The sequence below is a fragment of the Undibacterium sp. RuRC25W genome (assembly GCF_049339825.1).
Taxonomy (GTDB): Bacteria; Pseudomonadota; Gammaproteobacteria; order Burkholderiales; family Burkholderiaceae_D; genus Undibacterium.
On the sequence record NZ_JBMPPD010000002.1, the window covers coordinates 1 to 115,343 of the forward strand.

At 46.9% G+C, this 115,343-nt stretch carries 94 protein-coding genes and 1 pseudogene (1 of these 95 running past the window's edge); 48 read left to right on the forward strand and 47 right to left on the reverse strand.

Features of this window, described 5'->3' with window-relative positions:
* On the forward strand, window positions 1-131 hold a 131-nt coding region (locus ACO0KV_RS01165; RefSeq protein ID WP_370527135.1), incomplete at its 5' end, for an ExbD/TolR family protein.
* A 141-nt stretch (window positions 132-272) separates the two neighbouring features.
* Here the strand turns inward: ACO0KV_RS01165 and ACO0KV_RS01170 are convergent.
* The 7 genes from ACO0KV_RS01170 to ACO0KV_RS01200 form a co-directional block, all read right to left on the reverse strand.
* Window positions 273-1,478: a cation:proton antiporter gene (locus ACO0KV_RS01170; protein WP_423039470.1), complete on the reverse strand. Its 1,206-nt coding sequence runs from the start codon at window positions 1,476-1,478 to the stop codon at window positions 273-275.
* Window positions 1,479-1,539: 61 nt separating this feature from the next.
* Window positions 1,540-2,394 (reverse strand): DUF6348 family protein, encoded by an 855-nt coding sequence (locus ACO0KV_RS01175; protein WP_423039070.1) that lies wholly within the window; start codon window positions 2,392-2,394, stop codon window positions 1,540-1,542.
* A gap of 171 nt (window positions 2,395-2,565) precedes the next feature.
* Window positions 2,566-4,443, reverse strand: coding sequence for a glucokinase (locus ACO0KV_RS01180; RefSeq protein ID WP_423039072.1), 1,878 nt, complete (start codon window positions 4,441-4,443; stop codon window positions 2,566-2,568).
* A gap of 243 nt (window positions 4,444-4,686) precedes the next feature.
* The gene (locus ACO0KV_RS01185; protein ID WP_423039074.1) at window positions 4,687-7,122 is read right to left on the reverse strand and encodes a TIM-barrel domain-containing protein; all 2,436 of its coding nucleotides are present in this window, start codon (window positions 7,120-7,122) and stop codon (window positions 4,687-4,689) included.
* Window positions 7,119-8,858 carry an alpha-amylase family glycosyl hydrolase gene (locus ACO0KV_RS01190; RefSeq protein WP_423039076.1) on the reverse strand — a complete coding sequence of 580 codons (1,740 nt, stop codon included), beginning with the start codon at window positions 8,856-8,858 and terminating at the stop codon, window positions 7,119-7,121. The genes ACO0KV_RS01185 and ACO0KV_RS01190 overlap by 4 nt, the downstream gene beginning before the upstream one ends.
* A 160-nt stretch (window positions 8,859-9,018) precedes the next feature.
* Window positions 9,019-10,293 carry an MFS transporter gene (locus tag ACO0KV_RS01195; RefSeq protein WP_423039078.1) on the reverse strand — a complete coding sequence of 425 codons (1,275 nt, stop codon included), beginning with the start codon at window positions 10,291-10,293 and terminating at the stop codon, window positions 9,019-9,021.
* Window positions 10,294-10,683: 390 nt separating this feature from the next.
* Window positions 10,684-13,398: a TonB-dependent receptor gene (locus tag ACO0KV_RS01200; RefSeq protein WP_423039080.1), complete on the reverse strand. Its 2,715-nt coding sequence runs from the start codon at window positions 13,396-13,398 to the stop codon at window positions 10,684-10,686.
* Window positions 13,399-13,995: 597 nt separating this feature from the next.
* On the opposite strand from ACO0KV_RS01200, the gene ACO0KV_RS01205 reads away from it, so the two are divergent.
* Complete coding sequence (locus tag ACO0KV_RS01205) at window positions 13,996-14,367, forward strand: hypothetical protein (protein WP_423039082.1); 372 nt, start codon at window positions 13,996-13,998, stop codon at window positions 14,365-14,367.
* 77 nt (window positions 14,368-14,444) lie between these two features.
* On the opposite strand, the gene lnt is transcribed toward ACO0KV_RS01205, so the two are convergent.
* From lnt to ACO0KV_RS01240, 7 genes are all read right to left on the reverse strand, one after another.
* Window positions 14,445-16,052 (reverse strand): apolipoprotein N-acyltransferase, encoded by a 1,608-nt coding sequence (gene lnt, locus ACO0KV_RS01210; RefSeq protein ID WP_423039084.1) that lies wholly within the window; start codon window positions 16,050-16,052, stop codon window positions 14,445-14,447.
* Entirely contained in the window at window positions 16,039-16,923 is an 885-nt protein-coding gene (locus tag ACO0KV_RS01215; RefSeq protein WP_423039086.1) for an HlyC/CorC family transporter, read from the reverse strand. Before ACO0KV_RS01215 ends, lnt begins: the two co-directional genes overlap by 14 nt.
* A gap of 191 nt (window positions 16,924-17,114) precedes the next feature.
* Complete coding sequence (locus ACO0KV_RS01220; RefSeq protein WP_423039088.1) at window positions 17,115-17,993, reverse strand: ion channel; 879 nt, start codon at window positions 17,991-17,993, stop codon at window positions 17,115-17,117.
* 13 nt (window positions 17,994-18,006) lie between these two features.
* Window positions 18,007-18,471: an rRNA maturation RNase YbeY gene (gene ybeY, locus ACO0KV_RS01225; protein ID WP_423039090.1), complete on the reverse strand. Its 465-nt coding sequence runs from the start codon at window positions 18,469-18,471 to the stop codon at window positions 18,007-18,009.
* Window positions 18,455-19,567, reverse strand: coding sequence for a PhoH family protein (locus ACO0KV_RS01230; protein ID WP_423039472.1), 1,113 nt, complete (start codon window positions 19,565-19,567; stop codon window positions 18,455-18,457). The genes ybeY and ACO0KV_RS01230 overlap by 17 nt, the downstream gene beginning before the upstream one ends.
* Window positions 19,564-20,904, reverse strand: coding sequence for a tRNA (N6-isopentenyl adenosine(37)-C2)-methylthiotransferase MiaB (gene miaB / locus ACO0KV_RS01235; RefSeq protein WP_423039092.1), 1,341 nt, complete (start codon window positions 20,902-20,904; stop codon window positions 19,564-19,566). Before miaB ends, ACO0KV_RS01230 begins: the two co-directional genes overlap by 4 nt.
* A 124-nt stretch (window positions 20,905-21,028) precedes the next feature.
* Entirely contained in the window at window positions 21,029-21,376 is a 348-nt protein-coding gene (locus ACO0KV_RS01240; protein ID WP_423039094.1) for a hypothetical protein, read from the reverse strand.
* A 183-nt stretch (window positions 21,377-21,559) separates the two neighbouring features.
* On the opposite strand from ACO0KV_RS01240, the gene ACO0KV_RS01245 reads away from it, so the two are divergent.
* Complete coding sequence (locus ACO0KV_RS01245) at window positions 21,560-22,069, forward strand: flavin reductase family protein (protein ID WP_423039096.1); 510 nt, start codon at window positions 21,560-21,562, stop codon at window positions 22,067-22,069.
* Between the two features lie 8 nt (window positions 22,070-22,077).
* Window positions 22,078-22,332, forward strand: coding sequence for a SemiSWEET transporter (locus ACO0KV_RS01250; protein WP_423039098.1), 255 nt, complete (start codon window positions 22,078-22,080; stop codon window positions 22,330-22,332).
* 330 nt (window positions 22,333-22,662) lie between these two features.
* Here ACO0KV_RS01250 and ACO0KV_RS01255 read toward each other — a convergent pair whose 3' ends face one another.
* The 9 genes from ACO0KV_RS01255 to ACO0KV_RS01295 all read right to left on the reverse strand — a co-directional run bounded on the left by ACO0KV_RS01255 (window position 22,663) and on the right by ACO0KV_RS01295 (window position 32,101).
* A complete protein-coding gene (locus tag ACO0KV_RS01255; protein WP_423039100.1) occupies window positions 22,663-23,706 on the reverse strand; it encodes an L-threonylcarbamoyladenylate synthase in 1,044 nt (347 codons plus the stop codon).
* Window positions 23,706-24,935: a 5-(carboxyamino)imidazole ribonucleotide synthase gene (locus ACO0KV_RS01260; RefSeq protein ID WP_423039102.1), complete on the reverse strand. Its 1,230-nt coding sequence runs from the start codon at window positions 24,933-24,935 to the stop codon at window positions 23,706-23,708. The genes ACO0KV_RS01255 and ACO0KV_RS01260 overlap by 1 nt, the downstream gene beginning before the upstream one ends.
* Before the next feature lie 321 nt (window positions 24,936-25,256).
* Window positions 25,257-25,754 (reverse strand): 5-(carboxyamino)imidazole ribonucleotide mutase, encoded by a 498-nt coding sequence (gene purE / locus ACO0KV_RS01265; protein WP_423039104.1) that lies wholly within the window; start codon window positions 25,752-25,754, stop codon window positions 25,257-25,259.
* A 2-nt stretch (window positions 25,755-25,756) separates the two neighbouring features.
* Window positions 25,757-26,653 (reverse strand): phosphoribosylaminoimidazolesuccinocarboxamide synthase, encoded by an 897-nt coding sequence (locus ACO0KV_RS01270; protein ID WP_423039106.1) that lies wholly within the window; start codon window positions 26,651-26,653, stop codon window positions 25,757-25,759.
* 238 nt (window positions 26,654-26,891) lie between these two features.
* On the reverse strand, window positions 26,892-27,956 hold the full coding sequence (gene fba / locus ACO0KV_RS01275) for a class II fructose-bisphosphate aldolase (protein WP_186913820.1): 1,065 nt from the start codon (window positions 27,954-27,956) through the stop codon (window positions 26,892-26,894).
* A gap of 96 nt (window positions 27,957-28,052) precedes the next feature.
* Window positions 28,053-29,492 (reverse strand): pyruvate kinase, encoded by a 1,440-nt coding sequence (gene pyk, locus ACO0KV_RS01280; RefSeq protein WP_423039108.1) that lies wholly within the window; start codon window positions 29,490-29,492, stop codon window positions 28,053-28,055.
* Window positions 29,493-29,553: 61 nt separating this feature from the next.
* Window positions 29,554-30,747: a phosphoglycerate kinase gene (locus ACO0KV_RS01285; RefSeq protein WP_423039110.1), complete on the reverse strand. Its 1,194-nt coding sequence runs from the start codon at window positions 30,745-30,747 to the stop codon at window positions 29,554-29,556.
* 303 nt (window positions 30,748-31,050) lie between these two features.
* Window positions 31,051-31,383, reverse strand: coding sequence for an AzlD domain-containing protein (locus ACO0KV_RS01290; RefSeq protein ID WP_423039112.1), 333 nt, complete (start codon window positions 31,381-31,383; stop codon window positions 31,051-31,053).
* Window positions 31,376-32,101 (reverse strand): AzlC family ABC transporter permease, encoded by a 726-nt coding sequence (locus ACO0KV_RS01295; RefSeq protein ID WP_423039114.1) that lies wholly within the window; start codon window positions 32,099-32,101, stop codon window positions 31,376-31,378. The genes ACO0KV_RS01290 and ACO0KV_RS01295 overlap by 8 nt, the downstream gene beginning before the upstream one ends.
* Window positions 32,102-32,412: 311 nt before the next feature.
* Here ACO0KV_RS01295 and ACO0KV_RS01300 point away from each other — a divergent pair, with 311 nt between their 5' ends.
* The 4 genes from ACO0KV_RS01300 to ACO0KV_RS01315 all read left to right on the forward strand — a co-directional run bounded on the left by ACO0KV_RS01300 (window position 32,413) and on the right by ACO0KV_RS01315 (window position 34,835).
* Window positions 32,413-32,622 (forward strand): zinc-finger domain-containing protein, encoded by a 210-nt coding sequence (locus tag ACO0KV_RS01300; protein ID WP_423039116.1) that lies wholly within the window; start codon window positions 32,413-32,415, stop codon window positions 32,620-32,622.
* Window positions 32,623-32,686: 64 nt separating this feature from the next.
* Window positions 32,687-33,118, forward strand: coding sequence for a YybH family protein (locus tag ACO0KV_RS01305; RefSeq protein WP_423039118.1), 432 nt, complete (start codon window positions 32,687-32,689; stop codon window positions 33,116-33,118).
* A gap of 119 nt (window positions 33,119-33,237) precedes the next feature.
* Window positions 33,238-34,194 (forward strand): YheT family hydrolase, encoded by a 957-nt coding sequence (locus ACO0KV_RS01310; protein ID WP_423039120.1) that lies wholly within the window; start codon window positions 33,238-33,240, stop codon window positions 34,192-34,194.
* Entirely contained in the window at window positions 34,194-34,835 is a 642-nt protein-coding gene (locus ACO0KV_RS01315; RefSeq protein WP_423039122.1) for a DUF2946 family protein, read from the forward strand. Before ACO0KV_RS01310 ends, ACO0KV_RS01315 begins: the two co-directional genes overlap by 1 nt.
* Window positions 34,836-34,871: 36 nt before the next feature.
* Here ACO0KV_RS01315 and ACO0KV_RS01320 read toward each other — a convergent pair whose 3' ends face one another.
* Window positions 34,872-36,362 (reverse strand): M48 family metalloprotease, encoded by a 1,491-nt coding sequence (locus tag ACO0KV_RS01320; RefSeq protein ID WP_423039124.1) that lies wholly within the window; start codon window positions 36,360-36,362, stop codon window positions 34,872-34,874.
* A gap of 163 nt (window positions 36,363-36,525) precedes the next feature.
* Here ACO0KV_RS01320 and moaC point away from each other — a divergent pair, with 163 nt between their 5' ends.
* Window positions 36,526-37,047, forward strand: coding sequence for a cyclic pyranopterin monophosphate synthase MoaC (gene moaC / locus ACO0KV_RS01325; RefSeq protein ID WP_423039126.1), 522 nt, complete (start codon window positions 36,526-36,528; stop codon window positions 37,045-37,047).
* A 38-nt stretch (window positions 37,048-37,085) separates the two neighbouring features.
* Here the strand turns inward: moaC and ACO0KV_RS01330 are convergent, their stop codons facing one another.
* Both ACO0KV_RS01330 and tfpZ read right to left on the reverse strand, forming a co-directional pair.
* Complete coding sequence (locus tag ACO0KV_RS01330; protein WP_423039128.1) at window positions 37,086-38,900, reverse strand: Wzy polymerase domain-containing protein; 1,815 nt, start codon at window positions 38,898-38,900, stop codon at window positions 37,086-37,088.
* Between the two features lie 76 nt (window positions 38,901-38,976).
* Window positions 38,977-39,747 (reverse strand): TfpX/TfpZ family type IV pilin accessory protein, encoded by a 771-nt coding sequence (gene tfpZ, locus ACO0KV_RS01335; RefSeq protein ID WP_423039129.1) that lies wholly within the window; start codon window positions 39,745-39,747, stop codon window positions 38,977-38,979.
* A gap of 511 nt (window positions 39,748-40,258) precedes the next feature.
* On the opposite strand from tfpZ, the gene ACO0KV_RS01340 reads away from it, so the two are divergent.
* Together ACO0KV_RS01340 and ACO0KV_RS01345 are read left to right on the forward strand one after the other, a co-directional pair.
* Window positions 40,259-40,693 carry a pilin gene (locus tag ACO0KV_RS01340; RefSeq protein WP_423039131.1) on the forward strand — a complete coding sequence of 145 codons (435 nt, stop codon included), beginning with the start codon at window positions 40,259-40,261 and terminating at the stop codon, window positions 40,691-40,693.
* A 585-nt stretch (window positions 40,694-41,278) separates the two neighbouring features.
* Window positions 41,279-44,566, forward strand: a complete 3,288-nt coding sequence (locus ACO0KV_RS01345; protein ID WP_423039133.1) for a fused MFS/spermidine synthase — start codon at window positions 41,279-41,281, stop codon at window positions 44,564-44,566.
* A gap of 153 nt (window positions 44,567-44,719) precedes the next feature.
* On the opposite strand, the gene ACO0KV_RS01350 is transcribed toward ACO0KV_RS01345, so the two are convergent.
* The 8 genes from ACO0KV_RS01350 to ACO0KV_RS01385 form a co-directional block, all read right to left on the reverse strand.
* Window positions 44,720-45,322: an FHA domain-containing protein gene (locus ACO0KV_RS01350; RefSeq protein WP_423039135.1), complete on the reverse strand. Its 603-nt coding sequence runs from the start codon at window positions 45,320-45,322 to the stop codon at window positions 44,720-44,722.
* 48 nt (window positions 45,323-45,370) lie between these two features.
* On the reverse strand, window positions 45,371-46,177 hold the full coding sequence (locus ACO0KV_RS01355) for a Stp1/IreP family PP2C-type Ser/Thr phosphatase (protein ID WP_423039137.1): 807 nt from the start codon (window positions 46,175-46,177) through the stop codon (window positions 45,371-45,373).
* Between the two features lie 463 nt (window positions 46,178-46,640).
* Window positions 46,641-47,522 carry a succinate--CoA ligase subunit alpha gene (gene sucD, locus ACO0KV_RS01360; RefSeq protein WP_186913802.1) on the reverse strand — a complete coding sequence of 294 codons (882 nt, stop codon included), beginning with the start codon at window positions 47,520-47,522 and terminating at the stop codon, window positions 46,641-46,643.
* Between the two features lie 18 nt (window positions 47,523-47,540).
* Window positions 47,541-48,725, reverse strand: coding sequence for an ADP-forming succinate--CoA ligase subunit beta (gene sucC / locus ACO0KV_RS01365; protein ID WP_422993477.1), 1,185 nt, complete (start codon window positions 48,723-48,725; stop codon window positions 47,541-47,543).
* Window positions 48,726-48,756: 31 nt separating this feature from the next.
* Window positions 48,757-49,350: a DUF2889 domain-containing protein gene (locus ACO0KV_RS01370; protein WP_423039474.1), complete on the reverse strand. Its 594-nt coding sequence runs from the start codon at window positions 49,348-49,350 to the stop codon at window positions 48,757-48,759.
* A 367-nt stretch (window positions 49,351-49,717) separates the two neighbouring features.
* Window positions 49,718-50,176 carry a recombination regulator RecX gene (gene recX, locus ACO0KV_RS01375; protein ID WP_423039139.1) on the reverse strand — a complete coding sequence of 153 codons (459 nt, stop codon included), beginning with the start codon at window positions 50,174-50,176 and terminating at the stop codon, window positions 49,718-49,720.
* 226 nt (window positions 50,177-50,402) lie between these two features.
* Window positions 50,403-51,449, reverse strand: a complete 1,047-nt coding sequence (recA, locus tag ACO0KV_RS01380; protein ID WP_423039141.1) for a recombinase RecA — start codon at window positions 51,447-51,449, stop codon at window positions 50,403-50,405.
* 227 nt (window positions 51,450-51,676) lie between these two features.
* A complete protein-coding gene (locus tag ACO0KV_RS01385) occupies window positions 51,677-52,420 on the reverse strand; it encodes a tetratricopeptide repeat protein (RefSeq protein ID WP_423039143.1) in 744 nt (247 codons plus the stop codon).
* Window positions 52,421-53,098: 678 nt separating this feature from the next.
* Between ACO0KV_RS01385 and ACO0KV_RS01390 the strand changes: the two genes are divergently transcribed.
* The 11 genes from ACO0KV_RS01390 (at window position 53,099) to ACO0KV_RS01440 (ending at window position 70,713) form a co-directional block, all read left to right on the forward strand.
* The gene (locus ACO0KV_RS01390) at window positions 53,099-53,830 is read left to right on the forward strand and encodes a response regulator (protein WP_423039145.1); all 732 of its coding nucleotides are present in this window, start codon (window positions 53,099-53,101) and stop codon (window positions 53,828-53,830) included.
* Window positions 53,827-55,383 (forward strand): sensor histidine kinase N-terminal domain-containing protein, encoded by a 1,557-nt coding sequence (locus ACO0KV_RS01395; protein ID WP_423039147.1) that lies wholly within the window; start codon window positions 53,827-53,829, stop codon window positions 55,381-55,383. The genes ACO0KV_RS01390 and ACO0KV_RS01395 overlap by 4 nt, the downstream gene beginning before the upstream one ends.
* 1 nt (window position 55,384) lies before the next feature.
* Window positions 55,385-55,648: a DUF4212 domain-containing protein gene (locus ACO0KV_RS01400; protein WP_423039149.1), complete on the forward strand. Its 264-nt coding sequence runs from the start codon at window positions 55,385-55,387 to the stop codon at window positions 55,646-55,648.
* Window positions 55,648-57,684: a sodium:solute symporter family protein gene (locus tag ACO0KV_RS01405; RefSeq protein WP_423039151.1), complete on the forward strand. Its 2,037-nt coding sequence runs from the start codon at window positions 55,648-55,650 to the stop codon at window positions 57,682-57,684. Before ACO0KV_RS01400 ends, ACO0KV_RS01405 begins: the two co-directional genes overlap by 1 nt.
* A 256-nt stretch (window positions 57,685-57,940) precedes the next feature.
* Window positions 57,941-59,374 (forward strand): circularly permuted type 2 ATP-grasp protein, encoded by a 1,434-nt coding sequence (locus ACO0KV_RS01410; RefSeq protein ID WP_423039153.1) that lies wholly within the window; start codon window positions 57,941-57,943, stop codon window positions 59,372-59,374.
* A gap of 65 nt (window positions 59,375-59,439) precedes the next feature.
* Window positions 59,440-60,390 carry an alpha-E domain-containing protein gene (locus tag ACO0KV_RS01415; protein WP_423039155.1) on the forward strand — a complete coding sequence of 317 codons (951 nt, stop codon included), beginning with the start codon at window positions 59,440-59,442 and terminating at the stop codon, window positions 60,388-60,390.
* Window positions 60,391-60,397: 7 nt separating this feature from the next.
* Window positions 60,398-61,204: a transglutaminase family protein gene (locus ACO0KV_RS01420; protein WP_423039157.1), complete on the forward strand. Its 807-nt coding sequence runs from the start codon at window positions 60,398-60,400 to the stop codon at window positions 61,202-61,204.
* Window positions 61,205-61,278: 74 nt separating this feature from the next.
* Window positions 61,279-62,175, forward strand: a complete 897-nt coding sequence (locus ACO0KV_RS01425; RefSeq protein WP_423039159.1) for a peptidase — start codon at window positions 61,279-61,281, stop codon at window positions 62,173-62,175.
* A gap of 507 nt (window positions 62,176-62,682) precedes the next feature.
* Window positions 62,683-64,302, forward strand: coding sequence for a ShlB/FhaC/HecB family hemolysin secretion/activation protein (locus tag ACO0KV_RS01430; RefSeq protein WP_423039161.1), 1,620 nt, complete (start codon window positions 62,683-62,685; stop codon window positions 64,300-64,302).
* A gap of 86 nt (window positions 64,303-64,388) precedes the next feature.
* Window positions 64,389-68,849 carry a filamentous hemagglutinin N-terminal domain-containing protein gene (locus tag ACO0KV_RS01435; RefSeq protein WP_423039163.1) on the forward strand — a complete coding sequence of 1,487 codons (4,461 nt, stop codon included), beginning with the start codon at window positions 64,389-64,391 and terminating at the stop codon, window positions 68,847-68,849.
* Between the two features lie 244 nt (window positions 68,850-69,093).
* On the forward strand, window positions 69,094-70,713 hold the full coding sequence (locus tag ACO0KV_RS01440) for a DUF3472 domain-containing protein (RefSeq protein ID WP_423039165.1): 1,620 nt from the start codon (window positions 69,094-69,096) through the stop codon (window positions 70,711-70,713).
* A gap of 64 nt (window positions 70,714-70,777) precedes the next feature.
* Here ACO0KV_RS01440 and ACO0KV_RS01445 read toward each other — a convergent pair whose 3' ends face one another.
* Entirely contained in the window at window positions 70,778-71,860 is a 1,083-nt protein-coding gene (locus ACO0KV_RS01445) for an AraC family transcriptional regulator ligand-binding domain-containing protein (RefSeq protein ID WP_423039167.1), read from the reverse strand.
* A 264-nt stretch (window positions 71,861-72,124) separates the two neighbouring features.
* Entirely contained in the window at window positions 72,125-72,679 is a 555-nt protein-coding gene (locus tag ACO0KV_RS01450; RefSeq protein ID WP_423039169.1) for a DNA-3-methyladenine glycosylase I, read from the reverse strand.
* A gap of 343 nt (window positions 72,680-73,022) precedes the next feature.
* Between ACO0KV_RS01450 and ACO0KV_RS01455 the strand changes: the two genes are divergently transcribed.
* Window positions 73,023-74,648 carry a ShlB/FhaC/HecB family hemolysin secretion/activation protein gene (locus ACO0KV_RS01455; protein ID WP_423039171.1) on the forward strand — a complete coding sequence of 542 codons (1,626 nt, stop codon included), beginning with the start codon at window positions 73,023-73,025 and terminating at the stop codon, window positions 74,646-74,648.
* A gap of 220 nt (window positions 74,649-74,868) precedes the next feature.
* On the opposite strand, the gene ACO0KV_RS01460 is transcribed toward ACO0KV_RS01455, so the two are convergent.
* On the reverse strand, window positions 74,869-75,963 hold the full coding sequence (locus ACO0KV_RS01460) for an AraC family transcriptional regulator ligand-binding domain-containing protein (RefSeq protein WP_423039173.1): 1,095 nt from the start codon (window positions 75,961-75,963) through the stop codon (window positions 74,869-74,871).
* A gap of 266 nt (window positions 75,964-76,229) precedes the next feature.
* Between ACO0KV_RS01460 and ACO0KV_RS01465 the strand changes: the two are divergent.
* A pseudogene (locus tag ACO0KV_RS01465) lies at window positions 76,230-76,631 on the forward strand (DDE-type integrase/transposase/recombinase).
* Window positions 76,632-76,685: 54 nt separating this feature from the next.
* On the opposite strand, the gene ACO0KV_RS01470 reads toward ACO0KV_RS01465, so the two are convergent.
* Complete coding sequence (locus ACO0KV_RS01470) at window positions 76,686-78,116, reverse strand: S41 family peptidase (protein ID WP_423039174.1); 1,431 nt, start codon at window positions 78,114-78,116, stop codon at window positions 76,686-76,688.
* A gap of 308 nt (window positions 78,117-78,424) precedes the next feature.
* Between ACO0KV_RS01470 and ACO0KV_RS01475 the strand changes: the two genes are divergently transcribed.
* From ACO0KV_RS01475 to ACO0KV_RS01490, 4 genes are all read left to right on the forward strand, one after another.
* A complete protein-coding gene (locus ACO0KV_RS01475; protein ID WP_423039176.1) occupies window positions 78,425-79,477 on the forward strand; it encodes a LacI family DNA-binding transcriptional regulator in 1,053 nt (350 codons plus the stop codon).
* 201 nt (window positions 79,478-79,678) lie between these two features.
* Window positions 79,679-80,224 (forward strand): gluconokinase, encoded by a 546-nt coding sequence (locus ACO0KV_RS01480; RefSeq protein ID WP_423039178.1) that lies wholly within the window; start codon window positions 79,679-79,681, stop codon window positions 80,222-80,224.
* Window positions 80,225-80,259: 35 nt separating this feature from the next.
* Window positions 80,260-81,549, forward strand: coding sequence for an MFS transporter (locus tag ACO0KV_RS01485; RefSeq protein ID WP_423039180.1), 1,290 nt, complete (start codon window positions 80,260-80,262; stop codon window positions 81,547-81,549).
* Between the two features lie 148 nt (window positions 81,550-81,697).
* Window positions 81,698-82,762 carry a porin gene (locus ACO0KV_RS01490; protein ID WP_423039182.1) on the forward strand — a complete coding sequence of 355 codons (1,065 nt, stop codon included), beginning with the start codon at window positions 81,698-81,700 and terminating at the stop codon, window positions 82,760-82,762.
* Between the two features lie 182 nt (window positions 82,763-82,944).
* Here ACO0KV_RS01490 and purM read toward each other — a convergent pair whose 3' ends face one another.
* Window positions 82,945-83,988 carry a phosphoribosylformylglycinamidine cyclo-ligase gene (purM, locus tag ACO0KV_RS01495; protein WP_423039184.1) on the reverse strand — a complete coding sequence of 348 codons (1,044 nt, stop codon included), beginning with the start codon at window positions 83,986-83,988 and terminating at the stop codon, window positions 82,945-82,947.
* Window positions 83,989-84,162: 174 nt separating this feature from the next.
* On the opposite strand from purM, the gene ACO0KV_RS01500 reads away from it, so the two are divergent.
* The 7 genes from ACO0KV_RS01500 (at window position 84,163) to ACO0KV_RS01530 (ending at window position 90,478) form a co-directional block, all read left to right on the forward strand.
* Window positions 84,163-85,248, forward strand: coding sequence for an AI-2E family transporter (locus ACO0KV_RS01500; RefSeq protein WP_423039186.1), 1,086 nt, complete (start codon window positions 84,163-84,165; stop codon window positions 85,246-85,248).
* A complete protein-coding gene (gene hda, locus ACO0KV_RS01505; protein WP_423039188.1) occupies window positions 85,245-85,919 on the forward strand; it encodes a DnaA regulatory inactivator Hda in 675 nt (224 codons plus the stop codon). The genes ACO0KV_RS01500 and hda overlap by 4 nt, the downstream gene beginning before the upstream one ends.
* Window positions 85,920-85,978: 59 nt before the next feature.
* Window positions 85,979-86,656, forward strand: a complete 678-nt coding sequence (locus ACO0KV_RS01510) for an HAD family hydrolase (RefSeq protein WP_423039190.1) — start codon at window positions 85,979-85,981, stop codon at window positions 86,654-86,656.
* A 10-nt stretch (window positions 86,657-86,666) separates the two neighbouring features.
* Window positions 86,667-88,022: a polynucleotide adenylyltransferase PcnB gene (gene pcnB / locus ACO0KV_RS01515; protein WP_423039192.1), complete on the forward strand. Its 1,356-nt coding sequence runs from the start codon at window positions 86,667-86,669 to the stop codon at window positions 88,020-88,022.
* A complete protein-coding gene (gene folK, locus ACO0KV_RS01520) occupies window positions 88,019-88,495 on the forward strand; it encodes a 2-amino-4-hydroxy-6-hydroxymethyldihydropteridine diphosphokinase (RefSeq protein WP_423039194.1) in 477 nt (158 codons plus the stop codon). The genes pcnB and folK overlap by 4 nt, the downstream gene beginning before the upstream one ends.
* 197 nt (window positions 88,496-88,692) lie before the next feature.
* The gene (gene panB, locus ACO0KV_RS01525) at window positions 88,693-89,505 is read left to right on the forward strand and encodes a 3-methyl-2-oxobutanoate hydroxymethyltransferase (RefSeq protein ID WP_423039196.1); all 813 of its coding nucleotides are present in this window, start codon (window positions 88,693-88,695) and stop codon (window positions 89,503-89,505) included.
* Window positions 89,506-89,707: 202 nt separating this feature from the next.
* The gene (locus ACO0KV_RS01530) at window positions 89,708-90,478 is read left to right on the forward strand and encodes a TorF family putative porin (protein ID WP_423039198.1); all 771 of its coding nucleotides are present in this window, start codon (window positions 89,708-89,710) and stop codon (window positions 90,476-90,478) included.
* 265 nt (window positions 90,479-90,743) lie between these two features.
* Here the strand turns inward: ACO0KV_RS01530 and ACO0KV_RS01535 are convergent, their stop codons facing one another.
* Window positions 90,744-91,148, reverse strand: a complete 405-nt coding sequence (locus ACO0KV_RS01535; RefSeq protein WP_423039200.1) for a hypothetical protein — start codon at window positions 91,146-91,148, stop codon at window positions 90,744-90,746.
* A 539-nt stretch (window positions 91,149-91,687) separates the two neighbouring features.
* On the opposite strand from ACO0KV_RS01535, the gene kdpF reads away from it, so the two are divergent.
* The 6 genes from kdpF to kdpE all read left to right on the forward strand — a co-directional run bounded on the left by kdpF (window position 91,688) and on the right by kdpE (window position 99,832).
* Window positions 91,688-91,777 carry a K(+)-transporting ATPase subunit F gene (gene kdpF, locus ACO0KV_RS01540; RefSeq protein WP_423039202.1) on the forward strand — a complete coding sequence of 30 codons (90 nt, stop codon included), beginning with the start codon at window positions 91,688-91,690 and terminating at the stop codon, window positions 91,775-91,777.
* Window positions 91,777-93,594 carry a potassium-transporting ATPase subunit KdpA gene (gene kdpA, locus ACO0KV_RS01545; RefSeq protein WP_423039204.1) on the forward strand — a complete coding sequence of 606 codons (1,818 nt, stop codon included), beginning with the start codon at window positions 91,777-91,779 and terminating at the stop codon, window positions 93,592-93,594. The genes kdpF and kdpA overlap by 1 nt, the downstream gene beginning before the upstream one ends.
* 14 nt (window positions 93,595-93,608) lie before the next feature.
* Window positions 93,609-95,690, forward strand: coding sequence for a potassium-transporting ATPase subunit KdpB (gene kdpB, locus ACO0KV_RS01550; protein WP_423039206.1), 2,082 nt, complete (start codon window positions 93,609-93,611; stop codon window positions 95,688-95,690).
* A 22-nt stretch (window positions 95,691-95,712) separates the two neighbouring features.
* A complete protein-coding gene (gene kdpC, locus ACO0KV_RS01555; RefSeq protein WP_423039208.1) occupies window positions 95,713-96,330 on the forward strand; it encodes a potassium-transporting ATPase subunit KdpC in 618 nt (205 codons plus the stop codon).
* Between the two features lie 101 nt (window positions 96,331-96,431).
* Window positions 96,432-99,143 carry a DUF4118 domain-containing protein gene (locus ACO0KV_RS01560; RefSeq protein WP_423039210.1) on the forward strand — a complete coding sequence of 904 codons (2,712 nt, stop codon included), beginning with the start codon at window positions 96,432-96,434 and terminating at the stop codon, window positions 99,141-99,143.
* Window positions 99,140-99,832 (forward strand): two-component system response regulator KdpE, encoded by a 693-nt coding sequence (gene kdpE / locus ACO0KV_RS01565; RefSeq protein WP_423039212.1) that lies wholly within the window; start codon window positions 99,140-99,142, stop codon window positions 99,830-99,832. Before ACO0KV_RS01560 ends, kdpE begins: the two co-directional genes overlap by 4 nt.
* 117 nt (window positions 99,833-99,949) lie before the next feature.
* On the opposite strand, the gene ACO0KV_RS01570 is transcribed toward kdpE, so the two are convergent.
* The 7 genes from ACO0KV_RS01570 to grpE all read right to left on the reverse strand — a co-directional run bounded on the left by ACO0KV_RS01570 (window position 99,950) and on the right by grpE (window position 106,927).
* Window positions 99,950-100,681, reverse strand: coding sequence for an SDR family NAD(P)-dependent oxidoreductase (locus tag ACO0KV_RS01570; protein WP_423039214.1), 732 nt, complete (start codon window positions 100,679-100,681; stop codon window positions 99,950-99,952).
* Window positions 100,660-100,881 carry a TIGR02450 family Trp-rich protein gene (locus ACO0KV_RS01575; RefSeq protein ID WP_423039216.1) on the reverse strand — a complete coding sequence of 74 codons (222 nt, stop codon included), beginning with the start codon at window positions 100,879-100,881 and terminating at the stop codon, window positions 100,660-100,662. The genes ACO0KV_RS01570 and ACO0KV_RS01575 overlap by 22 nt, the downstream gene beginning before the upstream one ends.
* 109 nt (window positions 100,882-100,990) lie before the next feature.
* Window positions 100,991-101,659, reverse strand: coding sequence for a carbonate dehydratase (gene can, locus ACO0KV_RS01580; RefSeq protein WP_423039476.1), 669 nt, complete (start codon window positions 101,657-101,659; stop codon window positions 100,991-100,993).
* Window positions 101,660-102,035: 376 nt separating this feature from the next.
* On the reverse strand, window positions 102,036-102,644 hold the full coding sequence (locus ACO0KV_RS01585) for a chalcone isomerase family protein (protein WP_423039218.1): 609 nt from the start codon (window positions 102,642-102,644) through the stop codon (window positions 102,036-102,038).
* A 249-nt stretch (window positions 102,645-102,893) separates the two neighbouring features.
* Window positions 102,894-104,018 carry a molecular chaperone DnaJ gene (gene dnaJ / locus ACO0KV_RS01590; RefSeq protein ID WP_423039220.1) on the reverse strand — a complete coding sequence of 375 codons (1,125 nt, stop codon included), beginning with the start codon at window positions 104,016-104,018 and terminating at the stop codon, window positions 102,894-102,896.
* 182 nt (window positions 104,019-104,200) lie between these two features.
* Window positions 104,201-106,141 carry a molecular chaperone DnaK gene (dnaK, locus tag ACO0KV_RS01595; protein WP_423039222.1) on the reverse strand — a complete coding sequence of 647 codons (1,941 nt, stop codon included), beginning with the start codon at window positions 106,139-106,141 and terminating at the stop codon, window positions 104,201-104,203.
* A 183-nt stretch (window positions 106,142-106,324) separates the two neighbouring features.
* The gene (gene grpE / locus ACO0KV_RS01600; RefSeq protein ID WP_423039224.1) at window positions 106,325-106,927 is read right to left on the reverse strand and encodes a nucleotide exchange factor GrpE; all 603 of its coding nucleotides are present in this window, start codon (window positions 106,925-106,927) and stop codon (window positions 106,325-106,327) included.
* A gap of 700 nt (window positions 106,928-107,627) precedes the next feature.
* Between grpE and ACO0KV_RS01605 the strand changes: the two genes are divergently transcribed.
* From ACO0KV_RS01605 to ACO0KV_RS01635, 7 genes are all read left to right on the forward strand, one after another.
* Entirely contained in the window at window positions 107,628-108,413 is a 786-nt protein-coding gene (locus ACO0KV_RS01605; protein ID WP_423039226.1) for a hypothetical protein, read from the forward strand.
* The gene (locus tag ACO0KV_RS01610) at window positions 108,400-109,383 is read left to right on the forward strand and encodes a UDP-glucose 4-epimerase family protein (protein WP_423039228.1); all 984 of its coding nucleotides are present in this window, start codon (window positions 108,400-108,402) and stop codon (window positions 109,381-109,383) included. The genes ACO0KV_RS01605 and ACO0KV_RS01610 overlap by 14 nt, the downstream gene beginning before the upstream one ends.
* The gene (locus tag ACO0KV_RS01615; RefSeq protein ID WP_423039478.1) at window positions 109,383-109,943 is read left to right on the forward strand and encodes a sugar transferase; all 561 of its coding nucleotides are present in this window, start codon (window positions 109,383-109,385) and stop codon (window positions 109,941-109,943) included. Before ACO0KV_RS01610 ends, ACO0KV_RS01615 begins: the two co-directional genes overlap by 1 nt.
* Before the next feature lie 41 nt (window positions 109,944-109,984).
* Window positions 109,985-111,940, forward strand: a complete 1,956-nt coding sequence (locus ACO0KV_RS01620; RefSeq protein WP_423039230.1) for a polysaccharide biosynthesis protein — start codon at window positions 109,985-109,987, stop codon at window positions 111,938-111,940.
* Between the two features lie 82 nt (window positions 111,941-112,022).
* A complete protein-coding gene (locus ACO0KV_RS01625) occupies window positions 112,023-113,399 on the forward strand; it encodes a phosphomannomutase/phosphoglucomutase (protein WP_423039232.1) in 1,377 nt (458 codons plus the stop codon).
* Window positions 113,400-113,592: 193 nt separating this feature from the next.
* On the forward strand, window positions 113,593-114,573 hold the full coding sequence (gene waaC, locus ACO0KV_RS01630) for a lipopolysaccharide heptosyltransferase I (protein WP_423039234.1): 981 nt from the start codon (window positions 113,593-113,595) through the stop codon (window positions 114,571-114,573).
* Between the two features lie 189 nt (window positions 114,574-114,762).
* Window positions 114,763-115,343 carry the 5' portion of a DMT family transporter gene (locus ACO0KV_RS01635; protein WP_423039236.1) on the forward strand. The gene runs 322 nt beyond the window's last position, so only the first 581 of its 903 coding nucleotides appear in the window; its start codon is at window positions 114,763-114,765; the stop codon falls past the right edge of the window.

The following is a 115,343-nucleotide window of genomic DNA, read 5'->3' on the forward strand; positions in this document are numbered from 1 at the left end:
ACCAGCCAGAGGTTCACCTGCGTCCAAATGCAGTTGTGCCTTACAAATCTGTTGCCGCTGTAATGGCCTCAGCCCAGCGTCTGGGTGTGACCAAAATCGGTATGGTGGGTAACGAGCAGTTCTTGAAATAATCAGGAATTCATCGTCAGTCAGATAAAAAAATGGCAGGAAATCCCTGCCATTTTTTTATTTCCAGAAGAGTATCACCAGCAATACACCTACTTGTTCAGTGCTTGCTCTGTGAGCTTGCGCTGCGCTCTTGCTACAATCAATCAGTCATTCTTAAAAATCACCGATCTAAATCGCTTCAAACGTGGATGAACCATTGGCACACTAAGCATCGTACTTGCCACAGCCATCAGCAAGAGTGCAGTAAAAGTGGCATTGGTAATGATCTGCTTATCGAGCAAAATGTTGACGAAAATAATCATAATTAGTGCTTTCGTCTGCAACAGCCAGCCAATAATCGAGGCTTCGCCTTTCTCCCACTTTAAAATTTTACCTGCGATATGAATACCAATCAGCTTACCGGATACTGAAGCAAGCAATAACACTGCCGCTACCAAGAATACGGTCAGACCGCCGACATCCCACGTCGTTCGTAAGCCAGTACTCAAGAAAAATACCGGCATCATCACCAACAGAACATGGTGACGCATTAAGTCCATTTTCTCCTGCTCGAACCAATCCCCATCCATGACAGCGCCCGCGAGAAACGCACCAACCATAAAGTGCAGCCCCGACCAGTCCGCGGCAAAACCGCAGGCAGCAAGCCATATAAGACTGACATACCAGCGATCACGCTCCTGTAGCCACGCCATCAGCTTTCGGAAAAGATAGGTCGCTATGGCAAAACTCAGCAAAAATGCACATTGTCTGCCCACACGGGTCCAATCCATCAGGATCGTTGCCAATACACCCCAGATGGCGATATCGTCCAGACTGGCATAGCGCAAAATACGCTGACCAAGCGGTTGGCGTAACATCTCTAGCTTTTCCATCAGCAGAATCAAAATCGGTAATGCCGTCACTGCGCACGCCATACCGACTCCAACCACAAATTGCCAGGTTCTCGCCTGTGGTCCGATCCACCCCGGTAACAATAGCAAACCAATCGCAGCAATACTGCCGAAGACCAATGGTAGGCCTAGTGCCAAGCCTGCCGTCAATGCTCCTTCGCTACGATGCTGCCAGGCTTTTTTTAGATCGAGTTCCACTCCTGCAATCATCACGAACACCATGACCGCCCATTGTGCAATACCATTCAGAGTAGGCATCACGTTAGGATCTGCCTTAAAGATGAAATGATAATATTCAGGAAAAGCTGCACCGAGGACACCAGGACCAAGCAAGATGCCCGCAATAATCTGGACCACAACCAAGGGCGCATAATAATCAGTTTTTCCGATACGCCAGACAAGATATGGAATCGTAAAAATAATCAGCATCGCGATGAGAAATATCTCACTGGTTGCCATCATACTTGTCTGCATATCCGTCTTTCCATGGTTAACATTGCTGGGTTCGGCTTAGCTCGACCTAGTGTGGCACCGGCATCGGCAACTTGTTTGCGGTCTCCAGACTACGACTAACGCTGCGGATCACGATAAATTGCTTGCGGAACTCCAGACCACGCTGCGGCCATTGTTCTACATACTTGACCAGCGGCTCAATCGCTGCCGGAAAATCCTCGCCATTGATCCGACAATCAGCAGCTGACACGCCCTGACTATCACGCGAAGCAAATAAACGGACACCGAGAAATTGATCACGCTGCAATACATCATGAAATGCATTCATGCTTTCGGTGAATAGGCAGCAAGGACAAAATGGGTGGTCGTCTTTTTTCTTTGGCGCAGGAAGACTCGCTAGGTGGGCCACCGGTCCCAGAATAACCTGCCTGTAGTTTGCCGTTGCTGTTACCTCGTCGGCGGCCGTGTTCATTTCGATCACAGTACAATGAAGCGGCATATCACGCGTAGCATCCTGCAACACTGGCAAATCCATATTCGCCCATTGTTTAAAACCATCGATGAGGGCAGCCTCTTCTGTAGCAGCGAGTGCATGTTGATACTCGGCAATCCCTTGCGGAAAATAGACGGAATGCCAAGCATGTATTTTGGTACAAGTACGCACACGCCCTTCACCTAGCGCTATCGTTTCCAATTTTTGCACAGCAAATACCAACCCCTCTGGCATCTGCAGATGTGTCGCGGTCATCTCAAAATCGATTGATGCTGCCGTCAAAACAACCGCAAGCTGTGCGAGCAACACGGGGTCACTCGGGACGTTCTTAGTCAGGTCGACGGCCGTCTCAGGATGATCGTAATTCTCACGTTGAGCACGACCATTGAATTTATTAATCAATACGTTGAAAGCCTGAATAAAGGACATAAAATAGTAGTTAAACAGTAATTGAGATCAGTAATTACGATCAGTGATTAAGATCTATGATTTTTGCGAATCAGTGCACGAGCGAATGATTTAACTAGACTCTGCACTGACACGTTTATTGCGGCAAGACGTCACTTCGATCAACTCAGCATCCCACATACACCAGCGCACTCAGCTATCGAGGTGCGAAATCAATAGCGTAGTAAAACGCGATAAATCCTTACGTTTGAGTACATCCTCCTGCGGCGAATCAACAGAAAGACCCACAGTCAGAATATCAATCAGCAGCAACTGCAAGATACGCGAAATCATCGATAAAAATGTGGCGTTATCTTCGGTATGATTGACTGCAAGACAGACCGTTGCCCTCTTAGCGAGCTGCGACTGATGCGGCGCAATCGCAATCACATCAGCGCCAGCGGCCAACGCGGTATCAACCGCTTTGAGTAAATCTGGTAATTTACCCGAGTTACTAACAACAATGACCACGTCGCCAGGATTGAGCAATTCCGCTGCCATCGAGAAAAGATGGGCGTCACCATAGATGGCTGTCGGAATACGGAAACGGAAAAATTTATGCTGACCGTCTAATGCAACGGCGCGTGAATTTCCCATCGCATAAAATTCAACTTTATTCGCTTTGCGTAGCAAGGCAATTGCCTGATCAATCGCATGTACTTCTAATTGGTCCCGGAAACTCAAAATAGCCGACACCGTATTATCAATCACTTTCGCACTCAGATCATGTGTGCTATCGCTCTTTCTGACCTGGCTATGACGCACCGGAATAGTTCCGGTTAGACTACTGGCAAACTTCAGTTTAAAATCCGCCAAACCGGCGAAACCAAGTGAACGACAAAAACGAATCACTGTCGGCTGGCTGACATCGGCTAAGCGCGCAATGTCGACAATCGCTTCGTTGAGTACCGTGCGCGGATTTTCAAGCACCAGCGTTGCAACGCGACGCTCAGCAGGCGTCAATTCTGATTGGATGTTTTGAATACGATCCATCAATGAGCTATCGCCACTGCGTCCGCGTAAGTGCTCAGAAAGAATCGCTGAGACACCATAAAAAGCCGGATTTGGAGTTGTAATCACATAGGTTGGAATCTGCGCCAGATAACTACTGAAGCGTCCCTTCGCTTCAAAGCGAGCGCGGAACGAAGATGCATGAAAACGATCACCCATCAGCGGGACAATACCACCACCGATATAAATACCGCCAAATGCACCTAAAGTCACTGCCAGATTCGCACTAAAGCTCCCTAACATACCGCAAAAGCAGTCGATACTTTCCAAGCACAACGGATCATTGTCGTTCAGTGCCCCATGCATTACTTCCTGTGCTGCTAAGGGCTTTACGATTTGCTTATTGCGGTCCGCCAGAGCACGATAGATCAGTTCCAAACCAGGTCCTGAGATCAGACGTTCGGTAGAAACGTGTGGCCATTCTTTCCAGGCAAATTGCAGAATCGCGTATTCACGTTCATCGCAAGGGGCAAAATTGACGTGACCACCTTCAGATCCCAGTGTCACAAAACCATCCGACGTTGGAATCAGACCAGAAACACCCAACCCGGTACCCGGTCCCAGCACGCCAATCACAGATTTCGCCACCGCGGTTCCACCACCAACCTGCATGACATCGCTTGGTTGCAATCCTGGCAAAGCCATCGCCAGTGCCGTAAAGTCATTCACGATCAACAAAGTATACAGACCGAACTCCCGCCGTACATCTTCAATCGAAAACTCCCATGCCCGGTTAGTCATGCGGACATAGTCACCATCGATAGGATTGGCGAGCGCAAAAGCAGCGTGGTGTACGCGTCGTGTCGGATGCTGATCAAGGTAAGCACGCAAGAGATCAATGATCCCCGAGTATTCATCACACTTTAATACTTGTACCGCATCGAAAATACCTGGCGAGGATTCAAGCGTAAATCGTGCATGGGTTGCACCAATATCTGCCAATAGTCGCGGGCCACCAGAAAAACCTAAGCCGTTGCTATGCTCCGTCAATGTACGTTCTGTCAATCCGTTTTCAGTCATGATTCTCTGTTTCAATGGTTTAAGACACACGCCAAACTACTCAACTAAAACAGGCAATCTCGTCAGAACGGACTTTCAAAAGCCATCGTGCCACCGGAGAAATAACACATTCAGATGACACATTGCCAATGAGCATTGAGGCATCATCGACTGTCAGCGGAAACTGGTTTTGCTTCATTCAGCGTAATAAAAACATACGCAATTTACCACAGCCCCAGCCTCTTGAAGCCCCTTTCCGTCACCTTACATCAATATTTTCAATGCAAGTTGCTTCTGGTTTTGCGTCAACCATTGAATCGGGACATGCAACTCTCTGGTTTGGGGGTTCCAGTGCGCATCAATAGGCTGACTAGCAACAAGGACCCGCTGTGGTTGGTGGTCGACATTGTGCACAATGAATTCAATGTTCTTATCAGTGGCCTGATAGTGAGCACCAGCCTCAATTGCCAACGTCACACCCAGTTCACCGCCGTGATAGACGCTAGTGAAGTGCAGCAATGCTGACGCGCCTTGTTCTGCTGCATGGGCAGTCACACCATCATCGTCATACAACATCCCCTGAGATTGACTGACAGACTGATCATGGTAATAATGCAATTCCAGATTTTTTCCGGTGTATTGGCTGGTATTCTGAATATCTAACTGCGCAGGCACGAGCGGAATGAAAGCCCCTGCTCTGACAAAGATGGGAATATGTGCAGCGCTCACATCCACCACCTGCTTGCTACCAGCCGCAAAAACTTGTCCCGTATAAAAATCGAACCACTTGCTTTGCGCCGGGAAATACATCTCGGCTTTAGTTTGTCCTGACTGCAAAATAGGATGAACGAGGAAATCATTTCCCCACAGATAACTATCCGCATTGCCGTACAAGCGTGGGTTACCAGGTTCTGCATAAAATAGCGGACGCATCAACGGTGAACCCCGCTGGCTGTTTTCATAAGCAATCGTGTAGTTATATGGCAGCATGCGATAGCGAAGCACAATCGCTGCCTTCGCTAACGCTTTAGTTGCGGGCTCACGCAATACCGGCTCAGAGGCAACTTCCTCTTGTGCATGAGGACGGAACACAGGCTGAAACACACCGTATTGCAACCAGCGTGTGTATAACTCATCATCGAGGTTCGCTCCCGCAAACCCACCGAGATCGGAATGCATGTATGCCATTCCCTGCATTCCCATTTGTAAGGCGATTTCTGGTTGGGAGCGCAAACCGCCCCAAGTACGATTCACATCACCAGACCACGGGATCATGCCAAATCGCTGCGATCCTGAATATCCTGAGCGCATCAGAATAAATGGACGCTCTTGCGGGAATTCTTTGGCGTAGCCATCAGCAATCAATTTCGACCATGCATGGCCATAAATATTGTGAACCTGATCGGCCGATCCAGTTTTATGCTGCAAGGCAGAAGGATGCACCTCAGGTTCACCGAGATCACCCCACCATCCGGCAACACCTTGCGCTTTCAGATTTTTATAAATATTCCAGAACCAGCTTTGTGCACGAGGATCAAAAATATCGATTAATCCAGTATTCCCAAAATAGAAATCGTATTTAAACGGCGCACCATCTTTGTCTGTCGCCAGCACATGCTGATCGACGGCTTCTTGCCATTTGTCTGACGTGGTCAGTACAAATGGCTCAGTGATTAAGATCGTCTTTACACCTTGTGCAGCAAAATCGGCAATCATTTTTTGTGGCTGAGGAAAGTTATCCTTGTCAAACGCTAGGTTGCCCATCGTGCCTTTAATATCTTTACCAAACCAGTACAAATCAAAAATGATCGCGTCCACGGGGATGTGATCGGAGTGAAACTTATCCAAAATATCCCGTGCTTCTGCTTCGGTATGGTAACCAAACCGGCTTGCAAAGTTACCAAACGCCCAGCGCGGCGGCAAAGGCTGATGACCAGTTAAATTGGTATAACTGGCCATTACATCTGACCAGCTGTCACCTGCGATAATCTGATACGTTTTTCTACCACTGATGGTTTCATACGCCAGCACATTCGTTTTTTTACTGTCAAGATCTAGGTATCCGATTGCCGAGTTATCAAAATGAATACCATACATCCTAGAAGACAACACCAGTGGTATCCCAAAGTTCATTTGTTCAGAATGTTCTTCGTAACCATAATGGGCTTTGTTGTACAAAGGCAGACGATAACCGCGACGATTCATCCCGAGGGCACGCGCACCCGCCCCGTACAAGGCTTCATTGTCATCCAGATTAAAGTCTACGCTCTCGCTGTTGCCTTTGTTGAGATAGCCATTTTTTTCTGACGTTAGTAATCTATTTTTATACGTATAACTAATCTGAAACGGTGATTTCTGAATATGCACCACTATATCTGCCGCCATATAATCGATGGCACTCGCCGACGTTTTTACCTCAGTACGTAATTTCTGCGGCTGAAGAATCACTGCGTGCGAAGAAGTTGTCTGTTTCTCTCCATTCGGTATAAATGTTGTTTCCAGAATAGTTGAAGAATAAGGCGTAAAAAGATACAAACCATCATTGGTTGTAACCTCAAATCTATCAGCCTTTTTCTCGGCATGTAGAATAACGCGTTGCACGTTTTGCGCATGTGCAGTGGTCAAACTAACTGTACTAAGCAACAACACAGAAACGCTCAGCGCATGACATATCCCACAATGAATTTTACTTTTTCTCATTTTAATTCCTGAGCTGCCAAGGCGATTAATGCTATTGGATACTTACTCTGAAAATTTACTTTTCCATCGATGACAACAGCGGTGTGCCCAGAATAATAATCACGTAAAATTTGACCATTTTCAAATACACCTTGAACCGCAATCGTCGTAAATTGCGTGGTAGGTAAATCCAGTGCAACAACAACCTTGTCGGTGATATGTTGATCGCTGTAGGAGCGTTTGAATATATAAGGATGGTCACTTAATTTTTGATGGACACCTGCGCCCACGGCAACATGGTCATGCCGAAATTTACCTAACTTTTGCCAATGCGTGAGTACATCCTCAATAGCTACCCCATGGCGTATTACGTTATTCTGCAACTCATCCCAATTCATCATCGAACGTAAACTCGCATCACCTTCGGCGCCGCTTACATGAAGATCTCTGGCGGTTTCATCTCCGTAGTAAATCTGTGCTGCACCTGGGCTAAGGAGTAATTTTGTTCCGGCATCAATTGCGTGCTGACGATCAACATCAAGTGGCTGCATATCATCGTGCGAACTGATGTAGTTCAGTACAGACTTATTTTTTAAGGCCCCCGTCAGTTGTGCAGAATAATGGCTGAATAAGTTTTCAGGATCTTTGTTCGCGTCAGATTTAAAACCAAAGTTAATCAGGCTATTAAATCCATGATCAAAAAAATTGATCGTGCTACCGCCATCCATTGCAAAATTCTGACCTTGATCAATACTGTAGCCATAGACTTCTGCTGTCATATAAAACGGCTCGTCCCCTAGCTTTTCGGTAGGGTGCTTACGTTTCCATTCTTCGTATGTCGCGCTGGCAAATTGCTGAAATTCTTTCCAGACTTCTGGCTCAACGTGCTTGACGGTATCCGCTCTGAAACCATCAACGCCATATTTTCTGATCCAATCTGTGTGCCATTTCATCAGATAATAGCGCGGTGCGCGTGGATAGCCAGTGCGTTTAAAAAAAGCGTCTAATTCCTGCATTTCACGCTCATACCGACCTTCTGCTGTCCACTTAGCTACGAGCGACGGTGGGAGATCGACATTTGCATTGCTCTCGGTGCGGATATCAGGAAGCCCTTTAACTAAGGCGCAGCTGACAGTCGACGGAATATCTTTATAGGTACAGATCGGGGCAGTACGTACCCAGTCAGAAGGCCATAGAGGATCAACGGAAGTCGCTGGTCCAATATGATTCATCACCACATCCAGTAGAATTCTGATGCCATGTGCATGTGCCGTTTCAACTAATTCACGCATGTCTGCAGATGTTCCGAGGCTGGCATCAACACTGGTGAAATCTGCAGCCCAGTACCCATGAAATCCATACGACTTACCTGAGCCTTCATCCGTGTAACCATGAATTTGCTCCACAGGTGGCGTTAGCCAAATCGCATTGACACCGAGTTTTTCAAAATAGCCGTCTTTAATTCTGGCGGTAATACCTGCCAAATTGCCTCCCATAAATCCCCGTAACCTTGCAGCATCATCCTTGCGACCGTAGGCTAAATGGGTATGCGTATTTTGTTGATCGCTTTTCTGATTATGTGGATGATAGAAACGATCGGTCAGTAAAAAATAGACCGTCGCGTTATCCCATAAAAACGGCGTATTGGTTGAGGTCTGTTGCGTACTTGATGCGGCAGACTCTGCAGCCAACACAAAAGGACAACAGAACATCGAGAGAAGTAAAGCAATTGAACACCGAAACGAAATCAACTTCATACTGTATGCCCAATCAAAACAGGGAGAGAGGCTAAATAAAGACTGCAGACATCAAACCATCAAAATAACGTTTGATGTCTGCATGGCGCGGCAAAACTCGTCATCAAAGACAACATAAGATACACGCCAACACCAGGATTAAATTTAACAACGATATAGTTTAGTGTTTAGCAACAGCATCATCTTTTACGATCATTGTCAGTAGCCCACCGATGACCATACAAACGCCACCTAACATTAGAACTTTGACAGACTGATTATTGAAGAAATTTTTCAAAACAGCACCCAGCACGACACCAGCAATGATCTGAGGAATCACCACAAAAAAATTAAACAACCCCATGTAGTAACCCATGCGGTTTGCCGGTAACGCGCCTGCCAGAATGGCGTATGGCATCGTCAACACACTGGCCCATGCAATACCAACACCCACCATTGGTACCAACAACATTTCTTTGGATGTGACGCCAAAAATACTGATCAGACTCAGACCACCAATCACCAGGCACAGCATATGAACAAATTTACGACTGGTTTTTGCGGCGAGGACGGGCAGAATAAATGCCGCAATCGCGGAAACTGCACCGTACACACCAAACATGACACCCACCCAGTTACCGCCTTCCTGATACGCAGCAGATTGTGGATCGCTCGTATGGAATACGGTGTCAGCAATAGATGGCGTCGTGTAGACCCACATCGAAAATAAAGCAACCCAGCTAAAAAATTGGACGATAGCCAGTTGGATCATCGTTGTCGGCATTTTCAGGAAGCCGCCAAAAATCTCTTTTAGCGCATTGGCAATGCCGCTATTTTGTTTCTTTTCTTCCAAAAATTTTTGCAAATCTTGCGGCGGAATTTCTTGCGTTGTAAAGACAGTCCACAACACCGACAAGGCAAACACAGCACCACCAAAATAAAACGAATAACGCACCGTGTCCGGAATTGCACCGTCCAAGGGGATATTGCTGACACCAAAATAATCACTGAAGATTTTTGGCAATAAAGAAGCAATCACACCACCACAACCGATTAAAAAAGTTTGCATCGCAAACCCGGCTGTTTGTTGTGATGGGCTCAGTTTATCCCCAACAAATGCACGAAATGGCTCCATCGAGATATTAATTGCTGAGTCCATCATCCACAGAACTAGAATCGCCATCCACAACATGGTTGAGTTTGGCATCAGGAACATGGCAATCGACGCCAGCATGGCACCGATAAAGAAAAAAGGACGACGGCGACCCCAGAGAGGATGCCAGGTGTTATCGCTCAGATAGCCAATCACAGGCTGCACCAGCATGCCGGTAATCGGCGCTGCCAACCAGAATAAAGCGAGATCATCAGGGTTGGCACCAAGTGTGGCAAATATCCGGCTGGTGTTGGTGTTTTGTAAGGCGAAACCAAACTGAATACCAAAAAAGCCAAAGCTCATGTTCCACAGCTGCCAAAAAGAAAGCCGTGGTTTGTTGATATGTGTGTGCATCGTGATGCGTCCCCGTGTGATGATTTTATTTTAATTGTTAGTTACTGCTTGTTTCATACTAGTTGATAATTTAAACGTATTTATATTTTCTTTAGCGCTAAGGAGTCTGAAATTATTCCATTTTTACTAGCGCATCACACCTATCAATAAAATATTTTTTAAATAGATAATCACACTAAAAAAACAGACTTTCAGTACGTTAGTGCTATTTAAAACCTCAACTTCTCAACCTACGTAAAAATAAAAACAGGCCTCGGATAAGAGACCTGTGGAGACCTGTGAAAAATACAGCAAGCTTCCCGAAAGTTACAAATTTTCGGGAATATTTCAAAGATCAGTTTAGAACTTATAGTTCACACCAGCCAAAATAGTACGACCATATTTAGCGTACTCCAACGGTTGATTTGGTGTTCCCTGATAGGTTTTATAAGCCGCATCAGTTAAGTTACCAACTTGGAAAAATAAGCCCAGATCTTTGTATGTACCTTCATGGAACGTATATTCCAATTGTGCATCAACAATCGTTTCCGGAGCGATGAAGCGCAAGTTACGATTACCGGCAAAATTTTCGATATCACCAACAAATTCAGAACGATAACGACCACCGATACGCGCTGAGAAACCGCCCATTTCATAGTATGCCGTCAAGCTCGCTACTTTCTTTGACATACCTGGTAATGGAATTGCTGCACCAACGTCGAAGGAATTTGACTTTACTACGATAGCACTATCATTGAAACTGGCGCTGGCTTGTACACCAAAACCTTTCAAGGATGGCGTCAACATGTCCAATGGCAAAGAACCAGCGAACTCCAGGCCTTTGATCGTACCGCCCTGTCCATTGTATTGCGATGAGTACAAACCAATATTCGTAATCGCTTTTGTCCCAGGTGTCCACTGAGTAAAGTCATACTGATTTGTTTGATCGTAAATATAGCTTGTCAGTTTTTTGTAATACAAAGCAGCAGAAAAATACGCTTTCTTAGCAAAATATTTCTCATACGACAAATCAATTGCATTCGCACGCCATGGATCAAGTTTAGGATTACCACCACTACCGCTTGGCAAATTAGTAGCAGTGCTGACGTTAAAATTGAAACCTGCATTAAGATCTTCAAGGCGTGGTCGAGCAACCTGCTTAGCAGCAGCAAATCGCACCAACTGATCGTTTGGTAACTCAAACACCAAATTCATCTGTGGCAAAATATCCGTGTAGCTCTTACCTACAGTAAATGGCGTTACTGCACTATTAAATCCAACGACACCTGTAGAGGACTGATCGGTATTTTGTACTTGCAAGCCAACGTTGCCGCGCACATTAACAGAAGGACTTAACTGATGATCTAAATTTGCCTTGAAGAAACTGGTTGTAACTTTTTCTGTGACACCCCACTGTGCCGCCACATTCATAGGATCGGCTGGATTTGGAGTGAATGGGTTAAAGTACTTTGCCATAATTCCAGGCACATTAAACGACGGAATGACGCCTGTGCCAGAAAATCCAAGATCAGCTGGTGCGTATAACAAATCAGAAGAAATAGGCGTGCCATTCGGTGCGATCAGCGTTTGTGGACCTTGCAGATTGCTATGGTTTTTCGTGTGCTCAGAATAATCTGCCCCAATATTGAAGTCAGAAATCCAGTCACCAATAGACTTTGGCGCATTGATGGTTGCGACTAGCTTGATTCCTTTCATTGTGTCGTCGGTATGCGGAGCATGCCCCCAACCTTCACCATAAATAGTGTTATTCAAATATAAGGTTGCAGGATTACTGTAATTAAATCCACCATTCATCGTCGGAAAACCACCGGTTGCCCAGTTGACGTTGGACGTATCAAGTGCAGCGCCGCGTGTTGCAGATATCAACTGAGTATTCATCTCGTGATAGTTTTCATCGCGTACCGCTTTGGAGTAATTCAGATCGGCCAGCAACTTCCAGCCATCGAACTTCATGCTGGTACCCCATCCGAGGGATTTAATGGAGTCATGGCGATCATTGTATTCGCCACGCACCAATGGGTATACACCTGTCAGCGTTCCACCATTGAGAACACCGTTAGACACATTGTAGTTAGTGAAAACTGGGTTCGGATTGCCAGAACCACCCCAACTCAGGTTTTCTTCCCACTGGTTAGCGGTAGTTTCTTCATGGAATTTTGAATAAAACAAATCGACTTTACTTGTGAAGTCTTTATTTGGTTTCCATTCCAATGTACTGACTAAACCATCACGATTGGTCTTACCACTGGTCGCCAGCGACTTAATACCATTCATTTCAGAAACACCTGCCGGCGTGCCTGGCAACTGACCAACGGCCCAAGGTTCATACAAACCAGTTTCATGATCGTTGCGTGGAGATTGCAAGTGTGCCACGCCAAATTGGAAACCAATCGTGCGATTGGCAAACTGGTCAATATAGTTAAAGCTAAAGCGATTGCCTTTATCGGAAGCATTAGCAATCGGCCCCAGAGAATTTTTTTCCCCACGTACATTCAAAGAAATTGTGCGGCCAGGAAAAGCCAGTGGATCAAACGTTTGCATGTCGATAGTACCTGACAGTCCCTGATCAACAAGTCCTGCATCAGGTGTCTTGTATACGACAACCGCACCAAAGAGCTCTGCTGGATACTGATCAAATTCTGCTGCACGGTTATCACCGGTACTCGCTTGTGAACGACCATTTAATGTCGTCGTTGCAAAGTCTGGAGACAGCCCACGAATACTAATTGCCTGAGCGCGTCCAGCGACACGTTGAGCTGCCAGACCAGGCAAGCGAGCAATCGACTCTGCGATACTTTGATCAGGAAGTTGACCAATGTCTTCAGCAGAAATGGCCTCTACTAGTGAAGTTGAATCACGTTTCAGAGAAATGGCATTCTCAATTCCACTTCGAATACCTGTCACCACCACGGTATTCGCCTGGGTTTCTTGCGCTTGCGCAAGATCAGCCAGACCAAAAACTAATACTGCACATCCAGCAGCTACTGGACTCAATTTAAAACTACGACGTTTTGGAGTCTGACTCTGAACGCCCTTCTGCACAGATTGTTTCATTAATGTCCCCTCATCCTTTTTAATATAACTTTTACCCGCGGAGCAATACTACTTGTTCTTAAATTTTTTATTTAATTTCCAAGACTCCGTGAAATATTTTGTACTAAAACTAGATTTTGTGTCAAACAAAGACTACAAAAAACCACGTAATAATCACGGACATTTGAACGAAAATTCCTAAAATTGGCCAATTCGTTGGATTTAACCCACAAAATAGAAATTCAAATGTAGCTAGACTACTTTTGTAGTTTAACTACTTAACTTGATAATTTAAGTACTTAGGGTAGAAATGATGAAAAGGATGGGGGAATTACGGGGTAAGCTGATTTAGGTAGCAAAATAATCAAATCTCGCGCGCCTATGATATATTCGAGAGGAGGATCATTTCAGCATGTGGACCACAGACATAAGATAACAAAGCTGGCGGACCTGATCGATTAGCTCGCCGTTACAGTCAATACACTCCTCTCAAATGACTATTGAGGCTCTCAATGTCGTTTTAGAGCTAAAAATATCCGATAAAACACTATACGGTACCAAAAATCTATTACTTTAGGACATATCAAAGTCCTGTTAAGCCTATCAATGAAAGTTACAATGAATCACAAATTAAGTATCGATGAATACGATGCCCTTGAGCAAATCAGCAAATTACCGAAAAATGTCAAACCTAACGCCTGCATCGGGCGTAATACCAAGCGTTTGTCAGGAATTAAACTGGTTACCTTCCGCAAAGATGGCAGTTTGGAGCTCACCGAAACAGGACGCCAAGTTTTATTTATCAAGCAATGCATTGATGGCCTGCGCGCTATCGCAAACGATGGCGATGCGCCACTTTCAGGACCTGTTGCAACGTTTCTCGGCAAAAAAGGCCACGTAGAAATCAATCCTGAAACAGGAAAAACAGAAATCAGTGTCCGCGGACGTGAATGTCTGGCAGATATTGATATGAACACCAAAAGCATCTGATAGAACATCCATCAATCACAGCTAAACAGTTGATATAGCGGAACCAGTCTCCGGTTCCGCCAATGTAAACACCGGTGTTATGAGGTTGACGAGCTTTGCGCTACGCGATGTGACCACCCACAAGCCCCCATCACCCCAAACAGCGCCAACAACAAGATACCCCAATTGCCCCACACAATATACGGCGTCGCCCCGCCATACCCCTGCACACTCGCCTGCAAGGTCCCACGCTGAAGATTTGGTAATTGCGCCTGAATCTGCGCATGCGTATCGATGATCACTGTAGAGCCAGTATTGGTCGCCCCGAGCCACGGACGTCCGGTTTCTAAGACGCGCATTTGCGCGAACTGTAAATGCTGCGGCATAGCGACTGAATCGCCATACCATGCAAGATTTGAGGCATTGAGCAAAATGCTTGCAACAGGCTGCCCTGACGACATCTGGTGCTCTAACTGTGATGCTATTTCTTCGCCAAAAAGGCTTTCATAGCAAATATCGGGCATGACAAATTGATCTTTGACTGCCATCGGTGGCTGCAAGATACCCGCAGTAGCTAAGTCGCCCATCGGGATTTGCATCAACCGCACAAACCACCGGAAGCCAAATGGAATAAATTCACCAAAAGGAACCAGATGATGTTTGTCATAGCGATAGGCCTGACTAGCATGCTGCGCAGAGAAGCCGAGCAAGCTATTCGTATAACGTTCTGGGCCATCTTGTATCACCAGTCCCAGTAACAACGCACTATGCGTTTGTTGGGCAAATGCATTCAGGCGCGGCAAAAAGTCTTGCGGCAAAGCCGAAGTCACAATCGGAAAAGCTGTCTCTGGCGTCACGATCAGATCCGCTGGAGCAGCCGTCAGCATGTCTCGATAGAGGAGTAGAGACTCATTCAGATGGGCAGGATCAAACTTCATATCCTGCTCGACGTTCCCTTGTAAGAGGCGAACGCTAAGAGGTTTGCCAGTCGGATGCGTCCACTGAACGATTTGCAACAGCGCACCCGCTCCGCCTATGGATAGGGTCAACGTTGCGGCAACGATCAGTCGCGTCCGACTGTATGCAGAAATAGCCAACCAAGCGACGATGCCTGACAATACTGCCGACAACAAACTGAGTCCATAGACGCCCACGACTGGCGCGAAACCGGCCAGAACGGTATTTGTGTAGGCATATCCGGCAATCGACCATGGAAAACCAGTCAGCACCCAACCACGCAACCACTCATTCAACATCCACAGCCCAGGAAAAACGACCACTAAAAGCGTTGCTTCTGACAATTGCCAGTGACGTTGCATCCACAGCCCTACAGCCGTTGAGAGCGCGGCATACGCCGCGAGCCCAGTACATAGCAGCGCCAGCGCAGCGACGGCAAGTGGTATCGGTAAGCCACCGTAACGCACCATGGCAATCAGTAGCCAGCTCGTACAAGCGAATAGCCATGAAAAACTATACGCCCAGGCAAGCCATGCAGCACGGCGCGGTACCTCTTTGATCTGTGGTTGAGCCAATTGGGAGAACAGCAAGGCCATGCCAAAGATCTGGAGTGGCCATAGCCCAAAAGGTGCAAATGAAAAAACCGTCAGACTCCCTGCCACGAGCATGAGCACAAACGTTTGCCAGTAAGACATGCGCGCCAACAAATTCGGCAGCATGCCTGTCTTACCGCGACTAGGGCTGCTCATCCACGGTGGTCCAAGGTCGTTGCTCTACTTGCAAAATATGTACTTGACGGGCATCGGCACGTAACACTTCAAAATGCAAAGGGCCGATCTGAAATTCGTCACCCTTATGAGGGACTTCACCTAAATGACGGGAGACAAACGCCCCAATTGTTTCGGTTTCATTGCCAGGCAGACTGACACCAAGCACATCATTAAACTGTTCCAGATCAGTTAATCCTTTGACCCGCCAGCGTTTGCCGTTGCCTTTGTTTTCGAGGGCAAAAATATTGTCTTCTTCTTCGTCGAAGTCGTATTCGTCGTCGATATCACCGACAATTTGTTCCAACACGTCTTCAATCGTGATCAGACCGGCGATACCGCCGTATTCATCCACCACCATGGCGATGTGATTACGGTTAGCACGAAAATCGCGCAAGAGCACGTTTAATCGCTTGGATTCAGGGATGTAGATCACAGGACGCAGCATCTCTCTGACTTCAAACGCTTCTTCTGCATAATAACGCAACAAATCCTTGGCCAACAGTATGCCCACCACTCGGTCAGGGTCACCATCGATTGCCGGAAAACGGGAATGCGCCGTCGACAATACCTGGGGCATCCATTCTTCAATCGGGGTAGAAATATCGACAGCGTCCATTTGCGAACGGGGGATCATGATGTCACGCGCAGCGAGATCGGATACCTGAAACACGCCCTCGATCATGGCGAGTGCGTCAGCATCAATGAGGTTGCGTTCCTGGGCATCGGTTAAGACTTCTAACAGTTCTGCACGATTTTCTGGTTCAGGAGAAATGAAGGCGGTCAGTCGTTCAAATAAAGACCTGTGGGGTTTAAGGTCAGTCGATCTGACCTTACTAGAGTGCTCTTGCATAGGAGGCGTGGCGCCGTTGTTTCAATCCTACAGAATACAACAAAAAGGAGACTTTCCCAAATTTTCACGGATCACGGTTGTTGCAACGACATCAACAAGCGTCAACATGTCATACGGGGGTCACATTTTGGGTCTTGGGGCGACTTGATGATGATGCAGTCACCCTACGACTGACGTGTCTTCAACAATCCTCAGAGCAACTCTTCAGAATCGTGAAATTTAGAGTAATGCAAATGTGGCACCGATCCCTGCTGCGTCATGATGTCAACGTAACGATGATTCCAGCGAACCAGTTCAATCGGGTAATGCTTGATACCGCGCTGATTCTGGTTAGTCGTTTCGTCGATGCCTTCTACCGTCAAAATCAACGAACTATTTCCTGCCATGTCCTCAGGCGTCAATCCATATAACGGGCTACTCTCATCGATGACATGAATCAACGTCCAGCCCAGAATAAATAAGGGATGTTGTTCACGCTCGAGTTTCAGGTCATAGATTTTACGGAACTTGCCCATTGTGGTAGTGGCTTCCTGACGCATCAGGTGTAACTTGGCCGAGGCTTCACTGATTAGATTCAGACGTTCGTTGGCCATCCGTATTAATAACAATCGGCGGCCATCGGCAACATGGCTGACCGGATGTTCTGCAAACACGATACTGGAGCGAGGTCTGGAAAATCGGGCAAAGATCATCCCCGTCGTAATCGCAACACTGCCCATGCCGACAAAAATTTCAATGCTGGCAATCATATGCGCGTAGACAGTGAGCGGATGCATATCGCCATAACCCACTGTGGCAAGTGTTTCTACACTGAAGAAATACGCCCCCAGAAAATTATCCGGTTGCATATTGGCAATGGAACCTGGCGCGAGCATATACAAACTGGCGAATATCAGATTAAAAACAACAAAAATAATTCCGAGCGTGGCAAAAAATAATGGCCAGCTAAACGTCATTGCATAGAAATAAATGTCCTGCCAGAAATGGCTATCCATGCCAAAGGCAACAACTTCGCGGTCGCCCATCGCAATCCGGCGACCGTGTTGGTGGTGTTTGGAGAATAATTTCATCGCAAGGTAAGATTCACTGATAAGGGTTACTCAAACCCAGTCCTGCCAGAATTTCTATTTCAAGTGCTTCCATTTCATCCGCTTCCTCATCGGTCTCATGGTCGTAACCTTGCGCGTGCAACACCCCATGGACGATCAAATGCTGCGTGTGTTCAAGTACTGTCTTTTTTTGTTCTTCCGCTTCTCTTTGTAAGACATCGGTACACAAAATGATATCCGCCTGCGTCACTTCCGCATCTTCATCTTCCGTGTAGGCAAATGTCAATACGTTCGTGGCATAGTCTTTACCACGGTAATCGTGATTCAGAACCTGCCCCTCAGCCGCGTCAACAAAGCGCAGTGTCAGTTCTGCCGGAAAATACAAGGCCGCCTGTACCGTTTTACGCAGCAAGGGACGCGGCAACAGTTCTTGCAGACGCGGATCAGCGTATTGAACGGATAAGTTTAATTTATGTTTAGGATTACTTTTTTCTGCCATGATGAGCTGAACTTAATGATGTTGCGTTTTTTAACATGCCAATCGCAGCACTGTTTGCGTGTGCGCTTGCATTGGCGGACTCATAGGCGTCGACAATACGGCCCACCAGCGGATGGCGCACTACGTCAACACTGGTGAACTGCGTGAAGGCAATACCGCGCACGTCATGTAAGACCTGACACGCATCGATCAGACCGCTCTTTTGTCCGCGTTGCAAATCGATTTGCGTAACGTCACCGGTGATCACCGCTTTGCTACCAAAACCAATTCTCGTGAGGAACATTTTCATTTGTTCTGGCGTGGTATTTTGTGCCTCGTCTAAAATGACAAACGCATGGTTTAGAGTGCGACCACGCATATAGGCCAGTGGGGCAATTTCGATCACCTGCTTTTCAAACATTTTTTGCGTGCGATCAAAGCCTAGCAGGTCATACAGCGCGTCATACAAAGGACGCAAATACGGATCGACCTTCTGCGCCAGATCACCTGGCAAAAAACCAAGGCGCTCGCCTGCTTCAACAGCAGGTCGTGTCAGGATAATACGCTTGACCGCATCACGCTCTAATGCATCCACCGCGCAAGCCACGGCAAGGTAGGTTTTACCAGTACCGGCAGGGCCAATACCGAATGTAATGTCATGTTCGACGATCGCATTGAGGTAATGATTTTGATGCGGCGTACGGCCACGCAAATCGCTACGGCGGGTCTTGAGAACTGGACTCTCCAGCGAGGCAATGACTGGCAAATCTTCATCGTCTTTCACTTCGTCTGAAGCGCATTCAACGATAGGCGTTTCATGTATCGTCGGATGCTTAAAACTCTGCTTCGCTTTTTGTTCCACCAGCGCTAACTGCACTTCATCAATTGAAATGGCTTTTTTTGCGAGTGGATAAAAATGCGCTAATAATTCCAGCGCCTGTTCTGCATTGTGTCCACTGATGATAAATTTTTCACCCCGCCGGAAAATCGTGACATCTAATGCCGCCGAAATCTGGCGTAAATTTTCATCCAGCGGCCCGCACAAATTCGCCAGACGCGTGTTGTCTGGAGGTTCAGGAATAAAATAAGAAACGGGCACCGGAGTTTTAGCCATTATGCAGTCACACTCTCTTGGACTAATTCACCGCGCAAGGAATAATTATAGGATTCAGTAATCACTGTGTTCACTAGGGTTCCGATCAATTCTTTACCGCCCGCAAAATTGACGACACGGTTGTTCTCTGTACGACCTTGTAATTCATCTGGATTTTTGACGGAAGGACCATCGACCAGAATACGCTGAACCGTACCAATCATCGCATTGCTATATTTTTTGGTATTGGCATCAATCACCGCCTGCAAGGTTTGCAGACGACGTAATTTCAATTCGGCCGGTGTGTCGTCTTCGAGATTCGCTGCCGGCGTCCCTGGACGTGGACTAAAGATAAAACTAAAACTATTATCAAAGCCGACATCATCAATGAGCTTCATCAAGGCATCAAAATCTTCATCGGTCTCACCTGGAAAACCAACGATAAAGTCAGACGACACAGACATATCTGGACGCACTTTCTTGAGGCGACGGAGGACAGACTTGTATTCAATCGCGGTGTAGCCACGTTTCATGGCCGATAAAATGCGATCAGAGCCATGTTGCGCAGGCAGATACAAATGATTTACCAGCTTTGGCACCTTCGCGTAGCAATCGATCAGACGCTGCGTGAACTCTTTTGGATGACTAGTCACAAAGCGGATACGTTCGATTTCCGGAAACTCTGCGACGTATTCAATCAATAAAGCAAAGTCGGCAATCTCGCCGTCTTCCATCACGCCACGATAGGCGTTCACGTTTTGACCTAACAAACTGATCTCTTTAACACCCTGTGCTGCTAATCCGGCGATTTCTGCCAATACGTCTTCAAAGCGACGCGAGACTTCTTCACCGCGCGTATAAGGAACGACGCAGTAACTGCAATACTTGCTGCACCCTTCCATGATAGAGACATAGGCGGTCGCACCATCGACTTTTGCCGGTGGCATATGATCGAATTTTTCGATTTCAGGGAAACTGATATCGACTTGTGAACGACCGGAAGTACGGCGGGCATCAATCAACTGCGGTAACCGGTGCAAAGTTTGCGGTCCAAACACAACATCAACGTAAGGTGCACGTTTGATGATCGCTTCACCTTCTTGCGAAGCAACACATCCACCCACACCGATCAGCATTTCTGGACGCTTACGCTTTAATTCACGTAGACGCCCCAGATCCGAAAAGACTTTTTCAGACGCTTTTTCACGCACACTGCAGGTGTTGAGCAACACAATATCCGCATCTTCAGGCGTATCGGTTTTAATCAATCCTTCGGCGACATTCAATATATCTGCCATTTTGTCTGAGTCATACTCATTCATCTGGCAACCAAAGGTTTTAATAAAGACTTTTTTTTGCATTATTTCTTCTAAAGTAAAAACGATAACAGCGAGGACTTATTCCGTGGGGACGATGCGCTGAGGCAATATTCATAAGCCCTCAAAGCTGAGAACAATCTGTTCAATGTTTCAATGGTTAACTGGTTTAGTTCGAGGTTGGCAGCTTTTTGGCCATTTCTGATTGTATCAAAATCCAGACTTTATCAATGTCGTTAAATACATTAACGGTGTAATTGACGACCAGACTGTTCGACGTCACGCTTGAGGGCACCACAATCAAGTTGGTCACGGAATAAATACGCGACGATACCGCCAGATGACGTTGCACACCATCCATCGTAATCACGTTCGGATAATTTGACATGTTGAGAACACCACGCTTTGCCTGCGGTGGAAATTGTCGATCAGCGACCACTTGGGCAAAAACAGATGTCGCTACCAAGCACAACATCACTAGCATGCTCAAACGATACAAAATCTTTGCTATAGACATCGTGCCTCCTCCGCATTTAGCATATCAAAAAAATCAACGAAATCAATTACTTAAAGTCGACTAACAGAATCCACCAAGCCTATAATTTTAACACAGACCAGTACGGGCTTGAGCAAACAGCCCTGTCATCCGACGAAAGACCCGAAATCTGGGATAATGGCGAAAAAATTTGATGGAATACTGATGCACACCCGCTCTCCACGCGCAGAAAAACGTGACTTTGACACCCGCCACTTCCGCAGTGCGCTCTCGCAGTTTGCGACAGGCGTCACGGTAATTACCACCCGACTCGCCGACGGTCAGTTTTTGGGCTTAACCGCAAGCTCGTTCAACTCTGTCTCACTGGAGCCACCACTGGTGCTGTGGAGTCTCGGTAACGCTGCGAGCAGTATGCCGGTATTCACAGGCAACTCCCATTACGTCGTGAATGTGCTTTCTGCAGAACAAGCTTGGTTAGCAGAACAATTTGCCAGCCGCAAAAAAGACCGTTTTGAAGGTGTTGACTATACGCTCTCTCGTACAGGCCACCCTATCCTCAAGGGCGCATCGGCGTGGTTTGAATGCCACAATCGTAGTCGCTACCCGGAAGGCGATCATGTTATTTTTGTTGGCGAAGTTGAGCATTGTGAATTTACAGCACAGCCCCCTTTGATCTATCATGGCGGGCAATTTGTTGCAACAACGTCAAAATAATTCTCTCCATGCTCACTTCTGATTTGGTCGGCTACTGCGCCGCCAGCTTGACTACCTCTGCTTTCATCCCCCAAGCCTTAATGACATGGCGCGTCAAACGCGCCGAAGGCGTATCGCTGAGCATGTACATTATTTTTATTGCCGGCATTCTGATGTGGATGACCTACGGTATCCTGCTGCAAGCATGGCCCGTCATTATTGCCAATATCGTCACACTGATACTGGCATCATTTATTCTGGCCATGAAAGTGATTTATAAGTAAATCGCGTTTCAGGGCGCAAGCCAGAGCTTGAGGCAACCACTGGAATTTAGATTTGCGATTTATTCCTACTGCTGGAGTTGGTGTTGGTGTTGGTGTTGGTCTTGGTTTTGTACGCTTGAGACAACGCAATTTGCGCGTCACAGAAAATGGATCAGAAAGTGTTTTTGTCTGAGCAAAGCGAATTTAAACACTTTCCCGTTTTTTGGGATGCGTAACTTGTGCCAACACACAGTGCGACGTCCGAAAAACAAAGTCTGCGGAGCGTTTCTTTGGTCACCCGAAGTGCAATCTAATAAATTAACAAGAAAAAACAGCCGATTCCTGATGCGATCAGGAACCCAACATCCTCTGCAACACATCCCGAGAGTCAAACGCAGCACGTCGCAAGCGATCATTCACCCCTTGCCAATCCTTCTCTTGGGGCAATGCCTCCACCAGAATCACATCGGCATCCGCATGATCCAGTTCACGCAATCCCGCATATAAGTCATGGGCATAACCTGCCGGATCAGCCGGAAGATGACGCCAGGCATCAGCATGAATAGCTGGATGCGCCTGATAACTCATTAAGGCCAGACGTTTGCCTTTTGCCTGCAATTGATGAACGACGTCATCGAGCTCAGCGACAGCCACCTGAACCACTGGCGTATGCGGCGCATAGTGTGCATCGAGTGTGCCTGAGGCGCGTGGTGCCGCCGCATCGGGACTTGCTGGCGTAATACCAAGTACGGCTGATAGTTGATCTGCAGTGATGTGTCCTGGACGTAGCAACACTGGGCCATGAGTCGCAAGGCGACTCAGATCAAGGATCGTGGATTCAATACCCACCTCACTCTGACCACCATCAAGTACATACGCGATAGGGCCACCAACTTGCACTTCTTGTTCAAACTCTTCAATCACGTGTGCCGCCATCGTTGGGCTCACGTGACCAAACTTATTGGCTGATGGCGCAGCAACACCGCCTTTGCCATGTTTAAAAGCACGCAATAAGGCCATCGCCACAGGATGTGAAGGACAGCGAATGCCCACGGTATCCTGCCCGCCTGACACTGCATCAGGGATGTGATCGGCACGCTTCAAAATGAAAGTCAGTGGACCCGGCCAAAATGCAGCGATGAGTTTTTCTGCCTCAACCGGAATCTCTTTAGCCCAGTAGCTGATGTCAGCCTCAGGCGCAATATGGACAATCACTGGATGATTGGACGGCCTCCCTTTGGCAGCATAAATGCTGGCAACGGCCTGCGGATTTTCGGCGTCAGCACCAAGGCCGTAGACAGTTTCAGTCGGGAAAGCGACCAGCTTACCCTCTTCCAGTGCCTGCGCGGCTGCTGTGATTTGCGCAGCCGTATTCAAATGACCAGCAACCGACATTATGCTTGCTCCGGCGCCGCAATTCCAAGGATCGCACATGCTTTTGCCAACGCTGTTTGCGCTTCTGACATGGTGCCAGCAACAAACGTGATATGGCCCATTTTGCGGGCGCGACGCGCTTCTGATTTACCGTATAAATGCAGATGAGCACCAGGGATGGCCATGATCTGATCCCAGCCTGGCTCACGCATGAGCTCTTTTCCTGTTGATGCCTCTATTTCAAACCAAACATCACCGAGAATATTGAGCATGGCTGCTGCGGAGTGCTGACGTACATCGCCCAACGGTAGCTGCGCGAGTGCGCGGACTTGTTGCTCAAACTGGCTCGTCACGCAGGCGTCAATCGTGTAGTGACCGCTATTATGTGGACGCGGTGCCATTTCATTAACAGCCAATGTGCCGTCTTCAAGAATAAAAAATTCGATGCATAACACGCCGACGTAGCCAAGCTCGGCAATGATATCAAGTGCTGCAGATTGCGCTTTTTTTGCAATTTCTGGCGATACATTCGGACTTGGTGCGAGCGTCGTGAATAAAATACCGTCACGATGAACGTTTTCGGCAATGGGATAGACCACGGCTTGGCCATCGACGCCACGCGCGACCAGTACGGAGACTTCGTAGGCAAGGGGCAACATTTTTTCTAAGACACAATGCTGGCCGTTCATGCTGGCAAAGGCTTGCACCAGTTCTTCGCGGGTACGGACTCTGACCTGCCCTTTGCCGTCGTACCCCATACGTACTGTTTTTAGGATACCAGGCAACAAATCGTCAGGTGCACTCTTGACATCTTTGGGAGTCGCAATACCCCAGTGCGGAGCAGGATATACGCCATTGTTGAGGGCGCAACGAGTAAAGAAGTGCTTTTCAGCAAGGCGATCTTGTGCGATCGACACACATGCGCCTGCCGGTGCAACAAAGCCATCCCGAGCGAAATAATTCAGACTATCTGCGGGCACATTTTCAAATTCGGTCGTGACGCGTGATGCCAGCGTATGCAGAACGCTCATGCCGGCTTCGTCATCGTAATTCGCCTGCACGTGGTGCTCGGCGACTTGTGCCGCCGGACAACCTGCCTCTGGTTCGAGAACGGCCACTTTATAGCCAATTGCCTGCGCAGCATGGGCAAACATGCGACCGAGCTGACCACCACCTAAAATACCGAGGCAGCTATGTGCTGTGTTGGGTAGGAGCGGCTGTCTTGGATGTACTTGTTTGTCGATAGTCATGATGTCAAATTCAGTGTAACAGGTTCAAAATACCTGCCATCTGGAAGGAAAGTAGAGATACTCCCCCCCGTATTGAAAAAAATATGCCAATTATCCAGAATAAATAAAAGATGTTTTTAAATACCCCCCGGAGTATATTTTCGGGGTATGTTTTGAACGTCCTCTGTTTTTTGGATTTATTGTTATGATTCAGCTGCCCATATCAGCTTGAATGAGATTACTTCTTATGCCAATTGGCTCAGGGAAGGAGACGCGGTGATGTTAGCGTCCGATCACACTCCCCCTGAACCAACTATTTCAAACTGCTTTTGCCCATCAACATCAGACTGGCAATACCATGTCGCGTGCTACCTGGGTCTGTTTAGCGCGGAAAGCCAGTAACTTCTCGGCCAATGCCTCATCGGTCGTCGCCAGCATCGCAATCGCAGCCAGCGCTGCGTTCGCAGCACCTGCTTCACCAATCGCAAATGTAGCAACTGGGATACCTTTTGGCATCTGTACGATGGACAACAGTGAATCTTCACCGCGCAGATACTTCGATGGTACCGGCACACCAAATACAGGCACGATGGTTTTCGCTGCTATCATCCCTGGCAAGTGAGCTGCACCGCCAGCACCAGCGATAATGGCGCGAATGCCGCGTTCACGGGCTGTTTCAGCAAACTGGAACATCTCATCGGGCATACGATGGGCAGAAACCACTTTGGCTTCAAAGCCAATGCCGAACTCTTTAAGAACTGAGACGGCATGCTGCATCACGTCCCAGTCAGAAGAAGAGCCCATGACCACGCCGACGACTATTTTTTGCTCTTGGGTCATGATTATGCTTTCAGTTTTTCACCAGTCAGACGCTCCAGCGCTTCCTGATATTTAGCTGATGTTTTTTGGATGACGTCTTCTGGCAATGTTGGCGCAGGCGCAGTCTTGTTCCAGCTCGTAATCGTTTCGAGATAGTCACGCACAAACTGCTTGTCAAACGATGGTGGAGAGATACCCGTTGCATACGAATCGGCAGGCCAGAAGCGGGATGAATCCGCCGTCAACACTTCATCCATCAAATGCAATACGCCATTATCGTCGAGGCCGAATTCAAACTTAGTATCAGCGATGATGATACCGCGCGTCGCAGCATACTCGGAGGCTTCGGTATACAACTTGATGCTGATCTCACGGATTTTAGCGGCGAGCTCTGCGCCAATGCGCTGCTCCATGTCAGCAAAGCTGATGTTCTCATCGTGCTCACCCATTTCCGCTTTTGCAGCCGGAGTAAAAATGGGTTCTGGTAACTTGGCTGCCTGTGGCAAATCGGCTGGCAAAGTGATGCCGCAAATGGCACCAGTCGCCTGATAATCTTTCCAGCCAGAGCCGATAATATAACCACGGACTACCGCTTCCACCATAATCGGCTTGAGACGTTTGGCAACCACTGCACGCCCGCGCACTTGCGCTGCTTCTTCAGGGGCAACAACACTCTCAGGTGCAATACCAGTGAGATGATTTGGTACGATGTGACCCAATTTTTCAAACCAGAAATTCGCCATCTGGTTCAGAACGCGACCTTTTTCAGGGATGGGTTCTGACATGATGACATCGAACGCGGATAAGCGATCGCTAGTTACGATAAGCAATTTATCATCGCCAACAGCGTAGTTATCGCGCACCTTGCCACGACCTAACAATGGCAAAGAATGAAGTGTGGAGTTAATTTGGGTAGTCATGATTTTTCAATACTCTTTAGTGCTGCTGATGAATGCTGCCAATAAATGTTACCTAATGCGTTATCTAAAACGCGATCTAAAACGTTGCCTAAAATAATATCTAAACACGTTTTCTCGACGTTGACACACCGTTTTTTTTACATCGGCGGCTCATCAATGCTGCAAATTTGATAATGCAAAATTACATCTGCAAAAATGCTCAGGGCGCATTTTCTGCGCCCTGAGGTTACACAACAGCTTAGTTGACGATCTGCGACAACGCGCCTTTTTTGTACTGCTCGGCGACTTTTTCCAGCGACATCGGTTTGATCTTCGCTGCCTGACCTTCGCAACCGAACGACAGGTAACGTGCCTTGCAGACCAGTTTAGCCGCTTCACGCGCTGGCTTTAAGTAATCACGTGGATCAAACTTACCCGGATTTTCAAACATGTAACGACGGATCGCGCCGGTCATTGCCAAACGAATGTCTGTATCGATGTTGATTTTACGTACGCCATTCTGAATACCGATGACGATTTCTTCAACAGGCACGCCATACGTTTCTTTCATATCGCCACCAAACTGACGAATCTCTTCGAGCAATTCTTGCGGTACGGACGAAGAACCATGCATCACCAAGTGGGTGTTAGGAATACGTGCGTGGATTTCTTTGATACGATCGATCGCCAAAATATCGCCGGTTGGCTTGCGGGAGAACTTGTAAGCACCGTGAGATGTACCGATCGCAATCGCCAGCGCATCACATTGTGTTTGTTTAACGAAATCAGCTGCTTGCTGTACATCGGTGAGCAACTGTTCACGCGTCATTTTACCGTCTGCACCGTGACCGTCTTCTTTGTCGCCCATCATGGTTTCCAAAGAACCGAGAACACCGAGTTCGGCTTCGACTGTCACACCGATAGAGTGAGAGAATTTAACCACTTCACGTGATACTTCTACGTTATATTCGTAGCTGGCAACACTCTTACCATCTTCCATCAAAGAGCCATCCATCATCACGGAAGTGAAGCCGGATTTAATCGCAGCCATACATACCGCTGGAGACTGGCCGTGATCCTGATGCATAACCACTGGAATATGTGGGTAAGCTTCAACTGCAGCTTCAATCAGATGACGCAGGAATGCTTCACCAGCATACTTACGTGCACCAGCAGACGCTTGCATAATGACTGGCGCGCCGACTTCATTCGCGGCTTCCATAATCGCAGTCACTTGTTCCAGATTATTGACATTAAACGCTGGCAAACCATAGCCGTTTTCAGCAGCATGGTCCAGCAATTGACGCATCGATACGAGAGGCATATTAAACTCCAGAAGTACTATTAAAAATCTTTACACGCAAGCCTGATCTGGCTGACATCACCGCAGCATCAGATCAACATAAAACCAGCATCAAGCTTACGACTGATATTCACCCACTTTGACGATCTTCATGGCGTTGGTACCGCCCACTTGTCCCATCGGCTCGCCCCAGGTCACGACAATCATGTCACCATTGGTGACGACGCCGTTGTCGACCAACACTGTTTCTGCTGATTTCAGCACCGTATCGCGGTCTGAGGAATAAGGCAATGTGAACGTACGGACATTGCGATACAGCGCAGCTTTACGTTGTGTCGCCACGCTTGGTGTCAACGCGAACAGCGGGATATTGATACTGTGGCGGCTCATCCATAACGCCGTTGAACCAGACTCGGTCAATGCCACAATCGCTTTCACGCCCAGATGATGCGCGGTGAACAATGCACCGTAAGCAATGGACTGGTCAATCCGCGTGAAGGTCACATTCAGAAAATCCGCATCGAGCTTATATTCCTGAAATTTCTCAGCTTCGAGGCAAATTGCCGACATCGCTTCAACAGTCTCGACGGGATATTTACCAGAAGCCGTCTCAGCGGATGTCATGACCGCATCAGTCCCATCAAGCACCGCATTAGCGACGTCAGATACTTCCGCACGGGTTGGTACCGCATTGACAATCATCGACTCCATCATTTGCGTCGCGGTGATTGCCAGTTTGTTTGATTCACGCGCCATTTTGATCATGCGCTTTTGCAACGCTGGCACAGCCGCGTTGCCCACTTCTACCGCCAGATCGCCACGCGCCACCATAATGCCGTCGGAGGCATCGAGGATTTCCTGCAACACAGGAATCGCTTCTGCACGCTCGATCTTGGCGATCATCATCGGCTTGTGGTTATACGCTTCACCAGCAATATTGGCTAACTGGCGCGCCATTTCCATATCGGTCGCATTTTTCGGAAACGATACCGCGACGTAATCTGCCTGAAAAGACATCGCTGTTTTGATGTCCTCCATATCTTTAGCTGTCAACGCAGGCGCGGTTAAGCCACCGCCCTGACGGTTAATTCCTTTGTTGTTCGACAGCTCACCACCGATTTTAACGACAGTGTGAATTTCATTGCCAACGATACGCTCAACGATCAGCACGATCAGACCATCATTGAGCAACAGTACATCACCAACTTTGACGTCACGCGGCAAGGCTTTGTAATCCAAACCAACACGTTCTTGATTCCCTAACGCACAATCGGAATCGAGAATAAATTTATCGCCGTTTTCGATCTGAATACGGGTATTTTCAAACTTGCCGATGCGGATTTTAGGACCTTGCAAATCCGCCATAATCGCCACTTCACGACCGCAGTCAGACGCAGCCTGACGTACCATGTTGGCGCGATCGATATGATCTTGCGCCTTGCCATGAGAGAAATTCAGACGCACCACGTTGACGCCCGCACGTATCATCCGTTGAAGGGTCTCAACGTCGTTAGAAGCGGGGCCTATAGTGGCAACAATCTTAGTGGCACGTAACATCTGGTCTCCTGAATGATGATGAATAGCTTGATGCACTGACTGACGAACTTATTTTTTTCGGTTATTTTGCTGCTCTTTGCAGCAAAATTTCTACCGCTGGCAGTGTTTTACCTTCCAAGAACTCTAGGAATGCACCACCACCAGTAGAGATATAACCAACGCGATCAGCGATATCATATTTTGCAATCGCTGCCAGCGTATCACCACCACCGGCAATCGAAAAGCCTGTTGAGCCAGCAATCGCCTGCGCCAGTACTTTGGTGCCGTTGCCAAACTGATCGAATTCAAATACGCCAACTGGGCCATTCCAGACAATGGTGCCTGCAGTTTTAATTTGCTCCGCCAGCAGCGCTGCTGTCGCAGGACCGATATCGAGGATCATGTCATCGTCCGCTACATCAGCCACGGCTTTGACAGTAGCCACCGCGGTTGGCGAGAACTCTTTTGCACACACTACATCAGTCGGGATAGGAACGGAGGCGCCGCGTTTTGCCATCATGTCGATGATTGCTTTGGCTTCGTCAACCAGATCCGCTTCTGCCAAGGATTTACCGATTTTCAGGCCGGATGCCAGCATGAACGTGTTGGCAATGCCGCCACCGACGATCAGGTTGTCGACTTTATCTGCCAACGATTTCAAAATCGTCAGTTTGCTCGATACTTTTGAGCCAGCGACAATCGCCACCAATGGACGCGCTGGCTGCCCCAGTGCTTTACCTAATGCATCAAGTTCTGCGGATAACAAAGGTCCTGCGCAAACCACTGGCGCAAATTTAGCGATACCGTGAGTTGTTGCCTCTGCACGGTGGGCAGTACCAAATGCGTCGTTTACATAAACGTCACACAATGCAGCCAATTTTTGGGCTAAGGCATCGTCATTTTTCTTTTCACCTTTGTTGACGCGGCAGTTTTCGAGCAATGCCACTTGGCCAGGTGCAATATCAACACCGTCAATCCAATTTTGCTTCAACGCAACAGTAAGTCCTAACAACTCAGATAAACGGGCCGCAACAGGAGCCAAGCTGTCTTCTGGTTTGAAATCGCCTTCAGTCGGACGTCCAAGATGGGAAGTCACCATCACCGCTGCACCTGCTTGCAATGCCTGCTGAATCGCCGGTACTGAAGCGCGAATACGCGTATCTTCCGTAATATTGCCTTGGTCATCCTGAGGAACATTAAGATCGGCACGAATAAAAACACGTTTGCCTTGAAGCTGATTGCCTGCGATCAGGTCGCTGAGTCGGTTGAATTGCATCGTGATAGAAAGAGATTTTGCGTGGTTGAAGGAATAACAGCAATCCCGTCCTGGAGTTTAAAAAATAAACAAATAACAAGCCGGACATCAGCATTGTTCAGGGATAGGATTAAAGCGCCAAAACCGCTATTTTACCAAAGCCCCCAGCCGACACCACAGAGTTTTGTATGTGATTTTGCGCCGATGGGCAAGAAATGGCAGGATACCAGTTGAAAAGTATCAATGTAGCAACAATTTACGCAAAAAGCATGCAATAGGAGATACAAAGATTTGCCGCTTGATTTCTCAAGGCATTCATTGAACTTATGAAAACAATCGTAAGCACGTAAATACCACCATGCCAAAAATAATGGTGTGCAACATATTCTTTCTTAGTTGGAAAAAGAGCGTTGCCGCTATCCCAGCAACGAGCTTAGGATTATGCCAACTAAAATCCCACTGATCCGCCCCACTTGGATACATTAAAAAGTCCGGCAGAATAATCGCTGCTAATGCACACGCAGGTGCATAACGGAGCGCCTCCTGAACACGTTGTGGCAATTGGATGCGGTTGCCAGCGAGCCAAAATCCGCTACGCGCAATAAAAGTGGCCAGCCACAAAGCAGCAATCACGATCCAGATGTCGATATCAGTCATGATTCTGTACTTTCATGGATTGGCGTTTAAAAATGACTTCTTCAAGCGCCATTGCAGTCACAATACCGACAAACACCGCCAGCAGCAGTCCCAATTTGTACGGAAAATGAAAACACATTAGCGCAATCCCGCCTGAGACAATAACCCCGACCAACGCTGCACGATTGATAATCAACGGCAACATCACACAAAGAATCGCCAGCGTCCCAGCGACACCGAGTCCCCAACTCGTCGGTACCTGACTTCCCAAAAAAATACCTATCACTGAGCCGACCTGCCATGCCAGCCAGTTAGGAAAAATTAAGCCCTTTAAGAATGCGAGTTTTCCTTTCATATCTTGCAAATCAGGAAAGCGCTGAATAAACAAGCCAACAGCAACATCACCCGTCATAAAACCAAACAAAGCGCGTTTACGCCATGGCAGATGAGAAAAATGGGGTGCTAAGATCGCAGAAAAAATTACAAAACGCAGATTAACCGCCAATGCCGTAGCAAAAATAACCCACACTGGCGCATGCGCGCCAATCAACGGCAAAGAAGCTAATTGCGCAGAACCACCAAAGACAATAAAGGTCATCCCCAGCGCTTGCGGCAGACTCAGCCCAGCTTTGATCATGGCGACACCGACGACTAACCCCCAAGCGCCAATACCAAACCAGGTGGGAGCACCTAGACGCAACGCCTCTTTGATGGCAGCTTGATCAGATTCAAAAGACATGAAATAGTTGAGGACTTACACAAAACGACACTTCCCGTGCCTCCAGTTGCATACCAACATGTCGTGGGCAAAGCAATGTCGTGCAAATCTTTATTTTATAGACGAGCCGTCTATTTTAACTTTGATTATCAAAGCGCGCTAATCAATGACAGTAAATCAATGACAGTAAATGGCTGGAATCCGTTAAAATCACTGTCTCTCTTTTTGAATTGAAGAAAATGGCGAGCCAGAGCCTGCCAGCACAACGTGCTGGTGCAATCATCCCGTGACCATTTACTTCGCAACAGCATCTATTTTTTACCGGAGTCCGTATGTCAGCTACTCAAAGCACACCATCAGCAAATAACGTTGTCGAACTGCAAGCCAAAGATTTACCGGCACATTGCCCCAATCCGGCCATGCCGCTGTGGTCTTCCCATCCACGCGTCTATCTGGACTTGTCCCATGGTGGCTCTGCTACGTGCTCCTACTGCGGCACTCAGTACAAACTGGCACCGGGCACTGTGATCAAGGGTCACTAATTTAGTCAGTGGCGCGAGATCAGGCGTTCAAATCGAGTCAGCAGAATCAACCAGCTTCCTAACCATGCCCGCAAAAAAGCAATTTAATGGCAGTGCCGAGGACGTCGAAGCCGCATTGTATGATGCACTCAGTCGTGCTGATCTCGATGGATTAATGGCGTTATGGGCAGAGGATGAAGAAATCGTCTGCATTCACCCAGGGGCAACTCGCCAGATTGGTCACGCGGCCATCCGCGCCTCATGGGAAGCCATCTTCGAACGTGGAAGCGTTCATATTCAGGCAACGCAAATCCATGCAACACATAATCTTCTCAGCGCTGTTCACAGTGTGATTGAACAAATCCACCGTCCCAATGAAAACATGCCAGATGTCCATATTCTGGCGACGAACGTCTATGTGAAAACCCCACAGGGATGGCGCATCACCATGCATCATGCTTCTGTAGCTGCGGGTAAAGCACCCATCGACTTATTCAAAGCCAGCGTCCTCCACTGACGGGGTCCTACGCAACAGTGGCATCTGCGGTATCATTCCTCCAGAAGCTGCATACGCTTAGGCATTGATGGACCTCGCCCAAGCAACATGCCGATGCAACACCTAACCATAACGCAAGAATGACATATCAGTCTCCACGTTGGCTCCCAGGGGGGCATCTGCAAACGATTTATCCCGCTTTATGGATCAGCAAACCTGAAGTGGACTTCCGGCGCGAACGCTGGGACACGCCCGACGAGGATTTTATCGACCTCGATTTTATTGATGGCAAGCCTGGCCAGCCGATGGTCGTGCTCTTTCATGGCTTAGAAGGATCAAGCGACAGCCACTATGCTAGGGCCTTCATGGCGGCGTTACAGACACGTGGTTGGTGGGGTGTCATCCCGCATTTCCGGGGCTGCTCCGGCGAATTGAATCAGGCACCGCGCTTCTACCATTCGGGAGACGCTCAAGAAATCGACTGGATTTTACGTCGACTGCATCATCGGCATGTTCAGCAACATCCGCACGCCCATTTTTTTGCTGCAGGTGTTTCTCTTGGTGGTAACGCTCTCTTACGCTGGCTTGGAGAATCTCAGCATCAGGCAGATATCGTCCGTGCCGCTTGCGCGATATCAGCACCACTCGACCTAGCGCAAGGCGGCGCCTCGTTATCGAGCGGCCTGAACATGCTATACACGCGCATGTTTCTGAAGACCTTAAAGCCTAAATGCCTCAGAAAACTAGAACAATTTCCAGGGTTGTTTGACAAAAATCGTTTGCTTGAGGCAAAGAATCTCTATGAGTTCGATAACGTCGTGACTGCGCCGCTGCACGGTTATCTGGATACCGATGACTACTGGCATCGCGCCAGCGCCCGGCACGTCTTGCAGGATATTACGCTACCCACGTTGGTACTCAATGCCAGAAATGACCCATTTCTACCAGGGCAATATTTGCCACAACAAGCGGCCTCTTGCGTGACCCTCGACTATCCACAACATGGCGGACATGTTGGGTTTGCCACAGGTCAGGTCCCCGGCAGCCTTGCGTGGTTACCAGAAAAAATTCTCCATTTTTTTGATGAGGCACTCTGATGGATGACATCGTCAAAGCGGCAATGGCCAAATGGCCCAACGTTCCCCACTGCTACGGCTGGCTGGCACTCGATGCGCGTGGTCAGTGGCGCATGCGTGACGAGCGTTGTCAGGCACTAAACCTCCCAGGCGACGTCATCCGCCACCAAACCTTGATCGACTTTATCAATCGCAATTATCAATGCGACGATAAGGGCTGCTGGTATTTTCAAAATGGTCCACAACGCGTGTATGTGGACCTCGATGCGACGCCGTATATTATTCGTACGATTGTCCGCGTCAAAGACACACAACAAACACTCAACAACGATGAAACAACGCTGGGTCTACAACTGCATACCGGTCAATTCATGCCGACCGTGACAGCGGCATCAATGGATGCTGATGGCAACATCGTGCTATCTACCGGCAAACTGCTCGCGCTGGTTGATGGCAGAGATTTAGCACAGGTAGCAAGTCACCTGCAGATTGACGGTCAACACGCGACAGATGATGCTCTGTTACACTGGCTGGAGACATCAGGGAGCAACAATACGCTGACACTGAATTTATATGAATCAACCACGCGACACATCCACGTTCAGTTCAGCACTATCCATACGCTCATGACCGTGTCGGGTAACATTGCAACACCACGCTAAAAGGCCGACTGCACGGCAGAACGCCCGATCGGATCATTAGTGCCGTTGCTTACGCTCCTCAGCGAGTTCCTCTTTGTGACTTTCTTTCCAGTCTCGCTCATTCGCATCAATGACCGACAGCTCATAATAGCCAGCATCTTTCTCACGTCTTGCAATATCGAGCTGTTGCAAGGCTGCCCCCCAACTATTCTGAATGGCCAATGCATCCGCCAACGCAATATGCTGCAAGGATTGCTTACCTTCTGCAGCATATACTTTGGCGAGGAGCTTTTGTAACTTCGCATCCTGACGATACAAAACGAGCTGATCACGTAAAAAAATGCCCGCTGCCTGCTCTTTCTTGGCATCTAATAACGTATCAACATATTGATAAACCAAGCCCCTTGATAAGGGCAACTGCTGTATGGCCCGCTCCGCCTCAGTGCTGGCCTGAGAAAATTGTTTACTTCCCGACAGAATATCAATACTCAGGCTATCAAATGCACTACTCACATCGAGTACGTATTTTTGCGACGCTGAACGGGCAGTTTGTGATCTTGCCCGCTCAAGTAATTCGCGGGCCTTCATAAAATCTCTCTGTCTACACGCAACAAAAGCCAGGCCGTAGGTCGCTGCGATCTGATCGACCTCACGCTCGGATTTGAGCTGTAGATCAAATAGTTGCTTTGCGTCTATCAATCCTTGTATGGTCGGATCTTGTAGTACACGGACGCGGGATTCCATCAAAAAAAACTCGAGGCCGTCCGCATGTTGCTTATAGCGTAAAGTTTGTGCCCGAGCCTGAATATCTGCGATACGTTCGCTGGTCAACGGGTGACTTCGCAAAAAATCAGGGGCATTATCAGTATAGTTACGGGTTGATGCTTGTAGTCGTCCAAAAAAAGTCACCATTCCCGTCGGATCGAAACCCGCGTCTTTTAAAATCTGAAAACCAACACGATCCGCTTCACGCTCCGCATCGCGGCTAAAATTTAATTGCTTTTGTATTGCTACACCCTGCCCCCCTGCGGCAACAGCAATTGCCGCATCAGGACTCGAACGTGCAGCAAGGACCGCTAGCGCAAGTGCAACTAATGGAATGTAGGAATCAAACTTCTGACTCGTCAACATCCGAGCGATATGTCGCTGCGCCACGTGACCAATTTCATGGCCAATCACCGATGCTAACTCGGACTCGGTTTGTGCAGTCAATAACAATGCTGTATGCAGTCCAATAAACCCACCCGGAAATGCAAAGGCATTCAAAACAGGGTCACGCACCGCAAAAAATTCAAAATTATAAGCCGCCTCGCCGCGTGCATCTGGATGCGCATCCAGTAACTGATTACCTAAGCGGTTCAGATACTCGGAAACGGGGCCGTCATCGATATAATCGGGGTCGTTTCGAACCACATTCATGATTTGCTCCCCCAGCTTACGTTCAGCCAGTGGGGATAAATCTTCACGCGATGTATCTCCAAGGGTTGGCAGGTTCTGCGTTGCTGAAGTCGATTGGCTAAAGGCAGTAGGCACGTAGCAGCTCGACATCACCAGTGTTGCGATGAGCGATTTTATGAGCGTTGCCCTCAGCTCACGCCTGAATCGAGGCAGTTGTCGCTGACCAGAGAAGCTTTTTCTTGTGACGGTGCTATGATGTCTGTTAACAGCGTTCGTTCCAAATTTCTTCAACTTTCCTCCTGACGTGACCTTCATGGCAAACGATTTACAACAAACTCAGCTAACCCACTTTGACCGCGATGGTCAAGCACATATGGTTGATGTCGCAGAAAAACAAGATACCCATCGCATTGCGATTGCCTGCGGTACCATCCGAATGAAACCAGAGACACTGGCAATTATCACCCAGGGTACCGCAAAAAAAGGGGACGTCCTAGGCATTGCCCGTATTGCAGCAATTATGGGCGCAAAACGTACCAGCGATCTGATCCCGCTATGCCATCCGCTCGCCATCACTAAGGTACAGGTTGATTTTAGCATCAGCACTGAAACCAACAGCATACAATGCCAGGCGCAAGTCGAGACAATCGGTAAAACTGGAGTCGAAATGGAAGCACTCACATCCGTCCAGATCGGCTTACTCACCATCTATGACATGTGCAAAGCCGTTGATCGCGGCATGGTGATGAGCAATATCCGGGTCATGGAAAAACATGGTGGAAAATCGGGGGATTGGGTTAGTCTAATTGACCAAACTACCCCTGACGCGGCTTAAGACGAATGCGTAGTTAGATACCCCCGTAAAAACCAAATTTACGGGGAATCCCTTGGTGGAACATGTGCAAAAACTACTGCATAGCGTGAATCCAGCGCAGATTTCGCCTTCCAGTAATCAAAATATTCGGGATACGCGTCGGGATGCAAACGCTGTAGGGTTTGCATCTCCCGAACCGCTTTTTGCGACTCACCATTGAGTACATGAATCTCTGCCAGTTTGTTCAGAATATGGACAAAACCAAAGCGCGGTGTCCATTTTTCAGCAAACGCAATGTCTTTAGCTGACATGCCTTCATCAGCATCCATCTCCATGAGTTTGAAATAGTCAAAAAATTGCGGATACAGCGTAAAAAGAGGCTTTTCTAATTTTTTAAGACCAGCCGCTGAAGGCGTTGGCTCCCACCGCAATACGTTAAAGCCAGCAACCACTCGTTGATAATCCCAAGTCATGTAGCCGATACAGGCAAACGCTAAAACAACAACAGAGATAACAAGTTTCGGACTGAGGGCCACTACTCTGGTTGGCCAGCGCAATTGATGTTGCATCCCCATCAAAAGTGCGATGGGTAACAAGATATAAGCATACCAAAGTGGAAATTCAACCATGCTATGTACCAAGGCGGCGAGCAAACACATTCCGGAAAACTGTAATGGCAACAGCTTTCTGGCAGCGATAAAACTTTGCCAGAACCACCACGCAAAGGATACTGATAGCGTCAGCGTCAGTGGCCACCCAATTTCCGCAGCAAAATTAAGAATCAGGTTATGTGCATGCTCTGCATAAGTCGATGAAGAAAAATCAGCTGCAATCTGTACCTGCCCAGCACCAAAGCCAAACCAGCCTACGCCACGCCACGGATGCATCTGCGCCAACGTCCACGCTTGTAGCCACAATCCTTTGCGTTCAGATCGCCCACCCACATGTTCTGCCACATTACCACCAGACATGCCAACAGACGCCGTCATCAATGGTAATAAAAAAACAATCACAAAATACAAACACAGTAAAGCGACGATCGCTACCTGCTGGCGACGCGGAGAATCCCGATTCTGCGCGATCAGCATGATGGTAAAGAGCGGTAAGATAATCCAGCCAATTCTTGATTGCGTCAATGCAATACCAACAATCAAACAGAGCGCCACTAAAAATGACTGGCTTTTCGTTAAATGATTCGCTACGTCATTTTTTTTAAACAAATACCACACACCGGCGAGCGCGAAGCAAAATAGCAACGCTAATTGATTCGGTTGGGCGATATTCGCGTAGGGACGACCCAGCGTCTGGGTAAAGGGAAGATACATGATCATGGGCGACACATCAATCCCAGCGACCTGGATCAACTGCATCAAAAAAGAAAGCACACCCGCAATCAGAAAAACACTAGCGACTAATACGCAAAAGTCTTCCCGACCGCGCTCCGTCGCCGTCAGTGTCGCACCTAAAATCAACGCCACGCCCATCAGTAAAAAATACTGTGCAGGAATCAACGCATCAAACCAAGTAGTTCGATACGGAGAACTCACATCCATCGCAATGATAAATAATAAGGCAACCGGAAAAACAATCAAGGTCGGCACATGCAATAGCAGCTTTTGACCTCTTGCCAGCCATGCCAGACACGCCAACGACAGGAGCATCCCGGAAATAATACTTAGCTCGTGATAATAGCTTCGAAGTGGATGCACATGCCAAGGCAATAAAAAGGACAACAACATGCCAACACTAAGTAGGGCATAAGCCGCATCAGTTTTGCGGTTAGCCCCTGCTGAAACCGCAGCCCACTTCCATAAACCCATAAGGTCGACCGTATCAAAGTAAATCAAACAAATAAAATAACGTACTGCGGGCATTGAGTGAAAACCCGCAGCGCCAGAAAAGACAATCGGCAACCAAGCGGCCGATTCCCCGCCATCACGCGATGAACGACTAAAAATACCCTTCCAGTGGCAAAAATCCTATGATCTTGCCGTTAGTAGCGTTAATCAGCACCGTCCATGTCACCCGTCGTGATACCAGCGGTAAATAGCGTGTTGTTTCCCGAGTAAGTCCAGCTTGGCGAATCATGGCATCAATGATTGGCGTTGAACTGGCGTATTGTTTAAACAAGCGGTCCAGAGGTTTGGCCGCCTTAATGATCTCTTGTTCATGGCCATCGTAGGGAACCCAGAAACTGGGACGAGTACCGATATCCGCACCAGACATCGCTCCCATGATGGCATCATATTTCTCGCTATCGTTTGCTGAGCGCGTACTCATCAATACGGGCCCCGTCATCGATAAACTTCTAAACCGCGGTAAAGCCTTCGGTAACTCATCGGTCTGGACTTCGACGTTGGTTACCACCCTGAAGCGTTGCCCACCTTCAAACACCAGCGCGACTGGTCGTGCAATGTACACCGTATGCGCCCCATAAGTCAGTGCGGCTAATTGTACGATCCCAATCACCGCCAGATCGCGTACCAGAACCGCTCTCTTTTTCGTCGCATCAAAAACGACAAACGTAAGGAGTGGCCCAAGTACAATATCTACCGAACACACAAGCACCAACAAACCAAAGCCACCGCAAATAGTGTCATAAGGAATCGGGTACCATACAAAAAAAACAACCGCGGCCACTACCGCTGCAATCACAGCAGAAAGTGTGAGATGAATTCCGGCAGCCTTTAAACGAGATTTAATTTGGAATTTGCCTAACATGATGTATCACTGATATCACTAATAACAATTAAACAAACCGGAAGCTAACCGTCAACGCTACTTTTGCATCCGTTTGATAGCTTACGAAGAAAATCGAGACATTAACGCCCTAGCACGGCAAACGTCAATCATTCCATGCATTTATTAACCGCCTCAGAAATGAAAACGCTTCATCAAGGTTCACAACCAATATGTTGAACATAAATTGGCATCCCATACATAGGTAGGTTGCCAAATTTTGTCATAAGTCAAAAATTGACATATTTTGTCAGTATCAACAGAGTGAATTTAACTTGATTTTCTCAGTATTTTTTGGGGACGATTCTAAACGATGTCCCCGCGCAAAAAGAATAAATGCATCGTGTCCGTCAGGAATCAGCTAGTAAACATCGTGCCATCAATTATTTTTAGTGTAACAAATAAATAAATCGCTATCGCTTTAATCAACTCTGGCACACTAAATGCTTATGCAGGCTTGTAGTTCATTCCCTAACACTCAAGGAGTTTTTAAATGAAAATCACTAAAAGCATGATTTCTCAAGCACAAAAAGGTTTTACGCTGATCGAATTGATGATCGTTGTTGCGATTATCGGTATCTTGGCAGCTGTTGCATTGCCAGCTTACAAAGACTACACAGTTCGCGCTAAAGTTTCTGAAGTGATTTTGGCTGCTTCCGCTGGTAAAGATGCAGTTGCTGAGTTCTTTGGTGTTAATAATGCATTACCATCAACATCATCTCTGACATTGGCATCCCAAACGACTAAATATGTAGCAAGCGTGGCATGGAATGGTACATCCATCGTTGCTACTTCAACGACTGCTGAATCTGCGATGTCCGCTGGTTCTATCGTGTTGAGTGCAACATCAGCTGGTGTTGGTCAGCTGAACTGGGCATGCACAGGTAACGGTATTGCAAGTAACTACTTGCCAGCTAGCTGCAAATAAATTTTTCTCAGTAATAAAAAAAGCTCCGAATTTTGTCGGAGCTTTTTTTATTGAGATTCGATTTATCAATCGTGGGCAACATCGTTTAAAAGTTATATTTTCAACGCAGCCAATTTGATGCTGATACGCTAATTGTTAGCGACGTCAATCACTAGCAGACCCAACATGAACCAATCCGGCTTAAAGACGAATCGTGATGCAAAAACGATGGCCTTACTAGGATTTTACTTTCTCATCTTCACTGCTATTTTAGGCCTGAATTCTATGCCATATCATTGGTTGATTCGGTCTATATTTACCTTATCTAGCGGCCACCTTGTTGATGCACTCAAAAGCTATTCACCTGTTTTTTTAATTTTGTTTTTGTTTAGCAGACCACAGCTTCATTGGTACTCTGTTGTTGTATCTAGTGGAATTGTAATCTCAGCTATATTCTCACTCAACTCCCCAGACACGGCGTTGTATACATGGCAGTTAAATCAACTTGTTGACGATCTACTTACTTTCTCAAATTTCACTGCAGTTGCAGCTTCGACCGTTCTAGTTCTACGGGTTTGTTCCATAATAAAAACATCCGAAAGTGCTGTGTACGAAAAAAATTTGCGTCATCTGTTTGTCCTCATTCTAGTTTTAATCGCTATTCCTTCTTGTGCACTAGAACTAGAAATAAGTATACATCCAGAAATTCTTGATTTTATTGCAATACACTGGGATTCAGCGAGCCATCTTAGTATCTCACCGGAACTCCATCACCTCGTCGACCTAATACCAGGGTTACCAGAGCTTGTATTTTTGGTTTATACATTTACGCCGATTGGCTTTCTTTTTGTTTGCCTGTTTCAACTTAATGGTTTCCCTAAACAAACTGCATCAGGGGCAAAAACATGGGTAGTTTTATCGGCATGCGCATTGTTGGCATATAATTTCTTTCCAATAACTGGTCCTCGCTACGTCTTTGGTTCTGAATATTTTGTTAATAAGCTCGGTGAGCCAAGCGCATATCCCCTCAGCGCATTCGCTGGTAGCACAGCACCTCGCAATGGTATGCCATCCATGCATTTTGGCTGGATGCTTGCCTCGACCATACTTTGGTGGCGAACAGTTAGCACTTGGTGGAGCAGGATGCTATTTATTTTTGCAACTTTACTTACTGCTATCGCCACCATTTATTTGGGCGAGCACTACGTCGTTGATCTGATCGTGGCTGTACCATTTACTTTAGCAGCAATCGCACTCTGCACTAACAACGTCAGTTGGGCGCACGCTGAAAGAAAATGGACCGTTATCGGCGGTTTTCTCACTTGGTTCATTTGGGTCGTTGTATTACGCGAGCTTGTACCGTTTGCCGAACAACATCAGTGGTTCTGCTGGGTCATGAATGGCAGCACAAGCGTCGTTGTGATTTTTCAGTGCATTGCGATGAAAAGATTCGCACAGCTCGCTCAATTGCCAGTTGAAGATGCATCGACTGATTGCGACAATAAAACTGCTTTTTTTTCTACTTTTGAAAGAAAAGTAAGTGCCATGTTTTTCGCCTCTGGTGCGGCAGCATTGATCTATCAAGTGTTGTTTGCAAAGACGATCGCGCTGACGTTTGGCAGCACGTCGACGGCGACCCTGACGGTGCTTGCAACATTTCTGGGTGGAATGGCAATTGGGGCTTTTTTGGGTGGTAAGTTTGCAAGCCAGACTAAACGCCCCTTATTTACGTATGCCATTATTGAGGGCTTGATCGCCCTATATTGCATCGCAACTCCTATGCTCTTTCACGGAACACAAACGATCTATGTAACTCTTGCAATGGGACTGCCGCCAGAAGCACCAGCTTTGCTTTTGCTCAAAGTTTGCCTGGGAGGTATAGTTCTGTTGGCGCCGACAATCATGATGGGTGCAACATTGCCGTTGCTGGCACAAGTCCTTGATGTTAAAACTCAAAAAATTGGCATTAAGATCGCGCTTCTCTATCTGACCAATACGGCAGGCGCCACGATCGGTGCGCTTGTTTGTGGTTACCTGTTAATACCTGCTGTAGGTGTTACGAACACAACGTTGATTGCCGCATTACTGAATTTCTTAGTGGCGCTTGGTGGTTTAGAGCTTAATAAAACTTTTATTTTCCATCCGGTTCAGCGTGAGATATTGACCGTCAGGCCGTTCGCTTCTTTACCGGATCATGCCACGCCACTAGCATTGATCACATTAGGTCTGGGTGGAATCGCATCGTTAGGTTTAGAAGTAACCTACGTTCATATGTTGTCTATTGTGGCAGGCAATAGTGTCTACGCATTTAGTTTAATGCTCGCAACATTTTTATCCGGACTATCGATTGGCGGTTTTCTATTCAAATCCTTATTGGAAAGAAACCAGCCAGAATCATTACGCTGGCTTGCTTATGCATTTGTTGGTCTGGCGCTAAGCACTGCGTGCAGCACCTACTTCTGGAATGTGATTCCAGATTATTTCGCCAGCTTCACAACGCACCCACCAGCGCGCACCTTCGTAGCCCGGGAAGCAATCCGTGCGGTGGTTTGTGCATTAATCATGCTACCACCGACAATTTTTATCGGTGGCGCTTATGTGCTGGGCATGGACATCATTACCTGTCTTGCACCCAACAATCAGATTCGTACCATTGGTGTTGGTGCAGCAATCAACACGACAGGTAATATCATCGGCGTTTTACTGTTCGGCTTCTTTTTGCTGCCGACGATAGGCGGAATTCAGTCGATTCACGTCATCAGTTTAATCTCTTTTCTATTATCGATTCTGATTGTGAGCCTCAGCGGCTTACCTGCTAAAAAACGATCCTTCTTTTGGCTGGGTATGTCTGGATTTACGATTCTGATTTGTCTGCAAGTCCCACTCAATTACCAAGCATTGAGTTCTGGTGCTAATGTTTATTTTGCGCCACAGTCATATGGCAGAGTTATTGATCATGCAGAGAGTATTGATGGTGGATTAACTTCGGTAACACAAGTAACAGATGCCGATTACAAGACCTTGCTCACCAATGGTAAATTCCAAGGCAATAACGCCTGGCAAGGGGAGATGAAGGCACAAATTGGCTTTGCTTTTGTGCCATTACTTCATCAAGAAAAAAGAGAGCGTGCGTTGGTTATTGGCTATGGCACTGGCGTGACCAGTCGCGTATTCAAAGAGGCTGGCTTTAAAGACCTTGATATTGCCGAATTAAGTAGCGATGTCATCAGGATGGCAAATAAACATTTTGGTGATGTCAATCAACACGTTTCTGAACTGCCGCAGGTTCATCTGCATGTAACTGATGGGCGTAATATGCTGTTACTCGCTCCGCGAGCCAGACAATACGATATTATTAGTTTAGAAATTACCTCCATCTGGTTCGCTGGCGCAGCATCGCTCTACAACCAGGAATTTTATCAACTGGTCAAAGCTCACCTGCAACCGGACGGCATATTGCAGCAATGGGTGCAACTCCATCATTTAAATCCGACTGATATTCTCAGCATCATTAGCACCATCAGATCTGAATTCAAGTATGTATCTTTATACCAACTTGGTGGTCAAGGTATTCTGATTGCATCCAATGAACCTAGTCATAAAGATTTCAATACAACAGCAATCCATGCTGTCGAGAAAACGCCACCGCTGCTCAATATATTACAGCGTGGAAAACAATCGATCGAGCTGGTAAAAGAAAGTAGAGAACTAGATAGCAACAGTATCGATCAGTACCTCATCAAAGTGGGCGTTGATCCCAATGTGTGGGTATCTAACGACAACAACTTACGACTGGAATATACGACACCTAAAGGGAATGTGAATGACGCTGCCGCGAGCTATGCGAATAACATGCACATACTGCGACAATACCGAAATAATACTAACCCGTGAGAACTGGTCTCAAGGGTTCTCTAAAGTTTGGTTAGCTAGGTATTAATTTAGTGTGATATCTACAGAACTCTGGAAAGAGCACTGTTGAGGAATACGAGCCTACATATAGTTGAAGAAATGGTCTGATTGCGAAAATCGTCAGACCACATCTTTTTATCCGTTCCCAGCCAAAAACTGCATCTTCGTAGACATCAGATCAATGATGTCTCCGTGTTCTAAGATCGTCTTGGCGACAATCTCACGTTCGTTGATTTTTGGTTTCGTGGTGCCCTCAACAGGGGTGATCGAATAATTCGTCTGATGTTTGGCAATGGCGACTACCTGAACACCGGGGCTACCGATTGTTGTAATGGGCTTGGTTAATATGAGTTCTTTACCTGCATTATTACCGTTCATTACTCGGATTTTCGCTGGGGCAGACATTACGTTGTCAACGACAGCACCTGAAATCGGCTGAACCTGCGCATTTTTTTCTACCTGGAAGCGCAGCTTGTATTTACCAATATCGATCACATCGTCATGTTGCAACAGATGCTTTTTGATGGGCTGGCTATTGACCATCGTGCCATTGGTACTGCCCAAATCAAGCACAAAAGAACCGTTTGGCGTTGTGTCGATAGCTGCGTGCTGACCGCTAACCGTTAAATGATCAATCACAATATCATTGCCCGGACGACGTCCTACCGTCATACGCGACTTTGTAATGCTGACTTCTTGTTGAACCAACCCATTAAAGGTGACGATAATTTTCGCCATAAATCTCTCGTAAATTCAATGTGAATAAAAGCACAAATGTTACCCAAGCTACCGGAGCAAAAAGCGTTGCATCCACGAAGGGCTGGGCATCGCATTGACTTTGAATAAGACGACCGATGAATTATCAACACCGCCCGCCGCATTGGCATTATCTATCAGTACCCTGCAACATTGCGACAGATCTTGCGCATTTTGTTGCATTAAAAGTTGAATTTCATCATGACTGAGCATATCGGTCAATCCGTCTGAACACAACATATACAAATCCTGCTCTTTCATCGGATGCGCGTGTAATTCAACGACCACATCTTCTTGTGTACCAACAGCACGAGTGATTAAATTTTTAATAGAAGAGAATCTCGCTTGCTCTTCCGTCAGCAACCCAGCGTCAAGTTGTTCCTGCAACACCGAGTGGTCATGGGTTAGACCGGTCAATACACCATCACGGAAACGATAGGCCCGAGAATCGCCGACGTGCGCCAACAATAATTTATCCTGAGAACAACACGCCAGAACCACTGTCGTCCCCATGCCAAAACAATCTGCATTCGTTTGAGAGGTATAAAGTACGTGGCGGTTTGCCAACTCGATTGACTCAACCATCCAACGCGACAAATTCAGCGTTTGAAAACCTAATCTGGAGACTCTGCTGCCATCTAGTTTAGCGCACAAATAATCGGCGATCACTTGCGACGTCATTGCGCTGGCGACCTCACCCGCGTTATAGCCGCCCATGCCGTCAGCCAGAATCGCACATCCATAATCAGCGCACACAACAATGGCGTCTTCATTATGATCCCGGACACACCCCGTGTCAGAGAGTGCTGCAAATTCTAATACATGCTGTTGAGACATTGATAATTGCTTAACTGTGCGAATAGATTGGAATGAATGTAAAAATAAATAGTGTCTGACCGATCTTATTTACACAAGACAAGTTTTCACTCAGCTTATAACGATCAACGTAAAACCTTAAGCAAACCGTCAAATACGAGCAATAAATCCATAAAACAAAGGGAGTGTAACGGTTTGCAAGCCACTATTTTTATAGTCTAGAACAAACACTAAACGCCACCAACTGAAGTACTACCATTGATTTTAAAAAATCAATGTATTCACAGCTGATCGAGTTGACAACCCGTGGTTTGCAACAATGCAGGTATCAGATTTGCATAAATTCCATGACGAGCACAAGCTTAACATTAAGAAAATCTGTTTGCACAATATTCCAGCAAATGAAGTCCTTCAGCGAATAAAAAAAGCCGCGTTTTACGCGGCTTTTTGTCTTTCTTGGTATGAAACCAACGTTCAGGCTAAATTACAGCATCGCCTTCAACAAACGCGCCATTTCTGACGGGTTTTTAGTTGCTTTGATACCGCACTCTTCCATGATATCCAGTTTCGCTTGTGCAGTATCTGCACCACCGGAGATCAGAGCACCTGCGTGGCCCATGCGTTTGCCCGGAGGAGCTGTAACACCAGCGATGAAACCAACGACTGGCTTCTTCATGTTGTCACGTACCCAGTAAGAAGCATTCGCTTCATCTGGGCCACCAATTTCACCGATCATGATCACAGCGTCTGTATCTGGATCATCATTGAACATCTTCATGATGTCGATGTGTTTCAGACCATTGATAGGATCGCCACCGATACCAACAGCGGAAGATTGACCCAGACCCAGCGCAGTCAATTGACCCACTGCTTCATAAGTCAATGTACCGGAACGGGAAACCACGCCGATACGACCTTTACGGTGGATATGGCCAGGCATAATACCGATTTTGATTTCGTCTGGTGTGATCAGACCTGGGCAGTTAGGTCCGAGCAATTTTGTCTTGCTACCAGATTTAGCCATGCGGTCTTTCAACATCATCATGTCACGAACTGGAATGCCTTCAGTAATGCAGATGGCCAGATCTAGATCCGCTTCTACGGCTTCCCAGATTGCTGCTGCTGCGCCTGCTGGCGGAACATAGATCACGGAAACTGTCGCGCCTGTCGCTGCTTTAGCTTCTGAAACGTTAGCAAAAATAGGAATGCCTTCGAAATCTTCGCCAGCTTTCTTTGGATTCACGCCAGCAACGAAACATTCTTTGCCATTTGCGTAATCGCGGCACATACGTGTATGGAACTGGCCAGTTTTGCCAGTGATACCTTGGGTAATGACTTTAGTGTCTTTATTAATCAGGATGGACATATTGATTCCTTGCGATAATTAAGCGTGAGCTGCGGCAGCGGCAACAACTTTCTGCGCTGCTTCTTCCATCGTGTCAGCAGAGATGATTGGCAGACCAGAGTCAGCCAACATTTTCTTGCCGATGTCTTCGTTAGTACCCTTCATACGTACAACCAGAGGCACTTTCAAAGATACTGCTTTAGATGCAGTAATCACGCCTTCAGCAATCACGTCACAACGCATGATGCCACCGAAAATGTTAACCAGGATGGCTTTCAGACCTGGGTTTTTCAACATGATCTTGAACGCTTCAGTTACTTTTTCTGCTGTTGCACCGCCGCCTACGTCTAAGAAGTTAGCTGGTTCGCCGCCGAACAATTTGATCGTGTCCATTGTTGCCATCGCCAAACCTGCACCGTTGACCAAGCAACCGATGTTACCGTCGAGGGAGATGTAAGCCAGGTCAAATTTGGACGCTTCGATTTCAGCTGGATCTTCTTCGTCCAGATCGCGGTAAGCAACGATTTCTGGTTGGCGGAACAATGCGTTCGCGTCGAAGTTGAATTTCGCATCCAGAGCGATGACTTTGCCGGAGCCAGTCAAGATCAATGGGTTGATTTCAGCTAAAGAGCAATCTGTTTCCATGAAAGCTTTGAACAAGCCTTGCAATTGAACGCGCGCATCAGCGATAGAGCCTTCTGGCACACCGATTTTACGGGAGATATCATCCGCTTCTGCGTCTTGCAGACCTGCACTTGGATCGATAGCGATAGAGTGAATCAGTTCTGGATGTTTTTCCGCAACTTCTTCGATGTCCATACCGCCTTCAGACGATGCCATCAAAACAACGCGTTGGCTGATACGGTCAGTTACCATACTAACGTACAGTTCTTTAGCAATATCTGCGCCTTCTTCGATCAACAAGCGACGAACTTTTTGACCTTCTGGGCTAGTTTGGTGTGTAACCAATTGCATGCCCAAGATTGCATCGGCGTATTCACGCACTTGCTCTAAAGATTTTGCAACTTTAACGCCGCCGCCTTTACCGCGACCACCAGCGTGGATTTGCGCTTTGACGACCCAGACTGGTCCGCCCAAGGTTTCAGCCGCTTTAACTGCTTCATCAACGGACAAGCATGGGATACCGCGCGGTACGGTCACTCCGAATTTACGGAGGATTTCTTTACCCTGATACTCATGGATTTTCATACGACTTCCCTTCAGACACTGAGGTATAAATAATTAAACAAACAAACTAGCTGGGTGATTTTGCATCGGGCGAAGGTTTCGCCCAACGCGGGTAATACTGAACAACAGCCGGACCATCAAGACGCAGCGCATGGCAACGGTCAAGCTGAAAAGGTGGTTGAGTCTGAGCTGCGTTACCAGCATGATCGCTGGCACTATCGCGTGTATCGATCACATCGCCTGCAAAGGCCTGGATCGCCGCAGTTGGTAAAATTTGTGCGAGTTCGGTGAGGTGCGTGCAGCCATGCACGCCGGTCAGTCGTTCTTTGACGCCCTGCCGGAACTGCTTCATCAAATTTAATCCGATGAGTTTTTTATAATCCGGCGTAATGACTTCGCAATAGCCTGGATAGGGAACAGCGTCTGAGCATGCTTCAACGTCAACGACCTGAAGTTGCAAATTGACTGTTACCCGAATATGAAGGTCGTGTAAGGCCTGCCCCTCTGGACGCACACCTGACGCGAGTTTGATATCGCGGGTCTTGTGATCAGTGATATGGGCGTCAAAATCCCACAAGCCATCTTCGCGAGCAAACGCGGATATGCTGATGGCACGTGTATGTTTTAACGTGCGTGGTATTGTCGGTGGTGATAAGGGCATCATGCCTTGCTGGCGGCTAATTCACTATAAAAGAGCCACAATTGCGCGTCGTTACCGCAGCTTCTACGATAACAGCCGCTCCTGCGGCGCTGCAAAAAACCTTCGAATTCTAGCACAGCTAAAACATGAACTCACCTAAAGCGGTCATTTTTTGCATTTCTATAGAACAAAGACAGTGATTGAAAGGCAAAAAATAGCATTTTTATTGTAACTTTGACTTTAACTTTGGTGGAATTTCGTTACGGAATTTCAATTAGAGGGGCAGTCGACAAAGTCTGCGGAGCGTTTCTTTGGCTTACAAAGCGCCATCCCACAAATTAACGATAAACAAAAACACTTGGTCCCAGTCTTCGCCGGAAAAAGCCCCCTACTCCGCTTCATCCTCTCTCTCCACTCTCATCGCGCCCTGAATCGACTTCCCAGAAAACCCCCTCTGTTGCAAAAATCGGCTTTGCTTCAAACGCTCCTCAAAATCTACTGGCGCATGCGGAAATTTGCGATGAAGCACCGCCAAAGCCCTCTCTAACTCACTCTCCGATAGATTGTCTTTCACTCGCTGAATTTCGACATCATCCAATTGATGCGTTTGCAACTCGGCAAGAATTCGCTGATTACCAAAACGCGAAGAACGACGATTCACCAGAGAATCAGAAAACCGCTCCGCGGACATAAAGTTAGAAGCCTCAAGCCAGTTCAATACGACCTCAACCTCCTCCGCTTCTTCTGCGTAAGGAGATAATTTTCTGACAAGCTCAATCCGACTGTGTTCGCGCATCGACAAATAACGGAGCGCCCGCCCTTTCAGGCTTAATTTTTGTTTCATCATACGAGTGACATCAACGAGCAAAGAGGAAAGAAAAACCAGACCATTCAATTAAAAAATTACTGAATGAATAACAAGACCATAAAAAAACAGCCACACACGACCCAGCATTAGGTTTTTCATTGCAGCCAAAAATAAAAGCCGATAATCTCAGCCAGTTGTTTAGCTGTAAATTATCGGCTTCAGTCAATTTCGACAGGAACCAGAATTTAGATCGACGTCAAATTACTTACTCTGTAGCACTAACACTTAATGCGGGCAACATTGGGACGCCAAGATGTTCGCGTACTTTATTTTCAATTTCATAGGCCAACTGTGGACGTTCCTTTAAGAAGTTACGTGCATTGTCTTTGCCCTGACCGATGCGTTCGCCGTTATAACTATACCAAGCACCCGCTTTTTCAATGATTTTGGCATCGGCACCCAAATCAAGGATTTCACCTTCACGAGATGTACCTTCTCCATAAAGAATATCGAAATGCGCTTCTTTAAATGGTGGTGCCACTTTATTTTTAACTACTTTAACTTTAGTTTCGTTACCAACAACTTCATCGCCAGATTTGATAGAACCAGTACGACGAATATCCAAACGAACGGAAGCATAAAACTTCAGGGCATTACCACCGGTCGTTGTTTCCGGGCTACCAAACATAACGCCAATCTTCATACGGATCTGGTTAATAAAGATCACCAAAGTATTCGTACGCTTGATGCTACCAGTCAATTTACGCAATGCTTGGGACATTAAACGTGCTTGCAGGCCTGGCAATGAATCACCCATATCGCCTTCAATCTCAGCGCGTGGTGTCAATGCAGCAACAGAGTCAATAACGACGAGATCAACACTGCCGGATCGTACCAAAGCATCTGTAATTTCCAGCGCCTGTTCACCAGTATCCGGTTGAGAAATCAACAGCTCATTGAGGTTAACACCCAGCTTTTGCGCGTAACCAACGTCCAGTGCATGCTCTGCATCGATAAAGGCACATGTACCGCCGATTTTTTGCATTTCAGCAATAGCTTGCAGGGTCAAGGTCGTTTTTCCTGACGACTCAGGACCATAAATCTCTACGACACGACCGCGCGGCAAACCGCCAACACCTAATGCAATATCCAAACCTAACGAGCCGGTAGAAACAACTTGTATTTCTTCCACAACGGCGCCATCGGCCATGCGCATGACCGATCCTTTACCAAATTGCTTTTCGATTTGTGCCAGCGCCGCAGCAAGCGCCTTGCTCTTTTCTGAGCTGTTGTCAGATTTCTTATCGTCCATACATTCTTTCATTCAATAAGCAGCCGGTGGAAAATAAACACTGGAACGAATTCCACGTTTTGCAGTACTGTATAAAAAAACAGTGATTTATGCAAGCGACTTTTTAAAACAAATTAAAAAAACGAAAAGTTTATTTTATGTAACATTCGACACAGTTGAGTCATTGCCTATGGAAAATCGCCGGATACGATCAATTGAAGGCAGATGTAAAATTGAAAGCCTGACGATTACATTGAAAATGCGTTTTTCAGACGCCCCAGCATTACGGCATTGAGTTCGATGTTGTGCTTATTCCAGCGATTAATCGTTTGATCAAGGTCTAATTTCAGACGAAGTGCCGTCTCTTTATCACCGATACCGATTGCCCAAATAGCGTACTCTGCACGGGCATCAAAACTACCGTACTTCTGCAGTGCAAACTCAAATTCAGAACGTGCGTCCTGCTCTTTACCAGCAGCGGCAAGTGTCCGTGCCATCAGCAAAGAGACAACTTCGGGTGCGTAATTAGGTGTTCGTTCGCGCAAGGTATGGAGATGGTCGATGCAGGCATCGTAGCGCTGACATGCAAAATTAGCCTGTGCGGCGCCAAGGCGTATCGCTGGGTCACCTGCAAACGGACCTTGCAAACATGCTTCGTAATTTTGCGCCGAATCCTGTGACTGACCAGCAGCCAACAACGCGGCGGCAAGTCTCATCTGATTCTGTGCTGTTGGTGTGTAATTAAAAGCTTCTCTTGCCTCGCGCAGCTCACGATTCGGGTCAAGTATTTTTCCAGCTACAGAGATGACCTTCTTAGCTCCGTACTGAATACGGGTGCTGGGCAAGTAAATGGCAATGCCGTACACCAGACTGCCGAGCAATGGGAACATAAATAAAATCGCTAACCAATACATATTCTGCCCCGTCCGAACGACATGTATCGCAAAAAATACAGCGATCAGTACATGAATACCAATACCAAAAAATTGCATAATTCTTCCTAGAGTTGCTTAATAACTTGACGTTGACTTATTGGTTGGCATGAATGCTAACCTTATCACCACTAACACTGTAGATTGAACAGATTCGCACACACCACCCGCATCGATTTTCAATGACACGTTGCCCCGAGGGTACGGTTGAATCCGCTATCACACAGTAGTTTATCATCACCCGAGAACTGAAATTATCGCCGTTTTCGTCCCAAGGAATATGCGCCAATCATCCGAGGGCAGATCCGCCAGCGATGACGCCATGTTTTTATTCAGGTACGCACTCAGGATATTTGACTTTCGATTCATTCATTTTTAGCTAAAACCGCGCTTCCAAGCGAAGGAGAATCAAATCGCATTCATTTTTCTCCGGCGAAAAGTCAAATTCGTCTATAAATTCGACGACAAATTTGGTATAACGTTAAACAAAGATGAAATAGGTTTTACGGATAATGCAAAATCAGATGTTGATCAGACTTTGCGAGTCCCGAATAACCGTTTCCGCAAATAATAATTAAATGATGGTGTTGTCATTCCCGAAGTGACAATATCGTCAATCCAAAGGCAATAAAAGATGGTGCGCCACCGTGATTTTCTCCCGAGTTAGACCAAACAGGGCTTATATCATTGCGCATTTTCTTTTGGGATAAGAGACAAATTCATTTTTAAAGAAACCTCATGCGTATCTTGCTTGCTGAAGACGATAGTGTCCTGGCAGATGGTCTGACCCGTTCGTTGCGCCAATCCGGTTATGCAACCGATTGCGTCAACAATGGACAAGAAGCCGATTCTGCCTTATCAACCCAGGATTTTGATTTACTTATCCTCGACCTGGGCCTGCCTAAAATGAGTGGACTGGAAGTCTTGCGCCGTCTGCGAGCCCGAAATTCTCATCTGCCAGTGCTTATCCTGACGGCGGCAGATTCCGTTGAGCAGCGGGTAAAAGGGCTGGATCTGGGTGCCGATGACTACATGGCAAAACCATTCGCCTTATCAGAACTCGAAGCTCGGGTGCGAGCACTGACAAGACGCGGCGCAGGTGGTGGGCCGACTATTATCAAACATGGCCCGTTAAGCTATGACCAGGTAGGAAGAATTGCCTACATCCATGAGCAGATGCTCGATTTATCTGCACGTGAACTAGGATTACTGGAAGTGCTTTTACAACGCACCGGACGTTTAGTTTCGAAAGAACAACTTGTTGACCATCTCTGTGAATGGGGCGAAGAAGTCAGCAATAACGCTATTGAAGTCTATGTTCACCGTTTGCGTAAAAAAATTGAAATTGATGGGGTACGTATCGCAACCGTGCGTGGTCTTGGATATTGTTTAGAAAAATTTTTTGTTGCGCCAGCAGCTCGTGCGACCTCTGTTGACCTCAACACGAACTCTGACACCGATCAAAAATGACGATGGATAGTGGCGTAAATCCTGCACCGGCCCAGGCTAGTCCGGAAAATACGCTACTGAGTCAACAAGAAGAAGTTAACCAACGCTCTCTGTTTGGTGAAATTCTAGATTGGATGCTCGCGCCGCTACTATTATTGTGGCCCATGAGTATCGCCATCACTTATCTGGTCGCAAAGTCTATTGCAAATCAACCATTTGATCATGCCTTAGAAAATAAAATCATGCTGATTTCTCAGCAAATCAAGCAAGTTGATCATAAGTTGGTTTCACGCCTGACACAGCCGGCGCGAGACATTTTAAGGGCTGATGATCTCGATACGATTTATTTTCAAGTCAAAGCAGGCAACGGACAACTTATCGATGGTGATCAGACCATTCCACAACCCGCAGACGATGAAAAACCAATACCCGGCAACATCCAGTTAAAGAATGTCAGCTTTGGTGGTGCTGATTTTCGTGTTGCCTATGCGTACATGGATGTTGATAGCCTTGATCGCACTTTGCCTGATGAGGCTACAGGTAGCAGAGAAAAAACATCTCATGTACAAGTATTGATCCAGATTGCAGAAACACTGGAAAAACGCTCGAATCTCGCCAATGAGATCATTAAAGGCGTTATTCTTCCACAGTTTATTATTCTTCCCATCGCATTGGCATTGGTCTGGTTTGCGTTAAGTCGTGGACTGTCGCCACTCGCCGAACTGCAACATCGGATCCGAGCACGGCGCCCAGACGATCTAAGTCCCATTGATTCGCGGCAGGTACCTGAAGAAATCACACCTTTAGTGAATTCACTCAACGATATGCTAGCGCGTCTGACGCAGACGATTGATAGCCAGAAGCGTTTTATCGCTGATGCAGCACATCAAATGAAGACACCACTGGCTGGGATGCGAATGCAATCAGAACTAGCGTTACGCCAGACCGATCAGGAAGAAATTCATCGTTCACTTTTGCAACTGTCGACCAGTTCAGAAGCAGCAACCAGGCTAATTAACCAATTGCTGACCATGGCGCGTGCAGAAAATCAAACGCCCGCCCAGCAACCGCTTAAACAAATCGTTCTTAATGAGTTAGCGATGGATGTCGTACGAGAGTGGATTCCAATCTCGTTCAACAAGAGAATTGACCTCGGGTTCGAACAAACTGATGAGGCAGTGACCATTTTTGGCAATCCACTCATGTTAAAAGAGATGCTCAGCAATCTGGTCGACAATGCAATTCGGTATACGCCTGCAGAGCATAACATTACCGTCAAAGTTAACGTCAATCATTCACAGCAACTAGCGATTCTGGAAGTCGAAGACAATGGCCCGGGTATTCCGGTCTCAGAACGTGAACATGTCTTCGAGCGCTTCTACCGGATTTTAGGAACCAATGTCCAAGGGAGTGGACTAGGCCTATCCATTGTGCGTGAAATTGTCTTGCAACACGATGCACATATCGACATCAGCGATAACCCACATCCACAAGATAAGCAATTTCCTGGCTGTGTGTTCCGTATTTTTTTCAAATTAAATCCGTTCGATGATTTCGTCCCTGAAGGCGACTGAGATGAATACAACGACTACGCCAGAAAAACACCACTATTGGCGCAACACCAAACGTCTGACCAGCGTGCTACTGATAGTATGGTTTAGCCTCACTTTTGTCAGCCTCTTTTTTGCCCGTGAGTTATCCAGCATGCATTTCTTTAGCTGGCCACTCTCGTTCTACATGGCAGCACAAGGATTGACGCTGAGCTTTGTATCGATACTTGCCATCTATTCGCTAGGAATGCGCTGGATTTCACGGACTAAGTCAAAAGGTGAAAACTGATGGCGAACAATCACTTTTCCAGAAAATTAACCAGATACTACACGTGGTATACCTTTCTTTTTTTTGTTTTTCTCATCAGCCTTGCCATCCTTGAACGAGAAGGTGTACCTCGCTCATGGATAGGCTATCTGTTCATGTTTGTGACCATCATCATTTATGCGGGGATTGGTGTCCTTTGCCGTACCTCGGATATCACGGAATACTATGTTGCAGGGCGTCGGGTACCCGCCGTCTTTAATGGCATGGCAACGGCAGCAGACTGGATGTCTGCGGCTAGTTTTTTAAGTCTGGCTGGCGGCTTATATTTACAGGGTTTTGATGGATTGGCCTACATCGTAGGATGGACTGGTGGCTTTTGTCTGGTCGCAATGTTGATCGCACCCTATATTAGAAAATTTGGGCAGTACACAATTCCAGACTTTCTAGGCGCCCGCTTTGCAGGGAAAGACGACAGTAATCTGGTTCGATTACTCGCTGTATTAGCAACCGTATTTATTTCTTTTATTTACGTGGTCGCTCAAATTTACGGTGTTGGCCTGATTACCTCCCGCTTTACTGGTGTTGATTTTTCTGTCGGTATTTTTTTAGGTCTAGCGAGTATTTTAGTCTGTTCATTTTTGGGCGGCATGCGCGCGATCACTTGGACCCAAGTCGCGCAATACATCATCATTTTGGTCGCTTTCATGATTCCGGTCGTCTGGTTATCGATCAAACATAGTGATAATCCAGTTCCACAAATATCCTATGGATCTTTTTTACCTAAACTGAGTAGCCTAGAAAAAACGTTTGAGAACGATCCGAAAGAAAAAGATGTCCGCGCAATCTACACATTACGGGCGAATGAATTTCAGGAAAAAATTCAACACTTACCGGGCTCGTGGGAGCATGGCCGCACAGAATTAACGGCTAACTTAGAGCAATTGAAAAATGGTGCCGGCAATCTCATTCAGATTAAAAGCGCCACCAGGGCACTAGAAAGTTATCCTGCGACCCCAGAAGAAGCACGTACCCGATGGATTGATATGCAGAACATGTATCTGGCAAAGTCACACGCTGGCTTTTCGCAGTACACACCTTATGCTGCAAAAACTCAATCTGAATCGAATGATAAGCGAAATAATTTCCTCGCCTTGGTGTTATGTCTGATGATGGGAACGGCGGCCCTACCCCACGTTTTGACCCGTTACTACACAACGCCATCGGTGACCGAAAGCAGAGACTCTGTTTTCTGGTCTTTGTTTTTTATTATGTTGCTCTATATTACGATCCCTGCGCTTGCTATCCTATTAAAATATGATATTTATACTTCACTGGTAGGTAGTAAATTTTCCGATCTTCCGGCATGGGTTACCTACTGGGCAAACATCGACAAACTAAATCCCTTGGTGAGTATCATCGATATCAATAATGATGGGATCGTGCAACTATCTGAGATCAATATTGACGGTGATATCGTCGTACTAGCTACGCCAGAGATTTCTGGCTTGCCGTATGTCATTTCTGGCTTAGTTGCAGCGGGTGGATTGGCAGCCGCGTTATCAACCGCTGATGGATTATTGCTGACAATCTCCAATTCTTTATCGCACGATATTTACTACAAAATGATTGATCCGTCTGCCTCGACGCAAAAGCGCGTGACGATTTCTAAACTTTTTTTACTCGTGGTTGCGCTGTTCGCTGCATATGTTGCCTCATTGAAACCAGCAGATATTTTGTCACTTGTTGGTGCAGCGTTCTCCGTTGCAGCATCGACGCTCTTTCCTGCACTGGTATTGGGCATTTTCTGGAAACGAACGAACCACCAGGGTGCAATCGCCGGCATCATTACCGGCTTTAGTGTATGTATCTTTTACATGATCTATACACATCCATTGTTCGGCGGCAATATTCATAACCAATGGTGGCACATCGCACCGATCTCTGCAGGTGTGTTCGGCGTGCCCGCTGGTTTTATCGCTATGACACTGGTGAGTATATTCACCCCAAAGCCAGATATACATACGCTAGAACTCATTGACTATATCCGCGCTCCTTGATATAAAAATAGAACTTATGCAAAACCGTTCCAGCGATGTCATCGTTGCTGGCTGGGACAGTTTTGCGACACTACTTCGTTTCTGATTGACGCAACTGACCTGGCCTTTCCGCGTGGGTAGGTAACCTCTGGCCGATCATGTCGCCAGCTTTTGTTATGAGACCCTGCTGGTTCAGTTTAGCGTGAGCATACACTTCACTATGGTCTGGCACGTTTCTTGATATAGTCAGAATCAACAGCACTCGCGGAAATTTGACATGGCAAAATTTTTTAATGAAATGACTGCTGACGTAGCAAGCAGCCCAGATACTCTGAACTTAACGCGGGCACACTATCGCGACTTTGATTTGTGGTTGAAACAGCAAACCACGGAACGTTTACAACGCAAGCGTGCTGAAGCCGACCTGAGTTTCCGACGCGTAGGGATTACCTTCGCGGTTTATGGTGACGATGCAGGTACTGAGCGGCTGATTCCTTTTGACATTATTCCGCGGATCATTCCTGCGCACGAATGGCAGCAGTTGCAAACTGGTCTGGTCCAACGCGTACAAGCGCTCAATATGTTCATTCATGACGTTTATCACGATCAGAATATCATTAAGGCGGGGATTATTCCGCCAGAGCAGATTTATAAAAACGCACAGTACCGTCCTGAGATGCAGGGCATTTCAGTTGCATCAAATATCTATGCTCACATCGCAGGCGTTGATATTGTACGTGCAGGTGCCGGCGAGTTTTACGTCTTGGAAGACAACTTACGGGTACCGTCCGGTGTGTCGTATATGCTGGAAGATCGCAAGATGATGATGCGACTCTTTCCCGAATTATTCAGTAGCAATAAAATTGCGCCGGTCGATCATTATCCGGATATGTTGCTCGACAATCTGCGCTCTGTCGCACCGGTTGGTGTCGATAATCCTACCGTCGTTGTCATGACGCCTGGGATGTATAACTCAGCCTACTTTGAACATGCATTTCTTGCCCAACAAATGGGTGTCGAGCTCGTTGAAGGAAAAGATTTATTCGTCAACGACAACGCCGTCTATATGCGAACCACCCGAGGACCGAAGCGTGTCGACGTTATTTATCGCCGTATTGATGATGATTTCCTTGATCCGCTGGCATTCCGCCCAGATTCTTCACTTGGCGTTCCGGGCTTGTTGTCGGTTTACCGTTCTGGCCGAGTGACTTTAGCCAATGCCATCGGCACCGGCGTGGCGGATGATAAATCGATTTATCCATATGTACCGGATATGATCAGATTTTATTTATCGGAAGAACCAATTCTCAATAACGTGCCGACTTACCAATGCCGTAAGCCAGAAGATCTCTCTTACACGCTAGCGAACTTGTCTGAGTTGGTCGTCAAAGAAGTCCACGGTGCAGGTGGTTACGGAATGCTGGTTGGACCGGCTTCAACCAAGCAGCAAATTGAAGATTTCCGCCAGCGGATTATTGCTAAGCCTGACGGCTATATTGCGCAACCAACGCTGGCATTGTCTGCTTGCCCTACTTTTGTTGAGAATGGCATTGCGCCACGCCATATCGATTTACGACCATTTGTCTTATCCGGAAAAACCATATCAATGGTACCTGGTGGATTGACGCGGGTTGCTTTGCAAGAAGGCTCACTGGTCGTCAACTCGTCGCAAGGCGGGGGAACCAAAGATACCTGGATTTTAGAAAAATAATTCAGTCAGCGCAATCGAACCACCGCTGATTTCACAGCGTCATTACTGACGCGTTAGGAACTACAATGCTAAGTCGTACCGCAGATCATTTATTCTGGATGGCCCGTTACACTGAGCGGGCAGAAAATACGGCACGTATGCTGGACGTGAATGTGCAGACATCAATGCTGCCACAATCAGCTGAAAATGCAGAGCACGGTTGGCGTGCGATGCTGGGGATCTCCGAATTGCAATCAGCATTCGATCACCATTACGGCATACTGACCAAAAAAGATGTCCTCGATTTTATGGTGCGTGATCCAATGAACCCATCATCCATTGCTTCATGTCTGAAAGAAGCACGTGAGAATGCACGTGCTGTGCGCGGAACACTAACGACGGAAGTGTGGGAGACACAAAATGCCACCTGGCTGGAAGTCCAAGAAAAATTGGCTAGCGGGATGCTAGAACAAGATCCGGGTCAGTTTTTTGAGTGGGTGAAGTTTCGCTCACATCTGTCGCGCGGCGTGACGCTTGGAACAATGCTCAAAGATGAAGCTGTGCACTTCATCCGTTTAGGAACCTTCCTGGAGCGTGCAGATAATACCGCACGGATTTTAGATGTGAAATTTCATGGCATCAATGAAATCGAACGAAATCAGCAAGTGATGCAGCGCGACTTTTATTACTGGGGCGCGTTATTACGTTCTGTCTCTGGGTTTGAAATTTATCGTAAAGTATATCGAGATGTGATTACACCAGAACGTGTTGCTGAGCTATTGATGTTACGTGGTGATATGCCGCGCTCTTTGCTAGCATGCATGGATGACGTGGTCGCCAACTTAGCCGAGGTACGCAACGACGTCTCCGCTGATACTGAGCGTCTAGCAGGAAAGCTGCATGCAGACCTTAAATTTGCGAAAATCGAAGATATTCTTGAAGCTGGTTTACACGATACTTTAACGGAATTTTTAGAACGTATTTTTGAATTGGGTAATCGCATCAGTCGCGATTTCTTGGTTCCGCTAGCCGCGTAGTCCTGTTATGCAACTCCTCATTCAGCACCAGACGACATATCAGTATTCGCAGCCGTCAACGTATACTATTCAACAGTTACGTTTGACGCCGCGAATCGAAGCCCATCAGCAAATGATTCACTGGGAAGTCAAAACAGCAGGTCATAAAACAGCGTTCATTGATGCCTATGGTAATCAGTCACATACACTGACGATTACCGGTCCGCACTCCACTATCAGCATTCTGGCGCATGGCGTTGTTGATGTACGGACACCCGTGGGCGGACGCATTGTTGATTCTGAAAATTTTTCACCACTTGTATTTACCGTACCTACGCGACTGACAGCCGCAACATCTGCAATCTCTGACTTTGCGTTGCGTCATTTACCGCGCGATAGGGTCGCAACAACGGTAGAACTTCTGCAACTCGCAAGCAACATTCAGATGGCAGTTGCATATCGTAGCGGATCCACGATCGTCACCAGTACAGCGGATGACGCACTGAGTATGGGATTGGGTGTTTGTCAGGATCATGCTCATTTATTTTTAGCTTGTTGCCATGTGCGCGGCATTCCGGCACGTTATGTTTCTGGCTATATTGATCCAGAGACAAGTGACCACGCCGATAGCCATGCATGGGTTGATGTCTGGGCGCAGGACAATGACTATCATGGTTGGGTCAGCATTGACGTCACCCATGCCTGCCTGATGACCGAGGCGTACTGCCGTCTGGCGATAGGGCGTGACTATGATTCAGCGGCACCTGTCAGGGGTGTTCGTCGCGGTGGTGGTAATGAGACACTGGAAGTCAGTGTTCATGTCACACCACGTTGATTCTGCTCCTTATGCTTCTTATCTCTACAGATGAGGTAAAATTCATTCTTTGTTCTTCATTGTTTTATTGAATTATGACTTACTGTGTTGGCATACGCCTGAACGCCGGGCTGGTATTTTTGTCAGATTCCCGCACCAATGCAGGAGTAGATCAGGTCGGCACATTCCGCAAAATGTCCGTATTTGAAAATGCTGGCGACCGCATGATGGTCTTGATGACGGCCGGAAATTTATCTATTTCACAATCAGTTCGTGAGTTGTTGTCAGATTTTAAAGACGACAATGGTAACAGTATCTGGAATGTTCCGAATATGTACGAAGCGGCACGTATTCTGGGCGCTGCAGTAAGAACAGTGTATCAACGCGATGCCAAAGCATTGGCGGATTTTGGCATTGATTTTAATCTCAGCCTGATGTTTGGTGGTCAGATCGGTGAAGAACGTTGTCGTTTATTTCAGATTTATGCGGCTGGCAACTTTATTGAGGCGCATGATGAAAATACCTATTTCCAGATCGGTGAAGCGAAATACGGCAAACCGATTTTAGATCGCGTCATTAATCCAGCCACAAGCCTCGATGAGGCGGCCAAATGTGCCCTGATCTCGATGGACTCCACGCTACGCTCAAACGTCTCTGTCGGCTTGCCTTTAGATTTATTAGTCTATGAAAACAACCGACTGGCAGTTACCCGCTTCGTGACCATAGATGAAAAAAATCAATACTTTCAGATGATCCGCAATACATGGGGTGAGCAATTAAAAGCGGTCTTCGAAGGTATTGACGCCCCTATCTGGGATGCTGAAGTCAATCTGCATAAGAGCACCAATACCAATAACTCTACCGTATTATCTCAGTCCAGTGTGTGCAATAGACCAGTATTAGTCGCACATCCACGCAACCACGATAGCAAAACCCCGTCCGGCGAGATTCAATCCTTTGCCAGTCAGACGACGTCTGGTAAACAACATTAGTCTTCTCTCTTCTGCCGTGGTGCTTTGCGGTGACAGCGTCGCACTATTCGTTGTCATCAGCATCGCCTTGGACGATCTCTGTTGCCTACTATTACCTGTAGCTCCGCAGGGATAACGGTTGCATCATCACATTGAAAAACACGTTTAATCGGGTCTATGGATATCTGATTTGATCATGGTTTTTGTCTGTGCGCTCGCCATCGTTGTTACTCGGCGTGCCGCGTACGCATTGCCATAGATACGCATTGTAAGCCCCTCTTCCCTCCCACTTTTATTCCCTATCCCCGTCATCAATTGCGCTGCATGTAAGTTGGCAGTTGCGGAGTATGAGTTGTCACCCAGCGAGGTGTTTGATTGACTTTACTCGTCATAAACTTATCTCACGATGTATGAATACTACATTTAAGAATCAATCAACAGATTGCTCTGGCGCATGTGATTACCTGCGTGCGATGGGAAAAATGTATTTTCAGCAGTAACGAGTGTAGGAAAATAAAAGAGAAATATATGTCAGTCATTGATACAAGAATGTGGAGAGCCACTGCCAATCTGATATTGGCCGGTGTGTTTATCTTGAGCAGCCGTCCATTTCTAGCCTTTGCCTCAACAGCAGAATTAAGCCGTTCTACGAATCAATCAACGGCAGACATTTCACCTATTGACGCGGTCATTAACAATAATCTGCCAGAGGCTACAGCCAACTGCAATGATCATAGAAGTATCACCATCAGTGGGCTAGAACTGCTGTCAAAACAAACGCGTACGCAAATCCTCAATAACATGCCTGCTTGTGTTGAAGAGGAAAAACTTAATCAGTTCTCTAGGCTTATTACTGCCGCCTTTATTAGCGCTGGCTATCCAAAAATTCAAATAAGCAATCAGTCCAGCAGCGATAACGAACAAGTTCGCTTACATGTTGAACCTAGGCGTATTCATAATATCGTCGGGGCCAGCACGACCATTAATCCCAGTTTAATTTTTCCAAATTATAAAAATCACCCCTTCCTCAACGTCGATGATCTTGATCAGGGATTAGAACAAATCAATCGCCTGAGCAGTAATCAAGCAGAAATAGAAATTTATTCAAGCGCGGATAACGATGTCACGATTCATTTAATAAACCAAGAAAAAAGTCGTTTCCACGGCAGCCTGACGATTGACAATACAGGCCAGTCCGGCACTGGAAAAATGGTGGAGCGAGCACATTTCTCTATTGATAGTCCACTGGGACTTTCCGACTTCATGGCGTTTGGAGGGAGTAAATCTTCCAGTAGTCGAAGTGCCTATTTTTCATACGACATTCCCTGGGGTTATTGGTTACTTAGCGCAAATATCAGTAAATCTGATTATCAATCACTATTACAACTAACCAATAGTCTTGCTCGACAAAGTGGCCAGACGCCGCAAGACTCAGTCAGATTGGAACGAGTAATTCAACGCAACGAGAATACTGTAACGAAGATCTTCGGACAATTGTCTCGTACCAATACACGCAGCGAACTCTTAAATAGCGTCATTGATGTACAAAGCCCAACAATCACTAAATCACAACTTGGATTTAATCGGACTAGCCTATTTTCTTCATCAAGTTTGACTACCAACGTTGAATGGCAAAGAGGTCTTGGATTATTCAATGCAACAGCGGATGCTTCTAACATTTCAGCTGATTATCCGCACGCTCGATTTGACAAATTTCTATTGTCTGCAAACTTGAGTGGAAATACCCCCATAAAAAATCAAGCGCTAATCTATGAGCATCAATTCTTTGCACAATATTCGTCACAGCGTTTATATGCAATAGAACAATTTAGTGCCACAGATCGATCTAGTGTTCGTGGCTTGTCTGACTGGGGTGCTGCGGGCGACAGCGGCTTCACCTTGCGCAATACATTTTCTCTACCGTTCAATCAATACAGCGTATTTTTCCGCCCCAGACTCGGCCTTGATGCAGGTGAAGTATGGAACGCCGGCGAAAATCATCAACGTCAAAAAGCAGTAAGTGCAAGCATCGGCCTCACTCTTCAAGTAAAAACCGCGACCTTAGACGTCGAATATGCAAGAGGAAAAACCTCGCTCATGCCAATGTTGGTAAACAAATTCACGGCCACTGGCTCATGGTCGTTTTGACGTTATGAGCGTCCAATAACTAGTGACTAGTCAATGTCATTGAGCCTTTGTAGTTTCTATTTTTTATATCTTCAGGGAGTCCAAAAATGAAAACCAAACCTAAGCATCATTGGGAATTATCACAAACCAGTCGGATAGCTGTTCTGATCGGTATTGCCTGCCTCAGTATGCGCCCGGTAACCGCACAAATTGTGACTTCTGGTGGTACCTCGGTCAGAAATCAAAATGGCGTAGACATTGTCAATATTGTCGCGCCAAATGGCCAAGGACTATCACATAACAAGTACACACAATACAACGTTGGTACGCAAGGTGCGGTATTAAACAATGCCGTACAATCTGGCCAATCACAGTTAGCAGGTCAATTAGGGGCGAACAGTAATCTCAACGGTACTGCAGCTAAGGTGATTCTCAATGAAGTGATCAGTCAAAATCCTTCTCTGTTACTTGGTAAGCAAGAAGTATTTGGTGTCGTTGCTGATTATGTACTCGCTAATCCCAACGGAATCACCTGCAATGGTTGCGGCTTCATTAATACGCCAAGGGCATCATTGGTCGTAGGATCAGCCAACGTTAATAACGGTTCATTAAATGATTTTACCGTTGGAGCAGGGGCAAATAAAAATGCGGTGCTCAGTGTGCAGGGTGATGTATCAGCTGGAAAAATTCTGGATTTGATCGCACCAAAAATTCAAATATCAGCCAATATTAATGCGGATCAAACTATTAATGTTTTTTCTGGGCGGAATAATATTGCACTCAATTCTGATGATACCTTAGCAATCAGAACATTAACAGAACCAGCCGCGCCGCCACCGCCAGCACCGCCATCTCCACCAACAATCACAGTATGCATATTTAATATATGCGTCGATATACCTGACCTTACAGCCATCATTAATTCTGCTTTCGCGCCGCCACCGCCACCAGCAGTTACTCCAGCCAATGTACAGGCCCAAGTTCTTGATGCGAGCATCTTTGGCAGGATGCAGGCGGGTCGAATTCGCTTGTATAACACAGACAGTTCCGCCACGACGCGAATACAGGCGCAATTAACTGGCAAAGAATTGATCAATACCGATATCGCGGGCAAACTTTCAATACTAGGCAGTCAATTACGTGCGGCAAATGCAGACATTCAGGCGAGCGACATTTTAATCGGTGCGATAGTAAACTCTGCCACCACGCAGACGCAAGACCATAAAGATGGGTTTCATGACACACTTGTCTATTGGACACATGATACGAAAGATACTCATACAACACAAACAGTAGCCAGTACTGACATTGGGATTTCTGGCAATCTTAATATCCAGGCTCGCAACGGAAAATTAGAGGTTGATGCCACTAGCATGCAAGCGAACAATATATCGTTGGGAGGCTCTCAAGGCCTACGTATTGCTGGGGTGACAACAACAAACAGTACTTCGCACGAAGAAAAGTTCTCGTATGAGGGATCCGACAACAATACTGGCTTCAATAACATTTATCACTCCGAAGACAGCTACCGTGGCTCCACAATCAATGCGAATAATATCAACATTAACTCCTATGGTACTGTCGAATTAGCTGGCGCGAAAGTTGCCGCTAATAATGGCCTATTAATTAATGCAGATAGAGTAAATCTACTCAGCGAACTCACGAAAAAATCAGATAGTAGCGATAAAAAAGTCGATGCTATGTTGCTCGTAGTGGTAAATAAAGAACAAGAAGACAGTAACTTTTACAAAGAAGCAAATCAACATGGCAGCACTTTGAGTGCTGGAGGAAATTTATATATCAATGGAAATAGCGGCATTTCTTCTATTGGTACAAAAATGACCGGTAGTGCAGTGCAATTATCGGGCGCTAACTTGTCCTTTGATCAGGCGATAAGCAGTGTGCAATCAGGTGATGCCCATCATACAAATGGCTTTTTGAATTCCCCTCAATATGCACACTCAACAAGTAAGCTTGACGAAAAATCCCTGCTCACCGAAATCACTGCCACGCAAGGTGATTTAAACGTAAACGGTTCAACTATTTCTCTTGTCGCCACGAACATGAAAGCAGCAGGTAAAGCGACGGTCAATGCCAGCAACAGTCTGAAAATGAGCGGTGCAGACGAAGTCCATTCCACCGTGGTTTCGGAATGGACGCCCTCATTTGACTCCTATCTCATCCAGGACGGTGCAACACCACAAGTGTCGACTGATCTACCCAAAACCTTCGATGAATTTGCCAATTTGATTTTAAACAATGATGGCGGTTGGCAATGGCGAATAGGTGCTAGATTTAATGGTAACACGCATGATCTCATCGACAAAGCAATCAATCGCAATGGTAGTCAAATTGCCAGTAACGGCGATATCAATATCAATGGCGGCAATCAACTGAGTGTTGCCGGTAGCCGTATTAGTTCAGCAATGGGCAATGCAAACGTGAGAGCTCAAAATATTTCTCTGAGTGCAGAAAATAATGCTGTCATTCATGAAGACAATAAAAAGACTGACGGTATCGGCCCTTATTTCACGTTTGGACTCGACCGGATTGGTGCTGGTGTCGATTTAGTCACATTCCAACATAACGTCAAAGATGAAACAAACAAAGCGCAAGTCTCATCAATTCAGAGTAAGGGAAACACAAGCATCAACGCTACACAAAACTTGAATAATCAGGGTGGTGCCTTGATCGCTGGAAATCATCTGACGGTCAATGCCAATGCTATATCCAATAGCAATGCCAGTGATTTCAAGATCCATACCGAGGTATTGGCTGATCTCGGACTTGAAGCAGAAGTTTTTGCCAGCCTTGATCCGCGGGTCGGAGCACGTGCCGCTGTGTTTGGTGACCTGGAAGTGAAACGAGACATCAATGGAACATCAGTTGCAAGTCGTATGGAGGGTGCTGATATTGTCGTCGCGGCAAATAGCTCTATCACGGATATAGGTACAAGCTACAAAACGCCAGGTAACATTAATATCAGTTCCGCTGGGACTTACCTGAGCAAAGAGGCAGAGAATCTGCAAATGCATATAGACGACAAAGCCCGGGGGAAGCTGGAACTGCAAGTTTACACAACATCGTTTGACGATATTGCAATCAAAGGTATTGTTTCAGGCCAATTGAACCATACTGATACGGGCACAACGCAAGCCGTCAAAACAAACTTCAATGCGGCTAATTTAAATGTTACTGCGTTAAATAGCCTTACCAGCTCCGCCGATGTTGCAGTGACAAATAACGTCAATTTTTCTTCTAACAACCTGACAAACATCAGTTTTGCTAATAATCGTTCATGGGAAAATAGCGGCGGTTTCAATGCAACTGTCGGCCTCGGAGTAGATCTGATATTTGCCGGCCCGGCGGTTATTCCCGTACCGATGATTAATCTGGCAGGTGGATTCAACTATAAAAAAATAGCCGATACCAAATCAGTCGCAGCCAACATTAATGGCGGCAATGTCTTGATCAATGGTGGCAAAAAAGCATGGGTACAAGGTGCAAACATCACAACACCAGGTGACCTCACCATCACAGGGCCCTTGGCATGGTATGACCGTGCTTACGATACACATCATGCCGAAGGTATAGCAATTGACGGTAGTTTTGATCTTCAATTTCAAATTGGAAAAAACTTTAAATTCGGTGTCACTGCGGATCTTGATTTTATTGATGAAAACGGTACTGTTGGTCATGGTGGCGCAGTGAATGCCAAGACGATGAACGTTCTTGCAAATGCCACAGATACAGGGGCTCTGTTAGCCGGAACAAAGATAAAAGCGGATAGTGTTTCCGTTATCAATAAAGCCGGGGATGTCAGCTTAATCGCAGCGCAAGGTGACTCTTATATAGCCGACTTTGGCGGTGGCTTTGCGTTTGGAATTGGCGTAGGAAAAGGGTTAGATAGTCTGAAAGTTGGGGGCCGGGTTGATCTCACTTTTGACAATCAACATACCAACGATGTCGGTTCAATTTCAGCCAAAAATATCAATCTGACGGCGGGCAATAACCTGACACTGCAAGGTACGAGTATCAATGCGGATAGCATGACTGGAAGCGTCGGTAAAGATTTAACTATTGTCTCAGCGGTTGATCGTGAAAATAAATTCAGGTTATTAGTTGACGTTGGCGTCGGTGGTTCACCTTCACCAATTAAAACAGGTCTCGATGGCGCAAATGCAGTACGAAACAATTTGCTTAACGGTGATATTTTTGGCTTCGCTGCTCACGCTAAATTTGACGGTCAATTCATCGATTACTTACATACCAATAAAAGTCTGATTAATATCGCCAAACTCGATTTACCTGTAGGTGGAAAAGTTGCTGTTCAAGCGGCTTCGGTTACTTCTGGCGGTGGCATTAACTTTGGTTCAGCATCTATCAGTACGGCTACCAATTTCGATAAAGACCACCGTTTAGCACTGGCATTTGATGTCAATACCAATATTTTCAAAATGGTACAGCAGGCTATTAAAGATATCGACGCTGGAAGAACCCCGTGGATACAAGCTTCTGCTACCTGGACTGACGATGTGGTTGTAAGCAATATCAATCTCAAGCAGTAATTCTTCATCATGACCATGATACGGTGTTCATATGGCAGTAAGAATATGAATACCGTATTTCATCTAAAAAAAAACCTCGTTTAGATAAAGGATCTTTATCTAAAAGTTTGACCTTAGTCTGATGAATTTCAACTGACGAATTCGAACTAATTTATCCGTTTAATTTAAGCACTTCTTTACAGAGTGTGGAGAACGATCGAGTCAATTCCAAGCAGCTATTATTTTGAAAAAGAACGGAAATAGAATGACATTACATACAAAACTCATCTGGCTAGTAGCAATGAATCTAGGTTCATTAGGAATAGCAAATGCCCAAGTACAAAACAGACCCGCTACCAATGACTGCGAAGTCGGTACGACAATTACAGCAATGACACCAAATGCAGGGGTTGCAAGAAATGGATCAGTCTACTCAAGTACTTTGTACGACCCGCTTAACACGGTAAACAACACCAGTATGAATCCTAAAAAAATTCAGATTCGCGTAACAAAAAACGGCGCACCAAAAGCAAACTGTTCGGTCATATGGCAAGCAAGAAATGGCAATGCGAGCGGCTGGGTCTTTCCAGACAGTACGATTTCGGATCAAAATGGCTATGTCAGCGCATGGTGGGTCGCTGGATCGGCACAAAATCAAAGTGTCGACGCGAGTATTCAACAGACAGATGGCGTCATCAAATTAGCAACGATTTCCGGCACTGCTTATAGTCACAGTACCAGATCAAACTCCATCCATGTTCAATGGGATACCTCTGCGTGGAGCAAATTTAGAGCGGATATTACACCTCTCACATGGCAACCAACAACCTACTATGAAGTCATCGGTTTTAATGGCGGCTATAGCGGAATACAAAATACGCAAACGCTATTTTCGCTGTGGGATATTAATGGCGTCAGTCCTATCGTCATCGATTCAGGTATTTCACGATGTTCAAATTTCGGTGGAGAAGGCACCGGCATCAAATGTGAAGCACCGTTCTCGCCAAAAACCAATATCACGTATCGCTTTGAATTAGAAATCAACGTTGTCGCAGGTGGAATGCAAGACTATACGATGTACTTCACAGACACCAGTACGAATCAACGAAATAAACTAGCAACCTTACGGCTGCCCTACGCACTGCCTCAAAGCGGCGCCTATGGCTTTGTTGAAGATTGGGCTACCGATGCTAGATCATGCCTAGATAATCCCATTAGATCCGCTGTTTATAGCAATGTATGGTACTTCAACTCTGCCACACAACAATGGATCAATAGTAAAACGGCGAAGGGAGATGCCGTGTACACGCCCAATCATAATGAAATTTGTACCAACTATAATTTTGACTTTAGCAATGGTACTTTTATGCTAAGTAGTGGCGGAACAAACGTCGGCTACCCATTGAACATGCCGGCAAGTCCCGCGACCTACCCCATCGTCCAAGCCAGTGCACAAATCAACGCGGGATTTTACAAACTGATTAATACAAATAGCGGGATGGCACTCGATGTGACCGGAGGTTCTAGGGTGCGAGGTACCAATATTGAAATATGGCCTGACAACGCAGGTGGAGCACAAGTCTGGTATCTGAAAGAAATCCGGTCAGGTGTATTTAATTTAATTAACCCGCAAAGTAATATGGCCTTAGATGTGACCGGCGGTAGCTTGAACCAAGGCACAACAGTAGAAATTTGGGATATTAACGGTGCTGGTGCACAAGAATGGCGACTCGTCGCTACGCGTGACGGCACCTACAACTTAATCAACCCACAGAGCGGTCTAGCACTAGATGTGACCAGCAGCGGAACATCTCCTGGGGTACGTGTTCAAACCTGGACACCAAACGGAACTAAAGCCCAGGAATGGAAACTCATCGCTCTTTGATATCACGATAGACGTCTCGTATTTCGCAGAAAATCTGACAGTGTAGAATTACCTCACTATGCTGTCAGATCAAATGAGACTCGGTATCAGCGACAGCGTGGTTCGGCGTTACAGATCGATTTCGACGACGGTATTCACTCGGGGTGTCGGTATACCATCGCCGGAAGGTCCGACTAAAGTTAGTTGGATCTTTATATCCAAGCCGCATTGCAATGACCTCAATAGCGTCATTTGTATTCCGTAAATACCAACAAGCAAGTTCCTTGTGATTAGCATCGATCAAATCCTTAAAACTGGTTCCCTCCTCTTTTAACTTACGCATTAAAGTGCGACTTGAAACGCAAAAATAGCCAGCGACATGACCCAATTCAGGCATACGATCAGTCGTCAAATCTACACGTTTGAGAAGGTCGGCAACACGGAATGCAAATGCTTGCTTGCGACTTTTTACATTTTGATTTAAGCGGTCACATTCATGTAAAGACAGCGTCATTATTACGCTATCGGAGGTAATACAAGCTTGATCCAGCATGTCTGACGGAAAATGAATAACGAGATCATCATAACCAAAACGAACCTGGCAAGGACTAAATTTACGATAAACATCGGACCACACTTTTTCTGGGAAAGGCAGGTCAACGACGATATTATTTAAATTTGCACTGATGACCGATTGAAACCCTCGCACTAAAGTAGCGAATATCGCTTCGAAAAAAAATTGACTCTCTCCACCCAAACTCACTCGTTGCGAAATGATCAAGTTACCTTCTGTCTCGTTCTCAACAAATGCAAAAGTGAAGGCGTCTGCTCGCAAGTGGCCGTACGTTGCAATTACCTGTACCGCTCGTCTAAGGTTATCGCAAGCAGTTGCGGCATTTCCTACGACCCCATGGGCGGCTGCATCACCATCTTGCCCCAACTCCAGACCCAACCAAGGACAAAATAGTAAACGTTTCGCCTCATTGATCATTTTTCCATATCGCTTGATATCAATCATGCCATCTGCGATATTGATATGCTCAAGAGTAAGGCCTGACGCCGCAAGCACTTTGATCGCATCAACATTTCGCACCAATAGTTGCGAATACATGCGGCGTACATAAGACGAATGCACGCTATACATTTCTAGCTCTTGGAGAGCAGCCATTATCGCTTCCTAAAAATTTCTTTAAAGAAGTTTAAAGGACCTTTTTTGTTTCAATAAAGTATATTAATGAAATACAACAAAAAGTAACAATTTTTTGCATTGAGAGAGTCGAATTGGAGTCGACGAGAGATAATGGAGAATTCATCTCCATGTGAATTCAACGTAGTACGCTGACAGTAAAAAAATCCCTGCGAGTCGGCACAGACATTTTTTGCATCAAGTTTGCCGATCTGTTCCAACAAATAGCATTCACTCAGTGCTAGTTCAAGCCGGCTGATGCCATTCACAATCGGCAGTATGGTCATGCACCATGCCGATCGCTTGCATGTAAGCGTAGATAATCGTTGACCCGACAAACTTAAAACCGCGTTGACGTAAATCCTTCGAAATCTGATCGGACAACGGTGTCGTAATAATACGTTCACCATTGTTGTATATCGGTTTGCCATCAACATAAGCCCACAGATACTTCTCTAAGCTGTTCTCTTCTTGGCACAAACGCAGGTAGGCTTTAGCGTTCGTTATCGCAGCCGCCACTTTTAAACGATTACGCACAATTCCAGGGTTGGCTAACAACGCTGCGACTTTCTCATCGTCGTAACAAGCTATTTGATGAGCATCCCAGTCGTCAAATGCACGTCGGTAATTTTCGCGTTTGTTCAAAATGGTTTCCCAACTTAAACCTGCCTGTGCTCCTTCCAAATTCAACATTTCAAACAAACGTCGTTCATCATGACAAGGAACGCCCCACTCGTGATCATGGTAATGAAGGTAAAGGGGATTCGCCGTATTTGCCCAGGCACATCGTTTTTTTTGCATACAAAAATAAAAGACCCAAAAAGAGTGAAGTGACGATCATGCTGCATTTTACGCCTGAACATTTTCTTATCCAACCACAAATAAACCAACCATTATTTCCAAGCATTTCTTACCAAATTTCCTTCTATCAACTAATAGAGTCACTCCTACTGAAATTTGGCAGTTTTCGACGATGATTTGTCACTTACAGCAGTGTTTGACTTTAACCACGCAAAATAAAATCAACGCTAGATGTACATAATCCGGTTCTGAAAAATGCTGATGCTGATTGTGTCAGAGCATGGATGCGAACATCCACCAAACGTATCCCATCAATTTCATATCCGCATTTAGAGGGTGTTGTATGTCATCGAGAAAAACAAAAAACACAGGAATCCTTAGTGACATAAGCCTCACTGCCATGTTGCTGTATGTTAGTCATGCGCTGCCAGCAAGGGCAGCCGAAGAGCTCAATCTACAAGTAGCCATGCCGTCAGCACCACTGGAGGTAGCAGAGAATACCTTCACCAATGACACCGAACATCCCTCTGATATCAAACCTGTGTGCCGCGACAGACGAACAGTTATCGTCAGCGGACTCGATTTGCTATCGAAAAAGGAACAAACTCACATCGTAGATCATATACCTTTGTGTATAGAACAAAAAAATCTCAACGACTTTTCTAAACTGATGACAGCCTCTTTTGTCAGTGCAGGCTATTTTAAAATTCATATCAATCATCAGTCATCCACTAAAAGTGACGATATCCATTTGTCTGTTGAACCAGTAAGGATTGACGATATTGTCGGTGCGAGCAAAACGATCAATCCTGATTTTATTTTTCCAGGCTATAAAAATCATCCCTATCTTCATCGTCGTGACCTTGACCAGGGTTTAGAACAAATCAATCGACTCAGTAGTAATCACGCAGAAATCGATGTCGACCCAAGTTCTGACAATGCGGTCATCATCAGATTAAAAAATCAGGAAAAAGAGCGTCTACATGGAAGTATCGGTATTGATAACTCGGGAGAGATCCACACAGGAAAAGTAATGCGACGCGCAAGTGTTTCTCTTGACAGTCCGTTAGGGTTTTCTGATTTTCTATCCATGGGGGGAAGTCAATCTTCAGGCACCCAAAATATCAGCACCTCGTACAATGTTCCCTATGGATATTGGTTGCTCAACGGAAACATTAGTGAATACAGTAAAGAATCAACGATATTACTTAACGATGTCAAAGCACAAAACCGCTGTCGGACACAACAAGCGTCGGTTCAGCTCGAACGTATCATTCAGCGCAACGGAGAAAGTATTACCAGTCTATCGGGACAGTTATTGCGCGCCAGTGTTCGTAAAACGCTCTCAGATAACCTAATCGAGCACCAAAGTCCTGTCATAACTAAATCACTCATCGCACTTCATCATACGATGCTCTTATCCTCCTCTAGCTTGAAAGTCAATGTTGAGTGGCAACGTGGGCTTGAGAAATTGAATGCAACCAAGGACATTGCAGAGATCGAACGTCAAAATCCGCATGCTCAATTTGATAAATTGATGCTCTCAGACAATTGGAGTGGCAGTATTCCCATTCATCATCACACACTGAACTATGAACAGCAATTCTTGGGACAATATTCAACACAACGTTTATACGGACGAGAACAACTGAGCATTTCAGACGCACCATATATCCGTGGCATGTCCGATTGGGACGTTTCTGGCGACAACGGGTTTGTCTTTCGTAACACGCTGTCCATGCCATTCAACCAGTCCAATGTGTATGTCAGCCCGAGAATAGGTATGGATATTGGCAAAGTATGGAACACATGGGAACGCAATCAAAAACAACAGGTGCGCAGTGCAAGTATAGGACTGACATTGAGAACAACATCAGTCAATATTGATCTTGAATATGCATCAGGAAAGACTTCTTCTACGTCAACCGCTTTCAACCAATTGTACGCCTCTGGAACGTGGTCATTTTGACGCTACCATTTACAAATGATGCAAGAGGTATCAAATTCCTTGATATCTCATTTTTTGCTAATTTTTATAGATGAGGAACTGAGAAAAAAAACCAATTCAAGTGCTCAATGACCATTATCAACGGCCAGACCGACCGAACATTAATTAGTATGACAACCGCTCGCGTTGCATAACAAATAGCGGTCCCAACAGCTGGTAAAAAGCTGCACCTAATGATGAGCTAGCACGACAAAACGGAACTAGAAACACCACTCATCACGCAATGCGCTTTTTCCAGCAATTCATCCTGTCGCCGCCGGTATTCACTAGGCGTAGCATCATACCAGCGACGGAACGTACGGCTAAAATTTCTTGGATCTTGATAGCCAAGGCGCAGTGCGATAATTTCAATGGAATCCTGGGTATTCTTGAGGTACCAAGTAGCAAGTTCTTTATTGCTGCTATCAAGCAGGCTCTGGAAGCTCGTACCCTCGTATTTTAAATTACGCATTAATGTTCTGCTAGAAACACATAACTGATCCGCGACATAAGACAGAACGGGTAAGCCTTCAGTCATCAAATCGATACGCCTTAAAACTTCAATTACCCGTGAAGCAAAGGAGGCTTTACGTCCTTGCAATCGTTGTCGTTTTCTCTCGCACTCGTAAAGATTTGTTTGCATAACTTCTGGGTCTGCAGTGACACATGCTTTATTGAGCATCTCAGGAGGCAAGTGAAAGGTCAATCGCGGCAAACCAAAACGTAACTGACAAGAGCTGAAATCACGATAAATCGTCGACCATTTTTCTTCGACAAAAGGGAGATCGACAACGATTCGGTCTAAATTGGAAGCAATCGATGTTTGAAAAAAACGTACCAACGATGCAAATAGTGATTCAAATAAAAATTGATTAAATTCATCGAAAGAAAATTTTTTTGAAATGATTAATTTGCCACCATAGACATCTTCTACGTACTCAAACGTACATGTATTCGTGCGCAGATGCGCGTACCTTGCGACGGTTTGTAGCGCACTACGGATATCAGGGCACGCTGTAGCCGCAAGCCCCACAACCCCGTGAATCAGCGCCGTACTATCACGAGCAAATTCAAGCCCTAGCCAAGGGCAATTTGATATTCTCCGCGCCTCGCTGACTAGCTTCTTACACGGTTGAATATCGATCAATGCGTCTGGAATATTAATGTCTTCGAGTCTGAGATTGGCTGCGTGAAGTAAGCCATCGGCATCAATGCTACGTACAAGTAACTGTGAATATGTACGCCGTAGATAGGATGCGTGAATATAGCTGCTTGGCAGTGTTTGGATCGACCTCATTAATGACTTCCTCAATCAACATTTCTCTGGAAGTTTAAATGGCATCTATCTCAGGACTCTCCTAAGAAACACAATATTACATCGCGTAACAGAAAAATGTGTACTGAAACAATCCGCATCCATTAGATTTGATGAGGACAGTAATCACCAAGCGTTCGCTTTTTATATTTCTGGACTGCATGACATCGATGACAAGTCTCGCGACCCGCCATCAATACATATTACATTTAATTGTGTCGCAATAAGCGAATCTGGTAAAGTTTGGTATGGACGATTTTCGTAAAAGCCTCATCAAAAGCACCCTCCGCAAGGTTCTTAAACGACGGCATTATCCGTTGGAAGTCATGATGCTTTGTGTACGCTGGTACGTGGCATACCCATTGAGTTTTCGTCACATCGAAGAAATAATGGAAGAACACAGCGTTGTCGTTGATCACGATTGACAAAAGTGGTGCCAGAGCAAGTATCTTAACAACATCGTTGAACGAGGCCACCGGGCTATCAAGCGGCTAACCCGACCGATGATGGGGCTCAAGAATTTCCATAATACTCAAGCAATTATCTCGGGTATTGAAACCATGTATATGATTCACAAGGGACAAATGATGCCTGCCTCCAAAAGTCAGACTTTGTCCAAAGCCGTACAGTTTTATAGCTTCGCTTTTTAATTTTCCGAGGCATTGCCACTTTCCGCGATAGTACTACCTTATTGCGACACAACCTTACATTGACATACTATGCGGGAGTGGCGTCACGATACGCATCTCTTTGGTAGCGGGACGTACGAGCTGATAAATTGCGTTACTACTGCTCGCATTCACAAACAAAGGTACGCTTGCTATCGCTGGGCAAACACCAGACGTACGATAACTTAATGCTGAACTCAACATAGTTTCAGCTGTGTCACCACGTTGATGCGTAAAGTCGTCAGGTACTTGGCAGGTCGGGGTAAAGCCATCGGCATAATCACCAAAACCTTTATCGTTCACCCCTTTAAACTGAATAGAAAAATAAGTCCAGCCACAGTTACCCTGAGGTACAAATCCATAAGGTTTACCACGTGTGGTGGAACCGATCAGATCCACCGTCAGATTCACACCACGCAAGCTATTGATAATCGATTCACTGGCCGATGCAGTACCATAGGTCACCAATAAGCTGACGTGGTTTAAACCCAGCGTCGGCAAAGTTTGATTTGCTGTACCTGAGGAATAAAATGGATAACTGGTATTTTGCGAAGTCAGCTTATCGTTGTAAATGAGCTTTTCAAAAACATGGTTCGTTGTATTTACTGGACCAGCAATCATATAAGCGAGTTCACTGGCGATATATAATAATCCACCACCGTTATAGCGTAAATCAATAATGAGATCACTGATACCAGCTGCTTTTAATTGATTGATTGCATTAGTTAATTCAGCTTCTGATTGCGCAATTTGTGTATCGAAAATGAAATATCCGACATTGCCATTCGTCGTTGGAATAATCTTGATATGTTTAACGGTAACCTCAGGATACGCTGTACTCGTCATTGTGATGCCAGTCTGACCGTTAAAGCCAAACGAATGTGTGGCGACTGGACCGGGTAACAATGCAGCGTTAAGGGCGTTAATATCTGCCTGTACATTGTCATTCACAAAATCAATACCATCAATCGACGTGAGCTTTGCCCCCCGTTGAATACCAGCAGCAGCGGCAGGCGACCCTGGTGCAACGTCAGCGACAATCCAATTTCGTGGCGGCGCACTATTCAAGGCCGCCCACTGAATTCCAAAGTCGAGTGGGTTGCCACTGGATTGCGCATCCCAAGACGCCGTTGTCTGCGACCAGTGAAACTGGTCAACAGGAATTCCTTTTACATCCAACGCTGTCGTTTTCAAGGCGGCGAAATAATCTTGCGGTGTCGCATAATTGGCAGCGACCAGGTTTGTCGGCAACTGCTGATACCACAAATAGGTTTGATTCACAAAAGCAGACAGATATGCTTTTTCATTATCCGCAGTACCTTGCTGATCTATGGTGTTCGGTCTGGGATTAGCACACATATTTGCCATTGAACTGGAGAACACCGGTGTGGATGTCGTGCCGCTATTACTGCCGCCACCACAAGAAGTTAATACGACAAGCATACTGAGGATAATGATTTTTTTCATAGCCGGAACGAATTCAATTGAAGTTAAACGAATACCTAAGAGAAAATCAGACGGAAAGTGATCTCTATTTTAGAGCAGATATACCCTACTTTGGCATGAGACTTTCATGGCGTGAATACATGCCCAAAGCATTTTATTAAAATACCTTTTTTTCATATCAACATAGGTTTTTATCCACAAGGTGAATAATCTCCACTAGTGCGATCGGCACATGAACGCTACTCGCATTACAATGTTTGAAATTTGAAAACAATTAAATGCTTATCTGACTATCCTAGCTTTTGATACCGCTAACATTTCTATTCACTATGCCGACAATACCGCCGAAGACCGCCGCCTCAATGACACCAGCAAAAGGACGCGCCAGCGGCAAAATTACGCTGGCGGACGTCGCTGCCAGAGCTGGCGTTGCCAGCATGACGGCGTCACGGGCAATCAATCAACCTGACATGGTCTCAGCGAGCTTGCGTCAACGCGTTGAAGAGGCAGTCAGCGAATTGGGCTACGTACCAAACCGCGCGGCAAGGGCTCTGGCTTCAGCCCACTCCAACGTCATCGTCGTCTTAGTCCCTTCGTTGTCGAATGCTGTATTTACTGATGTGCTGGAAGGCATCCAGGACGTACTTGATGCAGATAACTACCAGATTCTGATCGGCAATACACGGTACTCTGACGCCGAAGAAGAAAAGCTACTCAATATTTATATGCAATCAAATCCAGACGGAATTTTATTGTCAGGCCTGAGTCATAGCCCGCGCGTCGAACAACTCCTGGCGTCCTCACAAGTACCGGTTGTCTCAATGATGGACCTCGCAGATAAAGCAGATCAGTTATCAGTTGGCTTCTCACAATTTGAAGCCGCCTATACGATGACGCGCTATCTACTCGATAAAGGGCGTCGGCACATTGCCTTTATGGGGGCGCAATTGGATGAGCGGACCCTCAAACGTGCAGAAGGTTACAGGAAAGCGATGCAGGAGGCCGGATGCTACGAAGCACGACTTGAGGTCATGGTCACTGACCCTTCAACTATCGCACTGGGAGCGGAGTTACTGGGACGCATCCTCGCTGCGGCATCTGACTGCGATGCTATCTTTTGCTGCAATGACGACCTTGCACACGGTGCGATTTATCAATGCCAGCGACGTGGTATCGCGGTACCAGAACACGTCGCCATCTGCGGCTTTAATGACTTACCGGCATCGGCATGGATGAAACCATCCGTCACCACGATCAGCACGCCACGTTATCGGATCGGTTACGAAGCTGCAAGTTTATTGCGCGCCATCATCCACAAGGAATTTATAACGCGATCGAAAATTGATCTGGGATTTACGTTAATGGCGAGAGAAAGCGCCTGAAAAACCACATGTAAAACGATCTTTACCCCATCTTACCAAACGGCATTTCATTCGGACTCGCCCCCTACCTCACTAAAATCACTCTATTTTATGCTGTGATGCAGCATAAAATTTTCTTTACAAATTATGTAGCGGTATTAAACTTCAATCTAAATGTTAGCGCTAACATTTAGATTGAAGTTTAATACCGGAAAATACACAATGAATTCAAAGCAGGATCAGATGACGTCAACGGACGTCACGACTTTACGATGGGTAGTAATGGGTGTTTGTGGATGCGGCAAAAGCAAGATTGGTCAAGGCTTAGCGCATCGTCTCCATATGCAGTTCATTGAGGGCGATCAATATCATCCATCATCTAACGTACTGAAAATGCGTGACGGCACGCCCCTGACGGATAGCGATCGCTCAGACTGGCTGATGCAACTGACCAAACTCATTGCTGATGCACGTGAACAAGGGCATGGTCTAGTGCTGTCTTGCTCGGCCTTAAAGCGTGCATACCGTGATTTGTTACGTTCGGCTGATCCGGATTTGCGCTTTATTCACTTGCATGGCGATCGTCACCTCATCGCCGAAAGAATGCAGGCGCGGCAACAGCATTTTATGCCTGTGTCATTGCTTGATAGTCAGCTCGCTGATTTGCAAGTTCTGCAAGACGATGAGGTCGGCATTTCTCTGGACATTGAAGAGACACCCGACACACTCATCAATCACATTATCAAAATGCACACCACATCTCTATAACAACAAACAATAAACCGTATTCTCAGGAGACAACCATGTCATCGCAATTTCAAGAAAAAATACCACACCGACGCTGGGGTATCGGCGCTTTACTCGGCATTGGCGTGCTGATTAATTATATCGATCGCATCGGACTGTCCGTCGCTGCACCGCAAATTCAGGAACTGTTCCAACTTACCGCGGTGCAAATGGGTTTGCTATTTAGCGCGTTTGCTTGGTCGTATGCCGTATTGCAAATCCCCGTCGGCATGGTAATTGATCGGTTTGGTCCGACTAAAGTGGGCCGCTGGGGCGCATTCCTGTGGGGAATCGCTTCCACCATCACGGCGTTTTCGAGTGGCTTTGCTGGGATCTTTTTTGCCCGTATTTTGCTTGGTATCGCTGAAGCCCCGGCGTTCCCTGTTAGCGCCAAAGCAACCGGCTACTGGTTCCCACGCAGCGAGCGTAGTCTGGCAACAGCAATCTTCGATGCAGCGGCTAAATTTTCTAATGTGATTGGCGTACCGCTGGTCGCGGTGACGGTCGTCAGTTTTGGATGGCGTTGGGGTTTCGGTTTAACTGCAGTATTAAGTTTTGCTTACTTCTTTGCGTTCCTGATTATTTATCGCGATCCAAGTGCAGACAAAAAACTGACAGCAGTAGAGTTAAACTATATCCAGCAAGGTGGCGCGGCCGCTGAAGGAAAATCAGAGGCAGGCGCAGTCAATATGCTCGCCTATTTGCTCAAGCAGTCTAAAGTCTGGGGCTTAACGATCGGTTTTGCAGCATATGGTTATTCTTTTTATTTGTTCCTCACCTGGTTGCCAGGCTACCTCGTGCAAACAATGCACATGAGTATTATCAAATCCGCAGGCTTCGCTGCGATTCCATGGGTATTTGCGACCATCACAGATTTGTTTGTCGGTGGCTGGTTAATTGATCATCTGATTTCACGTGGATATAACGAATCCAAAGTCCGTAAAAGCGTTCTGGTAACGGGCATGTTGTTTGGTCTGGCTGTCTTTGGCGCCACACAAACAGTCGATCCTTTCTGGGCAATTTTCTGGATTTCTATTGCGCTCGGTGGCTTGGCATCAGCCGCACCAGTTGGTTGGTCATTACCTTCATTGATCGCACCAAAAGGTGGTGCAGGTACGATCGGCGGCATCATGAACTTCGTCAATAACCTCATGGGTGCCGCTGCGCCTATCGTAACTGGCTACATTGTTGGTGCCACCAATTCCTTCATCAATGCCTTTTTTGTTGCTGGTGTAATTCTGGCCATCGGTATTGTTTCGTTTGTGTTTGTGATGGGGAAAATCGAAGCAATTGACGAACCGGAATAATCATCCCAAGACCACGGCTTTCATTTAGTTCTGTTCCACCGCGGTAGCGTCTGAAGCCACCGCCCTCCCAAGCTGATGTTCAAAGAAAAGTCTCGCAGAGATCAGGGATCTCTGCGCCCTTTTCACTTATAAAAAAGAGAGACCTCGTATGAAAAAACTCGCCCTCACTACCATTGCCACCTGCCTTTGCCTGCTGCAACCATCCGCTCACGCCCAATCAGCCGTTACGATGTACGGCGTCATGGATCTGGGAGTCTCTTATGATCAGGGTGGCATCAACGGCAACGCTTTGCGCGTCACCAGCGGCATGGCAACGCAAAGTCGCTGGGGTTTCCGTGGTACTGAAGATCTGGGTAACGGCCTGTCCGCATTTTTTGTTTTAGAAGGAGGCATTCATGCCGATACCGGTAGTTCGACGCAGAATGGAATCCTGTTCGGACGTACCTCGGTTGTCGGACTAAGCAATCCACTCGGTACCGTATCCGTCGGCTTACAAGATACCCCTTACTTTACGACCCTCAACACGATTGTTGATCCTTTACGTAATGGCATTGCGCGCTCCAACAATGTGATGGCAGCAACGGGTTTCCGTGCTGGGAATTCCATCCTGTTTCGCAGTAATAAGGTCAATGGCTTCAATGCTGATTTGATGTACGTAGCAGGCGAAGTGACTGGTGACATCAATGCCGGACGCGCTATCGGTGGCTCGATCGGCTATAGCGATGGTCCGCTGAATCTGCGTGTTGCTTACCACAATAAAAATAACGATACCGCAACTATTCAAAACACCTCTAAAGCCCGTAATTTATTGTTCGCAGCAAACTATGACTTTGGCGTCGCTGTGGCTTACTTTGGCTATGCGATTGATCAAGGCTTCAACAGCGCCAGCTTGAACAATACGGCCGCAAGTTTTGGCGGTGTCGCTCCAACAGCATCGACGGATAGTAGAGATCTTCAATTGGGTGTGTCGGTACCATTTGGCGTACAAACGGTCGTGGCGACTTATATCCGTAAAGAGGACAAAACCACTCTAGCGCAGGATGCACAGCAATATGCCTTCGCTTATATGTATGCGTTTTCGAAACGGACTGATGGGTACACGTCGTATGCCGTGATCAGAAATAAAAATGGTGCAGCGTACACGGAAGGGAATAGTGAGGAAGTGGGCACGGGGAATAAACAATTGACGGTTGGCTTGCGTCATCGTTTTTGATGTTGATGTTGGTAATGTTGCTTTTAACCTTATCCGCTTGAGACAAAGTAATTTGTGCCGGCACGCAGTGACGACACCCGTAGGGCAAAGTGTGCGGAGCGTTTCTTTGGTCGCAGAATCGCCATCTCATCAATTAACAAGAGTTTGGCGGGTTGCACCCGCCCTCCGCACATCCAGATTACTTAAACAACGATCGTTGGATGCTCATTACCTTCACGTGCACGGATTTCACCAATCCGTGACACGGTCTCACCAGAAGCTGCCAAATGCGCGATCGCTGCGTCTGCGTTTTCTGCAGAAACGATCACGACCATACCAATACCGCAGTTGAATACGCGGTGCATTTCTGCATCAGCGACGCCGCCGTGTTGTTGCAGCCAAGTGAACAGTGGCGGCATTACCCAACCATCTTTGTGCAAAACGGCAGTTAATGTATCGCCTAATACGCGTGGAACGTTTTCAACCAAACCACCGCCAGTAATGTGCGCCATGCCTTTAACTTCGATGGCGTCCATCAGTGCCAGCAATGGTTTAACGTAGATGCGGGTTGGCGCCATCAAGGCGTCGCCCAGTGTACGACCATGGAAATCGGCGTTCAGGTCTGGTTTTGCGACTTCAATGATTTTACGCACCAGAGAGAAACCGTTGGAGTGGATACCTGAGGAAGCCAAGCCAAGGATCACGTCGCCTGGTTTGATTTTGCTGCCGTCGATAATTTTGGATTTTTCTACTGCACCGACAGCAAAACCTGCCAGATCGTATTCGCCATCTGGATACATCGATGGCATTTCCGCGGTTTCACCACCGATCAGTGCGCAACCTGCCTGCTCGCAACCAGCGGCAACGCCTTTGATCACGTCAGTCGCAGTAGCAACATCGAGCTTACCGCAGGCAAAATAATCCAAGAAGAACAAAGGTTCTGCGCCTTGTACCAGAATATCATTGACACTCATTGCGACCAGATCGATACCGACCGTGTCGTGTTTATTCAGATGAAAAGCCAGTTTCAGCTTTGTACCTACACCATCTGTACCAGAAACCAGCACTGGCTCTTTGTATTTTTTGCTAACTTCGAACATAGCGCCGAAGCCGCCAATACCCGCCATGACGCCTTCACGCATGGTTCGTTTAGCAAAAGGTTTGATGGCATCGACGAGGGCGTCGCCAGCAACCATATCGACACCAGCGTCGGCGTAAGAGAGAGAAACAGGGGTAGGAGTGCTCATGATATTCGTCAGTAGGGGCTTGAGGCGGTAAAATAGAGGAATTGCCAGAAAAGTCCGGCAAAAGCGCTATTTTAACAAAATGGCTGCGGCTTGACCTATTTTTGGACAAGACATCATAAAACGATAACAAATTAGATTAGTCTATTCACTTTTTGATAACGAACCACCCTGACCATGTCACTCTCTTTCTCCTCTGAGCAAAAACAAACCATGTTATGGCTGGCGACTGGTTGCGCGTTGCTGGTGTTGTTTGCCATGCTGGGACCAGTTCTGATGCCGTTTATCGTCTCAGCGACGCTCGCTTATGTACTCAACCCTTGGGTGGACCGACTGTGCGCACTACGTCTAGGACGCATGTCACTGCCGCGTTCTGTTGCTGCTACGCTGCTGATTGTGTTGTTTATCGCTATCGTTCTGGCGCTGATTTTTGTGATTGTGCCAATTTTAAGGCGAGAAATACCCCAGTTGCAGGATGAAATTCCGCAATTTCTAGACAAATTTGATCAGTTTGTCAGTCCTAGACTGGCACAATACGGCTATAACGTTAAGCTTGATAGCGCTGGTATTAAGTCTTTGTTGTCAGATCAAGTGGCTGGCAGCGGTGACGTCATTGGCAAAGCGATCTTGTCATCCGTTCGTGTGGGCGGTACAGCAGTACTGGGAATGATTGCCAATCTGTTGTTAATTCCCATCGTTTTATTTTATTTATTATTAGATTGGCACTCTTTGATCGAACGTTCCTCAGCGTTTATTCCACGTCGCTGGATGAAGATGGCGACCACAGCAATGACTGAGGTCGACGACATTCTGGCGCAATATTTACGCGGTCAGTTGTTAGTCATGCTGGCTCTGTCTATTTATTACTCATCAGCACTAAGTATTGCTCGCTTTGATCTCGCGTTGCCAGTCGGTATCATCACCGGATTTCTGGTGTTTATCCCTTACTTGGGCTTCGGGCTTGGTTTGTTACTGGCATTGATCGGCGCTGTTTTACAATTTAATGGCGCCCATGGGTTGATTGCTGTGGCGATCATTTATGGTATCGGCCAGACATTGGAATCATTTGTTCTGACACCACGACTCGTCGGAGAACGTATCGGTTTGCATCCGTTGACTGTCATTTTTGCATTAATGGCATTTGGACAGTTATTCGGATTTATAGGCATTCTGGTTGCCCTTCCCGCTTCGGCGGTGGTATCGGTGGCCGTTAAACATTTGCGTGCCTCGTATTTTAATAGTCCTTTTTATCGACAATCATGAGGCAATTACTTTTAGATCTCGATGCGCAAAAATTGCCATCACTCGCCACGTTTGTCGTCGGTCAAAACGCCGAACTGGCGCAATTACTGGGATTATTTTCACAGCGTATTGCAAGTCAGTACGGGGAACGCTCGGTCTATATCTGGGGTGAGGCCGGCGCAGGAAAGACACACTTATTACACGCGCTTGCCGACCATAGCGAATCACGTTACATTCCGGCGAATGCGCCAGAAAGTGCTTTTGATTTTAGCGATGCAGTGAGCTTATATCTGCTCGATGACTGCGATCTACTTTCGCCATTAAATCAGATTGCAGCATTCAATTTGTTTAATGAAGCACGTGCCAATGGAGGTTTCTTAGTCGCGACTGGCAACCACCCACCGATGATTCTCAATGTCCGCGACGATTTGCGTACACGATTTGGCTGGGGTCTGATTTATCAACTTCATGGTTTGACAGATGAAGATAAAATTGATGCCTTAGAGCGAGCAGCGAACGCCCGAGGGATTCAATTATCAGCCGGCGTGTTACCCTATCTCATTACGCATTATCAACGTGACATGAGTTCCTTAACTGATATGCTGGACCAACTCGATCATTATTCACTGGTCACTAAGCGTCCGATTACCTTGCCGTTACTGCGTGAACTGATGTTGCAGCAACAAATTTAAAAACGCTGAAGAACGACTCACTGAGCCAACTCATTTAGACAACTTACCTTACTCCATCCATGCGTCAACTAGCTTTATTTGATCTCGACCACACGCTGATTCCTATCGATTCGGATTATGAATGGGGTCAATTCCTATGCAAGATTGGTGCCGTCGATGCGGACGCATTTGCACGACGAAATGCCGATTTTTTCGCACAATATCAGGCTGGCACCCTCGATCCGGTTGAATACCTAGAATTTGCGCTCGGAACCCTGGCGCAATTTAAGCGGGACGAGTTAGATCAATATCATGCGCAGTTCATGCACGAAGTCATTCAACCTGCCTTATTGCCAGCGGCATTCGACTTACTCAAGAAGCACCAAGATCAGGATGATCTAATCGCCATCATTACTGCGACCAATCGTTTTGTAACGACACCGATTGCAGCAGCGTTGGGGGTGGGACATTTATTAGCCGCGGAGCCAGAAGTCGACAGCAACAACAATATTACTGGCAAATTACTGGGTGTACCGACCTCTGGTCCGGGCAAAGTAATTCATTTGCATGACTGGCTACAGCGTCGTGACGAGCAACTCAGTGATTTCAGTAAGAGCTATTTTTACAGTGATTCGCACAACGATATCCCTTTACTCGAGGTTGTGACCCATCCGGTCGCCACCAATCCAAACGCAAAACTGAGCGCACATGCGCTGGCGCGCGGATGGCCTCAGATTAACCTGTTTCATCAGCAATGATTCGTGAGCAATGATTAAGAAATTTATCCGCAAAATACTTGGCGTCAAAAACTCGGCAGAGTCTGGCAAAGCTAATCCAAAGCCAACCCTGCTCACTGCCAAAGAACACGGTATCAATCCTAAATTGGTATCGGCCAACGCCATCCGTGTTACGCAGACCCTGCAAGAAAACGGCTTTAAAGCGTTTATCGTTGGTGGTGCCGTCCGTGATTTGCTCACGGGCGTCAAACCAAAAGATTTTGATATTGCGACGAATGCGACACCTGAGCAGGTCAAACGTCTGTTCCGCCGCGCATTCATCATTGGTCGCCGCTTTCAGATTGTGCATGTGATGTTTGGACAAGACTTGCTGGAAGTTACCACCTTCCGTGGCCCATCTAATGATGCAGCGCCGAAAGATGAACACGGTCGCGTGTTGCGCGATAACACGTTTGGTGAGCAGCATGAAGATGCCGCCCGCCGTGACTTTACAATCAACGCCATGTACTACGATCCAGCCTCACAGACAGTGCTGGATTATCATGGTGGCATTAAAGACATCCGTAAAAAAATCCTACGTATCATTGGTATTCCGGAAGCACGTTATCGCGAAGATCCGGTACGCATGCTGCGTGTGGTACGCTTTGCAGCAAAACTGCAGTTTGATATTGATGCCGCTACGCGCGCACCGATCGCTGTCATGGCAACGCTGATCAACAATGTACCTGCTGCTCGGGTGTTTGATGAAATGCTGAAATTGCTGACCAGTGGCCATGCGATGGCATGCTTGCAGCAATTACGCAAAGAAGGCTTGCATCACGGCTTAATGCCTTTACTTGACGTTGTCCTGGAACAGCCATTAGGCGAGAAATTTGTGACGCTGGCGTTGGCGAATACCGATGAACGCGTACAGCAAGGTAAACCTGTCTCTCCGAGCTTTTTGTTTGCTTCACTGTTATGGCATCAGGTGGTGGAGAAGTGGGAAGCCTATAAAATCGCGGGTGAATTCCCGATCCCTGCGCTGCACTTGGCCGCCGATGACGTCTTAAACGCACAGACAGATGCCTTGGCAATTCAACGCAAAATCGGCGCTGACATGCGTGATATCTGGGCGATGCAACCTCGCTTTGAAAAACGTATCGGCAAGACACCATACAAAGTGTTGGAGCATCAGCGCTTGCGAGCAGGCTATGATTTCCTGCTCCTGCGTTGTGCCAGTGGCGAAATCGATGCGGAAATTGGTGAGTGGTGGACCGGCTTTATTAATGGCGATGCCGAACAACGCGAACAACTCATCAATAGCAAACCGAAGAACAGTAGCGCACCCGCTGCGAAGAAACGCAAGCCACGTCGCCGCGGTCCTGCCAAGCCGAAAGCCGAAGAATGATTCAGGCCTACATTGGCATCGGTGCCAATCTGGGTAACGCGCGCGATACCGTGCACGAAGCAATCGTCAGGCTATCGAAGATCGCAGGTTGCCAAGATGTCGTGGCTTCGTCGTTATTCAGCAGTGCACCGATCGACTCAAGCGGCGATGATTATGTCAATGCCGTCGCTCAGTTACGCACCAGTTTAACTGCACAAGCATTGCTCGAAGCACTACAAGACATTGAACACGTGTTTGGACGTGAACGTCCGTATCGTAATGCACCGCGCACTTTAGACCTCGATGTGCTGTTGTATGGCGAAGAGCAGATCAACACAAGCACCCTGACCGTACCGCATCCGCGTATGACGGAACGTGCTTTTGTCTTGCTTCCGCTGGTGCAACTAGCACCTGAGATCAGTATCCCAGGCAACGGAGCAGCAAGTGAATTACTGCCTCAGGTAGAAAATCAGATTATTTTTAAACTTCTCTGACTAGCATTAAACTAGAACAAACGATGGAGCAATTGTCAGAGCGAGTACCGATCAGATTTAGGTTAGACTACGCGGCATCATGTCGTTGCCCCGTTTCGCATGTCAAACCAACAAATAAAAACCTGATCTGAGGTGATGGTGGAGACCAAAACCAGCTGTCAAAAAATCAGATGACAGCATTATCTTTGGAGAAAAGAATGGCTGAATATTTACAAGATCGTAAGGCTGTCAGTGTTCCTGGCTTACAAACTATGCGTGCCAAGGACGAAAAAATCACGATGCTCACCTGCTACGATGCAAGCTTTGCTGCATTGATGGACCGTTGTGGTGTTGAAGTATTGTTGATTGGCGACTCGCTGGGAATGGTCTGCCAGGGACATGAGTCCACCTTACCCGTCACTATCGCCGACATTGCCTACCACACCGCGTCTGTTGCACGGGGCAATAAAAAAGCCTTGATCGTAGCGGACATGCCGTTTGGCAGCTACGCTACGCCAGAATCAGCGTTTCACAACGCTGTCCAACTGGTGCAAGCCGGTGCGCACATGGTGAAACTGGAAGGTGGTACCTGGCTGTTACCCGTTATCAAATTCCTGACTGAACGTTCGATTCCTGTTTGCGCACATCTGGGCTTAACACCCCAGTCCGTCAATACCTTAGGTGGCTACAAGGTACAAGGTAAAACAGATGCTGGCGCTGAACTCCTCAAAACCGAAGCACTGGCCGTGCAAGAAGCTGGCGCGAGCTTACTGGTTCTGGAAGCCATTCCTGCGACGTTAGGAAAAGAAGTCACTGAGTCATTACACATCCCGACCATTGGTATCGGCGCTGGTGTCGATTGCTCTGGTCAAGTGTTAGTCATGCATGACTTGCTGGGTGTGTTCCCGGGACGCAAAGCTCGCTTTGTCAAAAACTTCATGGAAGGTCAGACAAATATCGATGCGGCAGTATCCGCCTATGTCGCTGCAGTAAAAGATCAATCATTCCCAGCACCTGAACACTGTTTTTAAATTAGATTCAGCAAGATAAGCAGGATATAGAACAAGTAGTGCACGGAATGTCTGAGATTTTTAAAATTTTATAAATGATACGAAAGCAGCTTTACGTCATCTATACGTTCGCCTAGACTATTTTTGCACTATTTTTATACCTTCACCGCTATTCTAACTACCATCAAGTCGCCATATTGGTGACGATATATAGGAAGATCACATGAAGAAAAATATCCTGTTGTTGAGTGTCGTTGCAACGCTGATTTCCTCAGCAAGCGCATTTGCTGAAGAAGTAAAACCAGACAATGAAGTCAGCTTCAACGCTAGTCTGGCCAGCGATTATCGTTATCGTGGTATTTCTCAGACCCGCTTAGATCCAGCCTTACAAGGCGGCGCTGACTATACCAACAATCCTACCGGCCTCTATGCAGGTACCTGGTTATCGACCATCAAATGGATTTCCGACACGCCAGGTGCAGGAAGTACTCCCGCCGAATGGGATATTTACGCTGGTAAAAAAGGAGAAGTCACCAAAGACGTTTCTTATGATATCGGCGTTCTGGCCTATGTTTATGTAAACAATAATTTGACTAATGCTGGCATGCGAAATGGGAACACCTTAGAACTCTATGGTCAACTCGGTTACGGTCCAGCCTATATCAAATACTCACATGCAGTGACACCGCTATTCGGTATCGTCGATAGCAAAAACAGCGGCTACCTAGATGCTGGTGCGAATATCAACATCAGCGAAGGCCTGACACTCAATCTGCATGTGGGTTACCAAAAAGTGCAAGGAACAAATTCCAGCGCAGCCACTTACACCGATTATAAAGTCGGCGTCAGCAAAGAGTTGAAACAATTCGGTGACATCACCGTCAGCCTCGCTGCTATTGGTACAAACGCCAATCAGACGTTTTATGCATCACCAGCCAACGGTAAATTTTTGGGTAAAACCAGTGCAGTGTTGATCGCAACAAAAACGTTCTAATGCAGAACGGCCTGAATTCAGCACCGCATCAGACAAAACTATTGATATGAATGGACAAAAACCTTCAGCTGACATGTTGTTGAGCTGAAGGTTTTTTCAACTTCAGATAAGCACGTATCTACGTATCATCGTCCCAAAATAACTGGGCGGTAAGTCGATCGAATTTTACGATAATTCCAAAATTCGTCTGTATAAGCAAGACGATTTTCAGGCTTCATTTCAGCCGCTACGACAAATACTTTCCAGAGACGAACTAGCAGAGTGTTCAGCGTATCGCTGCCATCACGGGCAATCCACTTCCATGACGTGCAATGTACACTTCACCACTAACGTTTCCATCCCTGTCGTGCTCAATATGAATCTTCAGATGTTTATCAGTTGAAACAAAAGTGTTTTTTCCAGCAACGACGACAAGGTGCATCATGTCTTCGTTGTCCAATCTCGCATACAAAGACTGTCCTCGTTTGACAATCTTCAACGCATCCCCATTCGATAACTCATAAACGCCGACAAATTGAGATGCCGCCTCTGCATCCATGTGTCTTACATGGGCTGGTAATTCTATCGTTGGTACAGCAGCCTCTGACGATGGTGTGTCAGCAGCGAACACGGCCTGTTGCACCAACAACAAAGCGCACGTGCCGGTGATGAGAGCGATTAATTTTGACATGATGGTTCCTTTTCTCTGTATAGAAATAACAAATTCTGAAAATAAAATTCAGTCACTCTGTACTGCGGAAGAGTGCTTTGGTTTGTCATTCTTAAGCAGTTTTTCTACACCACATGGAATGACAGCTTGAATCATAAGCAATCAATATCGACAACGAATGATGATTGCGACCAACTGCATTTTTTGAGGCGTGAACAGCGATTTTTAGCGGATCAAGTTTGCGCGATTCAACGAGCGTCGCGCATTGTTCTGAGCACGGTGGGTACATAGTCGATTGGGTTCTTTTTTTTGATTATGTAGAGAAACGGCATTCATTTAAAAATATATTTATAACAACATATATATCGACGTTTACACAATTTTTACACGCCAATAACGAAGCTATACGACATCTTTATCCCTTTTTCCCTATTGTCTAGTCTGTCATTGAAGGATTTCACTGGAGGTTATATGGACTTTATCTACTTGGGATACACACTGCTGTTTGCAGTCTGTACATTCGCCCTGATTAAGGGTTGTAGCCATCTTGGAGGCGGCTTATGAGCCTGTTTCAACTTATTTCCGCTGTTGTAGCGGCTCTCTTACTCGTCTATCTGGTCTATGCGCTCTTGAAACCGGAGGCATTCTGATGAATCACTCAGCCTTTTTCCAAATCGCACTGTATATGGTCGTATTGACGACGCTTGCCGTGCCTTTGGGTCTTTACATCAACAAGGTCATGAATGGCGAAAAAAATGCCCTATCATGGTTACTCCAGCCGACAGAAAAGTTTTTCTACAAACTATTTGGCATTAATGCAGCCGAAGAAATGTCATGGAAGCACTACGCCATCACGCTGATGGCATTTAATGTGCTGGGCGTGGTGGTCGTGTATAGCTTGCAACGTCTACAACTCGCGTTGCCGTTGAATCCGCAAGCATTGCCAAGTATTAGTCCTGACTCTTCGTTCAACACGGCGATCAGTTTTGTCACGAACACTAACTGGCAAAGTTATACGCCAGAAACAACAATGAGTTATCTGACCCAGATGACTGGTTTAAGTGTGCAAAATTTTTTCTCTGCAGCGACTGGGCTCGCTGTCGCCATCGCGCTGATTCGTGGCTTCGCCCGTCACACCGCTCAAAGCATCGGTAACTTCTGGGTAGATCTGACCCGCGGTACTTTATATATCTTGTTGCCGCTGTCATTTGTCTTCGCCATCGGCTTCATGAGTCAGGGCGTCATTCAGAACTTTGATGCCTACAAAACGGCACAGCTGGTTGAAAAACTCGATTACACCATCCCTAAAGTGGATGCCGCTGGCGCACCTGTCAATGATGCAGCGGGCAAACCAGTGATGGAAGCACAAAGCACTACGACACAAACATTGCCGATGGGACCGGTTGCGTCCCAAGAAGCGATCAAAATGGTTGGCACCAATGGTGGCGGCTTCTTTAATGCAAATTCTGCACACCCTTACGAAAATCCAACACCATTCTCGAACTTCATGCAAATGATTGCGATCTTCCTGATCCCCGCCGCGTTATGTATTACGTTCGGTAAGATGGTTGGCGACAAGCGTCAGGGTTGGGCCATTTTTTCCGTCATGACTATCTTATTTGTCGCATTTGCCGGTATCGCGATCATGGCTGAGCAGCAAGGTAATCCCCTGTTCAACAAGCTTGGTCTCGATCAGTCCATGAACAGCGCGCCAACGATGTCGCAAGCGGGTGGCAACATGGAAGGCAAAGAAACTCGCTTCGGCATTACCGCATCGGGTTTGTTCGCCACGATCACAACAGCAGCATCCTGTGGCGCGGTGAACGCTATGCATGATTCTTTCACACCTATAGGCGGCATGGTGCCACTGGTATTAATGAAATTAGGTGAAGTCGTCTTTGGTGGTGTTGGTGCTGGTATGTACGGTATGTTGATTTTCGCGATTATGGCGGTGTTTATTGCGGGGTTAATGATTGGACGTACGCCAGAATATTTGGGTAAAAAAATCGAAGCCTTTGAAATGAAAATGATTGCGATCACAATCCTGATCTGCCCTTTACTGGTGCTGATCGGCACGGCAGTCTCGGTCATGGTCGCGGATGGTAAAGCAGGTATTTCTAATCCTGGGGCACATGGCTTTACTGAAATCCTGTACGCCTTTGTATCAGCAGCTAATAACAATGGTAGTGCCTTTGCTGGCCTGAACGCGAATACACCTTTCTATAACACTATGCTTGCTATTGCGATGTGGTTTGGTCGCTTCTTTATCATCATCCCGATTCTGGCAGTGGCTGGTGCAATGGCCCGTAAAAAACGTCTGGCTGCCACCGCAGGCACTCTGCCTACCCATGGTCCACTATTCGTTGCATTACTGCTCGGTACCGTGGTGATCGTCGGTGCGCTGACCTACATCCCCGCATTGGCGCTCGGTCCTATCGTTGAACATCTGATGATGATCGCCCAATAAAAAGAAAGAAGAAAATGAGCCATAAAGTTGAACTATCGTTGCTGAACGCCAGCATCGTAAAACCAGCGATTGTCGATGCATTCCGAAAATTACAACCACAAATCCAGATGAAAAATCCGGTTATGTTTGTGGTGTATGTGGGGAGTATTTTGACCACTGCGTTAGCCATTCAGGCTTTTACTAGCAAGGGTGAAGCATCTGCCGGATTTATTCTCGCAGTGGCGCTCTGGTTGTGGTTTACCGTCCTGTTTGCTAACTTCGCTGAAGCCTTGGCTGAAGGACGCAGCAAAGCGCAGGCAGAGTCGCTGCGCGGAGCAAAACAAGATGTACGTGCTAAAAAATTGTCGACGGCAAAACGTGGATCGCCGCAAATGTTAGTCAGCGGCGCTACCTTGCGTAAAGGCGATATCATCCTTGTTGAAGCCAATGACGTGGTACCAGCCGATGGCGAAGTGATTAAAGGTGTAGCCTCGGTCGATGAATCTGCTATTACAGGTGAATCAGCGCCAGTGATCCGCGAATCAGGTGGTGACTTCAGTGCTGTCACTGGTGGTACACGCGTGTTGTCTGACTGGATCATCGTCCGTGTGACAGTCAATCCAGGTGAAGCTTTCCTGGATCGTATGATTGCCATGGTGGAAGGGGCGAAGCGTCAGAAAACACCGAATGAGATCGCATTGACGATTTTACTCGTAGCATTGACGATCGTGTTCCTGTTAGCAACGGTGACCTTACTGCCCTTCTCGCAATTCAGTGTCGATGCGTCTGGTGCTGGTACGCCGGTAACGATCACTGTACTGGTCGCACTGCTGGTGTGCTTGATTCCAACGACCATTGGCGGCTTGTTGTCAGCGATCGGTGTGGCAGGTATGAGCCGTATGATGCAAGCCAACGTAATTGCAACATCAGGACGCGCGGTTGAAGCCGCTGGTGACGTTGACGTCTTGTTACTTGATAAAACCGGCACCATCACGTTGGGCAATCGGCAGGCATCGACTTTCTATCCTGCCCCTGGCCTGACTGAAGAACAATTAGCAGATGCAGCACAATTGTCTTCACTGGCTGATGAAACCCCAGAAGGTCGTAGTATCGTCATTCTGGCAAAGCAACAATTCCAATTACGTGAACGTGATATTCAAGCGCTGGGTGCAGAGTTCATTCCATTTACCGCACAAACTCGGATGAGTGGCGTGGATCTGAACCAGGGTGGCGTAGTTCGAAAAATTCGTAAAGGCTCTGTTGACGCGACCCGTAAATACTTCACTGAAATGGGGCATAGTTTCCCACAAGCCGTCGTTGACATTGTTGATCAGGTAGCGCGTCAGGGTAGTACGCCACTGGTTGTGATTGACGATCAGCGCGTGATGGGTGTGATTGAGCTCAAAGATATCGTTAAAGGTGGCATCAAAGAGCGTTTTGCAGAATTGCGCAAAATGGGTATTAAAACCATCATGATTACGGGTGACAACCGTCTAACCGCCGCAGCGATTGCTGCTGAAGCAGGTGTCGATGATTTCCTGGCTGAAGCGACCCCTGAAGACAAATTGAAATTAATCCGCTCCCATCAGGCAGAAGGCAAACTGGTCGCAATGACCGGTGACGGCACTAATGATGCCCCAGCATTGGCACAAGCTGACGTTGCTGTTGCCATGAATAGTGGCACACAGGCAGCCAAAGAAGCGGGTAACATGGTTGATCTGGATTCAAATCCAACCAAGCTCATTGAGATCGTGGAAATCGGCAAACAAATGCTGATGACACGTGGCTCACTGACGACGTTCAGTATCGCCAATGACGTAGCGAAGTACTTCGCGATTATTCCCGCGATGTTCGCGACAACCTACCCACAGCTAAATGCCCTCAATTTGATGCACTTAACCAGCCCTGCCAGTGCGATTATGTCGGCGGTGATTTTCAATGCGCTAATCATCGTGTTCCTGATCCCGCTGGCATTAAAAGGCGTGAAATACCGAGCACTCGGCGCGGATGTGTTATTGCGTCGTAATTTACTGATCTACGGCTTAGGTGGTCTGATCGTACCGTTTATTGGTATTAAATTAATCGACATCATCCTCACTATTTTTGGTCTGGTTTAAACAAACGAATGGAAAGCTTATTATGAAAATTTTACGTCCTTTACGTCCTTTATTCGCTTCTTTCATTCTGTTGACCGCAGTGACTGGTATCGTTTATCCATTAGCCGTCACTGGCATAGGAAAAATCGCGTTTAGCCATCAAGTAAATGGCAGTATCATTGAAAAAGATGGCAAGGTATTAGGTTCAACACTGATCGGTCAGAATTTTTCTGATCCAAAGAATTTCTGGGGCAGACCGTCTGGTGCAGGTACCTTTGCCTATAACGGTCTGGCATCCGGCGGTGCTAATCAAGGGCCAACCAATCCTGCACTAAAAACTGCCATTGAAGATCGCATCAAAGCGTTGCACGAAGCAGATCCGGAAAATCAATTAGTCATTCCGGTGGATCTCGTCACCGCCTCTGCTAGTGGTCTGGATCCAGAAATCAGTCCGGCCGCTGCCAGCTATCAAGTCCAACGTATCGCTAAAGCACGCGGATTGAAAGTTGATCAAGTACGTGATTTAATTGCGCAACATACCAAAGAACCACAATTAGGTCTATTTGGCGAAGCGCGCGTGAATGTACTTGAGCTTAATCTGGCGCTTAATCAGGTAACTAAGCAGGTAACTAAGCAGATAACTAAGCAGATAACTAAGTAGACACCTGAGCAGTTGCATTAAGCGATCAGATGTGGTTGTGCATCAGTTGCACAAACCTCCTGCCCGGCATTGACCTGCCGGGCTATTTCACTATTGAAACCATGAATACCAGCCGCCCCGATCCAGATGCCTTGCTGGACAAGATCCAGCGCGATGACCAGAAACAACAACGCGGTCGTCTAAAAATATTCTTTGGCGCCTGCGCTGGGGTCGGTAAGACGTATGCGATGCTCAATGCTGCTCATGCTCAGAAAGCCAATGGTGTCAGCGTTTTAGTGGGTGTAGTTGAGACGCACGGTCGACATGACACAGTACAGATCAGTCAGAATCTGGAGGTGTTGCCCGCAAAAAAAATTGACTACAAAGATCGGATCCTGTCCGAATTTGATATTGATGAGGCATTGAAGCGTCGTCCTGGTCTGATTTTAATGGACGAGCTAGCGCATTCTAACGTCGCCGGATCACGCCATGCTAAACGCTGGCAGGATATTGAAGAATTACTCGCAGCGGGTATCAACGTCTACACGACGGTTAATGTTCAGCATCTCGAAACACTCAATGATGTTGTCGGTCAAATTACCGGTATTCGCGTATGGGAAACGGTGCCGGATAAAGTCTTTGATCAGGCCGATGAAATTACCCTCGTCGATTTACCTCCAGACGAATTATTGCGCCGTCTCAAAGAAGGCAAAGTCTATCTCGAACATCAAGCACAACGTGCCGCCAAGAATTTTTTCCGTAAAGGCAATCTGATTGCATTGCGTGAACTGGCATTGCGGCGCACCGCCGATCAGGTCGATGTGCAGATGCGCGACTACCGTGCCGACCAATCCATCAATACAGTATGGCAAGCGAAAGAACGCTTATTAGTTTGTGTCGGACCCGACCACAGTGCCAGCAAATTGGTTCGCGGCGCAGCACGCCTTGCGGCTAGTTTGCGCGCTGACTGGATTGCCGTCTATGTGGAAACACCAAAGCTGCAAAACCTGAGCAATGAACAGCGCGAAGCGATCATAAAAACGCTCAAACTTGCGCAAGAACTCGGCGCAGAAACAACGACGCTCGCGGGTGAGAGTCTGCCAACACTGTTGCTCAGTTATGCGCAGAGCCGCAACGTGTCAAAGATCGTGATCGGCAAATCGCTGCGTCCAGCATGGGAACGTTTACTCCGAAATAGTCTTGCTGACGAACTTGCCAACCGTACAAAAGATATTGATATTGTGATGGTTGGGCATGATCTGGAAGCTGATTCAGATAAATCCCGTGAAAGTCGTGGCAGCCATCTCACTGCAGAGCAAACCAAGAAAACCACAACGAGAGAATATATCTGGACTGCCGTAGTGTGTATGGCCGCCACCTTAATCAGTGCGGCACTGACGCAGATCTTCGATCTGGCAAATGTTGTGATGCTGTATTTACTTGCGGTCGTCTTTATTGCAATTCGTTTTGGTCGCGGCGCATCAGTACTCGCCTCCTTTCTCAGTGTCGCCAGCTTTGATTTTTTCTTTGTCCCTCCACGATTTTCGTTTGGTGTTAGCGATAGTCAGTATTTATTTACTTTTGCCATTATGCTGGCAGTGTCATTAATTATCAGTAATCTGATGGCTAATCTGCGCTTTCAGGCACGTATCGCACACTACCGCGAACGTCGTGCCGACGCGCTCTACACCATGACCAAAGCACTCTCTGGCGCATTGATGATCGAGCAAATTATCGAGATCAGTACCGAACATGTAGCGCCAGTTTTCCAGGCAAAAGTCGCTGTGTTGCTACCGGATAGCCAGGAAAAAGTCCGCCCACCTGTCTCTGGTGGCGATGCGAAAACAACGTTACAACAACTCGATAACGATGTGGCGCAATGGGTCTATGACAACGCCCAAAAGGCAGGTCTGGGAACCAATACCCTGCCCTCCAATGCAGTCTTATATATTCCATTACAGGCACCGATGCGCACCCGCGGTGTATTGGCAATTGAACCACATGATCCGCATCAATTGTTCCAGCCAGAGCAGCAACAATTGCTCGATACGTTTGCGTCGCAAATCGCGTTGGCATTAGAGCGCGTGCATTACGTTGATGTAGCACAAGATGCCTTGATCAGTATGGAAGCTGAACGCCTACGTAACTCGTTGCTCTCCGCTATCTCCCATGATTTGCGCACTCCGTTGACCGCCATTGTCGGTTTAGCCAGCACCTTAGACCAGCAAGCCGATTTGCAGATCGAAAAACGTCGTGAACTCAGTCACGCCATCCATGAAGAAGCACTCCGAATGAGTGGGCTAGTCGCTAATTTGCTCGATATGGCCAGATTACAATCTGGAAAAATTAATCTGCATTTGGAATGGCAACCGCTGGAAGAAGTGGTGGGCAGTGCGTTACGTGCTTGTAGTCATAGCTTGTTAGGATATCAGTTAGAAACGCATATCCCAAAAGACCTGCCACTCCTCTCATTCGATGCCGTACTGATCGAACGCGTACTTTGCAACTTACTTGAAAACGCCGCTAAGTACGGTGCGGGTAACATTGATTTAAGTGCTAAACGGCATAAAGATCAAGTCTGGGTGATGGTAAAAGATAACGGCCCAGGCTTACCCACGGGCATCAATATTTTTGAAAAATTTACCCGGGGCGATGTTGAGGCAGCCAGTCCAGGCGTTGGTTTAGGTCTCGCGATTTGCGAAGCAATTATTGGTGCCCACAATGGTAAAATTTGGGCTGAGACACTAGATGAAGGTGGAGCGCAATTTACATTTGCCCTGCCGGTAGGTGTTGCCCCTGAAATGCCCCCTGTGATCGAGTCGGAATTACCATGAGCGACAGCAAAATCCATATCGTCCTGATTGAAGACGAAAAACAAATTCGCCGGTTTCTGACAGCCGCGCTTGAGGCAGAAGACATGGTGGTCTATGAAAGTGAAACGGGTAAACAAGGATTAATCACCTGCGCAACCCGTAAGCCAGACCTGTTAATTATCGATCTGGGCTTACCAGATATGAATGGTTTAGATGTTATTCGCGACGTGCGTAGCTGGAGCGAAGTGCCGATGATCGTTTTATCAGCACGAACACAAGAACACGAAAAAGTCGCCGCACTCGATGCCGGTGCCGATGATTACCTCAGCAAACCCTTTGGTGCGGCAGAACTGATTGCCCGTATCCGCGCCCACCTGCGTCGCCGTCAGCCATCCAATGCGCAGGCGGATTCGATTTTTCAGTTTGGTGAGGTGAGCATTAATTTTGGGTTGCGCACTGTCACGCGTGGTGAAGAAGCGGTTCACCTCAGTCCGCTGGAATATCGCTTGTTAACCGTACTGGCCAGAAATGCCGGAAAGGTGATGACGCACCAACAATTACTCAAAGAAGTCTGGGGACCCAATCATTCTGAGAGCAGCCACTATCTGCGAATTTACATGGCGAATTTGCGGCAAAAGCTGGAGCGGGAGCCAGCGCAACCGAAATACTTTATAACCGAAACCGGCGTTGGGTATCGGTTAGTGACGTGAGGCGTACTAGCAATCACCGCGTCACTTGCTTTCCGCTTGCACGGAACTGATGATAGAAAAATTCACGTATTTTACGGTTTTGGTTTTGACCTTACTATGCGGTGGTTAAAGTATCCGCTACCAAGGCAACTGCTCATCACCATAAGTATAAAAATTCCCCGATTGCTCAGGCATTTTCTGATTGATCACATTCAACATATCTACGACCGCCTCATCCGCTTGACGCGCCGCACTCCCCCCGCGAAACGGCTGCGACAAGCCCGTCTGCACCGTACCCGGATGCAAAGCTAACAGCACCGTATTTTTCTGACTACGCTTGAGTTCAATCGCAGCCGTTTTCACCAGCATATTCAACGCTGCTTTTGATGCGCGGTAGCTATACCATCCGCCAAGGCGATTATCTTCGATGCTTCCGACTTTGGCAGACAACATCACCATCACGCCGCGCTGACTATCGAGTAAAGGTGCAAAATGACGCATAACCAATGCCGGTCCGAAAGTATTAATTTCAAAGACTGTTTTTAACTGATCGTACTGCAAGTCACTCAATTTTTTCTCTGGCATCAAATCGTTGCTATGCAAAATGCCTGTCGCATTAATGATCAGATGAAAAGGGCCATGTGCAGCAAGGTGTTGTGCTGCGCGCTGTATCGTTTGCTCGTCGCTAAAATCGATCAGCGGTACTGAGTGACGGTGTAATTCTTCAACATGATATTGAGTAGACGCGTTACGCAGTGCGCGGACAAATGCTGCGCCAATACCGCCAGAGGCGCCTATCACCAGTGCACGTAGCTGTGCCGGGAAAGAATCGAGGTTCAGTGCAGAGATCATTGCCAGCCTCGCTTCCATTGCGTTTCATCACATAAGTCACGCCAAGGTATCTGGCGCACAGCTTTGCTGAAGACTGCTTCAATTTCGATCAACTCGATGGGGCGCGCCGGATCAGGTTGATCGATCAGTTTGGTCACAATGAAATGCTTTTGTTTAGAAACGATTTCCGTTGCTGTCCATTTGGACAACAGCAATTTTTTTGGCTGAATCTGATTCATATTTCTACCTCATGTTCACCTTGCCTCCATCGCTGGAATCCAAGTGTCTGCTGTAAGAGGTGATTTGGGTATGACCTGCTACCAGCATGGCCACACCCAAATGCAATTGCTAGACGTCGTAACGTGCCAGACTTCGTTCTACGTGCTGCGCCAGTGTCTCGGGAGAGCTCACCGTCATGCCCAGTTCACTTAGCAGGCCATCCTGCAAGCCGTACACCCAGCCATGCACGGTCACGGCCTGACCACGTTCCCAGGCATCCTGAATCACTGTCGTTTTGCAGACGTTCACCACTTGCTCAATCACGTTTAATTCGCATAAACGTTCACCACGTTGCTTAAGATTTAATGTCTCGCCCATATAGCGTTCATACTTCTGGTGTACGTCTTGCACATGTCGCAACCAATTGTCGGCTAATCCCACTCGCCCACCTGTCATAGCAGCGTGAACACCAGAACAGCCATAATGGCCGCAAATAATAATGTGCTTAACGCCGAGGACATCGACTGCGAATTGCAAAACGGAGAGACAATTCAAGTCGGAATGCACCACGACGTTGGCGATGTTACGGTGGACGAATAGTTCACCTGGAAGTAATCCCAATAATTCATTCGCTGGAACCCGGCTATCTGAGCAGCCGATCCACAAGTATTCTGGATTTTGCTGTGCGGCGAGTTTTTTAAAGAAATCAGCGTCTTTATCGCATATCGCTTGCGCCCACCGACGATTGTTTTCAAACAACTGCGCTGGAGTCAATTCTGTTCGGATTTGGTCTACCATCATATTGCCCTGAATGTGAAACAGGCATGATTCTAACCGCTTCTGCAGTTTCCCGAGTAGCGCATTATTTTCATGCATCCCATTTGACACCAAATTCAATAGAAAAAATGGCAGCTTTTTTATACAAAAAAAACGAATAGCAGCACACTTTAGATGGCAACATCGGCTATTTTGCCGGCAAATACTTGGTATATGACGTACAACATCCTGACCTATCGATCACCGTAAAAGTGATCCGATCGTTTTTATGTTCCGCCAACTGAACCTGATTTTTGGTTTCTTAATAAAAGGATTAGTGAAAAGCTGCTAGCGCACGTGGGGCTGGAAAGTGCTGCTGAGTAGCAAAGTACGACCACTTTACTACTCCAAAGAAATATTAATGCAAAAGAGAGCGACTTTCAGACTCGCCTAACATGGCTTTTTTCAGGCCGCTATCGACTGGGCTTTCACCTAACCAGATGCGGAGCAACGCATTGTAGAAAAGGACGTCAGGGTAAGGCTCACCCAACTTCTTGCCGTTCAACGTAAACACCGTCCCAACACCTGGGACCCAATCATTCGTCATGACGTCGCCCTTTTTAAGCTCTGGTATAGAAGCAAATAATTCACCGAGGCGCAAAAATTGCGAAGTCAGTTTAACTTTCTCTGCCTTTTCGGTATTTTTTTGGATACCTTGCATAAAACCACGGCTAAAGTCTTCGCTGCTCAGATCACGTAACATGACGATGGTAACGCGTCGCGTTCCCTCTGATGACAGGATGTCCTTGACGGCTGTTTTTTTCTCTTTGAGATACAGTCCGGCGACGTACACTTTAAAAATGGCTTTGTAACGAATACCAGCACCATTGAGTTTGAGCTCCGTGTTGGCAACCTGTGCAGTCTCGTCGAATTTAATGCCTGCAACTTCTGTGGCATTGCCATTCATAGAAACGCCGATCAGCAAGCTGAGTCCTGCTAACCACGATGTATATGTTGTTAAACGCATTGTGTCTCCTCAAAACAATTATTTCATGTCGAGTTTGGTGGTTGAATTTGTCTGGGAAAATAATACCCGACAATACCTCATTCTGTTTATTTAGCTTTTATGAATGGTCTATCAGCTTAACGCATAAGTGAAACTATGCCATCAGCTTTTTTGGAGCCCCATTTCTAATTTGCACATTCTCAATCCAAATAACATGGCAAAAAAAACCCTGCCAAGGATCTGGCAGGGCGGGGTATTTACAATACTGTTTTACTCAAAAAACTTTTTGACCTTGTCCATCCAAGTTTTACTCTGCGGATTGTGCTTTGAGCCGCCCTCGACGGTTAACTGCTCAAATTCACGCAACAGATCTTTTTGTTTCTCAGTGAGTTTTACCGGTGTTTCGATAACAACATGACAGAACAAGTCGCCGGCATATCCTGAGCGTACCCCTTTAACGCCTTTGCTACGCAAACGGAAGGTCTTACCGGATTGCGTACCTTCAGGAACAGTAAATGACGCTTTACCGCTTAAGGTTGGTACTTCGATATCACCACCTAAGGCTGCTTTGACAAAGGAGATAGGAATTTCGCAGTGCAAATCATCGCCTTCGCGTTGGAATACCGGATGCTGTTTGATGTGAATTTCCACATACAAATCACCTGGAGGTCCACCGTTGACGCCTGGCTCGCCGTTGCCGGAAGAGCGGATGCGCATGCCGTCATCAATGCCTGCCGGGATTTTAACTTCCAACGTCTTGTTACGTTTAATGCGACCAACACCTGAGCAGCTTGGGCATGGATCAGGAATCATCTTGCCTGTGCCGTGACATTTTGGACAAGTTTGTTGAATACTAAACAAGCCTTGCTGCATCCGTACCTGACCGTGTCCGGCACAGGTCGTACAGGTCACTGGTGAAGTTCCAGGTTTCGCTCCTGAGCCGTGGCATGTATCACATGCGTCCCAACTAGGAACACGAATCGTGGTATCAAACCCGTTTGCCGCCTGCTCTAACGTAATTTCGAGGTTGTAGCGTAAGTCTGCACCGCGGTAGACTTGCGGCCCTGCGCTGCGACGACCGCCGCCGCCGCCAAAAATATCACCAAAAATATCACCAAAGGCATCGGCAAAACCACCCGCGCCGCCGCCACCGCCCCCCCCCATATTGGGGTCAACGCCAGCATGACCATAGCGGTCATAAGCATCACGTTTCTGACTATCCGACAGCATCTCGTAAGCCTCTTTGGCTTCTTTAAATTTATCTTCTGCGGATTTATTATCCGGATTACGATCCGGATGGTATTTCATCGCCAGCTTACGATAAGCCTTTTTGATTTCATCTTCTGAGGCGTTTTTACCGACTCCGAGAATTTCGTAAAAATCACGCTTCGCCATCTCGATTACACCTTGTTTTTTTAATTCACATACTGCGTACGTTGCACGCACTGTGTCATTTTAAAAGTTCAACAACAGTTACCACAAAAGCGCAGAGACCGCAGAGACCATTTTGACATGCTCTGCGACCTCTGCGCCTTCACGCTTCTGCGTTTTTTTGTCGCCGTTATTTAATGACAGAATTACTTGTTGTCTTTGACTTCTTTAAAGTCAGCATCAACAACGTCGTCATCTTTTGCTGCAGATTCTGCACCACCTGCTGCGGCACCACCCGCTGCGCCAGCGGCAGCTTGTTGTGCTTGCATATCTGCGTACACTTTTTCACCTAGCTTTTGTGAAGCAGTTGAAAGTGCACCCAGTTTAGTGTCGATCTCGGCTTTGTCACCAGATTTCAATACATCTTCCAGATCCTTGATTGCTGCTTCGATTTTCTCTTTTTCGCCTGCGTCTAACTTGTCGCCGTGTTCAGCCAATGCTTTTTTAGTGGAGTGAACCAGTGCATCACCTTGATTACGGGACTCAGCTAATTCTTTGACTTTTTTGTCTTCTTCAGCATTCAGTTCAGCGTCCTTGACCATCTTCTGGATTTCTTCTTCCGTCAGACCAGAGTTCGCTTTGATCGTGATTTTGTTTTCTTTGCCAGTGGCTTTGTCTTTTGCACCAACATGCAAAATACCGTTCGCGTCAATGTCAAAGGTCACTTCGATCTGTGGCGTACCACGTGGTGAAGGTGGAATACCTTCCAGGTTGAATTCGCCCAAACCTTTATTGCCAGCAGCGATTTCGCGCTCACCTTGGTAAACCTTGATCGTTACCGCTGGTTGGTTATCGTCAGCAGTCGAGAACACTTGGCTGAACTTCGTTGGGATCGTTGTATTTTTCTGGATCATTTTCGTCATGACGCCACCCAGAGTTTCAATACCCAAGGACAATGGTGTCACGTCCAACAACAACAAATCTTTACGATCGCCAGACAATACGGAACCTTGAATCGCAGCGCCGACAGCAACTGCTTCATCAGGATTGACGTCTTTACGTGGTTCTTTACCGAAGAACTCTTTCACCAGTTCTTGTACCTTAGGCATACGGGTCATACCACCAACCAAGATGATGTCGTCGATGTCAGACGTTTTAACGCCTGCATCTTTGATCGCCATACGGCAAGGTTCCATCGTTTTTTGGATTAGCTCTTCAACCAATGCTTCGAGTTTTGCGCGAGTGATTTTCAAATTCAAATGCACTGGCGCGCCGTTCGCCATGGCGATGTACGGCTCATTGATTTCTGTTTGCTGTGCGCTGGACAATTCAATTTTTGCACGTTCAGCAGACGCTTTAATACGTTGCAGAGCGATCGGATCTTTGGACAGGTCCAGACCATTGATATTTTTGAATTCGCTGATGATGTAATCGATCACGCGTTGATCGAAATCTTCACCACCGAGGAATGTGTCACCGTTTGTGGATAACACTTCAAATTGCATTTCGCCATCAACGTCAGCGATTTCAATGATCGATACGTCGAATGTACCACCGCCCAAATCGTAGACCGCAATCTTACGATCGCCTTTTTCTTTTTTGTCCAGACCGAACGCCAATGCAGCCGCTGTTGGCTCATTGATAATACGTTTTACATCCAGACCTGCGATACGGCCAGCATCTTTGGTTGCCTGACGTTGCGCATCGTTAAAGTAGGCAGGAACAGTAATCACTGCTTCAGTCACTTCTTCGCCGAGGTAATCTTCAGCGGTTTTTTTCATTTTACGCAACACTTCTGCGGAAATTTGTGGTGGTGCCAAGCGTTTGTCGCGAACAGACACCCACGCGTCGCCATTGTCGGCTTTAGAAATGGTGTAAGGCATCAGGCCGATGTCTTTTTGCACTTCTTTTTCTTCGAATTTACGACCGATCAGACGTTTTACCGCGAACAGTGTATTTTTTGGATTTGTGACAGCCTGACGTTTAGCGGACGCGCCAACCAAAATTTCACCATCTTCTTGATAAGCAATAATAGACGGTGTAGTACGTGCGCCTTCAGCATTTTCAATCACTTTTGGCTGACCGCCTTCCATGATAGCAACGCAAGAATTGGTTGTACCCAAATCAATACCAATCATTTTTCCCATGATTTTCCCTCAAAATTTAGATTTTATTTATTTGTCAATATTTATGAGTTACGTTAAATGATTGAACTTTCGTGGCTTTTTTATCTAGCCGGTCAATCATTGAGATAAATAACTCGTCTGTATCGGATATTAGGTAAAAAACCTGCTTTTCAAGCGGTTTTTGCTGGTTTTTTACGCTTTTTTTTATTTACCTTGTGCTACTGTCACTAAAGCAGGGCGTAACAAGCGGTCCGCGATGTTATAGCCTTTTTGCAAAACAGTAACCACGGTATTGGCATCCTGTTCAGCGGGGACCATAGAAATGGCCTGATGTTTCATCGGGTCAAGTTTTTCGCCTTGTACTGGATTAATTTCCAGCAGACGATTTTTCTCAAAAGCAGCGCTCAGTTGCTTCAATGTCATTTCGACACCTTCTTTTAAGGAGTCGATAGAAGGTGTTTCTACTTTCAATGCCATTTCCAGACTGTCTTTGACTGGCACCATGGCTTCAGCAAATCCTTCGATCGCAAATTTGTGCGCTTTAGTAATGTCGTCTTGCGCACGGCGACGGATATTCTCGCCGTCAGCTTTAGCGCGCATGAACGCATCTTGCAAATCTGCAATTTTCGCTTCTAAATCAGCGATGATTTGTGCATTTTTTGCTGCCAAATCAATCACTTCTTCTGCGGCAACATTCTCCGTCTGAGGTGCTGCGTCAGCAGTAGCTGTCTGCGTTGTGGTTTCAGCAGCGGTTGCAGTGGCTGCGTTTGTGTCAGTTTCTGGTTGCTTATTTTCTTGGTGTTGCATTTTTACCCTCCAGTCAATTACATGTCGCAGCCGTACATGGTGACACTTTGAATAATTTCAAGTGCCGCCGATCAAATTTGTGGATTCCAATGAAGTTGTCGCTGCGTTTTTACTTAGTTCTTATTTACCTGCCATTACCTTCCCCGCATCGCCGTTATAACTTGTGAAAAATACATTTTGTAACAAGAAAAAACAAATCCATACGAACAAAATTCGGTCTACATCCTATGCTGGAAACACTTAACAGCCTATTTATTGCACTTTTGCAGGGGACTTTATGAGGCTCGCCGTCATTTCCATTTTATTAGTGACTTTCACGATTATTGCCGCGGCATGGATTTGCTTATCCCGCATTGATGGCAATTAAATTAATAAATAGAAACTTTTCAGCTTCCCCTCACGTGCAATAGCAGGTCAAATTGCAATGAATACGTGATCAATTCTAGTGTATTCCATCCAAATTCCAGTAAAATCGCCATTTGACTCTCTGCGTAGCTCAAGGTGACAGGTATGATGGCGCTCAGCTATCAGCCCTATATCCGAAGCACCAACGACGCGCCATGTTATCGATGTTGACCAAATTGACTCTATGGCCTCTCAACTGGCGCAGCTTGCCGATGTTGCTAGCTAGAACAACGATGGTTCCGCTGATAAAAAAGATCCGAATACATAAAATAATGTTTGCAATGGAATTCCCCGCATGATTCATATCGCCATCGTCAGTCATGGCCACGAAGAACTCCTCATCGCCAGCGGGATTGGCGGACTACAAGATGCGGGCGACGATATTCATGTCTGGATTAAGGACAATCAGCCCTCGACAAAACTCAAGGCATATTGCCAGCGCCATCGCGTCTCTTATATAGCTACCTCACCAGGGCTGGGATTTGGTGCGAATAACAATTTTCTTTTCACTCAAATAAAGAACAGTGTTGGCATTGAAAAAGAGGATTTTTTTATTGTCATGAATCCGGATGTCAGCACGGATCAGCCGACCATCCTTGCGTTGGCGGACCTGATGCGAAAGGACGCAACGCCCATTGCCACCCTCAACCTGTACCGCGATCAACAGTACCAGACACCTGACGCGAATATCCGGCGTTTTCCAGATTTTTTTTCACCGGTTCGGATGGCGTGGGTGCGTTCGCTGACTGAGCCCTACGATAAAAATACGTACCCAACGGCGGGATGGAGCGACTGGGCCTCTGGCGCATTTCTGGCGTTTCGGGCTGAGCATTATCAACGACTGCAGGGATTTGATGATCGCTACTTCATGTATTTTGAAGATGTCGATTTATGCTACCGCTCGTGGTTGATGACCGGCCATGGCGTACGTTTTTACCCGCAATTAAAAGCCTTACATAGCGCCGCCAGAAAAAACCGTAACGTTGCGTCGCGCCATGCAAACTGGTTTATCCGTAGCTTCATGAAATTTATTTTCCGCAAGTATTTTGTCTATCGTGGCATCAAACATGCATCAGCGTAGTGTTTTATTAACCGGCGTCAGCGGCTTTGTCGGCAAAGCTATTTACAACGCGCTGCTCGCCAGCGGCGAACGGGTCATCTGCCCCAGTCGCCGTCCTTTGGACTGGCTGGCAACAGGTGTCGAGAATCCACAAACGGGGGATTTATCGCCAGCAACGGATTGGTCGGCACCTCTGCGCGATGTGGATGTAGTGATCCATTGTGCGGCACGCGTTCATGTGATGCATGAAACGACCGCTGATCCGCTGGCCTTATTCCGGCAAGTGAACGTCGCCGCGACGATGCGGCTGGCGGAACAAGCTGTGCAGGCTGGGGTGGCTCAGTTTATTTATATCAGCTCGATCAAAGTCAACGGCGACGGCACATTGCTGGGACAACCGTATACCGAAGAGTCTGCCCCACAAGCCAGTGATCCTTATGGGATTTCTAAATATGAGGCGGAGTGCGCACTGTTAGCACTGGGGGAACGTTGCGGTATGAAAGTAACGATTATCCGGCCGCCGCTCATTTACGGCCCCGGTGTCAAGGCCAATTTTGCCAGTATGCTGCAATGGACACGTAAAGGGATACCGTTGCCGTTTGCCAGTATTCGCAACAAACGCAGTTTGGTTTATTTGGGTAATCTGGTCAGCTTGGTGCTCTGCTGCATGCAAAACAAGAATGCTGCGCAGCAAGTGTTTCTGGTATCGGACAACCATGATTTATCAACCCCAGCACTACTGGAACTGAGCGCACAAGCAATGCACAGGAAGGCCCGCTTGATACCGTTCCCGCCTGGAATACTAATCCTTCTCGCCCGATTGGCTGGACGGAAAGCGATCTCGGACAGACTCTGTGGCTCTTTACAAGTTGATATCAGCAAAGCACAACGACTGCTTGGATGGACGCCGCCATACTCGGTTGAACAGGGCTTGCGTGCCACCGTCAATGCGTCGGCCACACCTGTTGAACAAACAAACTTTACGTCATGATAAAACGATTTTTTGATCTCTTTCTGGCACTGATCGCAACAATCATGTTGGCGCTGCCATTGTTGCTGACAGCCTTGTGCGTCAAGCTCACCTCACGCGGACCGGTGGTGTATTGGTCAAATCGTGTTGGCAGAGATAATGTCATTTTTAAGATGCCGAAGTTCCGTAGCATGAAAATTGACACCCCAGCAGTCGCCACGCATCTACTGACGAATCCCGATCAATATTTGACACCGATCGGTTCGTTTATCCGCAAATCAAGCTTAGACGAGTTACCGCAGTTATGGAGTATCCTGACAGGTAACATGAGCTTTGTTGGCCCCCGCCCTGCACTCTTTAATCAGCATGACCTGATTGATCTGAGAACAGAAAAACAAGTCCATACCATCGCTCCAGGGCTCACCGGATGGGCACAGGTTAACGGCCGAGATGAGTTACCGATTCCGGTCAAGGTCGAACTTGATGCGTATTACCTACAACACCAGTCTTTGTGGCTCGATATCCGTATACTATGGATGACCTTTTTTAAGGTTGTGCGGCGTGATGGTATCACTCATTAATGTCAATCAGTACCTGTCGTTAGCACGAAAGTAGACACACCATGTTTCACTCTCTCCTCAGCTTATCCCGGGCGCAGAAACAGATACTGACTGCCAGTCTGGATACGATTTGTCTGCCCGTCATTTTTATTCTGGCGATCTCGCTTCGTTATGAAGGTTTTAATGCAGAATTATTTCATCATTACCTCGGTCTGATCGTCGCGACGCCCTTAATCTCAGTACCAGTTTTTATTCGCATCGGGCTATACCGCGCCGTATTACGTTTCATTGATCAAAAAATTATCAGTACTATTTTTATTGGCGTCAGTACCACCGTTTTGTTACTGACGTTCATCGGTATCATGCTACATATCTTACCGATTTCAAGGGCAATTTTTGGATTCTACTGGGCTGGGGCAATGCTGTATCTCTGCGCCAGCAGGTTTATTGCGCGTGGCTGGCTAATTAATGCAGGGATGTCAGAGAATGCCACTGCGATCTGTATTTACGGTGGTGGCAAAGCCGGTGCACTGTTAGCTGCGGCCTTAAAAACTGGCGGTGAGTATTACTGCGTGGCGTTTGTTGACGACAACAAAAACATACAAGGATCGACCATTGCCGGCATCAAAATCTATAGTCCATCCGATCTCGACTGGCTCATTCCCAAGCGAGGGATTAGGCAAATTTTACTGGCACTGCCATCGATTTCAAAACACCGGCAAAAACAGATTCTCGACCAACTAGAACATCTAAAACTTAAAATTAAGGTCACACCATCGATTCAAAGTTTGGTTAATGGTGAATTACGGGTTCAGGATATCCGTGATGTGGAAATCGAAGACTTACTGGGTCGTGATCAAGTCACCCCCGATGCGCGCTTGCTATCGGCTTGTATCACCAATAAACAAGTGATGGTGACTGGCGCTGGGGGTTCTATTGGCGCTGAATTATGCCGTCAGATTATTCGCCAGCAGCCGAAAAAGTTGATATTGCTGGAGATGTCTGAATATGCGTTATACGCGATCGAACAAGAACTGAGTCATCTGCAAAATCAGCTTGGTCTTGAATTGGAGATTATTCCTTTTCTTGGCACCGTACTTGATGCAGCGAAACTCAATAAAATTTTCTCCGCATATCAAGTCGACACGCTCTATCACGCAGCTGCCTACAAGCATGTACCGCTCGTTGAACATAATCCGATCGAAGGCATCCGCAACAATGTCTTTGGCACCTTATGTGTGGCGCAGGCAGCGATGCGGGCGCAGGTCCGTAATTTTGTATTGATCTCGACGGACAAAGCGGTGCGCCCGACCAATGTAATGGGTACCACCAAACGCCTTGCCGAATTAATTTTGCAGGCGTTCGCCAGCAAGCAGCATGGCACACGTTTTTGTATGGTGCGTTTTGGAAATGTGCTTGGATCGTCGGGCTCCGTCGTGCCGCTGTTCAGAAAGCAAATTATCGCAGGCGGACCGATTACGCTGACGCATCCTGAAATCACACGCTATTTCATGACCATTCCTGAAGCAGCGCAATTGGTCTTGCAAGCCGGCGCAATGGGTGACGATGGCGAAGTCTTTGTACTCGATATGGGTGAGCCAGTCAGAATTATCGATCTGGCGCGGCGGATGGTGCATTTAAGCGGACTGGAAATAAAAAGCGACGCCTGTCCCGACGGCACCATTGACATTGAGCATGTGGGTCTGCGTCCCGGAGAAAAGCTCTATGAAGAGTTACTCATCGGCGACAATGTCGAAGGCACTAGCCATCCTCTGATCATGCGCGCTCAAGAAAATAAAATCCCATGGGACCGTCTGCAACATTTCCTAGAGGAACTAGAACAGGCGTGCGATGCGTTCAACTATGCTGAAATTCGTGCTTTACTCATGAAAATAGTGGCAGAATACCAACCGCAATGTGGCATTGAGGATTTTATCTGGCAAGCCACCGAAGGCAACAAGGCGACAAGCGTAGACGTTGGCGGTACTGAAGGCCGCAAATTACGCTTATTGCCGTGAAACGAATTCAAGAGCACATGCTTTAAATTACTTATTTTGTATTACGCAATTAACTACCTATTCATCCTCTACTAAGGTCGCTATGTCTCTACTCTCTCCTAGCATTTTTAAAGCCTACGATATCCGCGGCATTATTGGTAAAACGCTTGATGCGGACGTCGCATTTCAAATCGGTCAGGCGTTCGGTACAGCCGCCCTCGCCAAAGGTGAAAAGGCAGTTGTCATCGGCCGCGATGGTCGTTTGTCAGGTCCTGAGTTGATCGCCGCACTGGCCAAAGGTTTGCAATCGACAGGCGTCGATGTCATTGATCTGGACGTCGTGGTTACGCCGATGGTGTATTTCGGCACCAACGTGTTGGGTGCGGCATCAGGCATCATGGTTACCGGTAGCCATAATCCGCCAGACTACAACGGTTTCAAAATGGTCTTGGCTGGCGAAGCAATTTATGGCGACGCGATTCAGGGATTGTATCAGGCGATCTTGAAAAAAGAATTTGTGACTGGCGCTGGTAACTATCGTACGCATGATATCAAAGCGACGTATCTGGAACGTATCATTGGCGACGTGAAACTGACTCGTCCAATCAAAATCGCTGTCGACTGCGGTAATGGTGTTGCTGGTGCATATGCAGCAGATTTATACCGTGGCATGGGCTGTGAAGTCATTGAATTATTTTGCGAAGTTGATGGCACCTTCCCTAACCATCACCCAGACCCAGCCCATCCAGAAAACTTGCAAGATCTGATCCGCTGCCTGCAAACGACCGATGCTGAAATTGGTCTGGCATTTGACGGCGACGGCGACCGTTTGGGCGTGGTAACAAAAGATGGTCAGATCATCTATCCTGACCGTCAATTAATGTTGTTTGCCGAGGACGTGCTGACACGCAACCCTGGCGCGCAAATTCTGTACGACGTGAAATGCACTCGCCATATCTCGGCATGGGTCAAAGCACGTGGTGGTGTGCCGCTGATGTGGAAAACGGGGCACTCCCTGGTCAAAGCCAAATTGCGCGAAACCGGCTCACCATTGGGCGGTGAAATGAGTGGTCACATCTTCTTTAAGGACCGCTGGTATGGTTTTGATGATGGTTTGTATGCAGGTGCACGTTTGCTGGAAATCCTCAGTCGCGTAGCAGACATGACAGCGACGCTAAATCAATTACCACAATCCGCTTCCACACCAGAATTGCAATTGCAACTGGCCGAAGGCGAAAACTTCAGCATCATCGCAGCAATGCAAGCCAATGCGAATTTCCCGGGCGCCGACGAAATCATTACCATTGATGGCCTGCGTGTTGAGTATCCAGATGGTTTTGGACTGGCGCGTTCTTCCAACACCACACCAGTGATCGTAATGCGTTTTGAAGCAGAAACGCCTGCAGCACTGGCACGGATTCAAGGCGCCTTGAAAGAAGCGATTCTGGCCGTTAAACCAGAAGCGCAATTGCCGTTCTAATTGAGATCATTCAACTATACTCCCTCCTAGTATTTTTAAACCACCCTGTCTCCATAAGGACAAATAGGGTGGTTTTTAACGATACTACTGGGGAGTAGTTGATTTTAGTGACTTAGCACACAAAATAATCAATCATCGCCATCCCATGTCGATGTCGATCCGATCACCACCTTCTTTCGTCCTTAGCCCTTCCGTGAAAATTCTTCTGATCCGCGTTTCTTCCCTTGGCGATGTCTTGCATAACATGCCTGTCGTTGACGATCTACGTCGTCATTTTAACGATGCGCAGATTGATTGGGTCGTCGAGGAAGGCTACGTTAATCTCGTCCGGTTGCACCCTGGTGTCCGACACATCATTCCGTTTGCGCTCCGACGCTGGCGTAAAAGTCTGCTCTCCGCAAACACACAACGCGAAATGAAACAGTTTTATCAGCAAGTACGCGCCGAAGAATATGATCTGGTCATTGAGACGCAAGGCTTGTTTAAAACAGGCATTATTATGGGCATGGCACGCCTTGTCTCTGGAGGCAACAAAGTCGGTCTTGCCAACGGCACAGAAGGGTCGGGCTACGAAGGTATTTCACGGATTTTTCATGACCAGAGTGTGCCAGTTGATCGACATACCCATGCCGTCCTGCGCGGCCGCCTAGTCGCGGCAGCCGCTGGTGGATATGTGGTTGATTCGCCAGCCAGATTTGGCCTGCTTGCACCAGAAGGCCATCCTGCGTGGCTGCCAGCGCATCCGTATGCAGTTTTTTTCCATGGCACAGCAGGTGCGACTAAGAAGTGGGCACGTACTCACTGGGTGGCCATTGCTGCGGAACTACAGCAGCACAATCTGCCTGTGTTACTGCCGTGGGGCAATGCCGCTGAAAAAGCCGAAGCAGAAGCGATGGCGCTGGACATGCCCAATGCTAGCATCCTGCCAGCACTGTCAATGCAGGAAGCAACGATTCTCGCTCAGTCAGCCGCACTCGCTATCGGCGTCGATACCGGACTCACCCATATCGCTGCGGCTTATGAAACGCCGACCATTGAGATCTATTGCGCGTCACCAAAATGGAAAACAGAAGGTAACTGGTCTGACAAAATTATCAATCTGGGTGATCAAGGCACCCCACCAACAGTTGATGAGGTCATTGGTGCGATCAAGCAATTGAGGACGCCTCGTTAATTGATCCGCACATCGCCAAAGAATTGTTGAACAGCTATCGAACGACCATCAAAATACAAAAACATCATTATTAATAAATTAATATTGCGCACTATTTTTGCCATTCTCCTTCATCTGGATTGCTTTGGGCAGCACCATGTCGGAAATTTCAGGTATATTCCGTCGTCCTGATTTGAGAACCCTCTTTGAATGACTACACGACAACACCTCGATGCCAACGCAACGATCATCATGTTACTCCTTTGCGTATGCTGGGGACTGCAACAGGTAGCGGTCAAACTGGCCACGCCAGTCATCAGCGCCAGCCTGCAACTCGGCTTACGCTCAGGTATTGCAGCGATGTTAGTACTCGCTTTAGTATGGTGGAAAAAAATTCCCTTCTCGTTACGTGATCGCCATGTCCTGCCGGGCACCTTGGCAGGGGTGTTGTTTGCATTAGAATTTTTGTGCGTCTCGTACGGTTTAACCTTTACCAGTGCTTCGCACATGTCGGTGTTTCTCTACACGGCACCAATTTTTACGGTGATCGGCTTACATGCGGTCATTCCGAGTGAGCGCTTGGATGCAAAACAATGGCTGGGCGTAGTCTCTGCCTTTGGCGGCATTACCATCGCGTTTTCAGGAGCGTTACAACAATCGCCGGATGCCTTCCATGAAATATTGATCGGTGATGGCCTTGGCGTGTTAGCCGCGCTGCTCTGGTCAGCCACAACCCTGACGATCCGTTTTTCCAGTCTGGCTGAAGCGGAGCCGACCACTACCCTGTTTTA

Excerpts from the sequence above, each read along its gene's own strand:
- ACO0KV_RS01170 (WP_423039470.1), bottom strand. The coding sequence starts at position 1,478 with ATGGCAACCAGTGAGATATTTCTCATCGCGATGCTGATTATTTTTACG.
- ACO0KV_RS01175 (WP_423039070.1), bottom strand. The coding sequence starts at position 2,394 with ATGTCCTTTATTCAGGCTTTCAACGTATTGATTAATAAATTCAATGGT.
- ACO0KV_RS01180 (WP_423039072.1), bottom strand. The coding sequence starts at position 4,443 with ATGACTGAAAACGGATTGACAGAACGTACATTGACGGAGCATAGCAAC.
- ACO0KV_RS01185 (WP_423039074.1), bottom strand. The coding sequence starts at position 7,122 with ATGAGAAAAAGTAAAATTCATTGTGGGATATGTCATGCGCTGAGCGTT.
- ACO0KV_RS01190 (WP_423039076.1), bottom strand. The coding sequence starts at position 8,858 with ATGAAGTTGATTTCGTTTCGGTGTTCAATTGCTTTACTTCTCTCGATG.
- ACO0KV_RS01195 (WP_423039078.1), bottom strand. The coding sequence starts at position 10,293 with ATGAGCTTTGGCTTTTTTGGTATTCAGTTTGGTTTCGCCTTACAAAAC.
- ACO0KV_RS01200 (WP_423039080.1), bottom strand. The coding sequence starts at position 13,398 with ATGAAACAATCTGTGCAGAAGGGCGTTCAGAGTCAGACTCCAAAACGT.
- ACO0KV_RS01205 (WP_423039082.1), top strand. The coding sequence starts at position 13,996 with ATGAATCACAAATTAAGTATCGATGAATACGATGCCCTTGAGCAAATC.
- lnt (WP_423039084.1), bottom strand. The coding sequence starts at position 16,052 with ATGAGCAGCCCTAGTCGCGGTAAGACAGGCATGCTGCCGAATTTGTTG.
- ACO0KV_RS01215 (WP_423039086.1), bottom strand. The coding sequence starts at position 16,923 with ATGCAAGAGCACTCTAGTAAGGTCAGATCGACTGACCTTAAACCCCAC.
- ACO0KV_RS01220 (WP_423039088.1), bottom strand. The coding sequence starts at position 17,993 with ATGAAATTATTCTCCAAACACCACCAACACGGTCGCCGGATTGCGATG.
- ybeY (WP_423039090.1), bottom strand. The coding sequence starts at position 18,471 with ATGGCAGAAAAAAGTAATCCTAAACATAAATTAAACTTATCCGTTCAA.
- miaB (WP_423039092.1), bottom strand. The coding sequence starts at position 20,904 with ATGCAAAAAAAAGTCTTTATTAAAACCTTTGGTTGCCAGATGAATGAG.
- ACO0KV_RS01240 (WP_423039094.1), bottom strand. The coding sequence starts at position 21,376 with ATGTCTATAGCAAAGATTTTGTATCGTTTGAGCATGCTAGTGATGTTG.
- ACO0KV_RS01245 (WP_423039096.1), top strand. The coding sequence starts at position 21,560 with ATGCACACCCGCTCTCCACGCGCAGAAAAACGTGACTTTGACACCCGC.
- ACO0KV_RS01250 (WP_423039098.1), top strand. The coding sequence starts at position 22,078 with ATGCTCACTTCTGATTTGGTCGGCTACTGCGCCGCCAGCTTGACTACC.
- ACO0KV_RS01255 (WP_423039100.1), bottom strand. The coding sequence starts at position 23,706 with ATGTCGGTTGCTGGTCATTTGAATACGGCTGCGCAAATCACAGCAGCC.
- ACO0KV_RS01260 (WP_423039102.1), bottom strand. The coding sequence starts at position 24,935 with ATGACTATCGACAAACAAGTACATCCAAGACAGCCGCTCCTACCCAAC.
- purE (WP_423039104.1), bottom strand. The coding sequence starts at position 25,754 with ATGACCCAAGAGCAAAAAATAGTCGTCGGCGTGGTCATGGGCTCTTCT.
- ACO0KV_RS01270 (WP_423039106.1), bottom strand. The coding sequence starts at position 26,653 with ATGACTACCCAAATTAACTCCACACTTCATTCTTTGCCATTGTTAGGT.
- fba (WP_186913820.1), bottom strand. The coding sequence starts at position 27,956 with ATGCCTCTCGTATCGATGCGTCAATTGCTGGACCATGCTGCTGAAAAC.
- pyk (WP_423039108.1), bottom strand. The coding sequence starts at position 29,492 with ATGTTACGTGCCACTAAGATTGTTGCCACTATAGGCCCCGCTTCTAAC.
- ACO0KV_RS01285 (WP_423039110.1), bottom strand. The coding sequence starts at position 30,747 with ATGCAATTCAACCGACTCAGCGACCTGATCGCAGGCAATCAGCTTCAA.
- ACO0KV_RS01290 (WP_423039112.1), bottom strand. The coding sequence starts at position 31,383 with ATGACTGATATCGACATCTGGATCGTGATTGCTGCTTTGTGGCTGGCC.
- ACO0KV_RS01295 (WP_423039114.1), bottom strand. The coding sequence starts at position 32,101 with ATGTCTTTTGAATCTGATCAAGCTGCCATCAAAGAGGCGTTGCGTCTA.
- ACO0KV_RS01300 (WP_423039116.1), top strand. The coding sequence starts at position 32,413 with ATGTCAGCTACTCAAAGCACACCATCAGCAAATAACGTTGTCGAACTG.
- ACO0KV_RS01305 (WP_423039118.1), top strand. The coding sequence starts at position 32,687 with ATGCCCGCAAAAAAGCAATTTAATGGCAGTGCCGAGGACGTCGAAGCC.
- ACO0KV_RS01310 (WP_423039120.1), top strand. The coding sequence starts at position 33,238 with ATGACATATCAGTCTCCACGTTGGCTCCCAGGGGGGCATCTGCAAACG.
- ACO0KV_RS01315 (WP_423039122.1), top strand. The coding sequence starts at position 34,194 with ATGGATGACATCGTCAAAGCGGCAATGGCCAAATGGCCCAACGTTCCC.
- ACO0KV_RS01320 (WP_423039124.1), bottom strand. The coding sequence starts at position 36,362 with ATGTCGAGCTGCTACGTGCCTACTGCCTTTAGCCAATCGACTTCAGCA.
- moaC (WP_423039126.1), top strand. The coding sequence starts at position 36,526 with ATGGCAAACGATTTACAACAAACTCAGCTAACCCACTTTGACCGCGAT.
- ACO0KV_RS01330 (WP_423039128.1), bottom strand. The coding sequence starts at position 38,900 with ATGCCCGCAGTACGTTATTTTATTTGTTTGATTTACTTTGATACGGTC.
- tfpZ (WP_423039129.1), bottom strand. The coding sequence starts at position 39,747 with ATGTTAGGCAAATTCCAAATTAAATCTCGTTTAAAGGCTGCCGGAATT.
- ACO0KV_RS01340 (WP_423039131.1), top strand. The coding sequence starts at position 40,259 with ATGAAAATCACTAAAAGCATGATTTCTCAAGCACAAAAAGGTTTTACG.
- ACO0KV_RS01350 (WP_423039135.1), bottom strand. The coding sequence starts at position 45,322 with ATGGCGAAAATTATCGTCACCTTTAATGGGTTGGTTCAACAAGAAGTC.
- ACO0KV_RS01355 (WP_423039137.1), bottom strand. The coding sequence starts at position 46,177 with ATGTCTCAACAGCATGTATTAGAATTTGCAGCACTCTCTGACACGGGG.
- sucD (WP_186913802.1), bottom strand. The coding sequence starts at position 47,522 with ATGTCCATCCTGATTAATAAAGACACTAAAGTCATTACCCAAGGTATC.
- ACO0KV_RS01370 (WP_423039474.1), bottom strand. The coding sequence starts at position 49,350 with ATGCCCTTATCACCACCGACAATACCACGCACGTTAAAACATACACGT.
- recX (WP_423039139.1), bottom strand. The coding sequence starts at position 50,176 with ATGATGAAACAAAAATTAAGCCTGAAAGGGCGGGCGCTCCGTTATTTG.
- recA (WP_423039141.1), bottom strand. The coding sequence starts at position 51,449 with ATGGACGATAAGAAATCTGACAACAGCTCAGAAAAGAGCAAGGCGCTT.
- ACO0KV_RS01385 (WP_423039143.1), bottom strand. The coding sequence starts at position 52,420 with ATGCAATTTTTTGGTATTGGTATTCATGTACTGATCGCTGTATTTTTT.
- ACO0KV_RS01390 (WP_423039145.1), top strand. The coding sequence starts at position 53,099 with ATGCGTATCTTGCTTGCTGAAGACGATAGTGTCCTGGCAGATGGTCTG.
- ACO0KV_RS01395 (WP_423039147.1), top strand. The coding sequence starts at position 53,827 with ATGACGATGGATAGTGGCGTAAATCCTGCACCGGCCCAGGCTAGTCCG.
- ACO0KV_RS01400 (WP_423039149.1), top strand. The coding sequence starts at position 55,385 with ATGAATACAACGACTACGCCAGAAAAACACCACTATTGGCGCAACACC.
- ACO0KV_RS01405 (WP_423039151.1), top strand. The coding sequence starts at position 55,648 with ATGGCGAACAATCACTTTTCCAGAAAATTAACCAGATACTACACGTGG.
- ACO0KV_RS01410 (WP_423039153.1), top strand. The coding sequence starts at position 57,941 with ATGGCAAAATTTTTTAATGAAATGACTGCTGACGTAGCAAGCAGCCCA.
- ACO0KV_RS01415 (WP_423039155.1), top strand. The coding sequence starts at position 59,440 with ATGCTAAGTCGTACCGCAGATCATTTATTCTGGATGGCCCGTTACACT.
- ACO0KV_RS01420 (WP_423039157.1), top strand. The coding sequence starts at position 60,398 with ATGCAACTCCTCATTCAGCACCAGACGACATATCAGTATTCGCAGCCG.
- ACO0KV_RS01425 (WP_423039159.1), top strand. The coding sequence starts at position 61,279 with ATGACTTACTGTGTTGGCATACGCCTGAACGCCGGGCTGGTATTTTTG.
- ACO0KV_RS01430 (WP_423039161.1), top strand. The coding sequence starts at position 62,683 with ATGTCAGTCATTGATACAAGAATGTGGAGAGCCACTGCCAATCTGATA.
- ACO0KV_RS01435 (WP_423039163.1), top strand. The coding sequence starts at position 64,389 with ATGAAAACCAAACCTAAGCATCATTGGGAATTATCACAAACCAGTCGG.
- ACO0KV_RS01440 (WP_423039165.1), top strand. The coding sequence starts at position 69,094 with ATGACATTACATACAAAACTCATCTGGCTAGTAGCAATGAATCTAGGT.
- ACO0KV_RS01445 (WP_423039167.1), bottom strand. The coding sequence starts at position 71,860 with ATGGCTGCTCTCCAAGAGCTAGAAATGTATAGCGTGCATTCGTCTTAT.
- ACO0KV_RS01450 (WP_423039169.1), bottom strand. The coding sequence starts at position 72,679 with ATGCAAAAAAAACGATGTGCCTGGGCAAATACGGCGAATCCCCTTTAC.
- ACO0KV_RS01455 (WP_423039171.1), top strand. The coding sequence starts at position 73,023 with ATGTCATCGAGAAAAACAAAAAACACAGGAATCCTTAGTGACATAAGC.
- ACO0KV_RS01460 (WP_423039173.1), bottom strand. The coding sequence starts at position 75,963 with ATGAGGTCGATCCAAACACTGCCAAGCAGCTATATTCACGCATCCTAT.
- ACO0KV_RS01470 (WP_423039174.1), bottom strand. The coding sequence starts at position 78,116 with ATGAAAAAAATCATTATCCTCAGTATGCTTGTCGTATTAACTTCTTGT.
- ACO0KV_RS01475 (WP_423039176.1), top strand. The coding sequence starts at position 78,425 with ATGCCGACAATACCGCCGAAGACCGCCGCCTCAATGACACCAGCAAAA.
- ACO0KV_RS01480 (WP_423039178.1), top strand. The coding sequence starts at position 79,679 with ATGAATTCAAAGCAGGATCAGATGACGTCAACGGACGTCACGACTTTA.
- ACO0KV_RS01485 (WP_423039180.1), top strand. The coding sequence starts at position 80,260 with ATGTCATCGCAATTTCAAGAAAAAATACCACACCGACGCTGGGGTATC.
- ACO0KV_RS01490 (WP_423039182.1), top strand. The coding sequence starts at position 81,698 with ATGAAAAAACTCGCCCTCACTACCATTGCCACCTGCCTTTGCCTGCTG.
- purM (WP_423039184.1), bottom strand. The coding sequence starts at position 83,988 with ATGAGCACTCCTACCCCTGTTTCTCTCTCTTACGCCGACGCTGGTGTC.
- ACO0KV_RS01500 (WP_423039186.1), top strand. The coding sequence starts at position 84,163 with ATGTCACTCTCTTTCTCCTCTGAGCAAAAACAAACCATGTTATGGCTG.
- hda (WP_423039188.1), top strand. The coding sequence starts at position 85,245 with ATGAGGCAATTACTTTTAGATCTCGATGCGCAAAAATTGCCATCACTC.
- ACO0KV_RS01510 (WP_423039190.1), top strand. The coding sequence starts at position 85,979 with ATGCGTCAACTAGCTTTATTTGATCTCGACCACACGCTGATTCCTATC.
- pcnB (WP_423039192.1), top strand. The coding sequence starts at position 86,667 with ATGATTAAGAAATTTATCCGCAAAATACTTGGCGTCAAAAACTCGGCA.
- folK (WP_423039194.1), top strand. The coding sequence starts at position 88,019 with ATGATTCAGGCCTACATTGGCATCGGTGCCAATCTGGGTAACGCGCGC.
- panB (WP_423039196.1), top strand. The coding sequence starts at position 88,693 with ATGGCTGAATATTTACAAGATCGTAAGGCTGTCAGTGTTCCTGGCTTA.
- ACO0KV_RS01530 (WP_423039198.1), top strand. The coding sequence starts at position 89,708 with ATGAAGAAAAATATCCTGTTGTTGAGTGTCGTTGCAACGCTGATTTCC.
- ACO0KV_RS01535 (WP_423039200.1), bottom strand. The coding sequence starts at position 91,148 with ATGTCAAAATTAATCGCTCTCATCACCGGCACGTGCGCTTTGTTGTTG.
- kdpF (WP_423039202.1), top strand. The coding sequence starts at position 91,688 with ATGAGCCTGTTTCAACTTATTTCCGCTGTTGTAGCGGCTCTCTTACTC.
- kdpA (WP_423039204.1), top strand. The coding sequence starts at position 91,777 with ATGAATCACTCAGCCTTTTTCCAAATCGCACTGTATATGGTCGTATTG.
- kdpB (WP_423039206.1), top strand. The coding sequence starts at position 93,609 with ATGAGCCATAAAGTTGAACTATCGTTGCTGAACGCCAGCATCGTAAAA.
- kdpC (WP_423039208.1), top strand. The coding sequence starts at position 95,713 with ATGAAAATTTTACGTCCTTTACGTCCTTTATTCGCTTCTTTCATTCTG.
- ACO0KV_RS01560 (WP_423039210.1), top strand. The coding sequence starts at position 96,432 with ATGAATACCAGCCGCCCCGATCCAGATGCCTTGCTGGACAAGATCCAG.
- kdpE (WP_423039212.1), top strand. The coding sequence starts at position 99,140 with ATGAGCGACAGCAAAATCCATATCGTCCTGATTGAAGACGAAAAACAA.
- ACO0KV_RS01570 (WP_423039214.1), bottom strand. The coding sequence starts at position 100,681 with ATGGAAGCGAGGCTGGCAATGATCTCTGCACTGAACCTCGATTCTTTC.
- ACO0KV_RS01575 (WP_423039216.1), bottom strand. The coding sequence starts at position 100,881 with ATGAATCAGATTCAGCCAAAAAAATTGCTGTTGTCCAAATGGACAGCA.
- can (WP_423039476.1), bottom strand. The coding sequence starts at position 101,659 with ATGGTAGACCAAATCCGAACAGAATTGACTCCAGCGCAGTTGTTTGAA.
- ACO0KV_RS01585 (WP_423039218.1), bottom strand. The coding sequence starts at position 102,644 with ATGCGTTTAACAACATATACATCGTGGTTAGCAGGACTCAGCTTGCTG.
- dnaJ (WP_423039220.1), bottom strand. The coding sequence starts at position 104,018 with ATGGCGAAGCGTGATTTTTACGAAATTCTCGGAGTCGGTAAAAACGCC.
- dnaK (WP_423039222.1), bottom strand. The coding sequence starts at position 106,141 with ATGGGAAAAATGATTGGTATTGATTTGGGTACAACCAATTCTTGCGTT.
- grpE (WP_423039224.1), bottom strand. The coding sequence starts at position 106,927 with ATGCAACACCAAGAAAATAAGCAACCAGAAACTGACACAAACGCAGCC.
- ACO0KV_RS01605 (WP_423039226.1), top strand. The coding sequence starts at position 107,628 with ATGATTCATATCGCCATCGTCAGTCATGGCCACGAAGAACTCCTCATC.
- ACO0KV_RS01610 (WP_423039228.1), top strand. The coding sequence starts at position 108,400 with ATGCATCAGCGTAGTGTTTTATTAACCGGCGTCAGCGGCTTTGTCGGC.
- ACO0KV_RS01620 (WP_423039230.1), top strand. The coding sequence starts at position 109,985 with ATGTTTCACTCTCTCCTCAGCTTATCCCGGGCGCAGAAACAGATACTG.
- ACO0KV_RS01625 (WP_423039232.1), top strand. The coding sequence starts at position 112,023 with ATGTCTCTACTCTCTCCTAGCATTTTTAAAGCCTACGATATCCGCGGC.